Below are 115,343 nucleotides of genomic sequence, written 5' to 3'. Positions count from 1 at the left end.
CTGATGCTCGGCGGCACGGATATCGGCCCGTCTGGTCAATAAGCTGGATGGCAATCCTGGCGTGACGTCGGCCAGTTTCAAGGCGGCGAGCGGTTTGACTGGCAACGGTGTGCGGTGTGAGGTTTCGCCCAGCAAAAGATATAAGGCATTTTGCGTGGTGGCGAGTTGGCGCTGCCATTGCGCGAACTGTGCCTGCACTTGCTCGACCTGGATTTGCGCGGCTTTGACATCCAGCACTTGATCGAGGCCAGCGTCAAAACGGCGCTGCGTGCGTTGCAGGGTTTGCTTGCGATCATCCAGCGTTTGCTGGGCGAGCTTGAGTTGGTCGTTAATCGCTAAAAAATTGACGTACTGGGTAGCAATTTCGGTCACCAGGGTGGTCTGTACGGCTTGGCGATTTTCGGTCACCGAAAAGTATTGCTCAAGCGCGGCTTGCGACAGGCTTTTCACACGACCAAACACGTCGATTTCATACTCTGAAATCCCTACGCCAATACGGAACAACTTGGCCTCAAACGCCTGTTTGGAGCTGAACACGGTACGACTACGGTCGTAATTAAGGTTGCCCTGCACGGTTGGCAGGCGGTCCGCTTTTTGCACGCCATAGGTCGCCTGGGCTTCATCCATGCGCAGCACCGCGGTTTTGAGGTCACGGTTATGCTCCAACCCGACCTGTATCAGTTTCTGTAAATCCGCATCGGGGAAGTAACTTTGCCAGGTGAGTGCTGGGGCTTCAGTGACGCTATCGCTGGCGGATTGGCCGGGATACGTGTCTGGCACAGGCTGTGCGGGCCTGAAGTATTCAGGCACCAGCGAGCAGCTACTGATAGCACATGCCAGCGTGAGCATGGCTGCCAATTTGAGAGGGGGACGACTACACTTCATGAGACACCCTTTGCTGTGAGACTGGCGTTTTCATCCAGCGGCCCACGACAATAAAAAACAGCGGTACAAAAAAGATGGCGAGCAAGGTGGCGGTAATAATGCCACCAAGCACGCTGGTGCCGATGGCGACTTGCGCACCGGAGGCCGCGCCGCTGGAAAACGCCAACGGGATCACGCCGACGCCAAACGCCAATGAGGTCATCACAATCGGACGCAGACGCTCTTTGGCTGCCAACAAGCTCGCCTCAATCAGCGGCATGCCTTGCAGCACGTGTTCGCGCGCAAACTCCACAATCAAAATGGCGTTTTTGGCGGACAAACCAATGGTGGCGATCAGGCCGACTTTAAAGTAAATATCATTCGGCAATTCACGCAAGGTCACGCCCAATAAAGCGCCTAACACGCCCAACGGCACCACCAGGATCACGGCAAACGGGATGGCCCAGCTTTCATACAAGGCGGCCAACACCAGAAACACCACCAGGATGGATAAGCCGAACAACATGCTGGCCTGGCTACCGGATTGTTTCTCTTCTAGCGATTGCCCGGCCCATTCATAGCCAATGCCTTTGCCCAGCCCATTTACCAGGGTTTCCATGGAGCGCATGGCTTCGCCACTGCTAAAGCCGGGCGCGGCACCACCATTGATATTAAATGACGGGAAGCCATTGAATCGGGTGCGTTGCGGGGTGCCCATGGCCCAATCCAGCGTCATGATAGAAGCCAGCGGCACCAGGCTGCCATCGCTGGCTTTAAGGCGGATTTTCTTGATATCTTCCAGTGTCTGCCGCTGCTTGCCATCGGCCTGCACAATGACACGGCGCACCTGATTACCATAGACAAAATCGCCCAGGTAATTCGAGCCGAGCAGCGTCGCCAATGAATCGTTGATTTCATCCAGCGACACGCCTAGTGCCTTGGCCTTGCTACGGTCGAGCTGCATATTCACCACGGGCGTATCGTACAAGCCGGCAAACAGCACATTGGCCAGCTCTGGGTGCTGGGCAGATTCGGCAATTAACTGGTCACGCGCTTTCATCAACGTCTCAATGCCGACGCTGGCACGGTCTACCAGCCGTAGGTCAAACCCGCCAAAGCTGCCCAACTCGGGCAAAGGCGGCGCATTCATGGCAAAAATAGTCAAATTGGGCCGACCAAAGAACTTCTGATTCACCCGGTTAACAATCGCCTTGACCTGCTGGTCAGCATTCGGGCGCTCGGCCCAGTCTTTGAGCGTGATAAACAGCATGCCGCTATTGGTGCTGGTGCCATAAAAGCTAAAGCCGCTGACTTCAAAAATGATATCCACCGGTTCATTGGCTTGAATATAGCGGCTCATGTCACCCAGCACTTCAGCGGTTTCTGCCAGCGTCGCGCCTTGCGGCAACGACACCATCACCATAAAGTTACCCTGATCTTCTTCGGGCAAAAACGCACTCGGCAAGCGCATCAACAGCCAGCCGGCCAGCGTGACAATCAAGGCAAACACGGCCAGCCAGCGCAAGGGCTTGCTGAGCAAGCCGCCGGTCAAATGCGTATAGCGCTCGGTCAGGCGCTGAAAGCTGCGGTTAAACCAGACAAAAAAGCGTGCTTTGTTGCCGGTTTCATGCCGCAACAAGGTCACGCACAAGGCCGGGGTCAACGACAGCGCCAGAAACGCCGAGAAGCTGATGGACACCGACAACGCCAGCGAGAACTGGCGGTAAATATTACCAACCGCGCCACTGAAAAAGGCCATCGGGATAAAGACTGACACGAGCACGGCCGTGATGCCGATCACGGCACCACTGATCTGCGACATGGCTTTGACGGTGGCGTCGTAGGCAGACATGCCATCCTCCACGATCAGCCGCTCGACGTTTTCCACCACCACAATCGCATCATCCACCAGAATGCCAATCGCCAGCACCACACCAAACATGGTCAGCACATTGATTGAGTAGCCCAACCAGTACATGACGGCAAACGTCCCCATCAGGGCAATCGGCACCACGATGGTGGGGATCAGCGTCGCCCGCAGGTTTTGCATAAACAAATACATGACCACAAATACCAGCAACACCGCTTCTACCAGCGTTTGAATCACCTTTTTAATCGAGATCGAGACAAACGCCGACGAGTCATAAGATAACTGATACATGACATTGGGCGGAAAATACGGCTGCATTTGCGCCATTGCCTGCTTGACTCGGCCGACCGTTTCGACCGCATTCGAGCCCGGTGCCAGCTTGATCGCCATGCCTGCGGCATTTTTGCCGTTCACCCGCGAACTATAAGTGTAGTCACTGCTGCCCATTTCGACTCTGGCCACATCCTTGACCAGCAAGGCCGAACCATCGGCCTGCGCACGAATAGGGACATTGGCAAAATCCTCCACGGTTTTCAGCGTGGCATCCGCTTCCAGCGACACACTCAACGGAGCCCCGTCTGGGACGCCACTGGCGCCGACCTGGCCCAGCGTCAGGCGCGTATTGTAACTACGCAAGGCATTGACGATCTCGGTCACACTCACATTGAGGCCTGCCATTTTTTGTGGATCCGGCCAGATACGCATGGCGTATTCGGGGCTGAATGCCTGCACTTTGCCCACGCCCTGTATCCGTTTAAGCGTAGGCATCACCGTGGCTGAGGCCAGCTCACCGAGATCCACCTCACTATAGCGGTTATCCTCAGAGGTGATTGAGACAATCAACTGAAAACTGTCGGCAGATTTTTCCACCAAGATGCCGCTACGGCGTACGATCTCGGGCAAGCGTACTTCCACGCTCTTGAGGCGGTTTTGCACATCCACGGCCGCCAGATCAGGATTGGTGCCCTGACGGAAGGTGACGCTGATGGAAGCCATGCCCACATTGCTGGTGGCAGAGACATACATCAGGCCAGGCATGCCATTCATCTCGTGTTCGATGATCGAGGTGACGGTTTCCTCCACCACCTTGGCCGATGCGCCTGGGTAGGTCGCAGCAATATTGACCACCGGCGGGGCAATGTCAGGATACTGGGCAATCGGTAATTGTTTGATGGCGATCAGGCCAGCCAGCACAATCAGGATGGCAATCACCCAGGCAAAAATCGGGCGATCAATAAAAAAACGGCTCATGGCCTGGTTCCTATATTTCTGCGCGCTGCCCGGTTAAGGGGCCACGGCTTTAGTGATATTGTCTTGGGCACTGATCAGCTTTGGCGTCACTTTGCTACCCGCCGTTTGGGCCGCCACGTTGGTGACCACCACCTGCTCACCGGCTTGCAGGCCTTGCTCGATGACCCATTGCCTGCCAATGACGCGACCAGTTTGCACCTCGCGGGATTCCAGTTCATTTTTCGCATTCACCACCCAGACGCGTGTCGAAAACTGGTCCCGTATCAGCGCATCACGCGGGATCAGAATCGCATTCGGGTTGGTCGCCTGACGGATCTTGATTCTGACATAGGCGCCCGGCATCAAGACCTGCTGCGGGTTTTCAAAAATGGCACGCATGACCACAGCGTCTGTCGTTTGGTTGACGGATACATCAGAGAATGAAAGCTTTCCCGCTTGGGGGTACAGGGAACCGTCCGGTAATAACAGTTTAATTTTGAAATCGCCGTCATTGCCTTTGAGCTGTCCATCGCGCAACGCTTTGCGCAAGGCAAACACTTCAGAAGACGACTGGGAAAAATTGACATACACCGTACTCACCTGCTCGACGGTGGTGAGGTGTGTGGGTTGGTCTTTGCCTACCAGCGCGCCCTCAGTCACCAGCGCACGACGCGCCACACCTTCAATCGGCGCGGTGACATTGGCATAGCCTAAATCCAGCCGGGCGCGATTAAGCTTGGCATGCGCAGACGCCACCTCGGCTTTTGCCAGTTGCGCCTCGGCCTGCGCGGCGTGATAGTCACGCTGACTCACGGACTGGTCACTGATCAACGCCTGGTAACGCTGCAACTTGTCATTGGCATTGACCAGATTCGCCTCTGTTCGCGCCAACTCAGCCTCGGCTTCAAGCTTGCTGGCTTGCAGTTGCTCAGGGTTAATCTGGAATAACGGCGTGCCCGCTTTGACCACCTGCCCTTCCTGATACAGCCGCTTGGCCACAATCCCAGAAACGCGGGCGCGCACCTCGGCAATACGGTAGGCCTCGACCCGGCCAGGGAGCTCAACTTCATCCGGGATATCCGCCACCTCCACCTTGACCACTTCGACCACAGGCGCCGCACCGGCGGCCTGAGTGGCCTCTTGCGGCTTGCTACACGCAGACAATTGCAAGATCAACAGCGCCGAAAGCGCGAGCGTCGTTTGAAAAATACGGGACATGCACCAGCCCTTCACTATATGGATGTCAATATTCTATCGGTACTTTTATAAATAATCAATCATGACTGATTAATTATTTTTTGGTATCATAGGCGCCTTGTTTGATGGATGATCCTCCTAGAAATCATGGCCAGAAAAACCAAAGAAGACGCGCAAAAAACCCGTGACCAGATTCTGGATGCGGCCGAGCATGTGTTTTATCGCAAAGGCTTTACGCTGGCGACCATGGCCGATATCGCCGAAGCCGCGCAACTCTCGCGCGGCGCCGTATATGGGCATTACAAAGGCAAACTCGAAGTGGCCATGGCCATGGTAGAGCGCGTGATACAACAAGTCTCACCTTTTCAGAGCCAACCTGGCTTGACAGCATTAGCCACCCTCAAACAATACTGTTTGTTTGAAATACGCAGCTATATTGAACCCAGTTCCATTCAACGCGTATTGTTTTTCCTGTATGTCGGGATTGATGATTCTCCCGAACTGCTGCAGTTACGCTTTGCCTGGGAGAAAAAGCGGATTGCCCACATTGACCAGCTGCTCCAACAGGCCATGTGTCAAGGTGAATTGCCAGCAGAAGCTGATTCGACGCTCGTCAATCTTTACTGCCTGTCTATGATTGAAGGGGTGTTCAGTGTGGTTTATTTTGGCGACCTGACTACATCAGAGCGCTGGCAACGGGCAGAACAACTGTGTGAGTATGGCTTGCAACGCCTTTCCATGCCCTTCTGAACCTCACTGGCAAAGTACACTTGCCTGACACAAAGCCAGCGCTGAATGATTGACGTCCCCCCTGCACTTGCGGCAAGATACAGTCAAATACATTGACCCCAATAAAACTGTCAACTTTTTGGCCTGAACAAGGTCAGTCAACCCAGGCTGCACTGCCAGCAACTTAACGCGCTATGGCGCACATAAAACACTTAAAGAAACCATTGTGATGGACCATAACCTGAGCCTGATTACCACGATTGCCGTTGCGTTTGCACTGGCATTGATCTTTGGACTGATTGCAGAAAAACTCAAATTTCCTGCCCTGATTGGCTACCTGTTTGCTGGCGTCTTGATCGGGCCTGCCACGCCGGGCTTCGTCGCAGACATTGAAATTGCCTCGCAACTGTCAGAAATCGGTGTGATGTTGCTGATGTTTGGCGTCGGCCTGCATTTTTCTGTGCAGGACTTAATGTCAGTCAAGCGCATCGCCCTCCCCGGCGCACTGGTACAAATGACACTTGCCACCCTGCTTGGCATGCTGGTGGCGCATTTCTGGGGCTGGAGTGCCGGGCATGGGCTGGTATTTGGCCTATCGCTGTCTTGTGCAAGTACTGTGGTCTTGCTCAAGGCGCTAGAGTCGCGCCGCATTCTGGAAAGCATGAACGGCAAAATTGCCGTGGGCTGGCTGGTGGTAGAAGACATGGTGACGGTGCTGGTTCTGGTGCTGATGCCAGCGCTGGCAGGGTTACTGGGAGGGCATGCATTGGAGGCAGCTGCTGAAGCCACGCCACTCTGGCAAACGCTGGCAATCACTTTTGTGGAGATTACCGGTTTTGTGGCCATCATGCTTGTGGTTGGGAAACGTGTATTGCCCTGGCTGCTATGGTATGTGGCGGGCACCGGTTCACGCGAACTGTTTACGCTGACCGTAATTTCGGTGGCCATCGGCGTCGCCTTCTTTGCCTCAGCCCTGTTTCATGTGTCATTTGCATTGGGTGCATTCTTCGCAGGGATGATCATGCGTGAATCCGAGTTCAGCCATCGTGCTGCGGAGGATTCCCTGCCCTTTCGTGATGCGTTTGCCGTGTTGTTTTTTGTCGCAGTGGGTATGTTGTTTGACCCATCGATACTGATCAAGCAACCCGAGCAGGTACTCGCAGTGGTTGCCATCATTATTCTCGGTAAATCGCTGGCTGCCGTATTGATTGTACTTGCGCTACGCTATCCGTTGAATACCGCGCTCACTGTGGCTGCCAGCCTTGGACAAATTGGCGAATTCTCTTTTATTCTGGCCGGACTCGGCGTATCGCTGGGGCTGATGTCGCAAGACGGCATGAGCCTGGTATTGGCAGGTGCATTGATTTCAATTGCGCTCAACCCGCTGGTGTTTGCATCCATCAAACCTTTGACCACCTGGGTCGTCAACAAGTCTGACCTTGCTCGTAGACTCTCCTTGCGCATGGACCCCTATGGTGAACTACCGATGACAACAGAGCGCAAGTTTCTCGAGGGGCAGATCGTACTGGTCGGGTATGGCCGCGTCGGCAAGCGCATCGCGCAATCGCTACAGGCGCATGGCATTCCGTTCGTTGTGGCGGAACAAAACCGTGAGCTGGTCGAAAAACTGCGTAAAACCGGGCAACCAGCGGTATCAGGCAATGCCGCTGACCCCATGGTGTTGATACAGGCGCACATTGCCAACGCGTCCATGCTGATTATTGCCACCCCCGACTCCATGGATATCCGCAAGATTGTCGACATTGCCAAACAGCTGCAACCCGATATTGAAGTGGTGATACGTACCCACCATGAAGACGAATACCAGCGCCTGCAAAAAGAGTATGGCAGTACGGTGTTTTTTGGGGAAGAAGAACTGGCCAAAGGCATGACCAGCCATGTATTACAGCGTTTTGAGAAACATCATGTTTGATCTCAGCCTGTGCTTGTTGTTTGATTTGGTGTTGAATCAGGCGTCAACGGCTTGTGCCAAAGACAGCGCGTTGACCGCCTTATAGAGACAACGATTGCGTCTCGACCAGCCCCTTCTTCACAACAATGCAATCCGATTACACCCTTCTCTATAAAAGGTCGATGACTTTGTTTTAACGTCATCCATCTCTGAAAATCATGATATGATAATGGTTCTCATTTGCATTTTGTGCATACAGCCAAATTTGAACGCAATGCTGCCATTATCCAAACATCAACATATTGAACGCCTGTATATCGAGCATCATGGCTGGTTATTGGCATGGTTACACAGAACCCTCGGATGCAGCCATCATGCCGCAGACACTGCGCAGAACACGTTTATAAAGCTGCTGGGCGGCTCAGTGGTTACCAGTCAGATTGCCTCGCCGCGTGCCTGGCTAAAAACCACCGCCAAACGCATTCTGGTCGATGAGTACAGACACCAGAAAATCGAATCCCTGTATTTGAACGAGCTGGCCTATCAGTTGGCACATGAGACACCTGCCCCCTCGGCGGAGGCATTGCTGATGGTGATTGAAACAATTGAAGCCTTGTCCAGCGTGCTGGAGTCAGTCTCGGCAAAAGCAAGCCACGCGTTTATTGCGCATTATATTGAAGGCCAATCGCAGGTTGAAATTGCACATGCCTTGGGCGTTTCAACCAAAATGGTTCAGAAATACCTGACGCAGATATTGCTCAAAGCTGACAGCATCGGTGTCTCAAAGCCATGAAAAACAAACACACCGCTCTGCATGTTCAAGCAGCTGAATGGATCGTCAAACTCACGGCTGACGATCCTGACGAGCGTGCACAAGCCAGAGCTGCATTGGCGCAATTAACACTGGAGAACACGCAACAGGCAGAAGCCACTGCCAGACTGGAGCGCTTCATCAACCTAGCGGAACGGGTCAGTGCAAGCGCGCCCTCCTCAGCGGAGCCTGCCCAGGCAGGACAGCAACCAGCCATCGTCGCAAACACCTTGCGTCAATATTTACACCTGCACCAACAAAGCCGCAGCCTGGCAAAAATCCGCAAGCCACTCATGCTATGGCTGCTGATGCTGCTACCGGCCTGGGGGCTCATGCAAACGGCTCCATTGGCCGTGCTGTTTGCCGATGTGCGCACGACGGCAGGTGTTTATGACAATCAGCAACTCAAGGATGGCTCTCAGATCAGACTCAACCCAAGCACAGCACTCAATGTGCATTTCACCGCCAGTCAACGTGAAATCGAACTCCTTGCCGGGGAAGTCTATCTGGATGTTGCCAAAGACAAACAGCGTCCGTTTGTGATTCACACCAGACAGGGACAGATTCAGGCACTGGGCACACGATTTATTGTACGGGTGACACCTGATGACACGCTGTTAACCATGCTGGAGTCACGTACCCAGGTGACCCCGGGCTGGCCAACCTTAAAAACCTTGGCTGCGCCGCAGGTGGTCAGTGCAGGACAAATGGTTCGCTTCAGCGCTGACAAGCTCTCCAATCTGCCTGACATCCATGCCGGGATGACAGAATCGGCCTTCAAGCAACACCGGCTGGTGGTACAAAACACCCCGTTATCCGAAGTGCTGGAGACGCTGCAACAGCATAGACCGGGGGTGATCCTGTATGACGCCAAAGCGATGAAACAGATTCTGGTCACTGCGGTCTTGCCGCTGGATGATACCGACCGCGCACTGGACTTGCTTTGTGAGAACTTTACCTCACTGACTGTGAGTCAATACTCGCGATTCTTCGTCACGGTGAATATCCAACATTAAAACAGATGGGCGAGTCTGGCCTATTTTTACAACAGCCCAGAGGTCGGGTTAACAGCATGCCCAGCGACAACTCACAAACTCCCCCGCAGTTTCACTCAAAAAAATTTGCGGTGCAGGTTCCATATAGCGAATTTCATTCGTCATGGTAAATGATGACTTTAAATTTGATTAGCCAACGACTTGCTCACGTCCGGTTAATGTAGCCAATATCAGATCCTGTCCATCACTCAGGAGAATGGTTGCGATGCCTGCCATTCACTTTTTGACGCACATTATTCTGGACATATATGACACATTATTCCCTTTACCGTGGGCAAACCGGGTTAAAGCCTCTATTGCTCTCCCTGCATTTACTCTGGGCCACAGTACCCACACATGCATACGCCGCACCTGCAAACCATAGCATTGATTCACCCAAGACAGGTGTGGTTCAAGCCGCCATCCCGGAAGGAAAGCTGGCAGAATCACTCAAACTGTTTGCGCTGCAAGCCGGTGTACTGATTGTCATGAACGATGAAGCGCTTGCCGGAAAAACAGCACCCGCTTTGTATGGAAGTGTCAGTCTGGCCGCAGGCTTTGACAAACTGACCCAGGCCTCAGGATTTGTCGTCTTGAAAACCGCCTCTGGATACATTGTGAAAGCGGGAACGCCGAAGTCAGCCGCAGCCGGTGCACCGCCAATAGCAGAAACCTCCGACACGGTGCTGCCGGAGGTACTGGTACACGATCATTATGAACCGCATAGCTACCGGGCACAGCTACCCGTGTCGAGCGCAACGCGCTCAGACCATTCGATCATGGATGTGCCGCAAACCGTGGATGTGGTCTCCGGCGCAGCAATCGAAGACAGGAATGCCCTCTCGATCAAAGACGCGCTGGCCTACACCCCAGGCGTGACCACCAGTACCGGCGAAGGCATACGCGAGCAATTTATTATCCGCGGCTTTTCGGCCATTGCAGACACTTATGTTGATGGCATGCGCGATGGACGCAACACATTCAGGGACACCTTCAGCCTTGAGCAGCTTGAAGTCGTGAAGGGGCCTGCCGGAGTGCTGTACGGTAGAGGGTCCGCAGGCGGCCTGATCAATCTGGTCAGCAAAAAAGCCACTGCCAACGCGTTTGCCAAAGCGGGGGCCATGTATGGTAGTTATGATGCCAGTCGGCTGACACTGGACATCAACCAGCCCCTCACCGACAACGCCTTGTTCCGGGTCAATGCCATGATCGATGATTCAGACTCGTTCAGATCAGAGGTGTGGTCTAAAAAGCGCGGGATAGCCATTGCCTCAACACTCAGGCTGGCAGAAAAGGTCACACTGGATCTGAATGCTCAGCATTTAGTCGACAAGCGGGTATTTGATGCCGGAATACCTGGCATTTACGGCAAACCCGCCGATGTGTCGACATCCACCTACTATGGCGGTCGAAATCCTGGCAGCAGTGACAATGGCTCCAGTGAGGACAACTCGCTCAACGCAGACCTGAAAGTGGCGATTAATGATCAAGTATCTTTGAGAAACACCACCAGATATAGCTATTTAAATCTGGAGCGCAACCAAACCACCATAGACCGGCTGATTTTAAACAGCGCGGTGCCTACGGTGCGACTGGCACGCAGCAACTTTTTCAGTACCCAGCATGATCTGACTAACCGCTTTGAGGTCCTGCTCAAGCAACACTGGTTGGGGATTGACCACGACTGGATGGTAGGCACCGAGCTAAGCTGGGAAGAGCGGGATACGATATCGAGAGGAGGCACACTTGCCAATACCTTTAACATTTCGGTCTACGACCCTGTCCTAAGACAAGTGCCGCTGCTGGGTAGTAGCATTCGTCGGGACGGGATCTATCAGACACAGACTACATCGCTCTACCTGCAGGATATGATGCGGTTCAACCCGCAATGGGTGGCCCTGCTTGGGGTACGCAAAGACTGGCTGGACCGAAATTTTGACAACCGTGCCGGCGCAGACTATGGCCGTAAAGACAGCTTTTTCAGCCCGCGATTGGGTGTGGTCTACCAACCCGACACACAATCCTCCTATTATCTGTCGAGTTCACGCTCTTATCAGCCAGGTGCGGCTACGGGCGTCATTGACCCTGGCAGCGTGATTACGCCTCCTGAAATCACCACGAACTTTGAAATTGGCAGCAAATACAGTTTGAATCAGGGAAAACTGCAACTGGGGATCAGTCTGTTCAAACTGATCAAAGAAAATGTGCCCACCCGTGACCCTAGCGATTCCACGGCGACACTCTATGTCGGGGAAATCACTTCTAACGGACTTGAACTCAGCGCACTGGGGGATCTGGGCGATGGATATAGCCTGCAAGGCGGCGTCACCTTGCTGGATGCAAGAGTCACGCGCTCCAACAACACCACCGCACCGGCAGTCACACCGGCGGTCACGGCAACTGCACTGGAAGGCAAGCGTGCAGCCAATGCCCCCGAACTGATGGCAACAGTATGGGCCATGAAAAAGCTGAATGATCAATGGCGGGCAGGTTTGGGGGTACGCCATATGTCAGAAAGCTATGCCTCAACCACCAATGCGGTGCAACTGCCCGCGTATACCGTGCTGGATGCCGGCCTCTACCACGAGCATGGCCCATGGTCACTGGCATTGAATATCCGCAATCTGACGGACAAAACCTATTACGAATCATCGACGAATGACCTCGGCATTTTGCCAGGCGCACCACGGTTGATGCAATTCACAGCCAACTACCAGTTCAAATAGGTGCATAGGCCAATGTCTGCCCGTATCCAAACATTCAAAACCATACTGTCCAGCCTGGCGTTGTGTGTCGCCTGCTATTGGACCACCGAGCAGTGGATTGCGCTGACCAGCTGTCTGGCATATCTGGCTGGTCTGAGCCGTGCCAATGCCGTGATGCTGGCCGCCATGCTGGGATTTGTATACTTGTGGCTACTGCTGTTATGGGCGTTTGCAGAGCATCGCGTCCGGCGACAGTGCATGACACTCGCCGGACTGTGGCTGCTAGCAACAGGGCTGACCTGGGCTGCCACGCTGATGATAACACCCGCGTTGACAGGGAGCAGATAAAGATGAAAAACACGTTGAGAAGCCGGATGTCACTGCTGCATACCTGGGCAGGCGTCCTGTTTTCTGCCCTGTTATTTGTGATCTTCTGGGCAGGCAGCCTGTCGGTGTTTGACAAGGAAATGGATCGCTGGATGATGCCAGCGACACGACTGTCACTGACCGGTGATGCCAAGGTGTCGATAGACAAGCAGCTTGTACCAATATTGCAAAGCAAAGCACCCCATGCCGCGGCCTGGACCATCATCCTGCCGAGTGAACGTGTGCCTTATATTGCACTCAACTATGGTTCGGAAGAAGCACGCAAAGGCCAGCGTATCTGGCTCAACCCCGACACCCTGCAAGAAATCACCCCTGCCGACAGCAAAGGGGCCAGTGGTTTTATCTACCCTTTGCACCACAATCTGACGCTGCGCTTTAACCATATCGGGACATGGATAGTCGGAATAGCCAGCACGGGCATGTTATGTTTGCTGATATCAGGCATCATTATTCATCGTAAAATTTTTACAGACTTTTTTACGCTGCGCCTGTTTCGCAGTTTTGGGCGTAGCAATCTCGATATACACAATCTGACAGGGGTTGCACTGACCCCGTTTTATATCTTGATTACCCTGTCCGGCCTGATCATTGCATTTTCCACTTACTTTCCAAACGCGCACCTGCCACTGTATGCCATCACATCGCCTGGCCATGTGTTGAAAAAAGACCATGCCAGACCGCATGGCGTGCTGCCCGCAGAAAGACAGTTTTTAAAGGAAGCCTTAGGCCGGGAGCGACACAAGCCCGCAAAAAGTAGTGGTCAGCTCGCCTCTATCGACCAGATGATTGCGGATGCCGAACAGGCCTGGGGGCCTGGTGCGGTCTATTTTGTGCGCATCAACCATCCCAATGATGCGAAAAGCAATGTCATGCTGCGTCGTCACAGCCATGCGACTGTGAGCAAACATATCGATTACAAACGCTATCGTGCCACTGATGGCAACCCATTCAATACGTTTGAAGCGCCTGCAGTGGTCAAGGCATGGAACTTTATTGCAGGCATGCATTACCTGCAGTTCAAGCACTGGACACTGCGCTGGCTGTATTTCTTAGCCGGGCTTACTGGCTGCGCCATGATTGCCACCGGCCTTTTTTTCTGGCTCAACGCCAGACGCAGCAAAGCGGCACGCAGTGAGCAAAAGCACGTTGTATGGATGGATGCCATCACCATTGCCACGGTCAGCGGCCTGATGGCCGCCACACTTGGCTTTATGCTTGCCAATCAATGGCTGCCAGCGCAAGCCCGCATCATGGGCATCGCGCGTGACCAGTGTGAAGTCTATGTGTTTTATCTGGTCTGGATGACAAGCCTGTTGCATGCCATCAGCCTGACAACCCAGCGGCAAGACAAGGCTTATTTGCATGCATGGTGGCAGCAACTCGCCGTGATCAGCGGCTTGTGCATCGCTGCCGTCCTCTCTAACTGGTCCAATACCGGCCATCATCTGTATGTCACCCTCACCCGTCCGCTCCCGGCAGTGGCCGGGGTAGACATGGTGCTCATGGTTGGCGCATGGATGGCATGGCATGCCAGCAGACGATTGCGCGCGCATTGCCGTTTGCACAGGCAGCAGGGATAAAAGGGAGATGTCATGAGTAGCAACATCATTATTGCAGTCGTGCTTTTGCAACTCGCACAGGGCTATTACGCGCTGGCAATGCGGCACTACTGGCAACAGGTCATGCATGATAGCGGTGGCAGCATGCCTCATACACCGCGCACTTACCGGAGCGTAGCCACCCTGTTGCTGGGGCTGTCATGTTGCATGATGATCGCCTCGGAAGGCCCTGCCATGGGCAGTTTGCTCTGGATACTGGCAGCCGGAGGCTCGATTATTTCTACCGGATACCTGTTGACTCGCAGACCAGGCTGGCTCAGGCTGTTATGTCGTTGACCCCCCGCGATAGACCATGATCAGCGCAGCAGCCATGACACCGTTCAACACGGGGCAACGGCTGTAGCGGATACGGTAACGCTGCCTGCGGATCGAGGCTCACGCACCGATCCAGTCAGCCAGCACAAGCAAGCAAAACCAGTCCGCGCGCGTATCGGGATATGGTCACATGGATAGAATATGCATGTTATGATTTCGCGTCGGTCAGATAGCAGGTACACAGCTCAGTTGTGCAAGCTTAATGCGCTGCTCACCGTTTACCGGCATTACCTTGCGAGTCATGCGCTTCTATGGATACACACCCTCAAACACAAGTAGCACAGACAGACCAACCGGCGCCAGTCCCCTGGCAACAGGCCTTTTTATACTGGCTTAAATTGGGCTTCATCAGCTTTGGTGGCCCGGCTGGTCAAATTGCCCTTATGCATCACGATCTGGTTGACAAAAAGCGCTGGATCTCCGAGAAGCGTTTTTTGCATGCACTCAACTACTGCATGGTGTTGCCCGGCCCCGAAGCACAGCAACTGGCGACCTATATCGGCTGGCTCATGCATCGCACCTGGGGTGGCATCATGGCCGGTGTACTGTTTGTTTTGCCCGCCTTCTTTCTGCTGACTGCGCTGGGCTGGCTATATATGGTCTACGGCAAGCTGCCTGCCGTGGCCGGGGTGTTGTATGGCATCAAGCCCGCCATTGTAGCCATTGTCGTGTTCGCAGCCTACCGCATCGGCCTCAAAGCGCTGAAAAACAAGGTGATGTGGTCTATCGCAGCACTGGCCTTCGTGGCTATCTTTTGGCTCAACCTTCCCTTCCCGCTGATTATTTGCTTTGCCGCATTGCTCGGACATATCGGCGGACGCATGGCGCCGCAATACTTTCAGATAGGCAGCAGCCATAGCCCAGCCATGCAAAGCCATGGTCAGGCCTTGATTGATGACGACACCTCGCCACCAGCGCACGCGCGGTTCAACTGGCACAGCTTACGTATTATTGGCGTGACCGGGCTGCTGATCTGGCTGTTGGCCATGGCAAGCCTGATTGCGTTATATGGCTGGCAAAGCACGTTCAGCCAGATGGGCTGGTTTTTCACCAAAGCCGCCCTGCTCACTTTTGGCGGCGCTTACGCAGTCCTGCCTTACGTATTTCAAGGTGCGGTAGAGCATTATCACTGGCTCACCCCAACGCAAATGATAGACGGCCTGGCGCTGGGTGAAACCACACCTGGCCCTTTGATCATGGTCGTCACTTTTGTAGGCTTTGTTGGTGGCTGGGGCACCCCCATGTTTGGCGCAGAGGCGCCTCTTGCTTCGGCGCTCCTGGCTGCAGCCATCGTGACCTTTTTCACCTTTCTTCCCAGCTTTGTCTTTATTTTCATGGGCGGCCCTTTGATTGAATCCACCCACGGCAACCTCAAACTCACCGCCCCGCTCAGCGCCATCACCGCCGCCGTGGTCGGCGTGATATTAAATTTAGCGGTGTTTTTTACTTACCATGTGTTCTGGCACGGGGATCAAAATGGCACAATCGACCTTTACGCCATTACCCTGTCACTATTGGCTGCGATTGGGCTGCTTTACTTCAGGTTGAATATGATGCCGGTGATACTGGTCAGCGGGGGATTGGGGTTACTGATCAAGCTGTTGATCTAATTTCGGTTGCCTTATAGGCATAGCTTAGAAATAAAAAAACCTGTTTAACACAGGTTTTTTTGCATCGTAGACTTAGGATAATTAAGTATGATTATGGTAAGGTTTATTTAGCATGCAATTTTAATATTGGTATAGCTGAAATTATTTTCATAAGCCATCTTGCATTTAAGATATTTTCTTAATGCATTCAAAAGCCCTACAAATAAAATAACGGATTATTAATGGACTCAATTGCGCATTTCCTCACTCACCAATCAACCGTTTGGATTTTTGTTGGGGTTATCGTAGCGGTTTTCGTTTATCCCTTTTTGCAGGCTATTTTTAGTATAAGAAAACTGAATCTAGAAATTGAGAAAGCGGTAAATGAGCTAAAGAAATTTGGTCCTGATAACCAATACCAAAGTTTCTTTGACAATTTTGATAGTTTGGATCAAAGCTTAAAAAAGCTACCCGCAATTCAGCATACATGGAATGAGTTTATTGAGAGTATTGTTTTTGATAAGCCCAACCAGAAAATATACATATCACACAGGCCTGCAGAATATTTCAGTCGCAACTCAATCCTTGGCTCTCAATTAAATCTGTCTCAATTTTTAGCATTCCCAAACTATCTAATTGGCCTAGGGTTAACCTTTACGTTTGTAGGTCTTGCCGCTGCACTCCATGTTGCCCAAAATGGACTTGCTAATGGTGGTGGGCAAACTGCATTAAAAGAGTTACTGGCTGTTGCCTCTGTAAAATTTATCAGTTCAATAGTCGGGATTGTTTGTAGTCTTGCGCTATCTGTATTTCAAAGATGGAGACTCAAAGGCTTTCAAAAAAATCTCAATGAATTTATCAGGCTTTTAGAAGAGTACACCGAGTACAAATCGACTGAAAAGCTGTTACACGAAAACTATGCTGAGCAGCAAAAGCACACGCTCGCATTGAATGACATGGCCACCAATATTTCTAATGGGATTGGCGAAGTGTTGAGCAACCAGCTGCCTGCAAGCGTCGCAGCAGCACTGGAACCCTTGGCAAACGAAATAAGGAACCTCGCACAGAAATTTTCAGGCAGCAGCGAAGATGCTTTACAAACAGTATTGCAAGAGTTTCTGGCGCAATTACGACAAAGCTCAGGTGATGACATGAATGGCTTGATTGAGAGTGTCAAAACCTTACGAGAGTCACTCAATATCTTAGTTTTAAATATTGAAAGTATGAGTAAAAACCTTGGCACGGATACCAAAGAGTCCAGTGCGCGTTTAGCCTCTGTGCTTGAATCGTTTACGAATACTTTTACACCAGTACAACAAGGCATCGGCCAGTTCGGTGAAGCACTCCGTGCTTTAGAGATTATCGCCAACAAGATTGAAAATGCGGGCGGTAGCATTAGTGGTGCTGCTGATATAAGCAATCAAAGCTCAAGTCAGTTAGCGACAGCGGTCAATCAAATGGCTACCAACCTAAATCCATTAAGCGAACTTTTAAGTTTATTAAATGAGTCGCTTGCAAAAATTTCCAGCACTGCTGAGCAGCTTAAATCAGCAGGTGGAACGATTGCATTGGCATCAGATGATTTCAAGAGTTCAGCCACTTCGATAGACAATGCAGGGCAACGATTCAATGCAAATGTGAAAGTGTTTGGTGATGCCGCAGACGGAATTGCAGATACCATTTCAGCTTTGGAGCGTGCCTCCAATCAAGTAAGTAGCTCAACCCAGCCTTTAAGTCAGGCATCTCTGGCGTTTACGAATGCACTAGAGGCAATTAAAGCCACTGAGATGCGAATGCAGCAGAATCAAGGTGAGTTACAGGCGATGCTTAACGAATTAAAAACTTTTTCAGAAACAATACCTGAACTGTGGAATCAGTATGAAGCCCGCTTCAGTAAAGTGGACAACGACCTTGGCAATGCATTCAAGCAGTTAGCTGAAGGAAGTGAGTCGTTCAGGTTGAGTGTTGAAAATTATGTCAAATCACTCAACGATCAATTTGCAGAGGCTGTTAGCAAGTTAAGTGGGGCGATTAACGAGCTTGCAGACGAACGCGAGCAAAACACAGCCAAAGTTCAAGAACCATCTAAACCGAGATAACTAAATGGATACTCAACACTTAGATGAGTCGCATGATGAGAGTTATTTCGCCTCCTTCACGGATATGCTTGTGGGTATCATTTTCATTTTTATTATTTTGTTGATGATAGTTGCAAATGATTTTAAAGCTGCGGCAGACTCTGTAACAAAGCTAAACGAATCACGAGACAAAGTTCTAAAAGAGATCAAGAAATCGCTGGATGACTTAGGTGTACAGGTTGCTATTGATACTGAGCAAGGTGTTTTGCGTTTGCCTGAAAGTATTTTGTTTGGGGTCAATGAGTTTGAGTTGAATAACATAGGTGAAGAGAATATTAAAAAATTAGCAGGTGTTTTAGCCAAGTATCTACCATGCATTTCAGTGACCAGTGATGAGAGTAAAAAAAAGTCTTGTGAGGCACTGAATCTAGCGAGTAAAGATGGATTGGATGCAGTTTTTATTGAAGGTCATACAGACTCAACAGGCTCTGCTGAACATAACTGGCTGTTATCAGCGCAACGCGCTATTTCTGTTTTTAAGCAAATCACCTTTGCAGAGCCTTTTCTAAATGAGGGAATTAAAAACACAACTGGCATACCTGTGTTGAATGTGAGTGGCTATCAAGCTAGGCGACCAGCAGACCCCTCTCAACCTAATAACCATGTACTAAATAGGCGTATTGAACTCAGATTTATTATGCGCTCACCAACACCTAAAGATGTTGAAAAGTTAAAAAATGCAATTGGAAAATAGCGAAAATATCGCCTTTACCAAGGGGGCGATTCGACATTACGCCAGGACATATTTAAGTGTTAAATCATTCACTTTGCCCACTTTTTCCCAAAAAGTTGCGCCAATACTATCGCAGCTGACAGGTACGCCAAAAGAGCCATCACGTTTTGAGCTTGATGGTGTATTTAAAAGGCTTACACATGCAGCTAAGCATGCAAGTTATGAGGGTATTTTAGTTAAAGATTGGAAATTAACGCCTTATGTACTTTGGATGGGTGAGGACAAGCTGGGTTCGGACTTAAGCTTTTTAAATGACTATCTTCTATGGTTGAAGGGGTATGGTACTGCCCGAGACTGGCGGCGCTTGATTCATGTTTATTTAAGAGATTATGAACAACTGAGTACTCATCACGAGTCATTAGAGCGACAAAACTTTGCAATCAGCGAAGCGATAAATTCTACAGAACTAAAAGGCAGACTTATAAAGTGGCATTCACGCGAATTGCAGTATTCACTTTTTGCACCCCCCCCAAAATTGGATGTGATAGTTAATGAGTTTATAGACTGCAAAAATGAATGGCGGTTGTTTTCAGAAAGAACTGGATTAGAGGGTGAGCTGGCACAAGTTGGCTTTGCGGTTGCTGTGGGTGATCAGTTACTCAAAAGATTAATAGATAGTCCAAGTAGTGAGTTGATACAAGCTGTAAAAAGTTATCACGTGTATGACGACAAGCTTCGTTTCCCTCAAAGAAAAGCGCAACTAATTGAAGCATTAATTTCAGCATGGTTAAACGGTAAGCAATTGGGAGAGCCAGTTCAGAAAGCTGTACGAGATTGGCTTTTGAAGCATTTTAGTGACCTCAGGCTGCCTGTGCATGATCGAGCTCACTGGCACGCTGTTCGGCCTGAATACAAGAAAATAATGCTTCGCTGGCTAATTGGTGAAACTTTAAATCAATTTTTTGAAATTATTGATCAGGTTGCAAAGGATAGTCATTGGAGCTACAGAAAGGCTTTTTGGAACGCATATTACAAAAAAGATGCATTCGATGAAGCATGGGTGGTTTTGGGCGTAGACGCTAAGTATTATGCTCGTAGAGTTTTTGGTGAAAAAATTTCCGCAGCAACATTAAGCGGATCAGCAAGACAAGATCACAGTGTGCTGATTGTGAGAATTGGTGATTTAGTACTCGCCGACTGGAGTCATGATGGTAAATGCCGCGCTTGGAAGGTTGATGATAGATTCTGTCCTGAAAGATATAAACTTCAGTACAGTGGCGATTTATTAAGAGCCCCTTCAATGCAAATTGTTGATTCGCATGTTCATGATGGGATTAGTCACCATAGCAGTGATAACTATTTGTGGCAAAACCGATTATCTCAGTTTATATATGAACATACTGGAGTAAAGGTGTATCAACGTGATTTTCGGATTTAGAAAAAAAACAATCTCCACTCTGGAGCTTCAGTCGCAGTCTGTTTTGCAAGATTGCTGGCTAATTTCATTTAAGTTATTCAATGGTCAGTCTTACTTGCCAACGGATGCTTGGATAATGTCCATACATTCTGGAGCAATTTGGTTGCTTGACCTTGTGAAGATGAATGATTTATCCGACGCTCTACAGGTGGTGGATGAAGTTCGAATACCTTTTGACATTTTGATGAGCAGCCTCGAAGGTCAAGATCAGTTTATTCAGACTCTATTAGACTTACCTCCCTATTTTCCTGGTGGCATCCATATTGAAAGCAAGGGATTACTGCATCAAGAAACATTTAGTATTGAATATCATTGGGTGCATAGCAATGGTCGCACAATGACGCGACCAAAAAGAGAGTCAGGTTTTTTGTGGGTAGGGAATGAAAAATATCTTTTAACAACACACGCTTGGAAAATTGCTCAATCGCTAGATAGTATTCAAAAAACCTTTGATTCTGCAGAAGATACACACGCACGCTTGCTTGTGCTTGAGCAAATGCAGTCTTTGAAAGCTTTGCTGCCAGTAGAAGAGCAAATTAAGTTTAATCCCTCAAATGAAATTGCCAACCTTAAGCTTTACTTTGCCAATGCATTTCGTCTAGAAGCCGTTCCTGACGGTAACTCATACCAGATACAACCTGTGTTGTTAAGACACGTAGAGCATGCGTCTGATACCCCGGTTTTTGAAAGCATACTGCCACCAAGTGAACAGAATAGATATGCCGAGTATTTTAGTAACAGCACACAACTGTTGCCTTATTACAGCTTGGGCGTTGGAAAATATCTGATGTTGAGTGAGTCGCTCAATCGGACTTTAAAAGTTGTGCATCGGATTCAACATGCAAGCAGTGCTGAAAAGGAAAATTTCCTAAAAAACCCAAAAGCAGCCTTGGCCGAAGCGCTGGAAGGTGAAATAGATGAAGTTCAGCTTGAAAGTATTTTTTCTGACAGGGTTGTTGGGATTGGTGAATGGTCAGCTAAAGTAATTCCTTGGGTGCAAATACCGCCAAATGATTGGATACCTAGTCATGAGTTACCAGACTTACCTAAAGGAATTGATATTGCGGGTAAAAGAATTGAGTTGAAAACAGAAGAGATTGAGCGTTTATTACTCGAAGTGGAAAAAGGAGAGAACGTAGGACTTAAGACAATTGAATTTAATGGTTTACAAATACCCGTTACGGACAATACCAAGTCATCTTTGAGGGCTTTGTTACCTGCAAAACCGACACTTAATACACGGTCAAACGAACCACCAGTTCAAGTGGCAGGTACATGCAACTCAGTTATGTTGGTTAAAGAAAATTTGGAGAGTGTTGAGTTTTCAGTTTTAAGAGTGCCGCGTAATGCAGTACCTTCTGAAGTTGGTATACCTCATATCGTCAGGTCTCAACCTAAGCCGCACCAAATAGAGGCTCTGAATTGGCTTTATAGTCATTACCGTGCGGGTTCAAGAGGTGTTTTGTTAGCCGATGATATGGGGCTTGGTAAAACTTTCCAATCACTGATGTTTCTCGCTTGGTTAAGAACTGGTATTGAGAATAAAGAGCTACCAGAAAAACCTTTGCTTATCGTTGCCCCAACCGGGTTGTTAAAAAATTGGGAAGCCGAAATTGAAATCCACCTTTTACAGGATTTAGGCATATTGCAACGAGTTTACGGACATGAGTTGAATAGAGTTCGAATTGGTAATGCATTAAATGTGCAAAAGTTGAAAAATGCTGGATTGGTGTTGACCACTTATGACACGTTAACACGTTATCAAACAAGCTTTAGCGCTGTTAGCTTCACTGCTGTCATTTTTGATGAAATGCAAAAATTGAAAAATCCCGGCATTCAAAATTACACGGCTGCATCCAGTTTAAATTGTGACTTTTGGTTAGGGATGACAGGCACACCTGTAGAAAACAGACTTGCTGATTTATGGGCGATTACTGATATCTTGCAACCTGGCTTGCTCGGCTCTATAAAAGAGTTTAGCAAAAAGTATGAAAAAGTAATGATTGATGGTGGCGATTTAGCCATGCAACGATTGCAAGAGTTGCAAGATGGATTGATTAAGCCTGTAAACAATGCGCCTGCATTTATGCTTAGACGCATGAAACAGGATGAGTTGCCAGGCTTGCCAGTGAAGTACGTACATGAACATAAATTGACGATGCCCGCAGAGCAGGCTGCCGCTTATAGTGACGTAATCCATCAATTGCGTAATTCAGAAAAGAGAAAGGGCGCCATGCTCGAGTCTCTTCATAAGCTAAGAGCATATTCACTTCATCCGGATTATAAAAAAATTAAACATTATTCAAGTGATGATGCTTTTATTGAAAGCTCTGCACGGTTGAAATTGTGTTTTGAGATTTTGGATAAAGTCGCTGAAAAGAAAGAAAAAGCGCTTATTTTTGTTGAGTATAACGAGTGGCATAGCCCAGATTTTTTACGAAACATGCTTAGAGCTAGGTATCAGTTAAACGAGCTACCAATGGTCATAAATGGTCAAGTTGACTCGGGTGCCAGGCAGGCAAGAGTTGATAAGTTTCAATCGGAAACAGGTGTTTTTGATGTGATGCTTTTGTCACCTAGAGCTGGTGGGGTTGGTTTAACTCTGACTGCTGCAAATCATGTTATTCATTTAACCCGCTGGTGGAATCCTGCTGTTGAAGATCAAGCGACTGACCGTATTTATCGTATTGGTCAAAAATCAGACGTTCATGTGTATTACTTGTTAGCAATTCATCCAGAATTTCCAGACAAATGCTTTGACCATAATCTAAATAGTTTGCTTTCAAAGAGACGCGAGTTAAGCAAAAAAGTACTTATTGCGCCTCCGAACGAGGGTGAAATGCTTGACGGTCTATTTCAACAAACTTTTGGTTTAGATATTGATTCACAATCAAGTTTGGATGATAGTTACCTTTTCTCTGGTCAAGAGTACGAGCAGTTTGTCTATGATAGGCTGCGGAACAATTCAGAGCTTTTTGGTTACATTGTAAGAAAGACTCCAAAATCATGGGATGGTGGTGCTGATTTGATTGTCGAATCAATTGATGGGTGTATTGTAGCCATTATTCAATGCAAGCATGTCAGTGACGCTGGTAAAACGAATGAGTTTAGTAAAGATTTAGAGCGCGCTTTTAAAAACTATCAATGCGATAGATATAACTCAGTAAAAAAAATTGGCATTACAAATGCAACAAGGTTAACAAGTGCTGATAAGTGCTGGAACGATTATTCAAACGATAATTTTTGTTTGCATGCTCAAAAAGGCCTCATGCCTGAAATGATATTTAAGATTTTAGATTAACACTATCTAATCCTTTTACTATGAAATAAAAAAAACCTGCCATTTGTGAACATGGCAGATTTTTATTAGATGATCCTAGAAAGACTTAATTATCTTAAATCAAACCATACACTGATAGGCTTTAATCCCCGGACACCGAGGGGATTTTATGGATACTCAAATCCGCACCATCAAACTCTGACTCAGCATCGAGGCGGATACCTACCAGTTTTTTCAACAGGCCGTAAACAATGGTGCCGCCCACCAAAGCGATCACTACACCCAATGCGGTACCTGACAGCTGGCTCATCAGGCTGACGCCGCCCATGCCACCCAGGCTGGTCGCGCCAAAAATCCCAGCGGCAATACCACCCCAAGCGCCGCATAAGCCGTGTAACGGCCAGACACCCAGTACATCATCGATTTTGAGGCGATTTTGTGTGAGGGTAAACGCCCAGACAAACAGGCTTCCTGCGATGACGCCGGTCGCGAGTGCGCCCAGTGGATGCATGACATCAGAACCTGCACACACAGCGACAAGGCCAGCCAATGGTCCATTATGCACAAAGCCCGGATCATTTTTACCCAGTAGCAATGCGGCAAGCGTGCCACCTACCAGCGCCATCAGAGAATTGACGGCAACCAGACCGGATATGCCTTGAATAGATTGCGCGGACATCACGTTAAAGCCGAACCAGCCGACGGTGAGTATCCATGCACCTAGGGCGAGGAAGGGAATATTGGAAGGCGGATACGCATGCAAACGGCCATCTTTGGTATAGCGGCCATTACGTGCGCCCAGCAGTATGACCGCAGGCAAGGCAATCCAGCCGCCCATGGCATGCACCACTACCGAACCGGCAAAGTCGTGAAAGTTGGCGCCGTAAGTGGCTTTTACCCAATCCTGAAAGCCGAAATGGGCATTCCAGGCAATGCCTTCAAAAAAAGGATAGACAAAGCCGACCAGCAAGAATGTTGCTGCCAGCTGCGGGTTGAATTTTGCACGCTCTGCAATGCCACCTGAGACAATGGCCGGAATGGCTGCGGCAAAGGTTAACAGAAAAAAGAATTTGACCAGATCATAACCATTTTTTGCAGCAAGCACTTGAGCACCGCTGAAAAAATTGATGCCGTAGGCAATGCTGTATCCAATAAAAAAATAGGCAATGGTTGAAACACAGAAATCCACCATGATTTTAACCAGCGCGTTCACCTGGTTTTTTTGACGGACGGTACCCACTTCCAAAAAGGCAAAGCCGGCGTGCATTGCAAGCACCATAATGGCGCCCAACAATACAAACAGCACATCATTTGCCGAGATTAATGCTTCCATTTCGCTCTCCAAATAATCATTTTTATGAAAACTGACGCTTTTGTTCAAGAGTTTTACTTCTGGAAACGCGCCTTTTTAAAATTCGGATTTTAAAAGCAATATTCAAGCCATAGTTAATTAATTGTTTTTAAAGGATTTTTATTTTCATAGCAGTTAACTTTGCACCGATAATGATCATATAAAAGTGCATTGCACTTTTATGGTGCAAAATCACCGTCATTTAATTAAAATCGGCGCGGCCAAACCGCTAAGTCGTTCAAAAGAAGTGTGGCGCAATGACCAGCGTCAACGTTACATGATTTCCGGGGGTTGAATTTGCCTGAGCATGGCCGCAGCTTCTGGATGCGCGGCCCAAAAGTAATAAAATTCACGAACGGCGTTTAAAAACAGATGGCGGGTATGTTTAAGTGTAAACAAGGGCAAGGTCGCATCTGCCGTGATGCGGAATGCATTTTTTTCGGACATGGGTGCTTCCCGCAGGCGAATCAGCATCAGCTTGGCCATGCGGGTACGCACTTCAACTTCCATGTCCAGTTTATGGTCCATCTCTTTAAGTGCTTTGCTGTAACCATTCAGTGCCCAAAGCTCGGAGGTTGTAAACTTTTCCGATTGCAAGGTTGGCCATACAGATTGCAAATCGATGACTGCGGGTTGCCAGCCAATGGCATGCAGCTCGAAGCCGACAGTGTCTGCGTATTGCATCACAGCTTTGACATCATTGCGCCAAAATGGGTAAAACTCACGGATAATGGTCAGAATTTCAGGCCAGCGCTGTGGCGGTTTATCACTTAAACAGGTGTCAACGGCTGTGCGATAAGCAGCACTGTTACACTCCTGGCCTGACAGCAAGGGAACCAGTTCAGCGAACAGTGCATCGCGGTGCGCCATGATTTCATCATCAGCGCCTTTGCTGTGCAATAAATTATAATAAGCCTGAATGGCTTCTTTCTCGCGGGCCTGATGGTGGCTGATTTGGTTTTCGCTTGATGGGCTCATGATGGCAACACATATTTGACAACAGGAAGAAGAATGTTAACTGATCTATTCAAACATCATACTATGAAAAACGGGCTGCGTTTACAGAGGAGCGCACGTCATGGCTGAAACGATATTGCTAGGGCTGTTGATTGCACTGGCATGGTTCTGGATGGACAGCATTGCCAAACGTGAAATTGCGATCAAGATTGGTCGGCAACTGGCTGAAAGATGTCATTTGCAATTTCTGGACGAAACGGTGGCCTGCTCGCGATTAGGTATTGCCAGAGATGGTAATGGCAGAGTGCAATTGCAGCGCACATACACTTTTGATGTGTCCAGCCAAGGCGTTGAACGCATGGCAGCGCATTTGCAATTGCGTGGCGGCCTGCTGGTTGCGTGGCATATTCCCCCCTACGCCACACAATGACCACAGCCACCGGCGTTGTTGGGCGCTTTGCGCCCTCGCCCACCGGCCCCTTGCATTTTGGCTCTCTGGTGGCTGCAGTGGCCAGTTATTGTGATGCCAAAAGCCGTGGCGGCCAGTGGTTGTTGCGCATTGAAGATGTGGATCTCACACGGCGGGTGAGCGGTGCAAGTGAGGACATTATTAGCACCTTGCAGACGTACGGCTTTCAATGGGATAGTGAAATTGTTTATCAAAGCCAGCGCGATGCACTCTACCAGCAAGCGCTTGACACCCTGATCGCCAGCGACAGTGTTTACCCATGCACCTGTTCGCGCAAGGAAATTGCAGATTCCAGCACATTACAGGGCATAGAAGGTGCCATTTACCCGGGCACTTGCCGCACTCACGCCATCAAACCGAATGTGACGCCTGCCTGGCGCATGAAAACCAGCCATGTGCAGATCGGCTTTAAAGATCTGATTCAGGGCCCTGTTGCGCACTGGATGGATACAGACATTGGCGACTTTGTTTTAAAAAGAGCCGATGATCTCTTTAGCTACCAACTGGCGGTCACGGTAGACGATGCAGCACAAGGCATCACCCATGTGGTGCGTGGTGCAGACTTATTACACTCCACACCCCGACAGCTATGTCTGCAACGCGCATTAGGCTTTACTACACCACTTTATGCGCATATTCCACTGGTGACCCACGCTGACGGACAAAAGCTCAGCAAACAAACACTGGCACACCCTCTACCCGCAGACAATGTGATCCCGACTTTACTGCATGCATTTCAATTTTTGCGGCGTTTTCCCGAGCCAATTCCTGTTTTTCAGCGCCTGCCAGATTGTTGGGATTGGGCCATTCGCCATTGGTGCCCTTACGGCGCTGCCTAGGCAAAAAAACAATATTAATTTGATTGTCAGCCACACATTCGTATTGATAACTATTCTCACCTGTATTATAGTGCCGCAATAATTATTACCTTAACTATTGATTGATGCGCATGAAAAAACAACATTTTATTATTAAATACAGCTATTCCGTTTTGCTGAGAACATGCGGCTTACTCTTGGGCTCATCGGTGATGACGCTCAATGTGCAAGCGGCGACAGAAAGCACTCCTGTTGAACTACCTGAGGTGCAAGTTACCGATAAAAGAACAAGTGACACCAAACCGGTCAAAGGTTACAACGCCAAACGCTCCACTTCAGCCACCCGTACGGATACAGAGCTGGTCAATGTGCCGCAGGCAATTACTGTCATTACCCGTGACTTCATTCAAGACCAATCCATGCAAAGCATTGCGGATGCCGTGCGCTATGTACCTGGCGTACAGGCTGCCCAGGGCGAAGGCAACCGCGACCAACTGGTGTTGCGCGGCAACCAGACCACGGGCGACCTGTTTGTGGATGGCTTGCGTGATGACATTCAAACTTATCGTGACTTGTACAACACGGACCGCATCGAAGTGCTCAAAGGTGCCAACGGCATGATTTTCGGGCGGGGTGGCGCAGGTGGCGTGGTTAACCGCGTGACTAAAAAAGCAGGTTGGGATCCGGTGCGTGATGTCAGCGTCAGCTATGGTAGCTTTGATCACCGTCGCATTGCGGCTGACTATGGCCAAGGCCTGACCGAAGAAATCGCTTTCCGCCTGAATGCTGTCTACGAAGACTCAAACGCTTACCGGGACGGTGTTGAACTCAAACGTTATGGCTTTACCCCAACATTTACCATCAAGCCCAGTGACAAAACGCAGATTGAAGTGGGTGCCGAGTACTTTAAAGATGAGCGCACCGCCGACCGCGGAGTGCCTGCAGTTCGCGGTGCAGGCAATAGCCAGCTGAATTTGCGTCCTTATAAAATAGGCGATTACGACCAGTTTTATGGCAATGCAAGTCTGAGCCCTACTGCAACAGAAACTGTTGCCTTCAACGCTGCCATTACCCATGCATTTGATAATGGTGTGCAGGTTAAAAACAGTACGCGGCTGGCGTTTTACGACAAGTATTACCAGAATGTCTATGCTAACGGTTCCGTGCTGAACAATGGTACGGTTGCCATCGGTGCTTACAGGGATGATACCAAGCGTGAAAATCTGATCAATCAGACCGATGTGACTTACACAGCCAAAACAGGCAGTATTGAACACAAACTGTTGGCCGGTGCGGAGTTTGCAGTGCAGAATACAGAAAACAAACGGCTGACACCCACGGGGGGCGAAGGCGCACCGGGTGCAGTTTCAGCAGCTAATCCAACGGTCTCCAATGTGGCATTTACGACGGTTTCGAGAAACCAGAAAAGTGACTTCACTGTCTCGGCCTTCTATTTGCAAGACCAGATTGTATTCAACCCGCATTGGCAGGCTGTGGTCGGCCTACGCCATGACCACATTGATACAGATTACACCAACGTGCTTAGCAACAGCCAAATCAACACTTCAGACAACCTGCTTTCGCCACGTGCAGGCCTGATTTTCAAGCCAACACAAGACAGTTCAGTGTATGCGAATTACAGCACTTCTTACGTGCCGCGTGCAGGCGATCAATTAATCGGCCTGACAGTAAACAATGCGACATTCAAACCAGAAAAATTCATCAATAAAGAAATTGGTGCCAAATGGGATATCAACCCCAGCCTGGCCTTGACTGCCGCCGTGTTTAAACTGGAAAGAGAAAACGTACTGGCCGCAGACCCAAGCAATACCGGCAACTCGATTCTGCTGGATGGTCAGGAAACCACGGGGCTTGAACTCGGTGCTTCCGGCAAAGTCACTGAGCAGTGGCAAATCATGGGGGCATTTACCCTGCAGGATGGTGAGATCACCAAACAGCAAGGTGCAGGCAACAGCGCCATTCTCGCAGGCAGTGCACTGGCCATGACCCCCACCCGCACGTTCTCGCTCTGGAACAAATACCAGATTAACAACGTCTGGGCCGTTGCGCTTGGCATGGTCAGCCGCTCTGAAATGTATGCTGCCACGCCAACTGCCAGCCAAAGCACCCTGTTGCCAGGGTATACCCGTTTTGATGCGGCGATTTTTGCCAAAATCAGTCCGCAATGGGATGCACAAATCAATATTGAAAACCTGACCAATAAAGATTATGCACTGTATGCGCACAACAATAACAACATCACGCCTGGCGCACCGTTGAATGCACGTGCGACCTTGGATTACCATTTTTAAGCGTTTCGTTTGAACATCACGCCTGCGTTGCCTTGCACGCGGGCGTGTTTGTTTGGGTAACGTAATGGCGCTTCAATGGTAAAATGGCGGCATGACTACAGACCACACGCAAGACATCCTTCACCCGTTTATTTTTGACAACTCTGCTGTACGCGGCAATTGCGTACATCTTGATCTTAGCCTTCAAAATGCGCTGGAGCATCAATCGTTGCCGCCGGCACTCAAACAAGTGATCGGTGAATTTACAGCAGCCAGTGTACTGCTCACCTCCACCCTCAAAATGGAAGGCAAGCTGATTTTGCAACTGCAAAGCCAGGGCGCATTGCAATTACTGGTGGTGGAATGTACTTCACAACTCGATATTCGCACTACGGCCAAAGTGCAGGGAGAGCTGCATGGTCAGCACCTGACCGACTGGCTGCAGCAGGGCCAGCTGGTGATTACGCTGATGCCGGAAAACGGCGAGCCTTATCAGGGCATCGTGCCGCTGGAAGGTGACAGCATTGCCACCATGCTGGAAAACTATATGCTGCGCTCGCAGCAAATTGATACGCGTTTATGGCTGTTTGCAGAAAACGATCAGGCTGCCGGCCTGCTGTTGCAAAAGTTGCCACAGCAAACGGAACAGGATCTGGATTGCTGGAACCGTGTGCAGCACTTGGCGGGCACAGTGACAGCACAAGAACTATTACATCTGGATACCGCCACTTTGTTACAACGCCTGTTTGCGGAAGAAGATGTACGCCTGTTTGCAGGCCGTGATATCCGGGCTTTTTGCAGTTGTTCCCCTGAGAATGTGGCCAACATGTTGAAAATGCTGGGGATTGCAGAGGTCAGCAGCATTCTGGATGAACAAGGCAGTGTGCAAATTCAGTGCGACTTTTGCAATAAGCATTACCTGATTGACGAACAGGAAGCCATGGCCTTATTTACCGATGATGACGATCATCCATTAACGCACTAGGCACTGCATGCTGCGGTCCGCTGACGACGGCATTCAAACAGGGCAATGGCCGTGGCGGCAGCGGCATTAAGCGATTCCAGCGCAAGAGTATCATGATGCGCCATTGGGATGGTTGCCAATAGCGACACCGCGGCCTGTAAGGCAGGTGACAACCCCGCACCCTCATTGCCCACGGCTAGCATGACTGGCTGTGATAAGTTCTGCGCATAGAGGGACGCGCCCTCCATGGTCAATGCCAATGTCTGCCCCGCAAACTGCCGAGCGATTTCCACGGCATCCACGCCTTCCACTACCGGTAAAATGAGCTGCGCTCCTTGCCCGCCGCGCAAGGCCTTGGGTGACCAGGCATCGGTGCAGCCTTTGGACAAATAGGCCACTTGCACACCGGCCGCCGCCGCCGTGCGCAAGATACTGCCCAAATTACCCGGATCCTGTATTTCCTCGACCAGCAAGGCGAAATCCACTGCTGTGGGCACGGCCAATTCGGGTGTTTCCACCATCGCCATGATGCCGCTGCTGCTGGCCACGGGCGCCAGATCAGCAAACATCAGGGTAGGCACCATCATGGTATCCACATCCACCAGTTGCTGCATTAATGCACTGGCCTCTGCGCTACTTTTACCTTCTGGAATAATCAGCAACTGCGGCTCACCACAGGCTTGCCAGTAGGCTTCGATCAGATGCACCCCTTCGAGCAGGGTCAGCCCGGATTTTTTACGTTCGCGGGCATTGTCTGCCAGTTTGCGCAGGTGTTTATAAACAGGATTATCGCGTGAGGTGATGTGTTTGAAAGCCATACAGCTATTTTACGCCAAGCCCTGGCTTGTCGGCCAAAAAAAGTGGCGTCGGAATCGCGTATAATCTCGCCATGGCTAAAACACTCGACCTCGAACGCATCTTGCATAAACAAGGCTTTGGCACACGCAAAATGTGCCGCATTCTAATTGTAAATGAAGAAGTGACGGTGAACGGCACCATGTGTGACGACCCCGATGCCAAGTTTCCGCTGGAGAACTTGCATTACACGGTACAAGGCGAAGCGTGGGAATATCGCGAGCACAGCTATTTAATGATGCACAAGCCCGCGCATTATGAATGCACCCACAAAACGCAATTCCACCCGACCATTTACACCCTATTGCCCGCACCGCTGGTCGAGCGCGACGTGCAATGCATTGGTCGGCTTGACGAGGACACCACCGGACTGATCCTGATTTCGGACGATGGTCAATTCATCCACAAAGTCAGTTCGCCCAAGCACCATGTGCCCAAAGTCTATGAGGTCACGTGTAAACATCCGCTGGATGATGCACATATTGAAGCCTTGCTGGCCGGGGTAAAACTGGCTGATGAAGACCAGACAATCGCGGCGCTGGAGGTTGCCCGTATTACGCCACTCGTTTTACATATGACACTGGCAGAAGGCAAATACCATCAGGTCAAACGGATGATAGCGGCTATCAGTAACCGTGTTGAAGCACTCAAGCGCATTCGCATCGGCACCATTGCTTTGCCCGCTGACCTGCAACCAGGGCAGTGGCGCTGGTTAAGCAGCGAAGAGTTGGCAAGTCTAAAATAGAGCCCTGCATATGCTTGTACACACGCGCAAATATGGCCAATGCCTAACCGCACTGATGATTTAAAAATTAAACCATGTATCCTGCACGCTCACCATTCGTTATTTAACGCAAGCCGCTCGTTTGCCGGATACCGCATAATAGCAACACCCAGCCACTGTTTTGAGTGTGCAGAATGCATGATAAGGACAACGCATGACCTGGTTAGTACTGATTATTGCCGGCCTGTTTGAAACAGCCTGGGCGATTGGACTCAAATATACCGAGGGTTTCAGCCGGTTTTGGCCTTCATTCTGGACCATCGTCGCCATGGTGATCAGCGTATGGTTGCTCGGGCTGTGTGTGAGAACTCTGCCAGTGGGCACCGCTTACGCGGTATGGGTAGGCATAGGCGCGGTAGGCACCGTATTGCTGGGCATGTGGCTATTTGACGAGTCGACTTCGCCCTTGCGTATTGTCAGCCTGCTCTTGATTATTGCTGGCATTATTGGCCTGAAGCTGGCCAGTAGTCACTGAATCAGGCGTTGACTTCAATGCTGGCTAACGCCTGGCGGTGCTCAGGCAACCAGAAGCATGACCACAGAAAACAAAGAAAACCGCGTATAATGCATTTCACCCTGCGTTAAACCAATCGCCGCAGCGGCTACTCTTTAATCTATCAATGGCGGGTGCATGATGTGTGACACGCATTCACCTGCCAGGCGCCTGTTAGTCCCGATTGGTGTTGCCGCATGGCAACAGACCAACACCCCATGATCCTAATGCCGTACATCATTGCGCTATCAAAGCCACGATGTACGACCGAAAGCTGACCTTATTTTGTCTACAGAAAACACGACACCCGGTATTTCATTCACTGATTTAAACCTGAGCGCGCCATTGCTGCGCGCCATTACCGAAGCTGGCTACACGACACCGACACCGATACAAGCACAAGCCATTCCTTACGTCTTGCGTGGGGGTGATTTGCTGGCCGGTGCCCAAACTGGCACTGGCAAAACTGCAGGCTTTACCCTGCCGATTTTACACATCCTTTCGGGCTCTCCGCTGGCTAACCAGGGCAAAGGCAAACCACGCTGCCTGATACTTTCGCCCACGCGTGAGCTGGCCGCACAAATTGGTGAATCCGTCACCACCTATGGCAAATATCTGCCCATTAAAAGCATGGTGGTATTTGGCGGCGTGGGCATCAACCCGCAAATTAACCGTTTAAGCAAGCCAATCGATATTCTGGTCGCCACCCCAGGCCGCTTGCTGGACCTGGTGGAACAAAAAGTCCTCGACTTGTCAGGCATTGAGATTCTGGTGCTGGATGAAGCTGACCGCATGCTGGATATGGGTTTTATCCACGATATTAAAAAAATTCTGGCCAAACTACCCAAGCAACGCCAGAACCTGCTGTTTTCAGCCACATTCTCCGATGAAATCAAACAACTGGCAGATACCCTGCTCAACAAACCCGATCTGGTGGAAGTGGCACGACGCAACACCTCCAATGCATTGATCGAACAAAGCGTGCATATGGTGTCTCAGTCGCTCAAACGTGATTTGCTCAGCCATTTGATCCGCAGCCGCCAGTGGCAGCAAGTGCTGATTTTTACCCGCACCAAACATGGGGCCAATCGGCTTGCAGAAAAACTGGTCAAAGATGGTATCACTGCCATGGCTATCCATGGCAACAAAAGCCAGAATGCACGAACGCAAGCGCTCGCCGAATTCAAGTCAGGCGGCATCACTGCGCTGGTTGCTACCGACATTGCCGCACGCGGCCTGGATATTGATCAACTGCCGCAAGTGGTTAATTTTGAACTGCCGAATGTGCCTGAAGACTATGTACACCGAATTGGTCGAACCGGCAGAGCGGGCAGCACTGGCGCTGCCATTTCGCTGGTTGACCGTGAAGAACTCAAGCTGCTGAAAGACATTGAAAAGCTCATCAAACTTGAAATCAACAAGGTACACGTGGCTGACTTTACCCCACCGACCCATGTTGAAGCGGATCCTGACAGACCGCCGCGTGCGCCCAACCAGGGCAGACAAGGCAATCATGGCAAAGCGGCACAGGGCAAAGCCGTTAATGCGCACCAGAACCGTCAAGGCAAGCCATCTGCGCGTGCGGGGTCACCGGCTGCCGCAAGCACGGCATCTGCTCCACGCCAGCCACAGCAAGGGCGGACACAACCGAATCAGCCTCAATCCAGACCATCCTCACCGCAACCAGCCGCATCAGCCAATCATACGCCGCCATCCGGCGCGCGTGGAGCACCGGCAAAAGGTGCCCTGTTTAGCCCCAGGCCCGCTGCACATCAGACTAAACCACGTGGCCAGAGCTCAGGAAATCGCTGATGCAAATCTGGGTGGATGCCGATGCTTGCCCTGTGGTGATTAAGGAAATTATTTTCAGGGCAGCGCAGCGAACATCCACACTCACCACATTGGTTGCCAATCAGTTGATGTATGTACCGCCCTCACCTTATTTGCGCGCCATGCAAATCGCTCAAGGAGCGGATGTCGCTGACCGTACCATCGTTGCTCTACTCAATCAGGGAGATCTGGTTATCACAGCAGATATCCCGCTGGCGGCACAAGTCATCGAAAAAAAAGCGTATGCCTTGAATCCAAGAGGCGATTTTTACTCGTCTGAAAATATTCAAGAACGTTTGTCCATGCGCGATTTGATGACCGAGTTGCGGGCTGCGGGCATCGAAACCCCTGGCCCTGGCCCTCTTCAACTTGGCGACCGACAACTGTTTGCTGGTCAACTGGATCGCTTTCTAGCCCGTCACATTGTCCCTGAAAAGCAATAAGCGGTTGCAGTTTGCGCTGAACACATAGTGATACGTGCAAGAGATTCAAGGCAGGCAAGCTTCGATATGGGTGCCTCTAATCATTCAAATTGCTAAGCTAGCCTTGTCACGATTAAAAAATTTAGCCGCTGCATATAGTTGATATGTAAGGAGAAGTTTCTGCGCGTACATGTCAGCGGTAAATTGCCGATAAAAACCATCTCAGGATAGGGGTTCACGCGCGCTCAAACTATTCCAAATAATCAATACCAAGACAATTAAATTCGTGTTAATATTTGCCGCGCATCGCTTATTCCTTATAAGCACGCAATTTTCCAGGTCAGCCAAGTGCTGGCTTTTTTTTGCCTGATGTATAGTCATATCAAGAAGTGCTGTTTTTACAATGCATTCGCTACACATCCATTGCGCGCTACTCCGACCAGCATTTGGCTAATTGCGCTGATATTTTACTATCTTGTTATTGGAGCACTGAGTTTGCAGAGACCTGAAATACCTGAAAATGAAAAAAGTCGCTTACATGCACTCCGTTCGCTAGACATTCTGGATACCTGTTCTGAAGAGCGTTTTGACCGTTTGACACGCATCGCTATGCGTATGTTTAATGTACCAGTCGCCTTGGTCAGTCTGGTGGATGAAAACCGCCAATGGTTCAAATCCGGCATGGGGCTATCGGTCGGCGAAACAGCGCGTGACATCTCATTCTGCGGGCATGCCATACTTGGAGACGATACACTCGTTATCCCGGATACCCTGGCAGACGTGCGTTTTTCTGACAATCCGCTCGTCACAGGCAAGCCGCATATCCGCTTTTATGCTGGCAGGCCAATATGTACCATGCAGGGATTTAAAATCGGCACGCTGTGCCTGATTGATCATCAACCAAGAGTTTTTAATAGCCAAGACTTGCAAGACTTGAATGATCTGGCACAGATGGTCGAAGGTGAACTGACAGCGATTGAATTAGCCGCCATCGATGAGTTAACCCAACTGAGTAATCGACGTAGCTTCATTATGCTGGCGGAGAAATACCTGAGCTACTTTACCAGGCACCATATACCAGCAACGCTGATTTTCATGGACCTGAATCAGTTCAAAACCATCAACGATACTTATGGACACGATGAGGGAGACCGCGCCTTGCAAACGTTTGCTCAGGCGATGAAGAAAATAGGCCGCAATTCGGATATTTTTGCCAGACTTGGTGGAGACGAATTTGTCATCCTGCTCGCCAATACAACTATCAAAGAAGCAGATATTTATATTCAGCGCTTAAGCCATCGCCTGATCACACTGAAAGCTGAAAAAGAGCAGCCTTATGATATTCTGTTTGCTCCAGGAGTCGTTGAATTCAAACCTGAACAACCTGAAAATATTGAACAACTCATCATGGCTGGAGATACCGTTATGTATCAGTTAAAAAAATCAATGCCATGTTAAGCCCGTAATAAAGCGCGGTGAATATTTTGTCCATGTTCGCCTGCATTTAACCCGTTATCAATGTTGATCTTTCTAACCGATGAACTTGCCCACAAACGTCACTATGCACTTCGTAAAAATTGCGTATATTTCAGCAACTAAACGCTTCATTATTGCACTAATATCGCTGGTGAGCATCGCCGCATTGAGTGCATGCACAAAGCCTATGCCGCCGCATGCCGAGCAAAGCATCATCAACAGCTTTGACCCACAGCAATATATTGGGACCTGGTATGAAATTGCTCGACTGGATAACCGTTTTGAAAAAGGCTTGGAACAGGTTACTGCCAATTACAGCATTGAGGCAGACGGCACATTAAAGGTCATTAACCGTGGCTTTAACCCAACCACGGAAAAATGGAGTGAAGCAATTGGCAAAGCCAAATTTGTAGAGCCTCCCAATCCTGATGGCAGCCGAACCGGACGGCTTAAGGTGTCATTCTTTGGGCCATTTTACGGCGAATACAACCTCTTGGAAATCGACAAACCCTACTACAATTACGCACTTGTAAGCAGTGGTAATGATTACCTGTGGATACTTTCGCGTACTCCGCAACTGACTTATCCGATCAAACAACACCTGATGGCTAAAGCCAAAGAACTCGGCTATGCCACGGACCAACTACTCTTCATCAAACAAGCCAACCAGGTTGAGTACGAATCCGGTCGACACGTGATGCCTCAGCATCCCTAACACTTGGCTGGTCGAGGTACTGGAAGGGCGCAACCCTTCCTGCTCTGTTCAATTTAGTTGCGTTGTGTCTGCTTCAGCAGGTGTATGCTCCATTACCGGGTCAATACCAGAAGGCACCGTTGCAGACACGTTGCTGTTACCGTCGGTCTGACTGTCATAGCGCAAATCTCCCAACACGGCATAGACGCCTTCGGAATGCATTGCAAGACGTGCAACGATATCGGCCTGCTGCTTGGATGCCACTTCCCCACTTAACTTCACAACACCTTCGGTATCAGAATCAATAGTGATAGTTGAAGCATCTATGCCATGACTCTCCAAAGTGGTTTTAACGTTACTGACAACAGTATCGGTAGGCAAAAAGTGATACTGCGCATCACTTGCGGCCAGAACATCGGTGTTAACGGACATCAATGCGGCGATCATGGTAAACCCGACGACATAATGGTTAATCTTTTTCATGATGTTTCCTTTCAGTTTAACGATAGAATTTAACTCTGCAGACTTAACCAAGTGTTTAATTTGTGTTTAACCTCTACACAGTCTCTTACATGGCATGAGGTGCATTACAGAATCGTATAGTCGAGAGCCTGAAAACTGCTTGCAACACTGTTATGTGATACAACTCCCGGCGAATTTCCATTCTCTCTGGTAATAAAAAAAGCAAGCCACGACAATGGGAGAAAGTGTGGCTTGCGAGGGGGTGTTTTTGCTAGCCTTTTACTACAATAGCGTTTTTAACGGACTTAACCCCTGCAACACCGGCCACTAACTGTTCGGCCTTGCTTTTCAAGGTGGGGTCAGCCACAAAACCACTGATCAGAACCTCACCCTGATGGGTTTCCACACTGATTTTAAGGGACTTTAGTGACTCTTCTTCCATCAAACGTGCTTTGACTTTAGTGGTAATCCAGCTATCAGACATGGTAGTCTTGAATGCTTTCTGGCCCGTCTGGGTTTTCAGTTCGGCATATTCCTCATAATTCAGACTACCATCCTTGTCACTATCAAATGCTTTAAAATCTTGTTGTTTTAATGCCTTGTCTGACTTTGCCTCAGACCAATTAAGAGTCTGATTAGCATTTTTATCGAGTGCGTTGAATTCGCTCAAGAATGGTTTATCTCCATTCTGCACTTCATCAAGATCGAATGCGAATGCATTCAATGTGATGGTGGTAATTAACAGACCTCCAAAGATTGCCGCTTGTTTAAGTGTTGTCATTGTCATTTGCGTCTCCTTTTTATACGCTCTGAATCACATAACATTTATGTTGTCATGTGGGATTCATGGTAGCGGAGGGAGAGAAACAGGACAGTCGTCTAATTGCTGAAAGTCATGTCAGAATATGACTACAGCGACTAAAGACGGGAAAAGCCCAAGGGGCTACAAAGGCTCGCTGTCACTCTTGAGATAAGGCAGCAATACCCGAGTGCTGGCACCATGCTGCGGGGAACTGGAAATTTCATAATGGCCGCCGATAGACTCCACGCGGTTAGACATGCCACTGATACCATTTGTTGTATTAGTCAGGTTGTTCGGATCAAACCCTAACCCATTGTCAGCGACTTCAAGCTTGATATGCTGATCGTCATGCATCAAATGCACAGACACACGAGTGGCCTTTGCATACTTACTACAATTATTCAGACTTTCTTGAACAATACGGTAAATAATCAGCCCAACTGTCTCGTTAATCATCATTTCCTGCTCAGGAAAAATAATATCCATTTGCCACTGATTGCGGACTGCAGCTTCATCAATCAGGTTTTGTAACGAAGCAATCAAACCAAAGCTTTTAATCATGGCCGGATGCAGATTCTGTACAATCTCCCGCTTGAAGTTAATACTGCGATCAACATACTGATTGGTCTTTTTAAGTTTTTCAGTCACCTGCGGCAGCTGATCTTTCAAATTCTTGATCGCCCATGACAAGTCCATTTTAATCGCAGTCAACAACGAACCCAACTCATCATGCAACTCTCTGGAGAGCTTATAGCGCTCACGTTCAATATTGGTTTGCGCCTGCAAGGCCTGGCGCTGCAACTTGGTCTTCAAGCTATAAATATTGCGTTCATATTCAGTATTTTCATTGGACAGTCGTGCATGTAATTTGTCTTTCTCCGCCAACTCTCTTAACAAGCGGCGAATCACCATGACTACAAGTGAAACAAATATCAAAGGACATGCCATCACACACCAGCGGGTAATCCGCCGCGCGTCGTTACGGCTTTCAGCTAACTCAAAACGCAGTTGTGTAGCCTGTTGTTCGAATCGCTTGGATAATGCCTCAATATTGCGACTTTCCTTGATGCCCGTATCCAGCCTGACCACTGCCAGCGCTTTATCAAACTGATGTTTTTTGGCTAAATCTATACACACGCTCATTTCGGCAGACTTTTTTGAAATGCTGCTGGCAAACTCATTCATAGTTGACTGCATTTCTTGATACTCAACCAGACTGGTCTTGGTTAGAATTGCATCAATCGCCTGCAAATGGCGGCTGATCTGACTGGTTGCCTCATCATAAGGCTTAAAATACTCATCTGAACGGGTCAGCAAGTAGCCACGCTGAGCACTTTCTGCAATGGCCAACCTGGCACGAATTTGCCAAGTTTCTACGAACAGGCTATCCAGTGAAGACAAGGCATCTGTTTTTTCGCGTGTGTTAATAATCAGCCTGTCATTCAGCACCAGCATGCTGGCAGCCAGCACCAGACTCACTGCCAGTAACACGACAGTATTTCCGCCAAACGTATCTGTGATACGCTCCAGCCGATCGAACAGGTTTATGAGTGAAATTTTGATTTTTTGCATACACGTCAATTTTAATTAAAGTATGCATTGGACGAAATGCATTACGCTTTACTATTTGTCATCATAACGGTCTCGCTCCATATCAGCAAATGCAAGAAGCCTGCTGAATGAGCAATCCTATTGTAAGATAATTCTGACTTGCATATCGGCTCTTGGCTGATAGGATAAGCAGGCGCTCCCCCTTATGATGTATCCATGCCGAGTAGATAGATCAAGCGATACATCATCACGTTATCCCAATCACCGGGCTCATTGTTAAAGTGTCTCGCAAGATTGCCTACTCATTTGAAAGTCACACTCATCAAGGAGTTCACTATGTTTAATTTTTCAAAAGACAATATCGAACACACTACAGATCGCTTGGCTCAGAAATCTGATCAGGCAATTCAAGAGCTCGCTTCACAGGTAAAAAGTACTGCAAACGAGTTGCTGGATGCCGTACATGATACGACTGAAGAAACACAAGACAAAGCCAAGACGCTTATTCGCAGTCTGAAAAGCAACATTGATCGACTGGCGAACGATGAAACATCTGAGTCGATTGTTGCAGATATCTCCTCTCGTGCGTCTCGCGTGAAAGACCAGGTACAAGAAGAAGTCTCAGAAACTTATCAAACCATCAAAAACAAAACTGTCGATACCGTGCAACAACATCCGTTGGGCACTGTTCTTGTAGCCGCTGGCGCAGGTTTACTGATAGGATACCTGTTGGGTAGCAAGCGCCGTGAATAAGCAAGGAACACTATGTGGGTAAATGTCCTCAAATTTTTGACTCTAATATTCTTAAACCGCAAATTGCACACATTTACCAATAATTTGCGGCACTTGCGCAGTCAGGTTGCCGACTATGCAGAGGACCGGGGCGAGCTGTTAAAGCAGGATTTTATGGCGGAAATTGAGCGCATGGCTACCAGCGTTATTGGTGTGCTGGTAGTTTTCTCTATGTTTATTTTTACTGGTTTACTTGGGCTGATGTGGTTATTCTCATTGCTATGGGAGCACCCGCATCGCACATTAATTCTCGGTCTGGCGATGCTGCTGCCAACGTTAATCGGGATCGTAATATTTTTTGCAGTACGCGGATTGTGGAAGCAAAAGCCATTATTTGCCAGCTCACTGGAGCTGATTGGTCAGGATTGGCAACTATTCCGAAATGAACTGGCGCCAAAAACAGATGCGTCAGCTGATACAGAAGCCTCTGAAGCTGCCACAACAGCACCGCGCAATGGTGCGCATGGCACTGAAACATCCACCCCGACATAACAACTTAAATAAAGACATGAAAAAAATTCTTTTAGTAGATGACCATAGAATTGTACGTGATGGCTTGCGCAACCTGATTGAACTGGAATCTGACTTGCAAGTAGCAGGTGAAGCCAGTTCAGGGTCCGAAGCCATCCGTCTGGTGCGCGAGCACGATTACGATGCCATGGTACTGGACATTTCAATGCCAGATAAAAACGGTGTGGATACCTTGCATGAATTGAAGCATGTTGCGCCTGAATTGCCTGTACTGGTGTTGAGCGGCTATTCGGAAGATCAGTATGCATTGAATTTGATGCGCAATGGATGCAAAGGTTATTTATCCAAAAATGCCGATTCAGATGAAATTATCAAGGCTATTCGCACCATTGCCAGCGGAAAACGCTATATTTCGGCGGAGTTGGCGGAGTTAATGACTCATGAGCTCAGCCACCCTTCGGAAAAACAATTGCATGAAACATTGTCTGAGCGTGAGTTTCAGGTTTTTGTAAAATTGGCAGCTGGGCAGACCCCTACGGCCATCGCTGATGAGCTGTTTATCAGCATCAAGACGGTGAGTACCTACCGTAGCAGAATCTTGGAAAAAATGGCGATGAAGTCGAATGCCGACTTAACTTATTACGCGATCAAATATGGTTTGCTTACTTAAAGACCAATGATGTCAATCGTCAACCAACAGCGAGAGAGCATCGCCGAGGACTCTTTTCAGGGACAGCAAAACCTCGATCATTTTATACAAATACTCTTGGAAATTGATTTAATTAGCCATGTATAGATTATTGTTAGTTGAAGACTCTGCACTGATACGCGATGTTATCGTGGAAATGCTGCATGACTGCGACCATCTGGCAATCAAGGATATTGCCACAACCAGTGCCGAAGCCATCGATTTACTCGATCATGAACAATATGACATGGTCGTGCTGGATATTGAGCTGGCGCAAGGCACCGGCTTTGATGTGGTACGTCATACCAGACAGCAATCCTATCCCTTCAGGGTGCCTGACATCGTCATGCTCACCAACCATGGCAACAGCTATTATCGTAATCTGGCACGCGATATGGGTGTTGAGTATTTTTTTGACAAGTCACTGCAATTTGACGAATGCATTGATGTGATTCAGCAGCATGCCAGTCAATTAAACTAGCAGACTTTCTGCCCTGCCTGATTCATACTCAATGCGCTTAAGTACTGGAGCTTTATGACTATTCAAACATGGGAATGGCTCAGTTATGTGGTCACGGTGGTAGGTTTGCCACTCGCTATCATCACGTTTGTCATGGAACAACGCAAAGAGCGTGAAAATGAAGACGAAGAAGTGTACCAACTCCTGGCAGATAACTACACTGACTTTTTGAAGCTGGTAATGACAAATCCTGACTTGCAGCTACGCTCGCAATCTACCACGCAACAGTTGACCGCGGAACAGGAAGAGCGCAAGCAAGTGTTGTTTGAAATTCTGATTTCACTGTTTGAGCGTGCTTATTTGCTGACTTATGACACAGACATGCGCGGCAAGCGCTTACGGCGCTGGATGTCATGGGAGGATTACATGCGTGAATGGTGCAAGCGTGAGGATTTTCGCACCATGCTGCCACGGCTACTGGTAGGTGAAGATGCAGATTTCGTCCACTACATTTCACACATCGCCAGCGCCGCGGCGGAAGCTAGCGTTTCAACGGTGTCATCTTGAATCCGGCCTGACGAAACGCATCGATCAGGCCATGCTTGCCAGCCAGGTGTGCGGCACCCACCGCCACAAATACCTTGCCTTCCCGTGCCTTGGCAATACTGCGCTCGGCCATCACCAGGTTACGCTCATCCAGCAGCTTGACTCGCATGCGCTGCCATAAGTTTCCTGGCAACATGCCACCGGTAATTTTGTCGTCCATCCCCGCGACTTTATCCGCATCTCCAGACAGATAAGCGGCCATCAGCTTTTCAAAGTCGGTTTCTTTCTGTGTCTGGCTACGTTTCAATACCGCACGCAACATCACCAGTTGATCATCAATACTGAAACTGTCCATCACACCAAAATGTTCTTGTGGCGCCTCCAGCCCAGCCACTTCTTTATCCATTTCCTCGGCCTTGGTTTTGAGCAGGTAATCCTGAGCAAAAGGGGTTTGCGGTTTTGGCAAGTCGAATACCACCGCCAGCAACCACGGTTTCATCTGCATGGCCGCACCGAGATGCATGACATGAAAGTCTGCCAGATCACGCACTTTTTCAAACTCCTGATTGGTCAAATACTGCGCAAGATTTCCGTTCGGCAACATAAATAATCCAGGATCCCGATTTTCAGTCACTTCCATCATAAAGGTATCCGAGTTTTGCAAGGCCTGAATGACTTGTGGTGAGAAGTCTGTAACCCGATTGTCATCCGTATGCATAGTGCCAAACAAGTAGCTAACCATCCCCTCAGGTGACTCTACTTGCCAAAACAGGCTTTTGTCGGCGGCCTGCACTCCGGACACCCACAAAAAAAGACCGAAAATAAAAAGTAAGGTCACGCGCATAATATTTTCCATCAGGATTAAAAAGGTTGATCATGACAACAATGACCATGCATGCTCACTATTTGTTCACAGATGCCTTCAGTGTGCTTGTTGCGTTTTAGCACTTACCAAAATTTAATTATTAAAAATTAACAAAAAATATGTCAGCACTTCAGTCATCTGCGTAAGATACCTTATCACAATTTCTCACCGTCCCGCCCGCGATGCGCGGCGCGTTTGCCACTGCTTAGTAAAAATATTCAGGGAGGCTGCCATGAGTTTCAAACTTTTCACCAGCGACATCTTGTTTTTTCAACGTGTCTTGCGCGCTGAAGGCTTGTATCTGGGAAAGCTGGATGGCGACTGGGGGCCAAAAACAGAAAAAGCGGTCAACCAGTTTCTTGAAAAAAGTGATCAGATTAAACATCAGTTTGGCATGTTTGATGTTCGCACCGAGGCCTGCATTGCCACACTGGCGACCTTGGCACAGCAACAAGCAAGAATCTGTATCCGGCACATGCTTGATCGCGGGCTTATCGCCCGGATTATTTCTGGCACCCGTACTTATGAAGAACAAAACATCCTTTACCGTAAAGGCCGCTTCAGCAATCCGGGACCACGTGTCACCAATGCACGTGGCGGGGAAAGCAATCACAATTTTGGCGTTGCATGGGATATCGGTTTGTTTACAGCCACTGGCGGCTACCTTGCAGATGGCATCCAGTACACACAGGCAGGCCAGGCCGGAAAGTCTGCCCAGACCGAGTGGGGTGGCGAATGGACAAAGTTTGTCGATAAACCACATTACCAACTGCGCCTGCCGTTGCCCGTATCTGAACTGCGCAAACGCTTTGAAGAAGGTAGTTTGCACTATCAAGACTTGCTACGGAGATAGCAAATGACATTGCATTTTACAGACCAACGCAAAACTGAAAGCTTTGATGTCGTCCTTGGAAAAGAACTGGAAGGCATGGCACATTTACGCGGGCATACACGCCGTGATAACTTGGTGGGACTCGCATTTTCGGGTGGCGGCATACGCAGTGCCACACTCAACCTGGGTATTCTGCAAGGGCTTGCCAGAAAAGGCTTGCTGGACAAATTTGACTATTTATCTACAGTGTCCGGTGGGGGCTACATTGGCGCATGGTTTTCAAGCCTGATCAAACATAATAACCATATCAACACCGTTCAGGCTGAACTGATCGCCTCTACGCTGCCCCACTCTGCTGAAACCCGAAAACTAACCGCCGCTGAAAAAGCGATCCAGTGGTTACGAAGTTACAGCAATTACCTAACGCCAAAAACCGGACTGTTTACAGCTGACACACTAGCAGCCATCGCCCAATGGATGACCAACACCCTGCTTAACCAAGTATTACTAGCCGGTTTACTGGTGAGCCTGATGATGGCGGTCATTTTTGTGAGTCACTCTGAAATACACAGCACTCTGACACCCGCATTCAGCCTGAATGTGGAAATGCTTGTCAATCTGCTTGAAAATGCCTGGCAAACGCCTTTCGGAAAAACCGGTGCAGCACTCATCCTAATCAGCCTCACGGCTTCGTTCTATTTATGTCGCCAGCCATGTCTAAGTCCTGCACATGCGACTTACCCCATCCTCGCATTTTTATGCGGAGTGTGTGGCATAGCGTCCCTATTCTGGCCCATGCCCAGCCAAAGCTGGCAACACATCATCCTCAGCTACCCAGCGTCGTCACAACCAGCGTTGGTCACACCTAATCTATGGATTGGGGTAGGCGTGCCAGTGAGTTCTTTGCTCATTTCAACCTCGCTAATAGCGCTGATGGGGATCAGTGGCCGTCTGATTAATGTCACCACACGAGAATGGTGGCACCGCATAGGCGGCATTAACATCGGCTTTTGCACACTCTGGCTGGCACTATTCGGTTTCGCACTGTATCTGCCTTACTGGATAGATCACTGGCTGCGCATGCTGGACACTTCTGAAAAAAGTCTGGTCGGCATCGCTTCATGGCTGTTTGCATTTCTGACTTCAAGGCTGGGGAAAAGCGAAACGACTGGTAATGAGGCACCCAACAGCACCAAAGGCCGCTTGATCAGACTCTTGCCTTACATGGTTATCACGCTGATTTTACTGGTTTCTGGCTACCTCAGTTACAGCCTTTACCTGTCACCACACCGGGCATTATGGTTTGCGACAGCACTCCTCATCGTTGTGATTGGTAGTTGGCGTATCGACATTAATGTATTTTCATTGCATAACTTTTATCGCAACCGTCTGACACGCTGTTTTTTAGGCGCCACCAATCTATCGCGCAAACCCAACAATTTTACCGGCTTTGACAGCCATGATGATCTTGCCATGTCTGCACTGCGCGGCCAGCGCCCAACGCATATCGTGAATACTGCGCTCAATATTAGTGATGGCTCACAACTGGCCTGGCAAGAACGTAAAGCGGCCTCATTTATGTTTAGCCCTTATTACTGTGGATTCAAATTACCTGAGAGCGAAATCTGGTATGACACGCATCACTATACAGGTGAAGGTGGTCCGGCACTGGGCAGTCTGATTGCCACAAGTGGTGCGGCAGCCAGTCCTAACATGGGTTACCATACCAATCCTGTTATGGGATTCATCATGACCATCTTTAATGCACGGTTAGGACGCTGGTTTGGTAATCCGCTGCATGAAAATTACTTTAACCGCCTGCTGCTCGGTTTGGGAAAAACACGCAGACTTAAAAATCCGCCCGAACGCAAATCGCCATTCTGGAACCTGTTTTATCTGGTCAAAGAACTGATCACCAATACCGGCCTGAGCTCAGGTTACTTGTACTTGTCTGATGGTGGTCACTTTGAAAACCTGGGGATTTATGAATTGGTACGCCGGCGCTGCAAACTGATTGTGGCGGTGGATGGTGGCGCAGACGGGGAATATGAATTTGAGGATCTGGGTAATGCGATTCGTAAATGCAAGGTCGACTTCGGCATTACCATTACCATCAACATCGATGCGTTATTGCCAAGTAAGGACTGCAAGTATGGCGCCTTTAAATGTGGCAGCAGGCATTTCGCCATTGGGCGCATTGATTATCTGGGAGATGGCAATCCTGACCATATGGGCTATCTGGTTTATATCAAAAGTTCGCTGACTGGCGACGAGCCGGCAGACTTGATCAACTTCAAATTACAAGAACCCAGCTTCCCGCATCACAACACGGTCGATCAGTTTTTTAATGAATCTCAATTTGAAAGTTACCGGCGTCTGGGAGAACACATCGTACAGCATCTCAACCTGGCTACCGATATTGCGAACAAATCTGCATTTGAGAAAATACAGCAGTTGATGCCGGGGTTGATTAGCATGCAAGCGGGTACGCAATCACCGGATCATTAACACGTTATCTGCCCTATCACACGGAATTACTCGACATGTCATCTGCCAATATTGCACTGGGGCCATTACTCGGACTCGAAGGTGAAGCCGCTGGCAATACCTGCTACAGCATCTGCTTTTTATCTGAAGACAAAGTAGCTTCGGCATTGCTTGAATGCAGTATGTCAGGCCATACACAGCAAGTGCCATTTAAACTGCTCAGCCAGCTCAACCGTGGAAAATTCTGGCGTGCAGAAATCATATTGCCACCCAGCACTCATGATCAAACATGTACCTACCGAATTTTGATCGACCAGCAAACGGCAAGTTATATTGCAGACCGCACACATAACATCTCCAGCTGGACATTTTTCTATCCGGCAAGCAATAGCCAAATACAATTGGCGTTTGCGTCGTGCAATGGCTTTTCATCAGACAAGGTACGCGCACAACATCCGGCACCGACGGATTTCATGTGGCAACGCATGTGGCAGGAACATCACAAGCGCATGGAGGAATTGCCCTATAGCGAAGTCATGAATGCCCCCTATGCCGCCCTACTACTAGGGGGAGACCAGATATATGCGGACAGCATTTTCAATCTGAAGCAGCCGTTGTATGCTTGGTCCAAAAAGCCGTTAGCCGCGCAGAAAGCTGCAACGGTTTCAAATACGCTCAAACAAAAAATAGATACTTTTTATCTTGAAACCTACCTCAGAAGCTGGACCGAATCTACACCCCTGCGCGCATGCCTAGCCAGCATTCCAAACGTGATGATGTGGGATGACCATGACATTGTTGATGGCTGGGGCTCACAGCCCTGTCAACTGGAAAGCTGCCCAACCTATCAGGCATTGTTTCAAAGTGCACAAAAATACTTCACCCTGTTTCAGCTCAGGGGACTGTCCAATCGTGCGCTACAAGAAGCAACACCATCTCCTGCACATTTTGGCATGACCTTACGCTTCAGGGACTATGCTTTACTGGTAATGGATAATCGCAGCCAACGCAGCCTGATCAATATCATGGGCAGTGGCAAACAGGCATTTGTACAAGCGCTGGCTACGCTGGCAACTGACTGGAAATCTGGGCAAAAAATGTTGGTGCTCAGTGGCGTGCCTTTTTTATACCGCCACTTTTCAGAAAGTGACACCAACATCAAGCTCAGTATTCAGTTTGACGCTTATGATGATATGGCCGATCACTGGCGGTTTAGTACGCACTATGATGAAATGTGCAGCATTTTGCACCACCTGCTGGCATTCCAGACCCGCCTGCAACCAACCACGCCAGTCAGTATCTTCATTATTTCGGGCGATGTACATGTTGCTGGGAGCGGAACTTTCAGGGAGAAATTTGGCACAGGGTCCATTACCCAGCTGATTTCTTCAGGCATTGTCCACCCGCCCCCTGTCAATGCCGAACAATCGATTATTCGACTGGCCTCTAGTGTTCACCAGCCAGACATAGACTTGGGTGGCGGCAAAGTTCTGGCTGCAACGGTACGCACAGATGCCGCACAAAATACTTTTTTATTTCATCGTAACTACGCATGCATGCACGAAAGCAGTGATCGTAAAGTCTGGGTAAACTGGCATTATGAAACCATCACGTTTGCCAACCCCAACGCACTGACAGAGCGTACGCCCGCATGGGCGCCGCCCAAGCTGGGCTATCAGGTACTGAGCTTACCCTATTGATAGCCAGACACACCCTGCGCTACTTGCCCTTGCGGGAGGAGGCGTAAGCCGCATTCTTCATCTGGTTAAAGCCTTTGGGTAGCGCTTTGGGTACAAAACGGCTGCCATCAGATTGCACAATCTTGGGCAATACTGCGGGCTGATAGGCAGGAACCAAATGCTTTTTGCCATTGCCGATCAAGTCTGCACGGCCCATTTTCTTCAAGGCCTCTCGTAACATCGGCCAATTGGCGGGATCATGGTAGCGAATAAAGGCCTTGTGCAGTTTACGTACACCGGCGGCTTTGGGGATAGGCACGGCGTCTGAGTCTGGCGTGACTTTACGCAGCGGATTTTTGCCACTGTGATACATGGCCGTAGCCATCGCCATCGGAGTCGGCGTAAACGTTTGCACCTGGTCCAGCCTGAAATCATTTTTCTTCAGCCATAAGGCCAAGTTGAGCATATCTTCATCCGTCGTGCCAGGATGAGCCGCAATAAAGTAAGGGATCAGGTATTGTTTTTTTCCTGCCTCAGCGCTGAACTTTTCAAACATGCGTTTGAACTCGTCGTAGGCGCCCATGCCCGGCTTCATCATTTTGCTGAGCACATTATCTTCAGAGTGCTCTGGTGCAATTTTAAGGTAACCGCCGACATGATGCTGTACAAGCTCTTTCACGTATTCGGGCGATTTCACTGCGAGGTCATAGCGCAAGCCAGAGCCGATCAGGATTTTTTTAACGCCTTTGATATTGCGTGCCTTACGATAAAGCTGAATCAGGGACGAATGATCCGTATTGAGATTCTCGCATACATCTGGATACACACAGGACAACTTGCGGCAATTGGTTTCTATGCTTTCCGATTTGCAGGCCAGACGGTACATATTGGCCGTGGGGCCACCCAAGTCTGAAATCACCCCAGTAAACCCATCGACTTTGTCACGGATGTCTTCAATTTCACGCAGGATGGACTCTTCGGAACGGCTTTGAATAATGCGGCCCTCATGCTCGGTAATCGAACAGAAGGTACAGCCGCCAAAGCAGCCGCGCATGATGTTGACTGAAAAACGTATCATCTCCCACGCTGGAATTTTGGCGTTGCCATACGCCGGATGCGGCTTGCGTGCATAGGGCAGATCGTAGACGTAATCCATCTCTTTGGTCGTCAACGGAATCGGTGGCGGATTAAGCCAGACTTCGCGGTCGGCATGACGCTGCACCAGTGCGCGTGCATTGCCAGGGTTTGCCTCGAGGTGCAACACACGTGAAGCATGCGCATACATGACCGGGTCGCTCGCGACTTCTTCATAAGAAGGCATGCGGATGACCTGACGGTCACGCGGTACTTTGGCAACCTTGAGTGGCAGCGGCAAGCTGATCGTCGGGGCCGCGGGATCTGTGGTGGCATCATCGGTGGCACAACTGGCATCCCCTTTGCCCATCTTCATCTCGTATGGGTCCACATGCTTGTCGACTGTCCCGGGACGGTCCAGGCGGGTGGAGGCCACCTCGACAAACGCTTCAGGTACCTTTTTCAAGACAAAGGCTGTGCCACGGATATCCCGAATCTCGCTCAATACTTCTCCTCGCGCCAGACGGTGCGAGAGTTCAATGATGGCTCGCTCGGCATTCCCATACAGCAGAATATCGGCTTTGGAATCAATCAGGATAGAACGGCGCACTTTGTCCGACCAATAGTCGTAGTGCGCAATCCGACGCAAACTGGCCTCAATACTGCCAATGACCAGCGGCACATCCGCATAGGCCTCACGGCAGCGTTGCGAGTAAACCAGCACGGCACGGTCTGGCCTGCGGTTCGCGGCGGCATCCGGGGTGTATGCATCATCGGAGCGGATTTTACGGTCTGCCGTGTAGCGGTTGACCATGCTATCCATATTGCCGGCAGTGATGCCAAAGTACAAATTGGGTTTACCGAGCACTTTAAAGGGCTCGGCCGTTTGCCAGTCAGGCTGCGCAATAATACCCACGCGGAAGCCCTGTGCTTCCAGCAGCCTGCCAATCAGTGCAATCCCAAAGCTCGGGTGGTCTACATAAGCATCACCGCTCACCAGAATGATATCGCAACTATCCCAGCCCAAGGCATCCATTTCTGCCCGGCTCATGGGCAGCATTGACGCAGTGCCAAAGCGTTTTGCCCAATAGGGGCGATAGCTTTGAACCGGTTTAGCTAAGAGAGAGGTGTAGGTTTCCACGCGAATGACCAACGATGCTTAAGGATTGCGCATTTTACGCGTTAATCAATTGATTTGAAATAAGTTTTCCATCAAAGCATCGTTTTTTACTTTAGCGGACTGTCGCAGCGAGCCTGTACTGCTCTCCACATTTCACTCTCGCGAATACAAGCCATTTCTAAAGATTTGTTATAAAACATACTGATATCATCACAAATCTATTAAAAATCCTTATCGCAACAGCGATATATTGCAGCATTCATTAAAGCAAGGTATAACATTTGCTGACTATTTTTGACTGCTAGAAACGCTTGTTAACACACATTACGCTGCCTCCAAGCATGGTATGGCATTGCAATGCATCAGTGCCGCAGCCAAAACACCACGCTTGTCAGGTCGGGGGAATCATGCCTGCATGCGTAGATAAAACATAACTAGAATGACATTGCGGATTATGAAACATTACACGCTGCTCAAGAAAATGCTCTTACCATTGGTCGCACTAGGAATGGTGATTGGTCTGTTGTCTTTTGCTTATACCTTTAATCAGCACCTCCAGAACATTGAAACCAAAGCCCGTGAAGAAACTTCCAAGATTTCCAATCTGCTAACCACGGCCAGAACGCTGGTTGGGGAACATGTGCTGTCGAGCATGGCTCTGCTCAAACAATACTCATCTTCGCAAGGGTATCCAACCATAAAGGGCACCACCCGAATTGTTGATAAGGACATACCCAACCTGTTTTTTGGCCAAACACCACAAACAGCTGATAACCGACTAATTAACTTTGTCACCCAAATCGGCAATGGCACAGCCACCATTTTTGTCAAACATGGAAAACAATTTATCCGGGTTGCGACCAATGTTAAAAAGGCCGATGGCAGCAACGCATTTGGCACCGAACTAGACCCAAAAGGCAAAGCCATCAAAAATCTGTTGGATGGTCGCACTTTTTATGGTGTTGTCGACATTCTTGGCGAATCCTATCTCTCGCGTTATGAGCCTATGTACGATGCGCAAGGAAAGCTCATTGGCGCATGGTACGTGGGCTACAAACTGGATGTGAATGCCCTTGATCAGGCGATCAGACAATGGGGCTTTCTGGAAAAAGGATTTGTCGCCGTCACAGACCACCATGACCAGATTCGTTTTTTGACACAAGGGATTCGCCTGGCCACGGCTGAAAACGCCTTAAAATCCAATCATGGCTGGAAAATAGTCACTCAAAACGTCCCCGAGTGGGATTTTCAAATCAATATTTTGTATCCGTCCAGCGAAGCTTACTGGTCTGGTTTGGGTGCGCTATCGCCCCTGATTATTATTTTGCTCATTGTCAGTTTTGTCGTCCTGCTGGCCATCTACAGCGGCCTGCGCCGTTTTGTACTCAATCCAATCGGTGGTGAACCTGATACGGCAAAGCAACTGTTGATGCGTATAGAGCGCGGCGATTTCACCGAAGATGACACGCAGGCAGAACCCGATACGCTGATTGCGAACATGCTCAAAATGCGTCAACGCCTGCGCGAAATGGTGTCTGAAATTCAGGGAAACGCCAATCGTTTGAAAGTCTCAGCCAGCGTCTTTGAGCATGCACACGATGCCATTTTCATCACTGATGCGCAAGGGAATATTGTGCAATGCAACCCCTCCTTTAGTGTAATCACCGGCTATGTACAGCCTGAGTGCATAGGTCAATCACCGCAGGCACTGGGGCTGGCTTGCCACACGCAGGATTTTTTCAAGCCATTTTTCAGCCATCCCTCAGCACGCCTGGAATGGAAAGGCGAGGTCTGGAATCGCCACAGCAATGGCTTTGACTATCTGGCTGAAATGGAATTATCCCCAGTGATGAATCAGGCAGGTGAATTTCAGCATTATGTCGGACTGTTTTCAGACATCACGCGTGCCAAAGAGCAACAGAATATGCTGGAACATATGGCCTATCACGATGCACTGACACAGCTACCTAACCGTGTGCTCTTTTCAAGCCGCTTGCAACAGGCGCTGATACAAGCCGAACAACAACAATCTCTGGTAGCCATTTGCTATATTGACCTTGATGAATTCAAAATTGTGAATGACCAGCATGGGCATGAGTATGGTGACAAGCTGCTGGTCATGCTATCTCAACGCATTTGCACAATGCTTAAGGAAAACGATACGCTGGCGCGTATTGGTGGTGATGAGTTTGCATTGCTACTATGCGGATATCGTAGTCATAATGAGTACACACGCCTCCTCAAAAAGTTACTGGCTGCCATCGAGAAGCCCTTTATGGTCAACACGCTGAAGTTTTCCATTTCAGCCAGTATCGGCTATACGCTGTTTCCGACAGACCGCCACCCACCAGACACGCTACTGCGTCATGCTGACCATGCCATGTATCACGCCAAAACCCAAGGTGGCCATCAATATCACATGTTTGATCTGGCATCCGCACAACAATCCCAGCAACAACAGGCATTATTTAAAGACTTGCTCAACGCCATTCAGCAAAATCAGCTCAGATTGGTTTATCAACCACAGATTTGTGTGAAATCAGGAAAAGTCTTCTGTTTTGAAGCGCTGTTGCGCTGGCAACATCCGACAAGAGGCCTGTTGAACCCACATGATTTCCTTTCGATTATTGAACACACCAGCTTGATTATTGACGTGGGTAACTGGGTCATCGAGGAAAGCCTGCGCCAACTTGCCGAGTGGCAGATGCAAGGACTGGAAACACAAGTTTCGGTAAATATCGCAGCGCATCACCTAATGCAAAAAAACTTTGCCCGGCAGTTGGCTAAATTTTTCAAACGATACCCCGCAATCTCTCCACAACATCTGCATCTGGAAATCACTGAAAGTGCAGCCATTAGCGATTTTGCACGCGTTAACCGCGTCATTCAGCAATGCCACGCAATGGGTGTTTCTTTTTCAATTGATGACTTTGGCTCGGGATATTCATCATTGATTTATCTGCGTCGCCTGCCCGTGGATATTATTAAAATTGACCAGTCTTTTGTTCACAACATGCTCACTAACCAAGAAGACATGGCCGTAGTCAGGAGTGTGATTACCTTATGCCGAGAGTTTGATCGCAAAGTGGTAGCAGAAGGGGTAGAAAAAGCCGAACAGGCCCGCATTCTGCGTGAACTGGGCTGTGATTTTGCACAAGGCTATGGGATATCGCGTGGTTTATCCAGCCACAAGGTTGTAGAATGGATGCAGAAAAACAATCCCTATACCTTTGATTAAGCGCATGCAAGAAAGCTACTACCCATTGCCCGGCGGCGATGTTCTGATTCTGGGCAGGTACACGCATTTTCCGCCTTTGCAAAATGCGCTGACAGAACCTAATGGCCTGCTTGCCATTGGCGGCGACCTGACTGCATCACGCCTGCTGAGCGCATACCGACATGGCATTTTTCCATGGTTCAGCCCCGGCGAACCAGTGCTATGGTGGAGCCCTGATCCGCGCATGGTGCTATTCCCTCAACATATAGTCATCGGTCGCTCATTACGAAAAACTATACAGCAACAGCGCTTTGAACTCAGGATAAATACGGCCTTTGAACAGGTGATCCATGCCTGTGCACACACCCTCAGGCAGGGTCAACCCGGCACCTGGATTGTGCCGGAAATGATCGCCGCCTATACACAGTTACATACCATGGGCTACGCGCACAGCGTAGAAGCCTGGCAAGACAATACGCTGGTTGGCGGCTGTTATGGTGTCAAAATCGGCCGGATGTTTTATGGTGAAAGTATGTTTCACCATGTGAGTAATGCCTCAAAAGTAGCCTTTGCGCATATGGTGGAATGGCTGCAAGCGCAACAAGTCGGTATGATAGATTGTCAGATGCATACACCTCTGCTTGCCAGCTTTGGCGCATACGAGATTCCACGAGAACATTTTATTGAACGCCTGACCTGCTTGACACAAGATGACGCTACCGAATGATGCCCAGCTGCATAAACTGCAGTTTTATGTGACCACCGCCTACGCCTGTGGCTACCTGCCCAAAAAGCTGGCGCAAAGCCTGATTGCCACCCCGCAAAACCTGGTGGATGCAAAAGTGTATAGCGGGTTGATTCAGCAAGGCTTCAGGCGCAGTGGCAAATTCGCCTATCGGCCGCACTGTGAACTGTGCAATGCCTGCATCTCGGTACGTCTGCCAGTCAGTCAATTCAGTCCAAGCCGCAGTCAGCAGCGCGCGTTTAAAAAGCATGCCCATTTAACAACCAGTATTGTCGAGGTTGGCTACCATGAAGAGCACTTCGCCCTGTATCACGCCTACCAGCACCAGCGCCATAGCGATGGTCCCGACCATCTGGGTGAACTTGAAGATGAAATTTCGCAATATCGCCAGTTTCTGTGCCAGAGCAATGTTGAAAGCATGATGGTCGAATTTAGAGGCCCGCAAGGGTCACTCAAAATGGTGAGTGTGATTGATGTGGTCGCCGATGGTTTGTCTGCGGTATATACCTTCTACGATACGCAAGATAAAGCCAGCTATGGCACAGCCAGCATTATGTGGCAGATTGAATGGGCCAGACAGCTCGGCCTGCCTTATGTGTACTTGGGCTACTGGATCGCAGACAGCCATAAAATGGCTTATAAACAGCAATTCCAGCCACAGGAAAAGTTGGTGGATGGAGAGTGGGTGGCTATTTAATGTGATGCAATGGCGTTGATGCATAGACAAACCATACTTCTCATCCGCACCCGACTTTAACATGACCCACACGCCGCAATCTCTCGCCAGGCAGTTCTGCCTGGGTGTGTATGTGAACGAGGTCAGTCCGCCCTTGTGGCACCAGACCTTCGAGTATCTGGCTGGCGCAGTTGAAGCGGCGGCTTTTCAGCCACAAAAAATTCAGGCGCTGTGGACAATCTATGGGGGCGACTTACGCGCCAGAGTACGCAACGACCGTTTGCTGCTCAAGGTGCTTAAAAAAGCATTGCCCGGCCATGATGGGCATGGCGTGACTTTGTACCGTGGAGAAAGCTGGTTCCTGTTCGACCAGCATCAGATCGGCTTTTGCTGGTCAACTTCAGAAGAGGTGGCAACCAGATACGCCAAAGGACTCAATGCCGTTGAATCAGGTGGTGTATTATTAAAATGTCTTGCCCCGCCGGAAGCGATTCTGGCTGCGCCACAGGGCACAGGCCTGACAACGCCCCATGCAGATGTGTATATTTGCGATCCGACCAAGTTACTCAGACTAACCACACTCGCCCTGTTTCCAAAGTTATAAGGGCGCCTCTAATCATTCAAATTTCTAAGCCAGACGAGGCGCGATGTAAAAATTCAACCACATAGCGGATATGTAAGGATAAATTTTTCATGAGCAACGAAGTATCTCAACGAAAGTGATTACAGGTACCCATCGGGCGACGGAAAAAACTGAAAAGGAACGGCAGGCGCTAGAGATAGTGACCGAGGCATGCATGCGCTTACCGTCTTTGCGGGCATTATTTATCCCCCGCTTACTTACCCCACTGACCGTAACCTTTAAACTGCGCCTGCACTTCTTCCATCTGCTGTGTATTCAGCACCTTCACCTCGCCCAGCTGCAGCAAGCGCCAATACTGTTCACACAGATTTTCCACTTCTATCGCAATGGCCAGCGCCTGACTGAGGTCTTTACCTACAGCAATCATGCCATGATGCGCAAGCAAACAAGCTTGTCGATTTTGCAAGGCGGTCAGGGCCTCCACCGAGAGTGCCTGCGTTCCAAACAAGGCATAGGGTGCGCAGCGTATACTATCGCCTCCGACAGTGGCGATCATGTAGTGAAATGCAGGCACATCCCGGCCCAGACAGGCAATCGTGGTTGCAAACATGCTGTGGGTGTGCACCACAGCATGTATTTCAGGCCTGGCCAGTAAAATATCCCGGTGAAAGCACCACTCGCTGGATGGCTTTTTGCCTGGCTCGGCATTGCCATCCCACTGCACGTAGACCATGCTGTTTTCTGTCAGCGCCTCCACCGGAACCCCGGAAGGCGTGACCAGAAACCCGTCGTCCAAACGAACACTGGCATTGCCAGAGGTGCCTTTGTTTAATCCGAGCTGTATCATCTGACGGGCAGTCAGCAGCAATTGTGCAGCAGGTGTAGGGGTCATGATTTTGCTTCCAATGTGAGCAGATCAGCCGGAGAGAAGATGCCTAGCTCGGTAATGATCCCAGTAACCCATTTGGCAGGCGTCACATCAAATGCCGGGTTGAGCGCCTGACTTTCTTTGGGGATGACGCGTACACGTTGCAAGCGGCCATCTATGCCCTGTCCTTGCATGTAAGCCACTTCATCAGCATCACGCATTTCAATTTCAATATCTGCCCCACGCACCATCTGCCAGTCTATGGTTGGGGTCGGCACCGCAGCATAAAACGGAATTTGATTATCAGCCGCTGCCAAAGCCTTGAGATATGTGCCAATTTTATTGCACACATCGCCTTGACGCGTGACGCGATCCGCCCCGACAATCACCATATCAACCTGCCCATTTTGCATCAGGTAGCCACCAGCATTATCAGCTATCACAGTATGCGGCACGCCATGCTGGGCGAGTTCCCAAGCAGTTAAACTCGCGCCCTGATTACGAGGACGGGTTTCATCTACCCATACATGGATATGCAAACCGGCATCAAATGCGGCGTATACAGGGGCAAGCGCCGTTCCGCCATCGACAGTGGCCAGCCAACCAGCATTACAATGGGTCAGAATATTGACGACCTGCGCAGGATTCACCGTAACCGCATGCGCAATCAGGGCTTTGCCATATTGACCAATCGCATGATTTTGCGTGACATCTTCATCCGCAATAGATTGCGCAACCTCCCATGCCAGTATGGCGCGTTGCGCCTGCGGCACCACGAGCAACTGTGCCAGCATGCGTTGTATGGCCCATCTCAAATTGACGGCGGTTGGCCGGGTAGCAATCAGTGCATCAGCCACCGCATGTAACACATCATCATCAGCTACCGCCTGAATACCTAACACCAGGCCATAAGCAGCAGCGGCCCCAATCAATGGCGCCCCCCTGACTTGCATAGTGCGAATAGCATGACACATTTCCACATACGTTTCGATGCGTACCACCTGAAATGCAAATGGCAAAAGCGTTTGATCTATGATGCAAACTGTTTGCTGCTCACGCCAAATCGTACGGTAATGCTGGTCTCGAATTTTCATATTGACTTAAACGATATAGTTTGTTTTTTTAATTTCAAAAAAATGTGTAAAAACGCTTGCTTTTTTTGTAGGACAAACTCCGTCTTTTTCCATCCACAAAATCTGTGGATAACTTTGTGGATTGCTGTGTCTTAAAAGCGTAACTTACCAATTTATAAGGGTTTTTTCTAAAAGTTCATTTTTTAATCTATTTTTTTACTTAATAAAATCAATGGGTTACACATGTCCACTATAATTGAAACACTTTCGGCACATTGTTAAAGTGTCACTTTAAGTCATGTGCATAAATGCGCTATTTTTGGCAAAACCTGCAAAGAATTTTTGCCTGTAATTTCAATGATTTGCGAAATTTCAATGCGGCGAATTGAGGACATTTCTTCAGCTATCTTTTTCAATTGATCGGGACTGTTTCGGCCTTGATGTCCAAGCCAAACAGGGGGAATATCCGGAGCATCCGTTTCCAAAACCAGACTTTCCAGCCCGATTTCGGCAGCCAGTTGCCTGATTTTTAAAGCGCGCGGCCAAGTCATCGCCCCACCAAAACCGAGTTTAAACCCTAAATCACAAAAAATACCGGCCTGTTGTAAACTTCCGTTAAAGGCATGCGCAATGCCGCCACGCAATTGATGTTTGCGCAAATATTTAAGAATGCTGTCGATAGCACCGCGCACATGCAAAATCACTGGTACGTCAAACTGTTTTGCAATCTGTAACTGTCCCTCAAATAACACGAGCTGTTTGGCTTCATGCTCCCGGCTCAGGTAAAAATCCAGCCCAATTTCGCCAATCGCTAACAACTGATGGGCTTGTGGCCCAGCCAACACAGCCTTGATGGTTTGCTCCAACTGGAGCAATGCATCTTCAGGGGCTTGTTCGATATACATGGGATGCCATCCGAGTGCAAACCCGGCCTGCGGGTGTTGTGCACACCACTGCATAATAGGTTGAAAAGTTTCGGCGGTAACTGCGGGAATCACGACTGCCCGGACACCAGCCTGCAAAGCGGCTTGCCAGACCATTTCGCGGTCTGCATCAAACTCCGTAGCATCAAGATGGCAATGGGTGTCAATCAGCATATTGGCTACGTTTTCAAGCGGGCGCTTACACGGATATCCTGCCCAAATTGACGGATATCTGTCACATTCAAATCACGCACATCTGCCATTTGCGTAAGCGCTGGTAAAGCAAACATGCCAAGTGCAGCACTTCCCATCAGTTTGGGGGCGAAATATAGCAATAACTCATCGATCAAGCCGGTTTGCAAGAAAGCACCATTGAGTGTCGCGCCGGCTTCAACCAGCACTTCGTTACACGGCAAGTCAGCCAGTGCCTGTATAAGCGCAGATAGATCCACTTGACCTTGCTGGTTGGGTGCGTGTAAGGTGCGCACCCCCATCTGCTGCAAGCTTTCAAGTTTTGTTATATCAGGCTCGGCATACGCTACCAGCGCATTCCCTCCTGCCAACACTTTGGCATCAAGCGGGATACGCAAACGGCTATCCACAATCACGCGTAATGGCTGTCTGGGCGTATGGACTTCTCTGACGGTCAAAGAAGCATTGTCTTGCAAAATACTGCCAACCCCAGTGACGATGGCGCAACTCTGTGCGCGCCAGTGGTGCACATCCTTTCGCGCGTCCGCTGAGGTGATCCATTGGCTGACGCCGTTGGACAGGGCGGTACGTCCATCCAGACTGGCAGCCACTTTCAGTCGCACATAAGGGCGCTGAAGCGTCATGCGCCGGATAAACCCGGGGTTGAGCGCCAGAGCCTGCGCTTCGCACACCCCTACAGTCACTGCAATGCCCTGCGCTTGCAGACGCGCAATGCCTTGACCCGCCACTAGAGGGTTAGGGTCTTGCATGGCCACCACCACTCGGCTGATGCCGGCACGCACCAGCGCATCTGCACACGGCGGGGTACGTCCAAAATGGCTGCAAGGTTCCAGCGTCACATAGGCAGTGGCGCCCTTCGCCTGCACACCGGCGGCGCGCAAGGCATGCACTTCGGCATGTGGCTCGCCCGCTTTCAGGTGCGCACCTTCACCCACGCATTGCCCATTTTTAATAATCACGCAGCCCACCCGCGGATTCGGTGTCGTGGTATAGAGTCCCTGCGCGGCTACCCGCAACGCGCGGGTCATCCATTCAATATCGTGTGTGCTTGCTTGCATAGAGTGTCATGATACAAAAAAACCCGCGCTTACGGTTTTTTTGTGCGGATTCCTTTGTGCCGGCCCTGCCGGTTCATCGTGCATACCAAGCCATGGCGCTTTTACGCCTAACTTTTTTAGCGCAAAAACAGCGCTTTTGTCTCGTCAAATGCAGAATACAGCGGCTTTTTCCAGTTTTTTTACCGCTAACGTGCGCGCGTGAGAACGCTACACTAAGGCATGATTTATATTGCCGATCCCACCCCATGGCTGGCCATGTATGCACACCCCTTGCATACACGTGTCATTCCTCCTGCAGCTGACTTGCAAAACTTCTTGTCCGAATATGGCGCGTCACAGAACTTACAATCGTCAATCACCGTTGAATGTGACCAGTCCTTGCAGGCCCTGCTTGCACAGGCACTCGCAACCCTGCCTGACAGCCTGCTTAATACCCTCAACAAATCTGTACTGGGCATATTCTTTGCACGTGGCATTGGGGCTTCTGGCCTGACAGACATGGTGGCACTGGGCGATGGCAGCCACAATATCGGCTTTGTCATTGTGCTGGATAGCGAGGCATTTCAGCAGCCGTCTGCCAACGCCTGGGCCAGCTGGAAAGAAAACTCGGCATTTAGCCCTGTCTCCAATATCCAGATTGAAGTCAGAATTGCGGAAGATGTGCAAGACCAGCGTGTACAGGCACTCAGATTTTTGTTATTGCACGAGTTCGGCCACGTGCTGGCGACCATGACGGACCTGTGTCCTGCTGACTGGTCATTTCCACTACCCAAGCTGGCAGGGCACTTCGCCACACTCTGCTGGCAAACTGATCATGGCATGCGCATTCGTCCTGAACAGGATTTCCCCCACCATGAAAAAGTTGCTTTTTACAGCCAGCCGCACCTGTCTGCAACCCAGGGATTGGACCTTTACCGGGATCTGGCACGCACCGCATTTCCAACCCTGTATGCCAGTATGAATGTGCAAGAAGACTTTGCCGAAAGTTTTGCTACTTTTGTACACACGCAAGTCCTTGGTCAACCTTACTGCGTGAGTATGCGCATAGATGGCAAAACCGTGTTTACCAGTGAAGACTTCTGGTCTTCTGCACGCGCGGCAGAGAAACGCGCCTATATGCAACATTTGCTCGAACATCTCGAACATGCGGACGCCAACCACCACTTTCAGGGCCTGGCGCCGTTTTTGCGTATGAGTCTGAGCGGTGCAGATCTGCGCGCACATACCCAGTCTTTGCTGGTTCAAGCCAATCAGGATCAGGACAATGCGGTGTTGTGGATGAATCTGTCCACAGGATTTTTATGCCTGAAAATGCGTGACATGGGCCTCGCAATTCAAGCGCAGGCACTGGGCTTGCAACGTCTGTTCTGTCGCGCTGCGAACTGCCAGCCACCACGCGCTCGTTTGCTCATGATCATGACGCCTGGCGACCTGTCAGAGAACACGCCCATTGATTGTCTGCTGGAAAACAGTCCGGTCGAATTACTTTATTACTATGCAACGGTTGAAGAGCCATTGCCCTCGCCCATGCCCGACCATGATGCGGTGATGGTGGCATTATCCGACAGCCAGACCAACCGTGCATTATTGTTAGCGGTCCAGGCTGGCCTGGCCAGCCATAAGCAGCCCGTGATTAATCCAGCGCATTTGCTGCCCAATGTGAACCGTGACCAGTTAAGTGAACTCTTGCAGGGCATCACAGGCCTGGATATGCCACGGACGCATAAATTGACCCGCAGCCAAGTGGTCACACGTTTAAGCATGCAAGCCCAGGCAGACCCGAACGACCCACACACCCTGCCCGGCTTCCCCCTGATTATCCGTCCGGTAGGCTCACAAGCCGGTAACGACCTGGCCAGAATCACGCAGGCAGCCGAACTGGCAGACTATTTAAAGCAGGTTGAAAATACAGCATTCTTTGTATCCCGCTTTGTCGATTACAGTAGCCTGGACGGCCAGTTCCGCAAATATCGCATTGCCATGCTGCGCGGCCAGCCGTTTATCTGCCACATGGCGATTTCAAGCGACTGGATGGTGCATTACGTCAATGCAGGCATGTATGACGCTGCCGAGAAACGTGCGGAAGAAGATCAGTTCATGCAAAATTTTTCAGTATTTGCCGCCCGCCATCAAGCGGCACTGGCCGCCATCTACCAGCGCTTGCAGCTCGACTATTTATGCATAGACTGCGCAGAAACCAGAGACGGCAAATTACTGGTATTTGAGATCGACCACATTATGGCAGTACACGCCATGGATTCGCCCCACCTGTTCCCGTTTAAAGCCGGTCAAATTGCCAAATTACAGCGCGCCTTTGAACAATATTTATATGCATTGCAGCTGCAACCTTTACTGGAGAGCGCATGATGAAACTGAATGCCAATCAACTGAATTTTTCCGGCGGTCCGGGCGCATTGCCTGAAACCGTATTGCAACAGCTGCACACTGCCATGCTGTGTGTGCCAGAAGTCGGCTTGTCAATTTTGGGCATCAGTCACCGCTCGGAATGGTTTGCGCAAGTGGTGCACGAACTGGAAGACAATATTCGCCAACTCATGGGCTTACCCGCGACAACCAGGGTGCTGATGATGCAAGGGGGCGCCACACAGCAGTTTTCAATGTTGCCGATGAATCTGCTGCGAAACGGACAATCTGCTGATTATATCCACAGCGGTTACTGGAGTGGCAAAGCCATTCATGAAGCTGAGAAATCTGGCAAACTGCAATTGGCATGGAGCGGCAAAGCGGACCAGTTTGGCCGTTTGCCCACTGATGCCGAGTTACAGCTATCGACAGACGCTGCATATTTTCACTACATCTCCAATGAAACGGTAGAGGGCTTGCAGTTTCATCGGGTGCCTGGCCGCGAAGATGTACCACGCATCTGTGATATGTCGTCCGACCTGTTATCAGCGCCGGGTGAATTCAACCGCTATGCCATGATTTATGCGCATGCCCAGAAAAACATTGGTCCGGCAGGTGTGACACTGGTCATTTTGCGCGATGACTTTATGCATAGCCTGCCCAGCGATTTGCCAGGCTTTATTAACTACCATGCGCAGGCCGATGCACACTCAATCTACAACACACCACCCGTGTTTGCCATTTACAGCGTGCTGCTGGTCACACGCTGGCTGCGTGACGAGATCGGTGGCTTGCACACTATCGCCGTGCGCAATCAGGCCAAGGCAGACTGCTTGTATCAGGTGCTGGACGACCACGCAGACTTTTACCGTGGCCGGGCAGCCGTGGCGGATCGATCAAAAATGAATGTGGTATTTAATTTGCCCAGTACAGAAATTGAACAGGCATTTCTGCAACAGGCACGGGAAGCCGGGTTTTCCGGATTGAATGGCCACCGTAGCATTGGCGGCATTCGCGCTTCAATTTATAACGGTCTGGAATTCGCTGCCACTGAGCAGCTGGCAGCATTTATGCAGGTATTTCGCAAAAGTTACCAGCCAGCCCAAAAGAAAAGTGCCGGGCGATCTCCAGCCTATGCCTGAATACAGGCGCGTGAGCACCTAGTGGGAAGATATCTGGCTATGCGTTAAACGCCCGTCATGGTCAAAGTAAATACGCAAAGCATGATAGACATGCATGCATTTGCCGAGGTCATATTCCAGCGCGTCAGCATCTTCAAGGCTTGGACGACCAAGCAGCGCCATGACAGCTTCTTTTTTTGCACCGCGAATCAGAATGTGGCTTTTCAGGTCATATGCCATATCCCCGCGTCGGCAATCATGCTGCACACTGCTTGAAAGCTCCATCCAGCGCGTCTGGTCAAACTGCTCACTGCCAAATACGGCTTGATCCTTAAACGCCCACCAGGTAAAAAATACAATGGTGAGCAACACGGTAAACGCTGCCAACACCAGCGCCGACATTTTAATCAGCTTCATACTTTCCCCCTGTTTTGATGTATTTTGTATGCGCTAACCAGTTAGCTGTCCAGATCGCGGATGGCATTATGAAAGTCATCCACATCCGAGAAACTGCGATATACCGAGGCAAAGCGGATATAGGCTACCTGATCCATCTGCTTGAGCTCCTGCATCACGGTTTCGCCGAGCAGCATGGCCGGCACTTCACGCGCCCCCAAGCTCAACACTTTCTGCACAATCCGCTCCAGCGCTTTATCTACATACTCGGTAGGCACGGGCCGCTTGTGCAAGGCCCGTGTAAATGAAAGCCGCAACTTTTCAGGTTTAAACTCTTCCCGCGTCCCATTTTGCTTGACCACCTGCGGCAGATGCAACTCTGCAGTTTCATAAGTAGTAAACCGTTTGTCACACGCAGGACAACGCCGACGCCGACGGATAGAATTACCTTCCTCATTGATTCTGGAATCAATGACCTGAGTGTCATCGGCACCGCAAAACGGACACTTCAAGAATCAGGCTCCGTACACTGGAAACTGGTCAGTCAAGGCATGCACCTTGGTTTTCACCGCAGCAATCACCTCGGCACTTTCCGGGTTGTCCAGCACATCGGCAATCAGGTGTGCCACTTGTTCGGCTTCCGCTTCTTTAAAGCCACGTGTCGTAATGGCTGGTGAACCGATACGGATACCAGAGGTCACAAATGGGCTCTCAGGGTCGTTAGGAATCGCATTCTTGTTGACAGTGATATGTGCCTGGCCCAGATAAGCGTCAGCCGCTTTACCGGTCAAGCCTTTTGGACGCAAATCAACCAGGAATACATGGGACTCGGTACGACCAGAAATAATGCGTAAGCCACGCTGTGCCAGTGCTTTAGCCATTGCATCAGCGTTCTTCAGCACTTGTGCCTGATAGGCTTTAAACTCAGGTTGCGCAGCTTCGAGGAAAGCGGTCGCTTTACCGGCAATCACATGCATCAACGGGCCACCTTGCAAACTTGGGAACACGTTTGAATTGATAGACTTTTCAAACTCGGCTTTGGCCATGATGATACCGCCACGTGGCCCACGCAAGGTTTTATGGGTAGTCGAAGTGACAAAGTCAGCATGCGGCACCGGGTTAGGATACACACCCGCTGCAATCAGACCAGAGTAGTGCGCCATATCGACCATGAAATACGCACCGACTTTTTTGGCGATTTCGGCCATGCGGGCCCAGTCAAAACGCAATGCATACGCCGAGGCACCGCCAATCAGCAGTTTTGGTTTGCACTCGAGGGCAATACGCTCCATCTCGTCGTAGTCGATTTCTTCTTTATCATTCAAGCCATAAGGCACGATATTGAACAATTTACCGGACAGGTTGGCTGGCGAACCGTGGGTCAAGTGACCGCCATGGCCCAGGTTCATGCCCATGACGGTGTCACCTGGTTTTAAAATCGAGAAATATACAGCCTGGTTGGCTTGCGATCCGGAGTGTGGCTGCACGTTAGCATACTCGGCACCGTACAAAGCTTTCAGCCGGTCAATTGCCAGTTGCTCCACCTGATCTACAAATTCGCAGCCACCGTAAAAACGCTTGCCTGGATAGCCTTCTGCATACTTGTTGGTCAGCTGGGAACCTTGAGCTTCCATGACGGCCGGGCTGGTGTAATTTTCTGAGGCGATCAGTTCAATATGCTGATGCTGGCGTTCCACTTCGGCAGCAATCATTTTGGCTAATGCGGGATCGGCAACGTTTAAGTGACGAGAAGTGCTAAACATGACAATAAGTTTCCGTATTTACTGAAAAAATGAAAGTAGGATTTTATCATGTTGTGCCCTTGGCTGGCAGCTTTAACATCTCCTGCGCATATGTAGCGCAAGCGAGGCGCATTGGAGCCATCAAAACATGCCATCCAGCACAAAAGTGCGTATTCATGCGCCAGCATCACCGCTTATGCACTAATTTGGGGCACATTCTTCAGCATATGCGGGTCGAGAACCCAGCCTGCAAAGAGAAACATCGCGTAAATGCGCCATAAAAGCATAGATTACAAACATGGCACAGCTTATGCTTTATACAAACCGTAAGCGTATATCTCCAAAATCGCTCCCTCAGCCCAACTTCGGTTGGGCTCTTTTTTTGTCATGACAACACGCGCGACCAAACATATCCCCAAAAGCGTCTGGTTTTATAAAGAAGCAATGCGGCGCACATGGCCATAGTCACTTTATTAGTCACTTTGACGCTAATGGCCTTGTTTTTTCAGTTGTTGCAATGTGTCTGCACAATCCGCATTATTCGCCGCATCACTTGTGCCCGGGTCCAGGAAAGGCAGAATCGCTGCAAATGGGTTGATCAACGCCAGTAATGCGGCTCCGGCAACCCGTGCTGCGACAGGTGCTTTATTGATCGATACTTCAGGTGCCATAAATGTCCCTTGCACACGGATGGGCGAACGTACAGTCAGCGGTGAGAAGTTTTTAGGGCGGGCACGCAAGGTCAAATCAAGCTGCTCTTGCCCAAGGTCGACAGTGCCTGTCGCCACCAGCGTGGTGACCTTGGTATCAATTAACGCAGCTTCGGGGGTCAGGATGCCTTGTTTGGCTTTCCAGCCCATGGCGGCACATTGCATTTCTAGCGGCTGATCGCCTTTGATCATGACGCCCACTGCCTGTGCAATATCCAGCCCTGCGGCCTCGATCAACAGATGAGAAACCTTACCTTGCCTGATCAACAAGGCCAATTCGCCATTCAGTGACTGCATCAGGGCACGCGTAGAACGGCCTTGACCATGTAGCCGGGAGCGTCCATTCAGCAAGCCACTGATATAAGGTTGTGGCGTATCAGCAGAGGGTTTGCCGGGAGTGTCAGGCTGCGTGCGCGCGTCTTGTTTGGGTGTGGGTGCGACCTTCAGCCACTTTTCCAGGCGAATATCGCGTACAGCAAGCTCAATGCCCCAGTCCGGTACTAGTGCTTGTGCGCCAGCAGCTTGCGTAGCGGACACCTCGTGCGCATCGATAAAGATCTCACCCGCCAGACTGCCCTGTGCAGTGCGGGCATCAATATGAGAAAGTGACAGCTTATTGTTGAGTAAAGACAAATGCCCTTTTAAAGGGGCGATGGGTTCGCGAAAGGCATTGCCTAAATCCACGTTATCCAGGTCTACTTCAACTTCAGCATGCATACGCACATAGGTTGCAAAGTCCAAAGGGGTATCCGGGAACATTTTGGCGGGTGGACTGGCACTGGTTGCCGTCGCATGCTCTTTGACAGAAGCTGGTTCAGCGACTGGCGCACCAAAAGCGGGAGCGAGGTCAGCCAGATATAATTTTTTGCCGGTCAGCGTACCGCGCAGCATGGGCTTGTCGCCCTCGGTGTCGTAGGTAAACTTTCCAGCCAGCGCACTGCGCCCAATCTTGGCGGCAGGTACTGTGACCCGCCATTGTGCAGAGGACTTTTCAATGTCTGCGCGCACTTTAAAGGCCGAGGTCCGCGGCAAGGTGATGTCAAACAAATCACCGACATCCCCCAATGAAGGGCCGACCAAGTCCAGGCGCCCCTTGACGCGCGGCTGGCCAAACATGTCGTACACAGACCCGTCAAAACGCAGGGACAGTGCGCCATAGTTGAGCCATCCCGAAGAATGCACCGGTGGCGAATCTGGCTTCTGGGTCACTGCTGGCAAGAATCCGGCCGTTTCGAGCATGCCGCGCAGCGGGACTTTTTTCAGCGTGCCTTGCAGCGTGACCTTGGCGTGGGGTGATGCATCAGCACTGCCCTCTTCGGTAGTAAACTTTGCCAGCACCGCGGCGCCCGTCATGGCGTCTTGAACGTTCACCTGCCCCTGCCGCACATTCAGGCCCTCAATCACAGGAAAAGGCCGTGTTGGGCTATTGTCATCCAGGTCAAACTGCCAGGTAGCCTTGCCGTCTATGGTGCGTACCATATGCGCGTCCAGCTGCATAGCACGAATGGCTTTCACACGGTAAGCGGCACCCTCAGGCAGTTGCCACACATCGCGATAACGTAATGCGATTTCCACACCGTGCGCATCAAAAAAATAGGGCTGCTGAAAACTTGCAGGCGCCGACATTCGCACATGTGCGGCTTGCAGACGCAGGCCACCCCAGGCATGCAATGAAAAAGGCGCATCAATCACCACTGTGCGCTCTAACTGTTTTTCCAGAAAATGGGTAAAAGGGATGCGTAAAAAAGGCCAGCCTACCCACTCACAGACTGCCACTATAGCGACCAGGACCGCAACAGTCCAGACGATCGCTTTTGTCGTGTTACTTTTTTGTGTCTCTTGCATATTCAGTTCTATTCACCTGCGTTTTTTATAAGAATTGCATTGTTATGCATGTTGATTGTGTTGTATGTAGATCATATTAGCGCCAACATACGCCATCTTAGTCAAAGATGCACGCGCGCGCCTAGTCAGCTCACACTGAGAATCTTGTCAGCGTAATCTGGCACAGCGGCTGCCTAGGTGGCCTGAAACGGCTCGGTTATAATGGCAAATGACATCACACCTACAATCACTTAAAACTGGAGCCTGTACATCATGAAGTGGACCGACAGTCAGCGTATCGCCGAAGAGTTGTATGACAAATATCCCGACATCGACCCCAAAACCATCCGCTTTACCGATTTGATGCAATGGGTACTGGATCTGGATGGCTTCGAAGAGGATGCCAGCCATTGCGGGGAAAAAATCCTCGAAGCGATCCAACTGGCCTGGATCGAAGAAGCAGAATAAACCAACATGCAGTCTGCCCCCTTGCTTCCTGCTTCCATTTTCAAGGCGTATGACATTCGTGGCATTGTCGATGACACCTTGACCACAGAGATTGTCTACCAGATCGGGCTGGCACTGGGCTCGCTGGCACAGGAGCATGGCGAGCAGCGTCTCTGCATCGGCTATGATGGCCGCTTATCGAGCCCGGCCCTGGCAGCCGCACTGGGCGAAGGTGTGTTGCACACAGGCACCGATGTGATCAGCCTGGGCATGGTCACCACCCCCATGCTCTACTTTGCCACACACCACCTGCCGCAAACCCGCAGCGGCATCATGATCACCGGCAGCCATAATCCACCGCAGTACAATGGCATCAAAATGGTGATTGCCGGTCACACGCTGAGCAGCGAAGCCATACAAGCGCTCAGGCAGCGTATCCTAGCCCGGCAATTTCGCCGCGCGCCGCAAGCAGGCCAGCTTGCCACGCATGACATTGCAGCCGCGTACCAGCAGACGATTGTGCGTGATATCCAGCTCACTCGCCCGATGCGGGTAGTGATTGATTGTGGCAATGGCGTGGCCGGGGCGTTTGCACCTGCACTGTTCAAGGCGCTAGGCTGTGAAGTGGAAACCTTGTTTTGCGAGGTCGACGGACACTTTCCCAACCATCATCCAGACCCGGTTGAAGCCAAAAACCTGCAAGACATCATTGCCCGGTTGCGGCTGGGCGAGGCAGAGATTGGCCTGGCGTTTGATGGCGATGGTGACCGCCTGGGCGTAGTGACCAAACAAGGACACATTATCCGCAGCGATCGCCAGCTAATGCTGTTTATAGAGGATGTCCTGGCACAGCAGCTTGGTAGCCCCGTGGTATTCGATGTCAAATCCACGCGTCACTTATCCCCCTGGATCAAAGCGCATGGCGGGAAACCGGTGATCTGGAAAACCGGTCACTCGCTGATGAAAGCCAAAATCCATGAAACCGGGGCCGCCATCGGTGGAGAGCTTTCCGGCCACCTGTTTTTTAACGACAGCACACAAGGCAAACCACGCTGGTTTGGCTTTGATGATGGCCTCTACAGTGCGGCCCGCTTGCTCGAAATTGTCAGCCGCAGCGCCGATGCCAGCGCCGTGCTCGACGCCATACCTGACAGCGTCAATACGCCAGAGCTGCAAATCGCGATGGCAGAAGGCGAACCGCATGCCCTGATCAACAGCCTCCAGCAATCGGCACACTTCGCAGACGCGGTGGAAGTGATCACCATTGATGGCCTGCGCGTGGAGTATGCCGACGGCTTTGGCCTGATACGTGCCTCAAACACCACGCCGGTGCTGACGCTGCGCTTTGAGGCCGATACTGAAACAGCCCTGGAACGCATTCAGGAGGCGTTCAAACAGCAACTCAACAGCCACAGGCCTGACTTGAAAATTCCTTTTTAGCCTCCATTCAATCAGCATGCACAATGCGACTCAACGAATATTCTCACGCGGCTTCAGCATACTTTACTTATTGATCTGGCTCGTGCTGGCAGCACTGGTCTGGACGCTCGTAGACCGCATACAACACCCTAACAGCCTTGAGCAAATAGGCACACCGCAAGTGGTCGAACTCAAACGCGGTCCTGATGGGCATTATGGCGCCGAAGCACTGATCAACGGTGAACGCGTGCGCGTACTGGTAGACACCGGGGCAACCGGCGTCGCCATCTCACAGAGCGTGGCCGACAGGCTGGGTTTGCGGAGTCAGGAAGCCGTCAGCACCCACACCGCCAACGGCGAAGCCGTCGCTTACCTGGTCAGGTTGAAAACCGTACAACTCGGCGGCATCACTGCACACGATGTTGCCGCCACCATTGCGCCCGGCCTGGAAGGCGATGCCCTGTTGGGCATGAGTTTTCTGGGCAGGATGGATGTGCGCTTGCACAAGGGAAAAATGACGATCAAAGCGGGCGAATAGGCGATTAAACTCATGTCACCCATAAATTCAACATGTCAAACGAGCCTTAACTAATCAATTGTGAGCTTGAAAAAAGCCTAGAGACATGTCAAAGCGCTTCTACTCATTAAGCTTCGAGGCAAATGCGTAAGGGATTTTTAAACGTTCTTCAGATACGGCAAATAGAAAGTTATCTAAAGCGGCACATCCTGCATAAGAAAACAAAGCAACTGCTTTATTCCGAGCAGCTATATGTGCATTCTCATACGGATACCGTTGATGCACACCAATTCCAGCAAGTACAGAATAATATGCAGCCCAAGAAGTTAGTAAACTCGAATGATGCTTATCAAGAGCCTTCGCTATCTCGATTAATGGAGAGGTGAGTAGCTCTTGTTTTGTTGAGTACGCAAATGTATCGGTTAAAACTTGCCCAACAAATTTGTCATCCTCAAACTTGCTGGCAAATGCCTTTGATAGCTGATCTAGATAAAAATTAATATCTGCCCTTGCTTCTTGAACATAAGCTTGATCATAGGTGTGCCTATTTAACTTTTCCTGCAGATTTAGCTGAAAGATTAAAACCAATAGCGTTAGAATCGTAAGAATAGGACCGTAAATACCAGACATTGCGGATCCCATTTCAGCCCATCGTTGATGGTCATCAAGAATTACAAATCCAAAATTGTAGACATATACTCCAATAGGAAATAGCAGTATTGTGAGTAGCAAAGTTACTACCAATACTTTTCTTTTTTTATATACATTTGTCATGTCATTTTAATGAGTCTGTGACCCAGTCCTTTAAAATCTATTCTGGTGATTTTCGATAACCATATTCCAGCACAAACCACTGTGGATGCATGCCCGCCAACGGCGTTCGTAGTTTCTCTAGCTCAGATTCAGGACCGTGCACCTCAATACGCAGCAATTGGGAGACTTCACCCATTTCATGCAAAATCGGCCGTAAATTCTCGATATGGGCCAACAGCGCATCGGCGTTTTCAAATCCTTCGCGGCAGTGCGCAAGGTCACCATCAAAACTAAAGCCGTAATACAGGCAGCCAGGTTCGCGGGCTGACCATGCGACATATTTTTCACAGACAGCACGAAAGGCTGCAGCCTGGCCTGGGTGGATTTGAAAGTATGGGGAAACGGAGACGCAGGTATCAGTAGTAGCCATGCGTGATTAATGTGTTATTTGGCAAGCTCTGCGCCTTCTACAATCACTTTAAAGTTTTGCAGTGCCTGCTGATCAAGAATGCGAAAGCCGGTGGCGACCATGCCGCGTTTGCCTGGCGCAATGCCGCCGGTAATCAGCATGGCGCGGGTCTGGTTGATCACCACACCTCGACCATCGTATTGCAGCATGCGCACTTGTACGCGGCCCACAGGCACGCTGCTGTTGTTTTGTACGGCGGCAAACACCAGCCCGGAATTATCTGCAACAGGCCCCGAGGGCAGGTAGCGCGCGGGATTACGTGGCAGGTCTATACGCATGGCGCGGGCAGCAGACTCTTTGCCGATATCAGAATCGGAACTGGCGGCCAGCTGGTAATGCTGCAAAGCCAATGTGGTTTCGCCGCGCCCTTCGGCAATCTGGCCAAGCAAGGCATAGCCGGGCGCCGTCGGTAACAAAGCATTGGCTTTTTTCAGGAAAGGTTCTGCCTGTGTTTTTTTGCCGTCATTAAAGAGGGCAATGCCGCTTTGTACATAAGGTTTAAAGTAGTCAGGCTGCAGTTGGATGGCCTTGTCATAAAACGCCAGAGCTTCGGTAGTGTTTTTATTGGTCAGGGCTACGTCGCCCAGCAGCTCCTGAAATCGGGCTTCACGTGGCTCGATCCTCAGTGCTTTTTTGGCCAGTGCTTTGGCTTTTTCGGCATCGCCTTTTTGCAAGGCTGCCTTGCCTTCATCGTAGGCTTTATAGGCCTCACGCGTGGCCATCAGCTTGCTCATTTTTTCGGCATAAATATCCTTGCCCATTTCACCACCGGCACCCAGTTCGACCAGCGTTTTTTTGTTTTCATCCACGCGTTCTTGTGAAGGCGGGTGGCTGGCAAACAAACCGCTGATAAAGTCCTGCCGTTTGCCTTCACTCAGGCGCACAAACGTTTCCTGCAGGGTCACGGCAGCAGAGGGATCATAACCGGCCAGCTTCATGTATTTCATGCCGTAGGTGTCAGCCTCGGATTCGGCATCGCGGCCATATTTGCTGGTGATCAATTGACCGCCCAACTGTGCGCCGCCCACGACCAGGTTGGCATAGTTAGAATCACGCGTCGCCAGGCCCACAGCCAACATGGCGCCTTGCATAAAAATACCGCGCTCCATGCCTTTGGCACCGTGCCGTGCTGCCGCATGCACAATTTCATGGCCGAGTACCGCTGCCAGTTCAGCCTCGCTGTGCAACTCATACAGCAGGCCACGGTTAAACGCGATTTTTCCGCCCGGCATGGCCCAGGCATTGGGCACCGAGTCATTGAGCACGACAAATTCATAGGGCAGATCCGGCCGGTCAGACACCACTGCCAGTTTTTGTCCAACCTGCTGCACATAACGTGTCAGTTCCGGATCCAGCGTATAGTCGCCGCCTTGTGATTGACGGGCCGGACTGTAATTCTGCTGGCCAATCTGGATTTCCTTGTCTTGCGAAACAAACTGGAATTCACGCTGCTTGGTCACGGGATTGACGCCGCAAGACAGCAAGGTCGAGGCAAGCGTGATGGCAATGGCTTTTTTGTGGCGTCTCAACATCGTAATCACTCGCATGGCAATCAGGTAATCACGGTAGGTTGCTGTCTGCCAGTCAATTGTGGCAATTGCGAAATCTGGTGCGAAACAGTAATCAGCTCAGCCAGCGCTTCTTGCGCGTCCAGTTGCTGCTGCGCCGGGTCTTCGGTAAACGCTTCCAGATAAATACGAATAGTCGCGCCTTCAGTGCCGGTGCCAGAGAGGCGGATCACAATGCGTGAGCCGCAAGTAAACAGAATGCGCAAGCCCTGACCCGTGCTGATCGAACCATCCACCGGGTCGGTGTAGCTGAAGTCATCCACGGTATTGACCGTGTAGCTGCCAAATACTTGCCCCGGCAGGCTGTTGAACTGGGCTTTGACATTCGCCATGACGGCATTGGCCTGCTCAGTAGGCACGCCTTCATAATCATGGCGTGAATAGACATTGCGGCCATACGCCTGCCAGTGCTTGCGTACCAAAGATTCGACGCTCTCCCCTGTCGCCGCCAATAAATTGAGCCAGCACAGCACGGCCCACAAGCCGTCCTTTTCACGTACATGGTCACTGCCCGTGCCAAAGCTTTCCTCGCCACACAGGGTGACTTTACCGGCATCCATCAGGTTGCCAAAAAATTTCCAGCCAGTGGGCGTTTCAAAGCAGGCAATGCCCAGCTTCGCCGCCACGCGGTCAACGGCGCCGCTGGTCGGCATGGAGCGCGCCACACCACTCAACCCTTTGGCGTAGGCCGGAATCAATTTGGCATTGGCGGCAATCAGTGCCAGGCTGTCAGAAGGTGTAACAAAAAAGTGTTTACCCAGAATCATATTGCGGTCGCCATCACCGTCAGAAGCGGCCGCAAAGTCAGGCGACAGTGTGCCATAGGCCACCTTGACCAAATCTTCGGCATAGGTCAGGTTCGGGTCAGGATGCCCTCCGCCAAAGTTTTCCGAGACTTCGCAGTGCATCAAACTGTCTGCCGGGGCGCCCAGGCGATGAATAAAAATCTCTTTGGCATAGGGACCAGTCACGGCATGCATGGCATCAAACTTGATACGATAGCCACTGGCCAACCAGCGTTGAATGGCAGGAAAGTCAAACATACTGGCCATCAAGTCAGCATAGTCACGCACGGCATCGATCACTTCGACCACAAAACCATCCAGCGTCGTGCTGCCAATGGCTGTTAAATCTACATCTGGCAATGCAGCTATTTTGTACTGACTGATCTGTTTGCTGTTGGCAAAAATCGCGTCAGTGATTTTTTCAGGCGCCGGGCCGCCATTATCCGTATTGTACTTAATGCCGAAATCGTCATCCGGACCGCCTGGATTGTGGCTAGCCGACAGGATAATCCCGCCAAAGGTTTGATATTTGCGGATGATATTTGACGCGGCAGGCGTAGACAGAATGCCGTGCTGGCCCACCATCACCCTGGCAAAGCCGTTAGCCGCAGCCATTTTGATGATGATCTGGATCGCCTCTTTGTTATAGAAACGGCCATCCCCGCCTACAGTCAGGGTGGCATTGGCAGGAATGTCCAGAATATCAAAAATGCTTTGTACAAAATTTTGCAGGTAATGCGCCTGCTGGAAAACACGCACTTTTTTACGCAAGCCTGAGGTGCCGGGTTTTTGATCAGAAAACGGTTGGGTAACGACAGTTTGAATCTGCATGGCAATGCTCTTAATTGTGAAAATGATTGGAGTTGATTGTATTACAAATTGATGCCAGTTTTTTGCCTCTCAGGGCGAGATACCGGGACTTTTATGACCTCAACCCATTCAGGCCCGACGGCTGAGCCCGTGATAACACACTGACAAAGCAATTACATGCAAGGCGGGTAACAACAAGGCATTAAAATGCCAGTGCAGATAACTCCAGGCGCCCAGCACGCCGCCAGTGATAAAGCCGGTAATCAGCAGTGCGTACAGCAGCAGCCGACGGCGGTCAAACGCCTGTCCGCGCAAACGCAAACCGAGTGCAATGCCGATATCGGTAAACAACCCTGACACATGCGTGGTACGCACCACCGCCCCACTAAAGGTGCTGGTCATAGCATTTTGCAAGCCACACGCAGCCGAAGCCAGCCATTGGCCACTTTGCCAGTCATGATTCAGCAGCCAGACGGCAGCCGCCAGAAATCCGGCTTCTATCCACAAGGCGACATGATAACGGCGCCCGATTTTCAGTGCTTCATTGCCAATCAATAGACCACTCAGGATAGCCCCCAGCACAAAAAACACGATCACCCACAGCAAGTGCAATACCTGCCAGAAGTCCTGATTTACCAGTTCAATCGAGAAGTAAGTCGAAATACCGGTCAAATGCGACACCGCCTGATGGCGAAACCCCAGCACCCCCACAGCGTTCACAAATCCGGCATTCATCGCCAATAAAAACCCGCCCCACTCTACCCAGCGAGGTAAACGCTGCATCATGTCACACCCTCATTTCGTGATGATTTTCTAAAGACTATTCTACGCCGCCAGTGCCTGACCACAATAGAAACCGCATCATCAGGCTTGATGGCATCAAATGGCCCGTTTAAGACCAGCAATAAAACTACGTAAAATCATGAGTAGATTTTACGCAAAGGCCTCAAGGGCAAATTGAAACACCCGCGTATAGTGAAAGTCATACAAGCACATCAAACACGATGTACTTTCAAACAACCCAAAGGAGATCATTATGTGGACTAAACCAGCTGCTACCGAAATGCGTTTTGGCTTTGAAGTGACTATGTACGTCATGAACAAATAATCAGACTTTGTATTGATTACAAGCTGAAGCAAAAACCCGCCAATGGCGGGTTTTTTGTTTTGAGAGCCGTCTAATTACCCCGCCAGTTGCGACCACAACAGGTTACCTGTCACTCCAATCAGGAATACCGCAAAAATACGCTTCAACACCTTGACTGGCAAACGCTGGGTCAATGCGACACCCAGAGGGGCAAACAGCACACTGAAAGGCGTAATTAACAAAATGGCTGGCAGATACAACAGACCAACACTATCCGGCGCATGACTGCCCTGCTGCCATGCCGCATACAGGTACCCCACGGTACTCGCCAGTGCAATCGGGAAACCCAGTACCGAAGAGGTGCCAATGGCCTGCTTAACGCTGACATTGCGCATCGTCAAATAAGGCACTGTCAAGGTACCACCCCCTATCGACACCAGTGCAGAGACCACACCGATCAATAAAGAGACCACACTGATTTCAAGGCGCCCCGGCACCTTGTGGCTCACCGGCTTGCGATCCAGGCACAGTTGAACCGCCGCGTAGAAAGTAAAGGCCGCAAAAAACAAGGCAAGATAAAACGCATTGGCCTGAATGGCGACCCAGGTTGCCAACAGCGATCCGGCAAAAGCCATCGGCACCATGGCCCCGGCATACGACCAGACAATATTGTTGTTTTTGTGGTGCGCGGCAATGCTCGACAATGAAGTAAACACAATACACGCCATCGAGGTGCCCAGCGCACTATGAAAGGCCAGGTCAGGCGTCCAGCCCCTGGCAACCAGTATGGCATGCAGTATGGGAACCAGCACAATGCCCCCTCCCACCCCCAACAATCCTGACAATACACCTACCACCACTCCGATCAGGCAGAATAGGGCATATTGCGCCATAAACAGCTGTATTACATCCATCACCACACACCCAGAACAAAGGGTGACAGTATAAACCTTGACCAAGGCAAAACGCAGCCACAAGGCGTCTGGCTAAATGACGCCACAAGCCAGTCTGTACAGCGATTCAAACCATAAAAACTGGCCGGATTAACAAGCTGGCTTTCAACGCCCTGATACATGCAATCGGACTCCGACGGACATGTCGCTGGCAAGCTACAGTCAAGCTTCTATTGCAGAAAATAGACAGATACAACTCTGGCCTGTTGTTTTTATTGATTTTTGTTACAATAATCAAATGAACGACAATGATCTGAAAAAAATCGGCGGCAAACGCCCCGGCGCGGGCCGTAAATCTGGCTCAGGCCCCTACATGGAACCCACCACGGTGATACGCGTACCAATCAGCCAGAAAGCGACCGTGAGCGACTTGCTGGCTGCCTACGCCAAAAAGCAACGCATCAGCCATTTGAAAGAAAACCTGGACAGCGTAGAGGCTTTTGATCTGCCAGCCTTGACCCCGGTTAGTGTCAGTATTCCGCTGTATCAATCCAAAGTCCCTGCCGGATTTCCCTCCCCTGCTGATGACCATGTTGAAAAACGGCTGGACCCCAATGCCTATTTAATCGACCAGGCGGACAGCACATTTTTTGTGACGATTCAGGGCGAGTCAATGATAGAAGCCGGGTTAATGCCTGGCGACAAGGCCGTGGTGGATAAATCAAAATTGCCGGTAGTCGGCGATATTGTGCTGGCGATGATTGATGGCGAATTCACCATCAAAACGCTGGCCAAACAAAAGGATGGTAATCCCAAGCTGTTACCCGCCAACTCGTCTGGCAAATACACGCCGATTATCATTCAGGTACCTATGCAGTTTGAAATCTGGGGCGTGGTCATCAGTTCATTCAGGCGGTTCAGATAATCATGGCTACAAAAAAGCACCATATATAAAAAACCCCGGCGCCTATAAAAGCACTATCAGGCAACCGGGGCTTTTGGCGTAAGAACAAACTTATTTGTTCATCACGTACATGGTTACTTCAAAGCCAAAACGCATTTCTGTAGCAGCTGGTTTAGTCCACATAATGATCTCCTTGATCTGGTTATTCGAACCGACATCGTGTCTGGTTCGTACGATTCATTATCGACACATCTTAAAAAAACACGCTATTGCAGATCATGAACAGTCCTTCATAGATTTCATGAAACCCGCCTGACGGTTTTTACCCTATGCCCTCCACAAGTACGCCCCGCGCCATTGCCCTGATTGATGTGAACAACTTTTACGTCAGTTGCGAACGGGTATTTAACCCCAAGCTGCGCAACCGGCCCGTTGTGGTGCTCAGCAATAACGATGGCTGCGTGGTGTCGCGCAGCGACGAAGCCAAAGCGCTGGGCATCGCGATGGGTGCACCCTGGTTCCAGATTCGCAAGTTTGCCGAACAGGAAGGCGTGGTCGCCTATTCTTCCAATTACGCACTTTACGCAGACATGAGCAACCGTGTGATGTCGATTTTGCGCCAGTTCAGTCCGGCACAGGAAGTGTATTCTATCGATGAGTGTTTTCTTGACTTGAGCGGATTCGGCAAACGTGACCTCACAAGCCATGCACAACACCTAAGACACACACTACTGCAATGGACCGGCTTACCAGTGTGTGTGGGCATAGGCCGCAGCAAGACCCTGGCCAAACTGGCCAACCACTGTGCCAAGCACACCCCGGAAATGAAGGGGATATGTGACTTTAACGTCTGGGCACCTCATGTGGTCGATCGCTACTTGACCGGCATTCCTGTTGGAGAAGTCTGGGGCATCGGCCGACGCTTGGCCGCACAATTATGCAACCCGAAGGGGACAGGCAGCACGGATAAACATGCTCAGATACATACCGCATTTGATCTGAAATACAGCGACGCAGAAACCATGCGCCGTCGCTTTAGCGTAGTCATGGAAAAAACCATCCGTGAACTGAATGGCACGGTCTGTCTGGCGCTGGAAGAAATACGCGGGCCGCAGCAGCAAATCCTGTGTACGCGCAGTTTTGGCCAACCCGTCAGGGATATCACAGGACTGTCAGAAGCGCTCACACTCTATACCGCACGTGCGGCCGAAAAGTTACGCCGCAAGCAGTTGTTTGCAGGCAGCGTGTATGTCTATATCCGCACAAGTCCGTTTCGTGATGACCGGCCGTTTTACAGCAATGCGCTGACGGTGCCGTTACCAATGGCGACGCACGACACCCGTCACCTGGTACAAGCAGCGCTCTGGGCACTCAGCCAGATTTATCAGCCAGGACACGACTATGCCAAAGCGGGGGTATCGCTGGGTGCACTGGTGCCTGCGCATCGCATTCAGCAAGATTTGTTTCACGACAGTGCGCCGACAGAAAAATCATCTCGCCTGATGCAGGCACTGGATGCGGTTAACCGGAAAATGGGCAAGGCGACCTTGCGACTGGCCAGTGAAGGCAAACAGCAAGCCTGGCAGATGAAGCAGGACCGCAAAAGTCCGGGCTACACCACGGACTGGCGGGGATTATTGCAGGTGGATTAGGAGGACACTTCCGGCGCTTGTGGCTTCCACTCGCTGGATAACAAACGTGCAGCCGCAATCTCTTCCGCTTTCATGGTTTTTGCCAAGGCATCGCGTGCTTGCTGGGCGCCGACATGATCCTGCCTGGCCGCCAGATCAAACCACATATAGGCCAGTTTAGCGTCTTTTTTAACCGCAACACCATCACGGTACAGCACGCCCAGTTCATACTGGGCTTTGTGGTGGCCTTGTGTGGCAGATTGCCTGATCCAGTGTTCAGCCTGCGTCAGGTCTTTTTTAATGCCGTTACCCTCCAGATAGTTTTTACCCAGGGCCAACTGCGCCTTGTAATGGCCTTGCAAGGCCGCTTTTTTATACCAGCCATTGCCTTTTTCACCACTGGCCTTGACCCCGCGACCGACAATGTACAATCTACCCAAGGCAAATTGTGACAGCACATGGCCTTTTTCAGCCGCTTTTTCAAACCATTGAGCCGCTTTCACATCATCGTTAGGCACGCCTTGCCCCTGTGCATACATCACAGCCAGGTTGTACATGCTGTCCTGGTTGCCTTGCAAAGCGGCTTTCTGATACCAGTCAGCAGCCTTGGCATAATCTTGCACAACGCCCTGCCCTTCGTCATACATCATGCCCAGGATATGTTGCGACTGCATATCGCCAGCCCGCGCCAACGGTTCAAACTCCTTTAAAGCTTTGGCATACTCATGCGCGACAAAGGCCGCTTTGCCCTGTTGAAAATCAGCATACGCCGCATGACTGAGCAGACCGCATAGCCATGCAGCCAATACCATATGTTTCATTACTTTCCCCCAGTGCGATAGTTATTCGGCATCAATCAACCCGTGCTTCATGGCCAGCCTGACCATTTCCACCGGGCTGCTGACCGACAATTTCTGTTTGATCAGTGTGTAATAATTGGCCACTGTTTTTTGGCTGATTTTGAGCATTTCTGCCACATCTTCCACTCGCTTGCCTTCAGCCAGCAAACGGAATACTTCAAACTCCCGCGAGGTCAATTGCTGTAAGGGATTGGTTTCTCCGATCAGCGTTTGCAAGGCAATTTTCTGCGCCACATCCTGACTCAGGAAGGTTTTTCCACGGGAAACATCCAGCACGGCCTGCACCAGATCTTCGGCCAAACCGGTTTTGGTCACATAGCCTTTAACCCCTGCTTTCAGGGCTTGTGCCGCAAAAGACACGGCTTCATGCATGGAAAAAATCACGATGCGGGCTTGCGGATAGCGTTGCAAAATACGCTTGGCCGCCTCCAGCCCCCCCATGCCGGGCATGGAAATATCCATCAGCACCACATCAGGCAGCACTTCGCCATAAATCTGGTATGCCAGCTCCCCGGTATCTGCTTCGGCTGCAATTTCCAATGACTTGTGGCTCTCAAGCAATCGCCGCAAGCCAGAGCGCACCACGGAGTGGTCGTCCACCAAAATCACCTTCACTGTCATGCTATTGATTCCCGAAAATTACCCAGATTTTGAAAACGCACCTCGATGCGCGTCCCCTGTCCATGCTGACTGATCACTTGCATCGTCCCCATTAATCCTTCCACCCGCTCTTGCATCCCTGCCAAACCATAGCCACGGCTTTGCACCGAAGTATCAAAGCCAATGCCATCATCCTCTACGGTCATCCACAAGCCTTGTCCGACCTCTTTCACTTCAATTGCGACACGGGTGGCTTTGGCGTGCTTGCTGATGTTGGTCAAACACTCCTGCAAAATACGGTAAAGCGTGACGCTGACCGTCTCATCCAATGGCCGTATCTGACTGGCAATCGTATTGACCACCATAATGCCGCGGTTACGATCGCGCCAGTGATGGATCAACTCTGCCAGAGCCAGACTCAAACCCAACTCATCCAGTACCCGCGGCCGCAGGCGGGCAAGGATATCCTGAATGGTCACCATCATTTGCCGTGTAATCTGCGAGATGGCTTGTGCACTCTCCCGCGCAACACTCAGCTTTTTAGCGGCCACCATCGCACTGGCATCCACATGGACAGCCGTTAAATACTGGCCAATTTCATCATGTAAGTCCCTTGCCAGTTTTTTGCGCTCTTCTTCCTGCAGGTTAATAATCTGCTGGGTCAGGCGATGATTGTTTCTGATACTTTGTTCCAGCGTGCTGGCCATACTGTTGAATTTATCGCTAATTTCACTGAGCTCAATTTGATTGAATCCTGGCAAACGCGCTTCGTAAGCGCCCCTTTCAACCTGGTTAAGACCATCAATAATCTGCTTTACCGGCTTAAAGGTATAGCGCACTGTCATGTACACAAACAACAACATGCAAATAGCAAAAATAGTCACCATGGCCAATAAATCCGAAGTATCCGACCATATTTCACGCAACTCGAAACTGGGATCAGGAGTGACAACCAGCTCCCCAAGCAAGCGACCACTCAACACGATGTTTTTACGTTTTGGCTCACTCAATACACTGGTAATGTCCAGCCATCTAACAAACCACTCTGGTGGATCTGCACCTTCATGCTCAATTTTCGAGGAGCGATTCGATTCACGCAGATGACCATTCACATCAAAAAAATCAATTTTTAAATGCCGTACGTTTTGAAGAGTATCTAACCTGAAAATATTAATTTTGCCGTCGGCACCACGGCTCAACCAGCTGTAATCTGACATATAGTGTGCAATTTCCGCATCTAATAAATGCATCACCAGATTGGTGGTCGAGTCCACTTCTGCCAGCACATCTTCGCGTGCGTTAGCAATCACTGACAACGCCCATGTCAGCAACAGCCCAAGAAAAAGAACTGTAAAAATCAGATTAAGCTTGAGTTGTAAACTTAGGGATTTCATCATGCTCTGCGGATTGTAAAGTTTATTGATTAAAAACCATCGGGAATTTTTCCCTATTCATGGTCAACGCTAAAAATTATGCTTGCCCATTATAGTGCGCTTGCATGCACAACAGACCATTCTGAACAGGAGCACGATGATGCGCAAACCCTTATTCGCTTTAACTTGTGCACTTTGCTGGCTGGGCAGTACTGGCCAACTGTTTGCCAACCCGCTACTGGGCACGTGGGAGTGGGTGAATATTAAAAACAGTTGTAAAGAAATTTATATTTTTGGCACTGAAGGCAGCGGACATATCACCAGTGGTGAAGAAGTGTCGGTTGCCAGTTACAGCATCAGTGAACAGGCGGATGCACAAGGCTACTATGCTGTGAAGCTCAATATCCTCGAGGACAAAGGTGGCAAGGATTGCGGGGGAAGTGTGGAAAACAACAGCGGCGAAAGCTACCAGAAATACCTGATGTTTCACCCGTCGGGCAACCTGTATGTCTCCTGCGACAGTCCGGATACCAGCAGTTGTGTGGGGCCCTTCAAGCGCAGCCAGTAACCCGCACGATGCGAAACAAAGTTTGGGGCTTGCTGATCATTGGCAGCCTGTCTTGCCTGGCTTACGCCGACCACCCTATGCGCAATACGCCACCGGGACTGCCCGCTGGCAGTCCACCCAGCCTGCAACGGGCGCTGTTTAGACAACTGCCTGCGGGTGTTCTGGTAGATGAACCACCAGAACAATCCGAGATTGCTGACTTTCAGTGGCATGCCAAAGGTGATTTTCAACTGGGATGGACGGATAAAATATTCATGCGCGGTCTGGTACTGTCCACCCATCGCTACCGTAAAGCGGATGGCGATGACATGGCGGCATTGTCGCCGGTGGATGTGGTGATCGGCTGGCAACGCATGTCTGATCCATCCGTCGTCAGCGCGATCAATATCCGCCAGTCTGACCGTTTCTATTACTGGCGGGTGGAAGCGTTTCCAATTCCGCGTGAAGAGATTGAATTGACCAGCACCAACGTGCATATGATTGCCGACAATGATGAGGTGTTGCAGCAGCTGCAGGCATTGCAGCCCGGCGATGTCGTCAGTATGGAAGGCTACCTGACAGATGTGAAAGATGCAGACGGCTTTATCTGGACCACTTCACGCGTGCGCAATGACCACGGCGACGGCGCCTGCGAAATTCTGCTGGTGAAACATATCAGCCTGCTCAAGCAGCTACAGTCAGAGCGTCCTGCGCCTTGACCAAGGACGCTCTGAGACCAAGGGCTCTCTGAAACAATCAATGCCGCCAGCGTGCGGGCAGCGCAGTCCAGAACCAGCCAAGCAGCACCAGCCCACAGGCAATCAGACCTGGCATCCAGCGTGCATCCTGTTTGGCGACGGTGCTATGGCTGATCGCGGCAGTCCGCAGCCATGGCAGGGCCTGCTGCGACTGCGGCGCTTGCAAATAAGGCATGTCGAGCGCACTCGCCAGTTGCTGCATCAGCGCCACATTGAGCTGACTTTGGTGTTCGCGCACTTCGGCTGCCTCGGTCGCATCCATGGCTTGCCCTGGCAACAGTGACTTCACCATGGCCAGCAGATTGGGGTAATTGCCTTCAATCACGGCCTCTTCCGGTGTCCAGTAACGCGTCACTTCGCCGCGACTGTTTAAATGCGGCACAGGTTGCAGCGTGGTGCCGCCCACGCCAATCAGCAGGCCGTGTATTTTGCGCTTGTAAGGCAATAGCTCGGCAATGCGCGGATGTTCATGGTGCGGCATTTCATCCCCATCACTGATAAATACCAAATGCATCTGGCGTGCTTGTGCTGCTTCAATGGCCTGCTTGACCCCGCGCACCACCCACGAATCGCCTATCCAGCGCATGCGCGTATCCAGCTGGCTCACCACTTTTTCCATGGCAGGATAATGGGCGCAAACTTCCAGTGGCTCAAACAAGACGACCGTTTCATCCCCCGCAAACAAGGCCAGTGAGGTTTTAGAGCCGCATGGCAAGTCTGCCATCATGTCACTGACCAGCGCTTTGGCATGCGTCAGTCGACGGCTGCCAGCCTTGGGATACGCTGCATCCGGCACATTCATGCTTTCCGAAATATCCAGCACAAACAGCACATCGCGTACCTCGCTTTCTTGTGGCATACGCAAGTCGGCCCAGGTCATGCCAACCACCGCGGCTGCCAGCAAAAAAGGCAAGCTGCCGCGCTGCCTGCTTCGGCGCAAAAAGCCTTGCAGGCGAACCGCCGTTGTCGACAATCCCGCTTTCCAGCGTGAAATCAAGGCAGCCCCCGGCGCTGGTTATCCCGCATCATCGCCGTGCCGTTACGTTTAAACGGCTTGAGCGTCACGCCATCGGTTTCGGATTGCCAGCCCTGGGTCCGCTTGTCCGGGCTGCGCCGGTCCAGCAATTCGAGATTAAAGCGGGCATCGTGATCCTCCGGGTTCAGTCGCAACGCGTCTTTATAAGCTTCGCGCGCCAGTGCAATCATCGCCACCTGCTGCTGATGCGCCCCGCCTTGCTCAACCGCGTGGTGTTGCATGGCCCAGTCAAAATACAGATTACCAATGGCAAACTTGGCTTGCGCGCGCAGGCGCGGGTGGACGCTGGCTTCAGGCAGATAAAATAAATGCAGGGCTTTTTCAGGGGTGGACTGCAAGGCAACGCCTTGCGCATAGGCCAAAATGGCATCGTCTGCTTGCGCCCGCACGCGCAAGGCCTGACCAGCCAGCAGCATACGATTACGTTCGGCCAGCGCATGCCATTGCCAGCCAGCCAGCAGCGTCAGCAACACGCCACAGACTGCCAGACCATACAGCCAGCACACCAGGCTGACCGGTGCATTGCGCCAGCGGCGTTGCCACCCCTGTGTGATTGCTCGAAGCCCATCAGTGCGCATGTTGCCCCTTTCTTTCTGCATGCAGCACCCAGTCTGTCAGCATGTGCTGGCGCAACCAGACCAGCCCGGCAATACAGCACAGCGCGCACAAATAACAGGCAGCAGCGAGATCTTGACGCGGCAAGCGGTATTGATAACGCGTGCGCTGGTTGGTGGCTTTGGCAACCGCCTGTATGGCCTGCCGCAGTCCGATTTCGCTGTCGACCTCAAACGCCTGGTACGGCATGCCCAGTTGCGAAAACACCTGATGCATGGAAGCCGACTGCTGCGTGTCGGCAAAGGCCTGATCGGCCTGCGTGATGATCTCGTTGTCACCGGCAATCACGGTATCCAGAATCGAGGTTTCGCGTTCACCGCGCACATAAATCCACATCAATTGCGCCGAATAATGCTGAAAAGCAGACTTGAGGATCTCCTGATCTTCCGGCTCAATAATTGCATCGCCATCCGACACCAGCAGCAGCATGCGGGTGGCAGTTTTCGGGCGGCCCTCAAAGTACTCCAGCGCCATACCCAAGGCACGGCTCAAAGCGGTAAAGCCGGTGCTCTGGCTTTGTGCGCTTTGCAAAGCGGCCTCGGCCAGCGCACGGTCAGCACTCAAGGGCGCCACGCTGATGGGCGAAGAGTTAAAGGCCACCACCCCAAAGGTATCGCCCGGACGTTGCTGCATAAACTTGAGCAATACCGCACGTGCAGCTTCAATTTTGCTCAAAAAGTGGGTTTGTGACTTGCCCGCCTCGGCATCCTGACGATTATAATCACGGCCCTTCAGCCCTTCGGACATGCTGCCACTGCGGTCCAGCACAACGACAATTTCAGCCCCGTTGCCAATACGCTGTGCCAGCCCGCCTTCCAGATACGGCCCGGCCATAGCCACCAGCAAGCTGGCCAGGGCCAGCACCGCCAAACCGCGCAACAGCCATGGCAGCAGACGCGCCCACCCGGTCGCTTGCCAGCCATGCAAGCTCGGAAAATCAAACCGTTGTACACCCAGGTGCAGCATGGGCAGCAAAGCCACTGGCAAACACCACAACCAGACCGGATGGACAAAATGCACGCTGCTCATGACTGGCCTGATACAGCAACAGATGCAGGGGAAGAGCGCGCTAGTTTACGTTGAGCACGCCGATGCAAGCGCTCCAGCCAGGCCGCGCTGGCCAACCATGCACTGCCATCGCTGTGCGCGCTTGCTGCATCACTGCCCGAGCCGTAGCGCTGTTGCCAATAATCAGCAAGAAAGGCACAGATAGGCGCGTGATGTGCTTGCAAATAATGGGCTTGCGCAAACAGCGTGTGGACATTGTGCCGGTACAAGCGCTGTCCGGCACTCTCGCACAAGGCCATGTAAAGCTGATGGGCCTGGGTCTGGCACTCGGTGTTGTCATGCACCATTGCCAACGCGCCCGTACGTGAACATTGCCGGTGCAGCCGGGTGAGCGGGCCGGGGCGGAACGGCACACCCGGCAATCGGTCTTGCACCCATAACGCCAGCAATAGCAAACCCGCGCTGATGGCTGCGCCCAGCGCCGTCAACCATTGCCATAAGCTGGTCGCATACAACAAAGGCGGACGGGAAGGCAGGCGCTCGGTCTGCCTGGCCTCAGTACCGAGCACCGGCGAATAGTAAAACAGCGTGGCGGGAATATGCAGATTGACCACCTTCGATTTTCCGACATCAGAAGTGTGACGGGCGATCAAAGGCAGCTCGGGCAAGGTGAGCGGCTGCGCCTGTTCCACCGTGGCAAACACCTGCCAGACCAGCGTCAGTTCCCCGCCTTGCTTGCCGGGCTGATACTGCAAGTCGGCCAAATCCAGCCAAGGCTTAACCGGCCCGGCCAGCGGCAAGCTGTGCGTATCCAGCGTCACCCCGGGGGGCAGATTCAAACGTACTTTTTGCGTCAGAAGATCGCCCAGTTGGTAGCCATGATGACGCATCTCGACCTTGACGGCAGGCGATAACGCGCCATCAGGCCAAGCCTGATCTGGGTCAGCCTGCACGGACAGACTCCACAACCAGCTCACACACGCCCCGCTCACAATCAGTAGAAATCGCTTGTTCATCTCTGGATAAAATACTGTGTCAATGAGGGCGCACTGAATGCTCCATTGAGCAAAAACAAGCGGCGACCATGCCGCTGGCAAAGCGCAGCGACTGACTGCACATGCGCTGCCGCGCGTTGCTGCAAGGTATGGCGCGTGGCCTGATTCAGCCAGACAAAGCGCTGGCGGCCGCTTTCCATATCCTGCAAGTTGGCAAAGCCGCTGCCTGTCTGCGGCTGGCGTTCGGCTGGATCTTCCAGCAACACCGGCACCACATCATGGTGACTCAGGCGTTTTAACAAAGCATTGAGCACGGCAGGCGGCCAGTGGAAATCAGACACCAGAAACACCAGTGACTTGCGTTTGGATAAACCGGCGGCGGCTTCAAACAAACCGTCTACCCGGTCACCGGCAGGCTGAAACTGCGGCCATTGGCGTTGAATCCACAACGGTGCCGAGCGCGAAATGCGTGGCGGCAAACACAAAGCCGCCTGCAACTGCGCCGCCGCCACCGAACAGCCAAAGGCATCCCCGGCAGCATAAGCCGAACGCGCCAGTGTAAACAGCAAGTCACCCACCACCTGCGGGCGTGCATGCACTCCCTGATAAGCCATGGAGGCCGAACCATCCACCAGCGCCATCACCTGTATTGCCGTATTGCGCTTAAAATCGCGCACCCACAGCTTTTCAAACGGATCGCGCAAGGTCGCGCGCACATCCAGCCGACGCGGATCGGGATACTCCAGCCATGGCACCACTGCCCGCAACGTATCGCCAAGACCAGCGTTGACGCCACTGACCAACCCTGCCTGATAGCCAGCAGGTTTCCAGCCCAGCCGGTAATGCACCACCGGAATCTCCATAGCCCACCCCATCAATGCACCTGCTCCAGTAAGGCCTGCGTAAACGCTTTACTCAGCACGCCGCGCTGCAACTCATACATGGGGGTGAAGAACAAACGATGGCTGACCACCGCGGTAAACACCTGCGCAATGTCTTCCGGCATCAGGTGTACCCTGCCATCCAGCCAGGCGGCCACCCTGGCCGCACGTATCAGCATGCTCGCCCCGCGCGGCCCGATCCCGGCACTGACAAAGGCCTCCATCTCGATATCCGACAATCGCACACCAAAATCCTGTGGCCGGTGGCTGGCCTGGCGCAAACGCTCCACCTCGTCCTGCAAGGTGGCATTCGCCTGCACGGAAGACTGTATAAGTTCGGCAACCCCGTGCAACTGGCGGTAATCCATTTGCTCGGCTGTCACCGCCGTTAACAAACTGGCCGTGTCATGAAAACGGGTATCAAACGTCAGTTGCTTGTGAAGCTCCGCATCGTGCGCAGGCGCAATCTCGATTTCCATTAAAAACCGGTCGCGTGAAGCCCCCGGCAGTTCAAAGGTCTCGTCTTTCTCCACCGCGTTCCGGTCGGCAAACACCTGCAAATGCGGAAAAGCATACTCGCGATTAAACGCCGTCACACTGCGCTCGGCCATCACCCGTAACAACAGTGAATGCACCTGTGGCCGCGCCCGGTTAATCTCGTTAAAAAAGAAAATCGACAACGCCTCGCCATGGCTGAGTATCGGACCCGCATCCACCTGCGGCCTGCCTTCCTGATTGATATACGTGTAATAAATCAAATCCTGCGGCATCAGGTCTATGGTGCCCTCAATGCGCTGATACCCGCCGCCAATGCCGCGCGCCGCCGCCTTGAGCAAGGTCGTCTTGCCCACGCCCACATTACCCTCCAGCAACACATGGCCGCGGGCAAAAATACTGATCAGCAACAAGCGAATCGCCGGGGCCAGCCCCAACACCACGGTGTTCAACTCGGATTCAAATTGCAAGGCGCGACTGCGCCAGTCTGCCAGGGATTGTTCTTGTCTGTTCATACGTTTCTCCGTCAGCCGACATTGAACAGAAAATGTCGCCCGCTTTGTAGGGAATTTTTCCCTGCGTGACGTTTAATAAGGGCATTTCTATAAATTCAAGTTGCTAAGCCAGACAAGGCGCGAATAAAAAATTTTTACGCGGCATATAATTGATATGTAAGGAGAAATTTTTTATGAGCAACACCATATGGCGACGAAAATTGAATTTATAGAAGTGCCCATAAGTGAATCAGCGTTGCCCTCTGCCTAACACGCCCGTTTTAGCGTGTGACTGCATAAAAAAACCCGCCAACAGGCGGGTAAAGAGAGAGCTGTGAAATCGTTTAATCAATCAGGTCTGTGTGGATAATCCTAGTCGGTGTTACGTGGCGCCAGATATGGCCGCTTACCGATAAAATTCATTTGATGCTGATTATGTTTCATCAAGGCTTTTTCAGCCTGTTCCGGGTCTTGCGTCACCAAACCAGTGCCCTCCCAGGCCTGATTCGCGCCATTTGACTTTTCCGCAGGGGCAACGTTATAAGGGCGTTGACCGAAAAAATTGTGCTGGTGCTGGCTACGCACGCCTTGCTTTTGATCTGACAAGTCGCCAGCTTGTACCTGTGCTACCAACCCAACGCTTAATACTGCCAAGAGTAGTTTGTTCATTTGTTCGCTCCAAAATTAATTATATTGTTGTCTGGCTAGTTTGCAGGCGATTCGCTTTACCGCACCCACCCTGCAAGCCCCAGCTTAAAACGCGCGTTTACCCATCATGTGCAACTTTTGCATGTCATGCACGCTTCCACGTGCATTGTTGCCATCCACCACCAAACTTGCGCCAACCCAGGCTTGTTCACTGTCAGCCTTGGCCAACACTGGCTGCGCATAAGGGCGTTTGCTTAAAAAGTGTTGTGCCGTTTGTGTTTTTTCAATACCACCATGTTGTTCAACGGCCACCACTGGCGCAGCGACCATAAAACCAGCCACTAAAGCAACTGCAGAAATAACGTTACGCATATGTATTCTCCTAAGTGTTTTGATCAATGTGATGCAAGTTTTTTGAAACTTTGCTTAATCACCATGGATTGCATTATGCGCGGAGATTGTCTACAAATCGTCTATTGATATAGGTAGGTTGGTATATACCTAACGGCATATAAAATACACCATTGGCATGAGGCTGCATGAGAAAAACGATTGAAATGATGAGCGATAGTCGCCTCACAACGCAATAGCAACTTCAACAAACATTGTGTGTCATTGTGCTATATTGTGTACATTGTAATTTTGGAGCAAAGCCATGTCCAACACGGTGACCATCCGTTTAGAAGAATCGACCAAAATCAAGCTGGAAAAACTGGCAGCCTCAACCCATCGCACCCGCTCGTTTTTAGCCGCAGAGGCCATTAAAGCTTACGTTGAGAGCAACGAATGGCAAATCAACGAAATTAAACAAGCCATCAGCGAAGCCGAAGCGGGCGACTTTGCCACACAAGCAGAAGTAGATGCCGTTGCCGAGAAATGGCGCACAAAATAAACCATGCAGATTGTTTGGCTAAACAAGGCATTACAAAATTTGGATGACATTGCAGCTTACATCGCGCAAGACAATCCAACTGCCGCGAGCCAAGTGGTGGCTTTGATCATTGCGCAAATCAATCAACTGGCAACACAACCAGCTATTGGCCGCCCCGGCAGAGTCATGGGCACACGTGAATTAGTGATTAGCAACAGCCACTACCTTGTGCCCTACCGCATTAAAAATAACCGTGTCGAAATTTTGCGTGTTTTTCACACCTCGCAACAACCGCCGGAAAAATGGGAGCTGCCAACTGATTAAACACTGGGAGTTGAGTGATCCTATCTCAACAATTAAACTGACTCGGTCACTCTGCCTCAGTTAGCCTTCATACGGCGGACGGTAATCGAATCCGTCTTACCTAGTTGGCGCGACAAAAAGTTTGACAGGGAGCAATTGTGAGCAATTTTAACGCGTGGGCAACAAGTTACCCACCCTACTAGACTGACCGGCGCTGCGCGGCTTTATCGCGCAGCGTCCAGCGACCGAAGAGAGCGAGGTTGAGCGCCATGTTAGAACTAGTTTCGTATGTCTTCTGGCTTTAACAGATTTGCTGCAATGACTTTGTCGTCAAACTCCTTAACTAGCTTCTTTGCGGCATCTCGAAGTCCGCTGACAAACTTGTAGTCCAATTTAATGTGCCCAGATCTGATAGGTATTTTCGGATTATCTTTCTTGAACTATGCAGGAATTTTCCCATCCACATGCACAAGAAAGTGGCGTACCTCAAGGTATGGGAGAGCGGCTGTGATTAGATTTTCGTCAACGCCGAGAGCAAGTTTTGTTGATACCTTTTCCAACAGTTTAAGAGTGCTTTTTTCTGCTTCCAGCGACTGGAAAACAGAGTCAGTAATAAGGCGCGCTACGTCTTGCCATGTTCCTGCAGAAAGAACCACTTTCGCATCAAGCTTTGTTGAGTGCTCGCCTATGAGCCGGCCCGAATCAAATCCGTTCTCGGCGGCCTTTTCCAATATTGTTTTTAGGTATTGAGTTACTTCCTCGTAAATGTCTTTTACGTAAGAAGAGTAAACGGTTTGGCGTAGGTGATTGGCAAGTAACTCCCGGCTTCCATCAGAGTTCTTTCGTCTTTTTATGTGAAGGTGCTTTTTCGGGTCTATGTTTTTAAGGACAAATTGAGAAGCGTTGTCCGTTAGGTCGCCATTCAATATGCCTAGCCGGATGACTTCAATTAGGTCGATTTCGTCATCAAAGTAAAAGAGTTTCGATTCAAAAGAATGGTAAGCCTCAGTTCTCACATCAACTCCTTTTGGTGGTGAGTTCTAACGTAGAAGTCACCGGCGCTGCGCGGCTTTATCGCGCAGCGTCCGAGTGGACTGCCGGGTTGGGCATGGGTTTATTCACCACTAGAGAAATATGTGGACTTGATGAATTTCATGTACGACTCCGGCGGCGGTGCAAAGTCTGAACGCGAAACCATTGAAGCGACCCAGCGGCTTTTATGAAGTTGCCGCATTACTTGGTCGGCATCTACATACTGATGGGCAAGGAGAATAATGAATGCGGGGTTCAAGTCGTTCTCTTTTCCCACTTCATTGGCTATGTTGCAAATCGTGTCAATGACGTCCGGCGGCAACGTGTTTGTGTTGTTGTGTTTATCGAGGCTTGTCCGTCGCACTATTTCTAGGAAGCCACATTGAATAGCCTCTGCCTTTTGCTCTGTGACTGCGCCCCAAATTTGGTCTTTCGGTTGTGCCCTGAAATAGATGGCCAAATCTTGATTTTTCCATTGATAGGATTCTGGCTCTGGCGATTTTTGAGTTGCCGGGACATCAACTCCAGAGAGCTTTGCAGAACGAAACAAGGACATGAGGTCTTTGATGACGTGTACATGGCGACAGAACCCATTACCAACAACAAAGGTAATGCCCTTGTGTTTTGAATTTAGTGCGGTCAGTAACTTCTTGACCCACGGTGTGGCAATGGGGAGAGAGCAGTTGTTACACGCTGGGCAGCAGGTATTACAAAGGGGGACTGAACCACGAGTGGTGCCGCGACTTTGCGACATTGGAACCAAATAGGACGGAGTGGCAATACTGTCTGAGTGGTAGAACTCGATCACATGAAGCGCAAATGGAACTCCTTGGCGACCGCAAGCGACGCAGACAGCCCCTTCAATAGGCTTGTGTTTGTAGGAGTCCGTCAGACCTTTGCGGATTTCATCAAACATACGTTCTCTCCCATGCCCAACGTTTGAATTCACCGGCCTTGCGCGGCTTTATGCGCAAGGTCCGGTGGAATGATGGGTTCGGCCTCATGGCACATCAAAGATCGCTTGCCATTTGGATGGAGAGCCGTTAGAGAACGCTTCGCCCGCATCCTCATCTCCGTCCCAGGCGCCAATAAAGTCCTCAGACTGGCCGGGGTGCATGAACAACCCTAAGTGATATGGCCTTCGTGTCTTACGTTGCACATAACCGAGGCGCCAGTAGTCTTCGTCATCTGAGAAGGTAAATCCTTCGACCTCAACCGTTGCGATCTGGTGAATGTGTTCGTCAAGCACTTCAAAGGATGCTGGATTAGCGTTCTTGGTTATAGAACCCTCCAGTAGTTCCGAGTTGAATTCGGCGACTTCTGCGAGGATGGTCAGGAAGTCAGTCAGATCGTAATTCGCCCCAAGGTTCTTGTCGCCGCTGGCGGGTGCTTTGTAAGCGATCAGTTCGCGCTGTGCCTTGAGCTGCAAAGCGGTTTTCTTCATGTCTGCCGCCAGCGACTTGTTGAACTTTGCGACCCAATCAAATGCCACGTTGATAGCACGAGTGTGCGAGATTGCCATCAACTCGCCAGAATTCCAGTCTTCTGTAGGAATCGTATAGACTAGGCCGCGTAATAGGGACAGTGCGGCGTAGTACTCAAAGTATGGATTCGCAGCGCGAAGCCCGCAGGTGCGCGCAAATTCGAGACTATTGAGAAGAACGGTTGCATTGAGGATCATCTTGGTCGTGAAGTAAATGCGGCACGACCATTCGGAGTTCCTCTCGGATGTCCAATCCTTCGTCAATTTTGCGTATTGCGCCGAAATGCGGCCAGCGACCTTAGCCAGTTTTTTCTCTGAGCACAGTTCAAAGAGATTTCGGTATGAGTACGCCCAAGTTCTACCTGCGTGCTGCACGATTCCTCCTTGAGGCCGAACTATTAAGTAGCCGTCCCAATGACGGCATGTAAACGAGCGCTGTTTTTTTAAATTGACTAATCAAACCATATACCTAGGTTAAAAATAGAGGGCGTAATTTAATCGGCAAAGTCGGCAATCGATTCTGACTTGCTTACATGGTTTAAATAATGCCATAAGTGTTAAGAAATCAACAAAAGATATTTTTTGGAGTTGATTAAAAGTCCTGTAATTTTTGTATGCTGACGGAAAAGACAATGGATACCCGCTTTCGTGGGTATGACGGACCTCCATCTTATCAAAACAAAAAAGCCACCTGACGCAGGTGGCTTTCTCATAATCAGTCTGATTAAACACGCAACTGGGCGCAGATAGCGCAGCAGTATAGAAAGTTTAAGCGTATGGATTGCTTCACATGCGTTCGCAAAGACAATCCTTTCCAGCCCATACCAGCTATGGATTATAAAAACATCAGTTTATCGGGTAGAAACAGCTTGTTTTGGATAGCTGAATTGCTGATTTTCATTGTCTGACGCCTGAATCGCTAAGGTTGCCAGCTCAAAAGGATAGTCAATTTTGAAATAAGGGTTGGCGCTGATGCCTGGGCCGAGTTGCAAGGCCATGACTTTGTTTGCGGCCTCTAACCACTCTATTTTTTGCAGATACCACGCTTTGGCATAGTAACCATACACGGTGCGCTCGAATCCGGTACGCATGGGGTGTTGAATCTGCAAGACCGTTGCCTTGCCTTCTTCAACTTGACGTAATTTGATGTTGCCTGCGCTGGCACGTAGCGCGGCTTCGTCCTGGCTGACGGCCCCGCCGCAACCGCCGCCAGGGGTTTTGATTGCAACGCTGGTCATGCTGAGGGTGCCATCCGGCTTTTCGGCAATGACTCTGACTTGGCTGTTGGCATCGAGACGGATGCGGGTAGATAAGGTAAATGCGCGGGTGGTATCCGGCATGTGGGTGGTGAGGGTGAGCATGATGGGGTTGGCATCGACAAACAATGACCATTTGGCAATGCCATGTGCTTCGGCAAACTGAATGCTGATGGGCACCAGCGCTGAATCTTCGGCCTGTGCCGGTGCGCTGATGACGATGCGCCCGTCTGCGGCTGGCACCGGCCGGTCTTTATAAAAAGCCTCGGCAATCACTGGCCAGTGGTCGATGATGGTTGCGCAGAAGCCTGCACCGGCATACAGGCAGAGCAGCATGCCGATGAGCCAGTGCCAGTGCGGGCGATGCAGATGCATGCGCATGCAACGCTGTTAGCGAATCACCACGCCCCAGGGCAGCGTGCCTACGGTGATTTCTTTAAGCACTTGATTGCTGGCGGTATCAATCACGCTCACGCTGTTGCTGCGGCCATTGGCCACGTACAACTTTTTGCCATCCGGGGTGATGGCCATGTTCCATGGCCGCTTGCCTACGGCAATGGTGGTCAACACGGTACGGGTGGCGGTATCAATCACGCTGATATTGTGGTCGCCGCCGTTACTAACATAGACGATGCTGCCATTGGCGTTGACCTTGACGCCGTTGGAGCGCAGACCCACCTTGATACTTTCCTTGACCTTCCAATCGGCAGTGGAGACGATTTCGAGCAGGTTGGCGGCTTCGTTGGCCACATAGGCGAGTTTACCATCCGGGCTGAAACCGACACCGCGCGGGTGTTTGGTCGCGGCAATCAGGTACTCGGATTTCATGGTTTTCAGGTTGATCACATCGACATTATTGCTTTCCTCGTTGCTGGCCAGCAGCCATTGCTGATCGGGCGAGAAGACACAGTGCTCGGGGTTTTTGCCTTGGGTGGGAATGGTTTTGCTGAGTTTGCCGGTGCTCAGGTCCACCAGCGAAACGGCGTTTTCTTCTTCCAGGCAGGCGGCCAGAAGTTTGCCATCGGGTGAGATATCAATGCCTTCGGGTTCGTCACCGACTTTAATCAGGGCCTCTTGTTTGCCTTGTTGCAGGTTAATGACTGCTACTGCGTTTTTATCACGCACCACCACATAGAGTTTTTGCAAGGCAGGATGAACGGCGGCGGCCTGAATTTTTTTACCCAGTGCGCCCTTGGCTGGCAGCGTTTTGACCACTTCATCGGTTTGCGTATCAATCACCGACACGGTGCCATCTTTTTCGTTGGGCACATAAGCCATCGGCTGAGAGACGGATTGCGCCATAGTCTGTGCTGGGGCAGAGAAAATGCCGCTCAACAGTAGTGATGTCAGCAGTAATTGTTTTAGGCGTGCTTGCATAGAATGTCCTTTAAAAAAAACGGCCAGTTGCTGTTGCAACTGGCCTTAAACATGGAGATATACTTTATGCAAATCAATTAAATTCAAACAATTTAAATGATAAATGCATCATAGCGCCAGTTCACTTCGACCAACAGCAGCAGGTTTCCCGAGTTTGCTTGGGAAAACCTCCCAGCGTTACTTCTCTAAAAATTGTTTTAATCCCGCCGCACCTGCGTTGTAAAACGCATTAATGGCGGCATTGGCTGCCGGGTTATCCTGACCAGCCGGGGCTTCCATGGTATTGGCCTTGTTGTAAAAGCGTGCCGTCCACACCACAGTCGATTCACCGGCGCCAGGGCCCGCCTTGACCTGCATCACCGAGCGGTAATTACTCACGGCAATGGTGCTTTCTGCGCCATCGACCAGTTTGTAATCGAGCTTCATTTCCTCATCGTTGGCTTCACGCAGTTTTTCCAGCAGGGTGAGGCCACTGTTGAGTGTGATGGCACGGTGGGGGAGCGTGTTACCCGTTTCTTTATCCACCCGTTGATCGAGTACGAGCCTGGCAATATCAGGGTGCCATTGCTGGATCGCATCAAATTGTTTAATCGCCTGCCAGACTTTTTCAGGCGGGGCTTTAATAGTCACCTCTTTAACCACTTTTTGGCCGCTCGGGCCATGCGCTTGCGCAGTCAGCGCCATACAGGCCAGCAAGGTAATCAACCAGCGTTTCATGATGCGTTTCCTTATTTAAAATTAATTGGGCAGAGATTCAATATAAGCTTTTAAGGCTGGGAGGCCGCTGTCGTACACACCCTCAACTGCTTTGACGGCAGTCTCGTTGTCCTCGCCGGGTTTGGCATGCACGTCATTTGCCTTGTTATAAAAGCGACCCGTCCAGACAATGGTGGACTCACCAGCACCCGGGCCAGCCTTGACTTGCATGTTGGAACGGTAGCCGCTGACCGGCAGCACGCCTTCGACAATCCGGTACTCCAGCTTCATTTCTTCATCGCTGTTGATGGTTTGCTTTTCCAGCAGCGTGCCGCCGCCCTTTAAGGTCAGCGTGCGATGTAACAACTCGACACCCGCCTCATCGGCTTTGGTTGCGGTGGTGCATGTGACCACAGCCGGGTGCCACTTGTTGATCGCGCTAAAATCCTTGACCACGGCCCACGCTTTGGCCGGGCTGGCGTTGACCACCACCTCACGGATGACTTTTTGCTGACTGGGGGCATTGGCCGCCTGTACCGATATGCCAAACAAGGCGATGGGAGACAGGATGAGCGCAATGCCCAGAGATTTGATCAACTGCATATGGGTTCCTCTATAACGGTGATTGGACTGTGTTTAAAACTGTGATTTAACTGTATTTTGATGGGCATTCTTCTGAGTTGGCAGACAGGCTGCCGGATCATGGCGATGCCATGGCCTGCGTTTCGACAAACACTTTCAAGCCTTGCAAACCGCTGCGATAAAACGCGGTAATACCGGCCACCGCAGTGGCGTTGTCCTGACCGGGCGGGGCCTCCATCTGATTGGCCTGATTATTAAAGCGGCCTGTCCACGTGACCGTGACATGCTGCTGATCCGGCGCCACCTTGAGACGAATCACGCCGCGGTACTGGCTGACCGGGAACGATCCGCCCTGCATGAAACTGTCTTCAAGCACCGCTGCGTCTGCATGCTTGCGCAAGGTTTCCTGCAAGGTCCAGCCATTACGCAACTGCAGACTTCTGACAGTTTCCGGCGCACCCTCCGCCGTGCCGGTAATTGAAGTGTGGATGCTCACTGTCTGCACTTGCGGATGCCAGCGTGGCATCCATTCCGCATGCTGTAACGCCTGCGCGACCTGTGCCGGGCTGGCCGTAATATCCACCTGCTCGATCACGCGTTGCGGGTCGGGGCCGCATGCCCAGAGCGGCGTGCACATGCACCCAATCACCATCAGCAGGCTGCTTGCAAGCTTCAATGTGTACCTCCTATAAACTGGCCAAAGGCACGTGGCTGGGCGCCGACTGCAATGGCAGGCAGCAGTTTCAGGCTGCGCGCATCCAGCACCACCAGCACATTGTCCATCCAGCTTGCAATCAGTACCTGCTGGTGTTGCGCATCAAAGGCAATGCCCTCGGGCGTGCCGGGCACCCGGACTTTTTGTATTTGTTTTTGGGTGGAGAGGTCTATCACCGAAATCGAATCTTCACCGGTATTGGTGACAAACAGGCGCTTGCCCTCGGAGTCAGCCACCACGCAGTAGGGGTGGTCGCCCACCGCAATCGTCGCCGTCACTTGGTCGGTGACGGTATCGATCACACTCACGGTATTTGAAAATACATTGACCACGTAGAGCTGTTTGCCATCGGGACTGATATTGAGGCCAAACGGGTGCTGGCCCACCGGAATACGATGCAGTTCGCGCGCAGACCGGGTATCAATCACGCTGACATCATTGCTGTCACGATTGGCCACATAGAGGGTGGTGCCATCACGGCTGAGCTGTACGCCCCCCGGCGCCTTACCCACGCCCATGTGCGTCAGCACCTTGCCGCTGGCCGTATCGAGTATCACAATCGCATCGTGATACCAGTCCGCCACATACAAGCGGTCACCACTGCGACTGACGGTCAGCCCGACCGGTGCCACCGGCAAGTCCAGGGTTTGTATGACCTGCTGACTGTGCATGTCAATCACCGACACCGAGCGGCCTTCGACATTGCTGATATAGGCCTTGTGGTTGACACTGTCTACTGCCACGCCCACCGGCGCTTTGCCGACAGAGATGGTGCGGGTGACTTTTTGTTGCGCCAGATCCACCACTGACACCGTATGTTCGCCCTGATTGGTGATATAAGCCCACGGCGAAGCACACACGGCATGAGCAACCAGACTCAACCACATGCCCAGCAGCCGCCTCACCCACCGTTTATCGTCACGCACGGATACTACCCACACCCCAGACCACATCCATTACCACTTGATGTCTTTGGCATCCCCACGGAAATTGCCGCGGATAAAATAGATAATCCGCCACAAATCATCTTCTGTTTTGACAATTTTTCCGTGTGGCGGCATCGGTCCAACCACGTTTTCACGGCCTTTGCGGGTATAGCCCTGTTTCTGCAACTCATCACTGCCCAGCGATACCAGTCTGAACAAGGTGTCGTCATCTGCCCCGTATACCCAGGTCGCATTGGACAACGGTGGACACATGCCCCCGCCGCCATTGCCGCCATGGCAACCATTACAACTGACGCTCATATACTTTTTGCGCCCTGCTTCCACCAGCGCCGGGTCCATCGTGCTGTAAGAATAAGGGTTTTTCAGCGTACCCTTTTCTGCCGCCATGGCCACGTCATGCGGGGATTTGTCAGAAGCCAGCGGTGGAATATCCGGTGCCGTGCTTTTTTGACGCTGCGGGGGCAGTCTAAAACCGTCCGCACCCACGGCTTGCTCTGGCTCTGCCGTGTTTTCTGCCAGCATCAGGGGATGTCTGCGGGCCTCATCACCTGCTGTCTTTTTAATGGAGTCGGCGTTGGCCACGCTGATCAAAGCCATCAAACTGAATCCAATGATCGCTAAAACTTTCATATGCACTTTCACACTATCTTGATTAAAAATCTATTGCTTGATTCAAAATCCATTGCTTGATTCAAAATAAATCGTTGCAACAGATGGGCATTTAACGACAACTCTGCGCTTTGGATGGCAGAATCCATCCCTTAAACCATCAGGAATATTTCCCAAAATGGCGATGCATACGCATAGACGTGCTGGCGCAAAAATGGCGCATGCACAAGCGCGCCGTGCAGATGCAGGCGCGGCTTGCAACGCGCCTGCTCAGGCCAAACTAGAGACCAGTAAGCGTCACAAGCTGGTCTGTGCTTTCAGCAGGCCTACCGTTTTTTCTGCCTGATTCTCCTCGGCCATCTTGAGTGCCGTCTTGCCAATACTGTCTTTCAAGGCAGGGTCCGCTCCCGATTTCAACAATAAGGACACCATCATGTCCTGATTGTCGAAGGCAGCAATCATCAGCGGGGTCAGCCCGGCGGTATTTTTGGCGTTGGGATTCGCCTTGTACTGCAACAGGGTTTGCACCATTTGCAAATTGCCTTTTTTCACAGCCAGCATCATGGCGTTGTACTTGGCCTCGCCCATGGCCATGTCCGGGTTGGCCCGATTGTCCAGCATGGCGACAGCCGCATTGGCTTTGTTATCCACAATCGCCAGCGCCAGCGCCGTCAGGCCATCTTTGTTGACCTTGTTGAAGTCTGCCTTGAACTTGCCCAGCAAGCGGAAGATTTTGGGTTCATTGCTGCGTACCCCATACATGGCGGCGGTCCAGCCATCATGGTCCTGCAAGTCCGGGTTAGCCTTGTAGGTCAGCAGGCCATTGATAATGCTGAGATCACCACTTTTGACTGCGACCATCAACGGAGTTTGGCCATCCTGGTCACGCGCATCTATCTTGGCACCACGTTTAAGTACATATTCAATACGCGGATTATCACGCGCAATCACAGCGTTAAACAGCTCTCCTTCCAGGGTTGCGCCCTGTTTCAACGCCTCATCGATGCGTGCTGGCAAGGTAGCCACATCCGATTGCGGCGGGATGTCGGCGTGGCGGGCGACCGGCTGATAAGGACCATGCGAAGGAATATCGCCAGACACCACGCATTCGTCGCATTGCACCAGCGGCACACCATACTCCACAAACACCTGCTTGATGCGGTCTTTCTCCTTGAGCATGACCGCCTCGATCTTGGCCTTGAGTTCTTTGGCGCCGCGTTTCATGCCAATAGCCAATGGAAATTCCATCGGTGTGCGATCATCCATGCGGTTGACCGGCACAATCTCGATCGGGGCATGCTTCATGGTTTTGTACCAGCCAGCCATCGGCCCCCAGAGGGCGGCGACATCCAGCTGGCCATCCAGCATGTTTTGTACATCCATATGCGGCTGCCGCTCCGGACGCAAATCGGCATCATGGGCGATGGTACGCACATGGGTGTTTTCGCGCTTCATGCCATGCTCCTGGAGCACCGTGCGTATCGCCGAGTGCTGGAATACACCCACTTTGTAATCGTTTAGCAGCTTGGGATCATCGAGTGAACTGATGTTGATGCCTTGATTATTGCGGTAGACCAACACAAAGGTGCTTTTAAACAGTGGCATGGTGGTGATCATGCGTTCATCATCCGGCGTCATGTCCATCAGAATGTCGCACTCATTGTTGTCAAAGGTCTGCCGGGTCAGGCCACGGTTTAAATAGGGACGGTAAAAGTAACTGACACTGGTGCCCATGCCTTCGGCGATGATATTGGCGATTTTGTTCGAATAGCCCTCGCCTTTGTCGTTAGACATCGGCATGTTGCCGGGGTCTGCACACACTCTCAACGGCTCTGTACGCTTGGGCAAATCGGCTTCTTCGGCACTGGCGACAGTCAGGCTGCCGGCCATCATCATGCCGCTACACAAGATTACTATTTTCTTCACAATCAGTTTGTTATTGATAAACACATGCATTTCTCTTCTCCAAATCCTGCTTGATCAACTCAGACGGTGACTTACCAGTCTGGTGAATGCAGTTTGCCCACCACACTCACCGCACTGTAAAAGCACAAATACCGCGCACTGTGCAGTGCGCGGTATCGGTTTCAACTTAGTACAGGGTCATGCGATTAATCTACACGGAAGGTGAACAAGGTGCCGCCTTGAGGAATCTTGTCCAGACCAGAAGCTTTGGCCATGGCCGTCGCGCCAATCGCACCGTATTTGTCATCCATGTCCAGACCTGCGGTCACAGGCAGACCAATCCAGCCACCAATACCCGTCCACACGGACACGTATTGTTTACCCTTGATTTTGTAGGTAATCGGGTTGCCGATGATGCCGGAAGCCAGTTTGCGCTGCCACAACACCTTGCCGGATTTACGGTCTACCGCACGGAAATCCCCCCCCAGTGAGCCGTAGAATGCCAGCCCGCCGTCAGTCACCAGTGCGCCACCCCAGTTTGGATACGGATCAGGGATTTCCCAGATGGTTTTACCTGAGACCACATCAAACTTTTTGAATTTACCGGTCACACCTGGTTTTTCAGGATACATATACACGTTGGCAAACACATACACGGTGCCTTGCTGCGTGTGGGTACGCTCTTGTGGCTCGTCTTCCATGCACCAGTTGTTGGTCGGTACATAGAATACGTTAGGCTCTTTTGGATCCACTGCCGCAGGTTGCTGGTCTTTACCGCCCATGGCAGAAGGACAAGCTTGCGTATTAACATCACGTGCGAAAGGAGAGTGTTCTTTGACTTTGATCGGACGACCACTTTTCAGGTCAACCTTCTCGGCCCAGTTCACCGTTACAAACTTGTTGGCACGCAACAAAGTACCGTCTTTACGATCCAGCACGTAGGCAAAGCCGTTACGGTCAAAGTTGACCAGTGCGTCGTGTTTTTTACCGTCCACATCCAGGCCATCGACCAGGATGTTTTCGTTCACGCCGTCATAATCCCACTGATCGTAAGGGGTTTTTTGATACGCCCAAACCAACTCGCCAGTATCGACTTTACGCGCCATGATGGTCATTGACCATTTGTTGTCATAAGCACCGACATTGGTTTTTGGATCCGGGGTGTTGCATTTTTCATGGGTCAGGTCTTTGCCGGTAAAGCCGCAGCGATAGGCTGGCGACCAATGGCCCGGGTTACCGGTGCCCATATAGGCAATACGCAATTTAGGGTCAAAGCTGAACCATGCCCAAGGCGAACCGCCACCGATTTTCCACTCGTCACCTGGATAGGTTTTACCGATATTGATACCGGCAACACCATAGTGCGGATTGGCCTTGTTGGTGTCTTTAGTCATGCACATGTCTTCGTCAGAGCCGGTGCTATGGCATTTCCAGACTTCTTTACCCGTTTTCAGGTCATAAGCCACCACGCGGCCACGGGCAGCAAACTCATCCCCGCCAAAACCGGCCAGTACCAGGCCTTCGGCGACCATGGCCGGGCCAGAGTGCGTTTCACCTTTGTCCGGGAATGCGTGTTTGGTCACCCAGATTTCTTTACCCGTGGTCGCATCCAGTGCAATCAGGAAACCATCCAGCGTGTGGAATACCACTTTGCCATCGGCATAGTTCAAACCGCGGTTGATGGTGTCGCAACAGGCACGGGGCACGGCAGACTCGTCACGGTCAGACTTTTTGGTGTAGTTCCAGATTTGTTTTGGATGATCAGGGTCGGACAAATCCAGCGCCTGCACAATATTGGGCCAACCGGAAACCATGTACATCATCGGCTTGCCATTGTGTTCAACCACCACTGGCTGACCTTCATGGCCACGCAAGGTGCCTGAAGACTGTGACCAGATCATTTGCAAGTTTTTAACGTTGCCAGTGTTGATGTCTTTCAATTGGCTGTGACGTTGTAGCGCCAGGTTTTGGCCCGGAGCTGCCCACAGGTTGTGGTTTTGACTGCGCTTGATAATCTCCTCGTTGGCCCAGGTATTGGTACCCATGCCAAACAAGGTGATGGCGCCGACTGCCGCAAACACGGCTTTCATTGTCCATTGTTGCTTCATTGCAACCCTCCTAATGTAATGTTTGTAAGTGTTCCCGGTGTTGCTAACCGAGTAGGCAAACTATAGGTTTTTGTATCAGGCAGGGATTGAGACGAGTTCCCGCATCGTGGCAGGAATTTTTCACGCTGGACTCGGGAGCAGCACCAGCCAACTTGCCGGTGGCTCCCTATTCAGAAATACTCAGGCAGCCGCGTCGGCCGTTTTTGAAAAATGGGCTTCTATCGCAGTCAGATCGAGTGCAGCCCACATCTGCAAATGATGGTTGAGCTCGCGCGCTTGCATGGCGCCGGTGACCATATCGATCACCACCCGCTCACGCACCACCATCAGGGCAGGCACTTGCTTCACCTGAAAATTGGCTGCCAGATCGGTCGCTACATCCACATCTGCACTGGCGAACAGAATATTCGGAGTGTGTGCAGCAGCTTCGGCCAATACCGGCGCAAATGCCTGGCATGGCTCACACCAGTCGGCAGTAAACGCCACCACCACAAAGGCATGCGCGGCAACCACCTGGTTAAAGGCTTGTTGGCTATCCAGCTGCTGTGGCTGGTTCAAAACGGGTTCCATATCTTTTCCTCTGTTTGAAATGTCTATCGGGCACGGCTATCAATGGCCTGCCGGTGAAGGCAGCAGGGTCACATGATGCACTGTCCAGTGCTGCGGCCCGGCATTGCTGCGTGAGCATCCCAGTGCAACCTCGGGGTGTTGCGGACTCAGGACATGTTTGGTGTGATCCGCTGTTTGCACCTGCATAAACCAGCGATCTACCCACACCTCGACAAGCTGTGTGGCATCCTTCAACGTCAGTGAAATCAGTTTTCCATCATTGACCAGACACTGCGCCTCATCGGTTTCTACCAGCATGACCACGGTTTCGGGCGCAGGCAGCTCGGTTGGTGAGTCTGCCATCGCAGCCGCCGGGGTGCCCAGCAACAGCACACCGAGCAGCCAAACTAGCCGGTGAGTCAGGCGCACCAGTTCAGCCCCCAACGCTTGAAGGTGGAACGCAATGCCACACAGCAACGGTCGATCAAATCATGGCTTTTAGCAGCAGATTTGGCTGCGCGGCCTTCTTTCAGACCTTGCAGCCCTGCTTTCACAAAACTGTCAACGGCACTTTTTGCGGACTCGTCATCCTGACCAGCAGGCGGCTCATTGCCGGTAAATGCGCGGTAGTAGCGCGCTGTCCAGCTGATTTTTGCACCACTGCCATCCGGGCTGACTTTGATTTTTCCATTGAGTGAACTGACTGGCAGCGCTTCCAGATCAATCTCGCCAGACAGGCGATAGGAAACGGTCATTTCGGCCTGGGCGACCTCATCGATCTCCTGCAACAGTTGCTTGCCATTTTTGAGCGTCAGTGTCTGCTGTTTTTCATTGACCGGGCTGCACGCCGTCACCTCGGGGTGCCATTGTGCAATCGCGCAGGGATCACTGACACGCTTCCACATGTCGGCGGCACTGCTGCCCACCTGCACGGATTCATCGGTTTTTTGCGGCGTGGGACCATGTGCCAGCACCACAGATGAAACAGACAACCCTAACAACAACATCAACAACTTCATGCTTACTCCTTCAAACGAAAACGGGATGGTAAAAAAGGCTTCACGCTGCCACACACCTGCCTGACCAGGCGGCTTGCCGTCATCCACAGGCCGCTGTCAGCAAAGGTGAGTATCAGGTAAATACAGAACAGCACGATGGCAGGCACCGCCAGCCATGGCCGCATATCGGTATCCGCCCAGCGATAGGCGGACAGGCCCATGCCAGTGGCCAGGGCAGGCAACTCTGAAGGCTGCGTCAGCGCAGCATAGTCCAGGCCAGTCTGTGACGACAGCCGTTGCAGATTAGCCGCATCCAGACCCGACAGGTGCGCATTGCTCAACAGATCAGAACCGGCACCATGTCCCGCATTGCGGTCATGCTGACCTTGCTCCATGGCCAACACCGACAAGGTTTCCGCCATGCCGAAATTGCCAAAGCGCTGCACTTCTTCTTGTTCCCAGTAGCCTGCCACCGCATCTTTTTCATCCAGCTTGGGAATCGGACTGGGGGTCGGCTGCCCCATGCCGATCAGATAGCCTTTGACTTCGCCAGCTTTGCCTGCAAACGCGGGCATATATTTGGGGTTAGCCGGTGGCGCCTGATGGCCGTCGGTCAGTACCATCAGCCGCATCTCTTTGCCCAGCCCCGGTGTTTGCTCAAGCGCACTGTACACGCCATGCGCAATAAACGAGTCGGCGGCCCAGGCCATGCGCCAGTCCAGCCGGGCAATGGTTTGATCCAGTGCAGCATAGTGGCTGCACACCTCTACCGGCCTTACAATGTTCAGGCTGTTACGCTCGGTAAACAGGCCCAGCGCAACCCGTGAGCCGCAAGGCAGGCGGGCAATGGTTTGCCGCAGGGCTTGTTTGGCCACCTGCAAGCGGCTGACACTTTTCCCGCCCTGCTGGTAATCCTGCACATTCATGCTCTGGGTAATGTCTACTACAAAAAACCAGTCATACACACGATTGGGTAAAGAGGCTTGCGGATGCAGCAAGGTCAGGCCCAGCAATAACGCCCCCCACCACAAGCCACGTGCGCGCCAGCGCTGACGCGGCTGACTGGCATTCAACGACTGGCGTAACGCACGCCAATGCTCTGACACACTCATGGCATCCCTCGCGGATTACCCGGCATCGCTGGCCAGCCACTGGGTTTTTCTTCCTGCTTGATCTGCTCATCCTCATACTGTGTCGGTCCGTGCATGCCATAGGTGGTCGGCGCCAGGCGCAAGGCCAGTTGATAGTTGTATTTCACCTCCGACCATGCAGGGTCCTGTCGCAAGGCGTGCTGATAACTTTCTTTGGCCAGCGCCACCAGCGGCCCGGCCTCATCCCAGGCGGGCAAACCCTGTTGCTCCAGCAGGCGCGTCGCCATCCGCATATAGACATTACCGCTGTTAAAATAGGCCTGCTTGCGCAAAGGGTCATCGGCCTCTACTGTTCTGGCCAGTTGCGTATAGAGCGCCAGTGCCTGTTCGGGTTGACCATGGTCATCCTGATACACCGCGTTGGCAAACAATGCCTGCGCCGTGTTCTCCGTGCCAACACTATCCACTTTTACCAGGGCGTGAGGTTGCATACTGGCGCGATAATGCAGCGCTTGCGTCAGGCGGACACCCTGCCAGCACACACCCACCAAGCACACCACAGCCAGCACAATCGCCCATGGCAAAATGCGTTGTCGCAGGGAATTCAATTGTTTGAAGAAAGCGGCCACTGTTTCAACTCCAGACGGTCAATCACACATAACACCAGGCATGCCAAGCAGGCCATGAGATAAAAATAGCCACTCAAATCCACACGCGACACCGGCTCCATGTAGCGGGTGGGTTTATTTTTCAAGCGGGCGATATCCTGAATCGCCGCCGCCACAGTTTGCGGATTTTCTGCTTCGTAAACGTGGTAAGGTACATGCAAGGTCTGAAAATATTCATGCAGTGCATATTCAGGATAGGCGTCTACACTTTCTTCCTGCCCCGGCGTCTGCTTGAGGCTGGCCCCATTTTCAGAACGTAAATAAATCCAGTACAAAGAAGCCTGCTGCCGCATAAACATGGCGCGCAGCATATCCTGGGTTTTACCATCCAGATGCGCACCACCATCCGACACCAGCACGATGGCACGCGCGCCCGTCACCGGCTGGTCAGAAAAGTAATCCAGCGCCATGCCCAAGCCCCGTGCGACAGCGGTAAAGCCCATGCCCCCGGCCTCCGTGGCGTCGAGTGCGGCCTGCACAAAGCCGCGGTCACTGCCTAATGGCGCGGCCAGAATCGGCGAAGTACTGAACGTGACCATGCCCATTAAATCTTCATGACCCTGCTTGACCATGCTTTTCAGCACATCACGCGCAGCCACCATTTTCGAGATGCGGGCATCGGAAGCACGGGGGTCGGCACCCGCCTTTTTGGCAAACGGATCATTCATACTGGCACTGCGGTCCAGCACAATCATCACATGCGCACCCCGTCCGAGCTTTTCAATGTGCTGCGTATGCAAGTAAGGCCCCGCCAATGCCAGGCACAAAGCGGCCAGCAGCAATGCGGCAGCCCAGCGCCAGAGCCGTGCCATCCAGATCGAGAGCATATCTTCTGGCAAGCCCTGCACTGCCGGGTGTGCAAAAGCGACAAACCCACGCAAGCACAAAGGCAGCAAAGCCAGTGGCAGGCATAGCAAAGGCCAATGCCTGCTCAAGCCCCAGCTCTCCCAGCTCATCAGGGCTGTCCATGTCGTTTGCATCATGACACTTCAAGCTGACTGAGTTGACGCGCCAAAGCCCGCAGTTCTGAAACAGCGCATGCTGGCGACTGTCCAGCAAAGAACGTGCGCTGCACATCGGCATAAAAGGCCTGCAAGGCCGCCGCGTGGGGTGCCAGACGTGGCTGCTGCTGCAACCATGAGCTTAAGTTTTCAGCGGTGACTGCCTGACCGGCAAACTGGTCCATCGCATGTGTGAGTGTACGCATCGCCAGTTTGATGGCATTCGGGTCCTGATCAGAAAAGGTGCGCATGGTGCGCCATGCCTGACGAAATGGCATACGGCGCTCTTGTGGCAATTGAATCCAGCCCATCACCCAGGCCAGATAGGTCAGTGCCAGCAGCAGCAACAGGCCGAAACCCAGCATTCGCAGCAGCACAGGTTGCAATGGCCAGGCAGGCAGTGGTGCATCTGCATACAGCTTGACGTGCGCATCATCCATTTTGGGTGGCAACAAAGTCGACACCAGTACCTTGTCACCTAGCACATCCACATTCAGTGTCTGTTGTTTGTTTTTAAACACCAGATGCAACGGCTTGAGTGGGATATTTTTGACCGATGCCCATGCGACAAAAATTTGCCAATCCAGTACAAAGTCATAATGGTTGCCATCTGCCTTGCTGGAGAGCGTCCAGTGCGCATCACGTAACTCGATGGCTTCGTTTTGCGCTTTTTGTGGCAGTGATCCCGGATCAAGCGTGAACCCGGCAGGCACGCGTACCTGCAAATGCTGATGCGCGATGCTGCCCAGCGTGTAATCGGTTTCACGGGTATGGCTTTCAATGCTGACGCCCGGCGGCTGACTTTCAGCCGCAGAGGAGGCTGGCATCCAGCCCAGCAAAGCTATCGCACACGCAGGCAGTAGCATGGGCGCGATCATGGGTGTAAACATGGCGCAAGCAAAACGCATCATGCACAAGTCTCCAGTAAATGTTGACTGAGTTGTTCGGGACGCCACTGTGGGGCTAACCACAACGGCGGGCGTGTGCCATGGCGGGCGAAGGTCGCCGATAAAAGCGCGCGCTGTTGTTTGGCATGCGCATGCATGCGGCTTTGCAAGGCTGGCCGCAGCATCAGGCCGGTTTCCTGCCCGGTTTCCATATCCCTTACACGCGCCCAGCCGAAAGCTGGCACCTGCTCAAAAGCGGCGGGGTCACGCAATACCAGTGGCACCACATCATGCCCCTCGCAAGCGGTTAATGTGCGTGCCAGCTGCTCCGCTGACCAGTAAAAATCAGAAATGAGAAACACCAGTGCACGTTGCGCGCCGAGTGACGCTGCCGCCTGCGGCATGGCCGCTGACTGACATGGCTGGAGCTCGGCTGCCCGCTGCTGCCAGAAGCGGGTACATTGGGTGGCCACCTGCTGTGCCAGCGTTTGCTGATACCCCGTCGGGATGGTGAGTGCGGCTTGCACGCTGTCATCGGCGGCCAGCAAGCCAAAAGCATCCCCCTGCCGGGTCGCCGACCAGGCAATGGCCGCAGCCAGCTCGGTCATTTGCTGACGCTGGTCACGCATGCCCTCAAACTGCATGGAACTCGATACATCGAGCAAGGCAAATACCCGAATCGCGCCGCGCTCAAGAAATGTACGCACCATCAATTGCTGGGGAATGGACCGCAAACTGGCGCGCACATCGACCCGGCGCGGGTCAGGGCTGGCAAGTAATGGTGAAAATCCGGCAAAATCGCTGCCAGCACCCTGGTGTCGGGTCAGATAGGCACCGGCGTGATAAGCCACCGAGCGCCAGTTCACCTGATAAGTAAACAGGGCGGGATCAAAGCGGTCATTCAGCCCACCGGTTGCCGGTAAGGGAGATAAGGCATCTGACGGCAAGGCACTTGCCCCTGATGATTCCGGCGGGACTGACACGGCTGAAGAAATGCTGGCTGGCCCCAACATGGTTGACAGGCTCTGACCTGCACGTTTAAAGGCGCGTCTCACAGGATTACTGAGTGTCATCACGGGCAACTTGCAAACAAAAAACTGGCATGGCTCACCACATCCGCTTAAGGCGCGGACACCTTATCCAGTACCGCCTGCAGAAGCTGAGGCGCCAGGCGCTCGCGCTGCATGGCATAGGCCCCATTCAAGAATACACGGTGACCGACGACCACTGGCCAGATGGCACGAATATCATCCGGAGTCAGATAATCGCGACCTTCCAGCCAGGCGCGTGTACGCGCACTACGCATCAGCATGGCCATCCCGCGAGGACTGGCGCCGCCTGCCAGCAGTCTGGACATATCCACATCCTCAAGTTGAATACCAAAAGCCACCGGGTCTTTCAGCGCGCGCCACAAATTCACCGCATACTCCTGCAAACTGTCTTCAGCACGTACACTGGCTTGCACTGCTGCAGCCACCGCATTGAGCTGATCGTAAGGCGTGAGGCCGGATGGCAAGGCATTGACCAGCGCATCCACATCATAAAAGCGGGTATCAAACATCAAGGAACGTTGCAGCTCGCGCGACTCCGGCGCCTTGACTGAGATTTCCATCAGAAAACGGTCGCGTGCGGCGGCCGGAATCTCAAAGGTTTCCTCGCGTTCCAGCCGGTTACGGTCAGCGAACACCGTCAGGTGGGGAAAATGATATTCGCGGTTAAAAGCATTCACCGAACGCTCAGCCATCAACCGCAAAAACAAGGCATGTGCCTGCGGGCGTGCCCGGTTAATTTCATTAAAAAAGAACACGGCCAGGGCTTCATCATGCTGCAGCAAGGGACCGGGCTTCACCGCCGCTTGCCCCTGTTCATTGATGTATGCGTGATACAGAAAATCGCTGGGCATCAGATCAATCGCCCCTTCAATCCGCTGATAGCCTCCACCCAGCAACTGGGCAGCCGCCCGTAACAAGGTGGTTTTACCTACGCCTACATCGCCTTCCAGCAAGACATGCCCACGCGAAAATATAGCGATGGTCAGGGCACGCACCTGCTCCGGCATACCGACCACCACCGTTTGTAAGGCTTGCTCAAAGGCGATTGCGCGTTCCCGCCAGACCGGCAGTTCAATCTTGTTTTGCATACATGATTCCGTTATTCGTGATGACACAGAGGTATGGCGGCTGCACGCAACCTGCATACCTTTGCAACAACACTACCAGGGAGTTTGAAGCTGATATCGCTGCCGATATCAGCCTCATTGGGGGGAAATGACGATCACTTCACATCAAAAACAAAGGTACCTGTTGCTTTGGCATTGGCAATGCGTTTAGCGTTACGTGCATCAATGGCTTTAATGGCTTGCTCTTGTTTGCTGACTTCAGCCGGATCATGTTTTGGGTCATATTTGGAACCCGCAATTTTTTCCGGATAGCCGGGTTTGGCTTCCCAGCAGTTGCCTGGCTCTTTACAGTTTTGACCGTCATAAGCCAGAGCCTGATTGGACACAGCCAACACACCGGCTACTGCCAGTAATGTCAATACGTGTTTCATCACTTTCTCCTTTTTTAAATTAACTGGTGTGTATTTTTTAATTACAAGAGATGTCCACCAGCCAAACACCCTTGCAATACTGTGCATACAAATCGTGGCGCAAGGCATTCACTTAAACGCGGATGCCCTGTCGCTGCAGCATGGGATTAACCATGGTTGGCTGCAGCGCCGCCATTTTTGGCATTTTCTTCGGCCTGATGACGAACCCAGGCAATCACATGCAGAATTTCATCCACGGTCAGGCGCCCCTGTTGTGGGCCCATCATGCCGGCTGCGCCGCCATAAATGGTTTCAAAAATCCCTTTATCGGTCTCGTTTTTCGGGTAAGTCCAGTAGTCATCCGCCAAGGCAGGACCTAGCTTGCCTTCCGCCAGATGGCCATGGCAACCAGAACAGGCCGTGGAGAAAATGGTATACCCTTTATTGACGGCCTCCTGATTGCCCTGGTAGGGGTTCTCACCAGTGGCCAGAAAGTGTTTGGCCTCAGGCGTCACCACCTCGTCTTCCATCGGCACCATCTCCAGCACATCACCAGACAACGTGCCACGAAACTCCAGCGGCGGGCCGTCTTTCAATTCCAGCTTGGCAGGTGCTGCATTGCCAGCCTTTTCTTGTGCAGGGCCATCGGCCTTGGCACAGGCCACTGTAAAAAATGCGGCCATGACCAACCCTGTGACGCCAAATGTCATGGCAAGCTGTTGGCCGATACGTCGCGGCTGAGGTTGTTGAGATACTTTCAATTCATTACTCCAAAAAACAACAATAAATTAATGACTACCCGTTAATTTACGGGTAACAGCGGGATGCCTTCTTTTTTCAAGATGGCTTCAATCTCGGCACCATGCGCATCAATGACGCGATCAAGAGCATCACGCAGCTCCGGGGCGGATTTACGCACGCCCATCACAACGCTGTACTGCATCGGGATTTTTTCACCATTGGCTTTTTTGGCGTTATCTTCCACCAGCACCATTTTCAATGGCACCTCAGCAGCATGCACATAGCGTGCAGCTTCAGGCGCCCATAACATGGCTGCATGCAGATGTTTACTCACCACGTCGTTCACCAGTCGTGACGGTTCGACACGAATGTAACGGTTACGGGTGGACTGGAAATTCTGGATTTCAGTAAAGTAGTCAAACATGTCGTCAAAGCGGTTGATTTGCAGCAACATGTTTTTGCCGGGGCTATCCGGCATCACGCCAATACGGAAATTTCTTTCTTTTAAATAAGGATGATCCCAGGAGGTGATATCAATCTCGCGGTCTTCACGGGTAATGAATACATAACCGGTTCTGTAGTAAGCCTTGGTCGGTAATATGCGTGGGTCAGCCGGGTCGGTGCCGATCAATACATCACATTTTTTCTCATCCAGGTCTTTGCCTACAGTCAGCGCATTGGTCCACCAGACAAAATTGACCGGGACATTCAATGCCTTGCCTACCAGTTGTGCAATCGTGTTTTCGAAGCCCTCTTTCTGATCGTTTGAAAATGGCAACTCAGCCTTGCCGGCACATACATTGAGTGGCTCGGCCAATACAGGCACTGCACACACACTCAACACGGCCATGACAGATGCTCGCACTGCCCACTGGCAGCCGCTTGCGAAAATTTGATTCATTACTTTCCTTCTCCATCCAGTTGACACCAGATCCGGCTGGCCAGGCACGATGAAACACACCGGCCAGCCGTCCTGATGATTGACGACAGGGGTAATCTGTCTTGATTACAGGCCAAACACCATCAAACCACCGCCCATTTGTGTGTGGTGTTGCAGTTCTTTGAACGCACCTACCGCACCCAAACCAGCACTTGGGTCTGTCAAGTCAAATACCAGACCTACGCCAGGCCAACCGCCAACACCGTACATGCTGCCAACGTATTGCTTGCCTTTGAAGGAGTAAGTCATAGGAGATCCGATACCACCAGATGGCATTTTGAATTTCCACAGTTCTTTACCGTCTTTGTTGTCCAGCGCTTTCAGGTGACCATCCAGAGTTGCGTACCAGACCAGGCCGCCTTTGGTGTACAAAGTACCGCCCCAAGCTGCAAACTGCTCCCACTTGGTCCATTTGGCTTTACCAGTCGTCAAGTCAAATGCACGGATTTGGCCCATTTCTTTCTTGGTTGGACCGTTAGGGCCAGGGTACATCGCCAGCGTTGCACCCACGAAGAACTGACCTGCACGGTATGGCAGCATGAACGGCTCCCAATCCATACAAATGTGGTTCAAGCCAGCGTACAAGGTACGGCTTTCAGGGTCATAAGAGTCAACGCCCTGGTTGTGGAAGCCCATCGCGGATGGACAAATGTTGGTACCTTTGTGGTCCATACGTGTTGCGAACTCTGGATCACGTACGGGTGTACCTGATTTCAAATCCACTTTTTTGAACACGTTCACCGCCGGGTCAACTTTTTCTGCCACAATCAATTTACCGGTTTCACGGTTCAATGTGTACAGGATACCGTTACGGTCAATGTGGCTCAGCAATGGGGTCATTTTGCCGTCAACTGGTTGGTCGGTCAGCACCATCTGGTTCACACCCGCAAAGTCCCACTCGTCATGCGGCGTCTTTTGGTAACCCCATTTAGCCATACCGGTGTCCAGATCACGACCCCAGATAGTCATTGTCCATTTGTTGTCGCCAGGACGCATGGTTTCGTTCCATGGTGCCGGGTTGCCTGAACCGTAGTAGAACAGGTTCAATTTAGGATCATAGGCATACCAGCCCCAGTTTGTACCGCCACCGATTTTCCAGGCATCGCCTTCCCAGGTTTTAGTACCTAAACCAAATTGACCATAGTGTGGGTTTTGGCTGTTGAAATCTTTGGCCAAACGGACTTCTTCGTCAGGACCCGTGGCGAAAGCACGCCATTTCAGCTCACCCGTTTTCAAGTCGAATGCGTTGACCGCACCGCGCACACCCAACTCAGCACCTGAACAGCCCATCAATACCGTGTCTTTGGCTACAAATGGCGCCTGGGTCAATGTTGAACCCACTTTTGGATCACATACTTCAACTTCCCAGTTGATTTTGCCGGTCTTGGCATCCAGCGCTAACAGATGACCATTGGCTTGCTTTTTAACAATTTGACCTGCACCGTAAGCCAGACCACGGTCAACCACGTCACAGCACATCACTGCTTTGGTTGAAGCATCTTGCTTAGGCTTGTGCTGCCAGACAATCTTGCCTGGATCGTTCAGATTCAAGGCGTAGGTATTGTTTGGAAAAGCAGAGTGGATGTACATCATGTCACCGATGACCAATGGCGCACCTTCGTGACCATTCAAAACACCGGTTGAAAATGACCAAGCCGCTTTGACGTTTTTAACGTTGGACTTGTTGATTTGTGCTAATGGGCTGTTATGCTGGCTGTAATAACCACCGGTAGCTACCGGCCAGGCACCTGCAGTATTGAGCGCCTTGTCGAGATCCGCATCGGCAAAAGCAAAACCAGATGCAGTTGCGAACAGCCCTCCAACAAGTGCGCCAAGCATGGCACGTGATGATTTCTTCATACTATCTCCTAATCGCTAAGAATTGA

General features: G+C 51.1%; 109 protein-coding genes (1 of these 109 cut by a window edge). 47 read left to right on the top strand and 62 right to left on the bottom strand.

Features of this window, described 5'->3' with window-relative positions:
* The 3 genes in view from Q9291_RS10745 to Q9291_RS10735 are tightly spaced (at most 33 nt apart) and all read right to left on the bottom strand, a layout consistent with a single transcriptional unit that may run on beyond the window.
* Positions 1–885, bottom strand: the 5' portion of a protein-coding gene (locus Q9291_RS10745) for an efflux transporter outer membrane subunit (protein ID WP_306390048.1). The gene continues 510 nt to the left of window position 1, outside the view; only the first 885 of its 1,395 coding nucleotides appear in the window; its start codon is at positions 883–885; its stop codon lies off the left edge, out of view.
* Positions 875–3,985: a multidrug efflux RND transporter permease subunit gene (locus tag Q9291_RS10740; RefSeq protein WP_306390047.1), complete on the bottom strand. Its 3,111-nt coding sequence runs from the start codon at positions 3,983–3,985 to the stop codon at positions 875–877. The genes Q9291_RS10745 and Q9291_RS10740 overlap by 11 nt, the downstream gene beginning before the upstream one ends.
* 33 nt (positions 3,986–4,018) lie before the next feature.
* Positions 4,019–5,182, bottom strand: coding sequence for an efflux RND transporter periplasmic adaptor subunit (locus Q9291_RS10735; RefSeq protein ID WP_306390046.1), 1,164 nt, complete (start codon positions 5,180–5,182; stop codon positions 4,019–4,021).
* Positions 5,183–5,308: 126 nt separating this feature from the next.
* Between Q9291_RS10735 and Q9291_RS10730 the strand changes: the two genes are divergently transcribed.
* The 13 genes from Q9291_RS10730 (at position 5,309) to Q9291_RS10670 (ending at position 23,851) form a co-directional block, all read left to right on the top strand.
* Positions 5,309–5,911, top strand: coding sequence for a TetR family transcriptional regulator (locus Q9291_RS10730; protein WP_306390045.1), 603 nt, complete (start codon positions 5,309–5,311; stop codon positions 5,909–5,911).
* A gap of 208 nt (positions 5,912–6,119) precedes the next feature.
* Positions 6,120–7,823, top strand: coding sequence for a cation:proton antiporter domain-containing protein (locus tag Q9291_RS10725; RefSeq protein WP_306390044.1), 1,704 nt, complete (start codon positions 6,120–6,122; stop codon positions 7,821–7,823).
* Between the two features lie 253 nt (positions 7,824–8,076).
* The gene (locus Q9291_RS10720; RefSeq protein WP_306390083.1) at positions 8,077–8,595 is read left to right on the top strand and encodes a sigma-70 family RNA polymerase sigma factor; all 519 of its coding nucleotides are present in this window, start codon (positions 8,077–8,079) and stop codon (positions 8,593–8,595) included.
* A complete protein-coding gene (locus Q9291_RS10715; RefSeq protein WP_306390043.1) occupies positions 8,592–9,629 on the top strand; it encodes a FecR family protein in 1,038 nt (345 codons plus the stop codon). The genes Q9291_RS10720 and Q9291_RS10715 overlap by 4 nt, the downstream gene beginning before the upstream one ends.
* 287 nt (positions 9,630–9,916) lie before the next feature.
* Positions 9,917–12,373 (top strand): TonB-dependent receptor, encoded by a 2,457-nt coding sequence (locus Q9291_RS10710; RefSeq protein ID WP_306390042.1) that lies wholly within the window; start codon positions 9,917–9,919, stop codon positions 12,371–12,373.
* Between the two features lie 12 nt (positions 12,374–12,385).
* The gene (locus Q9291_RS10705; RefSeq protein WP_306390041.1) at positions 12,386–12,700 is read left to right on the top strand and encodes a hypothetical protein; all 315 of its coding nucleotides are present in this window, start codon (positions 12,386–12,388) and stop codon (positions 12,698–12,700) included.
* Between the two features lie 2 nt (positions 12,701–12,702).
* On the top strand, positions 12,703–14,319 hold the full coding sequence (locus Q9291_RS10700) for a PepSY-associated TM helix domain-containing protein (protein WP_306390040.1): 1,617 nt from the start codon (positions 12,703–12,705) through the stop codon (positions 14,317–14,319).
* 12 nt (positions 14,320–14,331) lie between these two features.
* Positions 14,332–14,634: a DUF3325 family protein gene (locus Q9291_RS10695; RefSeq protein ID WP_306390039.1), complete on the top strand. Its 303-nt coding sequence runs from the start codon at positions 14,332–14,334 to the stop codon at positions 14,632–14,634.
* A gap of 290 nt (positions 14,635–14,924) precedes the next feature.
* Positions 14,925–16,283 (top strand): chromate efflux transporter, encoded by a 1,359-nt coding sequence (chrA, locus tag Q9291_RS10690; protein WP_306390038.1) that lies wholly within the window; start codon positions 14,925–14,927, stop codon positions 16,281–16,283.
* A gap of 221 nt (positions 16,284–16,504) precedes the next feature.
* Positions 16,505–18,361, top strand: coding sequence for an anti-phage protein ZorA-like protein (locus Q9291_RS10685; RefSeq protein ID WP_306390037.1), 1,857 nt, complete (start codon positions 16,505–16,507; stop codon positions 18,359–18,361).
* Positions 18,362–18,365: 4 nt separating this feature from the next.
* Positions 18,366–19,094: an OmpA family protein gene (locus Q9291_RS10680; RefSeq protein ID WP_306390036.1), complete on the top strand. Its 729-nt coding sequence runs from the start codon at positions 18,366–18,368 to the stop codon at positions 19,092–19,094.
* Positions 19,078–20,511: an EH signature domain-containing protein gene (locus Q9291_RS10675; RefSeq protein WP_306390035.1), complete on the top strand. Its 1,434-nt coding sequence runs from the start codon at positions 19,078–19,080 to the stop codon at positions 20,509–20,511. Before Q9291_RS10680 ends, Q9291_RS10675 begins: the two co-directional genes overlap by 17 nt.
* On the top strand, positions 20,495–23,851 hold the full coding sequence (locus Q9291_RS10670; RefSeq protein WP_306390034.1) for an SNF2-related protein: 3,357 nt from the start codon (positions 20,495–20,497) through the stop codon (positions 23,849–23,851). Before Q9291_RS10675 ends, Q9291_RS10670 begins: the two co-directional genes overlap by 17 nt.
* A gap of 121 nt (positions 23,852–23,972) precedes the next feature.
* Here the strand turns inward: Q9291_RS10670 and Q9291_RS10665 are convergent, their stop codons facing one another.
* Together Q9291_RS10665 and Q9291_RS10660 are read right to left on the bottom strand one after the other, a co-directional pair.
* The gene (locus Q9291_RS10665) at positions 23,973–25,163 is read right to left on the bottom strand and encodes an ammonium transporter (RefSeq protein WP_306390033.1); all 1,191 of its coding nucleotides are present in this window, start codon (positions 25,161–25,163) and stop codon (positions 23,973–23,975) included.
* 291 nt (positions 25,164–25,454) lie between these two features.
* Complete coding sequence (locus tag Q9291_RS10660; protein ID WP_306390032.1) at positions 25,455–26,159, bottom strand: hypothetical protein; 705 nt, start codon at positions 26,157–26,159, stop codon at positions 25,455–25,457.
* Positions 26,160–26,259: 100 nt separating this feature from the next.
* Between Q9291_RS10660 and Q9291_RS10655 the strand changes: the two genes are divergently transcribed.
* The 4 genes from Q9291_RS10655 to hslO all read left to right on the top strand — a co-directional run bounded on the left by Q9291_RS10655 (position 26,260) and on the right by hslO (position 30,701).
* Positions 26,260–26,568, top strand: a complete 309-nt coding sequence (locus Q9291_RS10655) for a DUF3301 domain-containing protein (protein WP_306390031.1) — start codon at positions 26,260–26,262, stop codon at positions 26,566–26,568.
* Positions 26,565–27,446 (top strand): tRNA glutamyl-Q(34) synthetase GluQRS, encoded by an 882-nt coding sequence (gene gluQRS / locus Q9291_RS10650; RefSeq protein WP_306390030.1) that lies wholly within the window; start codon positions 26,565–26,567, stop codon positions 27,444–27,446. The genes Q9291_RS10655 and gluQRS overlap by 4 nt, the downstream gene beginning before the upstream one ends.
* A 110-nt stretch (positions 27,447–27,556) precedes the next feature.
* Positions 27,557–29,737: a TonB-dependent receptor gene (locus Q9291_RS10645; RefSeq protein ID WP_306390029.1), complete on the top strand. Its 2,181-nt coding sequence runs from the start codon at positions 27,557–27,559 to the stop codon at positions 29,735–29,737.
* Positions 29,738–29,828: 91 nt separating this feature from the next.
* On the top strand, positions 29,829–30,701 hold the full coding sequence (hslO, locus tag Q9291_RS10640) for an Hsp33 family molecular chaperone HslO (RefSeq protein ID WP_306390028.1): 873 nt from the start codon (positions 29,829–29,831) through the stop codon (positions 30,699–30,701).
* Here hslO and Q9291_RS10635 read toward each other — a convergent pair.
* Positions 30,698–31,498, bottom strand: coding sequence for a TrmH family RNA methyltransferase (locus tag Q9291_RS10635; protein ID WP_306390027.1), 801 nt, complete (start codon positions 31,496–31,498; stop codon positions 30,698–30,700). The two genes, hslO and Q9291_RS10635, sit on opposite strands and share 4 nt — an antisense overlap.
* A 71-nt stretch (positions 31,499–31,569) precedes the next feature.
* Here Q9291_RS10635 and Q9291_RS10630 point away from each other — a divergent pair, with 71 nt between their 5' ends.
* The 6 genes from Q9291_RS10630 to Q9291_RS10605 all read left to right on the top strand — a co-directional run bounded on the left by Q9291_RS10630 (position 31,570) and on the right by Q9291_RS10605 (position 37,255).
* On the top strand, positions 31,570–32,280 hold the full coding sequence (locus Q9291_RS10630) for a pseudouridine synthase (protein ID WP_306390026.1): 711 nt from the start codon (positions 31,570–31,572) through the stop codon (positions 32,278–32,280).
* A gap of 193 nt (positions 32,281–32,473) precedes the next feature.
* Positions 32,474–32,794: a quaternary ammonium compound efflux SMR transporter SugE gene (gene sugE / locus Q9291_RS10625; RefSeq protein ID WP_306390025.1), complete on the top strand. Its 321-nt coding sequence runs from the start codon at positions 32,474–32,476 to the stop codon at positions 32,792–32,794.
* Positions 32,795–33,097: 303 nt separating this feature from the next.
* Positions 33,098–34,624: a DEAD/DEAH box helicase gene (locus Q9291_RS10620; RefSeq protein ID WP_306390024.1), complete on the top strand. Its 1,527-nt coding sequence runs from the start codon at positions 33,098–33,100 to the stop codon at positions 34,622–34,624.
* Positions 34,624–35,085, top strand: a complete 462-nt coding sequence (locus Q9291_RS10615; RefSeq protein WP_306390023.1) for a YaiI/YqxD family protein — start codon at positions 34,624–34,626, stop codon at positions 35,083–35,085. The genes Q9291_RS10620 and Q9291_RS10615 overlap by 1 nt, the downstream gene beginning before the upstream one ends.
* Positions 35,086–35,559: 474 nt before the next feature.
* Positions 35,560–36,522, top strand: coding sequence for a GGDEF domain-containing protein (locus Q9291_RS10610; RefSeq protein ID WP_306390022.1), 963 nt, complete (start codon positions 35,560–35,562; stop codon positions 36,520–36,522).
* Positions 36,523–36,727: 205 nt separating this feature from the next.
* A complete protein-coding gene (locus Q9291_RS10605) occupies positions 36,728–37,255 on the top strand; it encodes a lipocalin family protein (protein ID WP_306390021.1) in 528 nt (175 codons plus the stop codon).
* Positions 37,256–37,303: 48 nt separating this feature from the next.
* Here Q9291_RS10605 and Q9291_RS10600 read toward each other — a convergent pair whose 3' ends face one another.
* The 3 genes from Q9291_RS10600 to Q9291_RS10590 form a co-directional block, all read right to left on the bottom strand.
* Positions 37,304–37,717, bottom strand: a complete 414-nt coding sequence (locus Q9291_RS10600) for a BON domain-containing protein (protein WP_306390020.1) — start codon at positions 37,715–37,717, stop codon at positions 37,304–37,306.
* Between the two features lie 250 nt (positions 37,718–37,967).
* Positions 37,968–38,483 (bottom strand): BON domain-containing protein, encoded by a 516-nt coding sequence (locus Q9291_RS10595; protein WP_306390019.1) that lies wholly within the window; start codon positions 38,481–38,483, stop codon positions 37,968–37,970.
* A 156-nt stretch (positions 38,484–38,639) separates the two neighbouring features.
* The gene (locus tag Q9291_RS10590; RefSeq protein ID WP_306390018.1) at positions 38,640–40,070 is read right to left on the bottom strand and encodes a CHASE3 domain-containing protein; all 1,431 of its coding nucleotides are present in this window, start codon (positions 40,068–40,070) and stop codon (positions 38,640–38,642) included.
* 315 nt (positions 40,071–40,385) lie between these two features.
* Here Q9291_RS10590 and Q9291_RS10585 point away from each other — a divergent pair, with 315 nt between their 5' ends.
* The 5 genes from Q9291_RS10585 to Q9291_RS10565 all read left to right on the top strand — a co-directional run bounded on the left by Q9291_RS10585 (position 40,386) and on the right by Q9291_RS10565 (position 43,027).
* Positions 40,386–40,802, top strand: coding sequence for an ElaB/YgaM/YqjD family protein (locus Q9291_RS10585; protein ID WP_306390017.1), 417 nt, complete (start codon positions 40,386–40,388; stop codon positions 40,800–40,802).
* Between the two features lie 93 nt (positions 40,803–40,895).
* Positions 40,896–41,333: a phage holin family protein gene (locus Q9291_RS10580; protein WP_306390016.1), complete on the top strand. Its 438-nt coding sequence runs from the start codon at positions 40,896–40,898 to the stop codon at positions 41,331–41,333.
* A 16-nt stretch (positions 41,334–41,349) separates the two neighbouring features.
* Complete coding sequence (locus tag Q9291_RS10575; RefSeq protein ID WP_306390015.1) at positions 41,350–41,982, top strand: response regulator; 633 nt, start codon at positions 41,350–41,352, stop codon at positions 41,980–41,982.
* Positions 41,983–42,100: 118 nt separating this feature from the next.
* The gene (locus Q9291_RS10570; RefSeq protein WP_306390014.1) at positions 42,101–42,481 is read left to right on the top strand and encodes a response regulator; all 381 of its coding nucleotides are present in this window, start codon (positions 42,101–42,103) and stop codon (positions 42,479–42,481) included.
* A 54-nt stretch (positions 42,482–42,535) separates the two neighbouring features.
* Complete coding sequence (locus tag Q9291_RS10565) at positions 42,536–43,027, top strand: hypothetical protein (protein WP_306390013.1); 492 nt, start codon at positions 42,536–42,538, stop codon at positions 43,025–43,027.
* On the opposite strand, the gene Q9291_RS10560 is transcribed toward Q9291_RS10565, so the two are convergent.
* Positions 43,002–43,850 (bottom strand): TraB/GumN family protein, encoded by an 849-nt coding sequence (locus Q9291_RS10560; protein WP_306390012.1) that lies wholly within the window; start codon positions 43,848–43,850, stop codon positions 43,002–43,004. The genes Q9291_RS10565 and Q9291_RS10560 overlap by 26 nt on opposite strands.
* 253 nt (positions 43,851–44,103) lie before the next feature.
* Between Q9291_RS10560 and Q9291_RS10555 the strand changes: the two genes are divergently transcribed.
* From Q9291_RS10555 to Q9291_RS10545, 3 genes are read left to right on the top strand one after another with little or no spacing between them, the layout of a single operon-like run.
* Positions 44,104–44,724, top strand: coding sequence for a M15 family metallopeptidase (locus tag Q9291_RS10555; protein ID WP_306390011.1), 621 nt, complete (start codon positions 44,104–44,106; stop codon positions 44,722–44,724).
* A gap of 3 nt (positions 44,725–44,727) precedes the next feature.
* Positions 44,728–47,211, top strand: a complete 2,484-nt coding sequence (locus Q9291_RS10550; protein ID WP_306390010.1) for a patatin-like phospholipase family protein — start codon at positions 44,728–44,730, stop codon at positions 47,209–47,211.
* A 35-nt stretch (positions 47,212–47,246) separates the two neighbouring features.
* Complete coding sequence (locus Q9291_RS10545) at positions 47,247–48,890, top strand: alkaline phosphatase D family protein (RefSeq protein WP_306390009.1); 1,644 nt, start codon at positions 47,247–47,249, stop codon at positions 48,888–48,890.
* Positions 48,891–48,909: 19 nt separating this feature from the next.
* On the opposite strand, the gene Q9291_RS10540 is transcribed toward Q9291_RS10545, so the two are convergent.
* Positions 48,910–51,084: a YgiQ family radical SAM protein gene (locus tag Q9291_RS10540; protein WP_306390008.1), complete on the bottom strand. Its 2,175-nt coding sequence runs from the start codon at positions 51,082–51,084 to the stop codon at positions 48,910–48,912.
* Between the two features lie 433 nt (positions 51,085–51,517).
* Between Q9291_RS10540 and Q9291_RS10535 the strand changes: the two genes are divergently transcribed.
* The 4 genes from Q9291_RS10535 (at position 51,518) to Q9291_RS10520 (ending at position 56,305) form a co-directional block, all read left to right on the top strand.
* The gene (locus Q9291_RS10535) at positions 51,518–54,301 is read left to right on the top strand and encodes a bifunctional diguanylate cyclase/phosphodiesterase (RefSeq protein ID WP_306390007.1); all 2,784 of its coding nucleotides are present in this window, start codon (positions 51,518–51,520) and stop codon (positions 54,299–54,301) included.
* Positions 54,302–54,305: 4 nt separating this feature from the next.
* On the top strand, positions 54,306–55,007 hold the full coding sequence (gene aat / locus Q9291_RS10530; RefSeq protein ID WP_306390006.1) for a leucyl/phenylalanyl-tRNA--protein transferase: 702 nt from the start codon (positions 54,306–54,308) through the stop codon (positions 55,005–55,007).
* A complete protein-coding gene (locus Q9291_RS10525; protein WP_306390005.1) occupies positions 54,991–55,722 on the top strand; it encodes an arginyltransferase in 732 nt (243 codons plus the stop codon). The genes aat and Q9291_RS10525 overlap by 17 nt, the downstream gene beginning before the upstream one ends.
* A gap of 61 nt (positions 55,723–55,783) precedes the next feature.
* Positions 55,784–56,305, top strand: coding sequence for a hypothetical protein (locus Q9291_RS10520; RefSeq protein ID WP_306390004.1), 522 nt, complete (start codon positions 55,784–55,786; stop codon positions 56,303–56,305).
* A gap of 232 nt (positions 56,306–56,537) precedes the next feature.
* Here Q9291_RS10520 and Q9291_RS10515 read toward each other — a convergent pair whose 3' ends face one another.
* The 4 genes from Q9291_RS10515 to ribD all read right to left on the bottom strand — a co-directional run bounded on the left by Q9291_RS10515 (position 56,538) and on the right by ribD (position 60,419).
* Entirely contained in the window at positions 56,538–57,176 is a 639-nt protein-coding gene (locus Q9291_RS10515; RefSeq protein WP_306390003.1) for a class II aldolase/adducin family protein, read from the bottom strand.
* Complete coding sequence (mtnA, locus tag Q9291_RS10510) at positions 57,173–58,246, bottom strand: S-methyl-5-thioribose-1-phosphate isomerase (RefSeq protein ID WP_306390002.1); 1,074 nt, start codon at positions 58,244–58,246, stop codon at positions 57,173–57,175. Before mtnA ends, Q9291_RS10515 begins: the two co-directional genes overlap by 4 nt.
* Before the next feature lie 275 nt (positions 58,247–58,521).
* Entirely contained in the window at positions 58,522–59,322 is an 801-nt protein-coding gene (locus Q9291_RS10505) for a TatD family hydrolase (protein ID WP_306390001.1), read from the bottom strand.
* A 5-nt stretch (positions 59,323–59,327) separates the two neighbouring features.
* Positions 59,328–60,419, bottom strand: coding sequence for a bifunctional diaminohydroxyphosphoribosylaminopyrimidine deaminase/5-amino-6-(5-phosphoribosylamino)uracil reductase RibD (ribD, locus tag Q9291_RS10500; RefSeq protein WP_306390000.1), 1,092 nt, complete (start codon positions 60,417–60,419; stop codon positions 59,328–59,330).
* 219 nt (positions 60,420–60,638) lie between these two features.
* Here ribD and Q9291_RS10495 point away from each other — a divergent pair, with 219 nt between their 5' ends.
* Both Q9291_RS10495 and Q9291_RS10490 read left to right on the top strand, forming a co-directional pair.
* The gene (locus tag Q9291_RS10495; protein WP_306389999.1) at positions 60,639–62,786 is read left to right on the top strand and encodes an ATP-grasp domain-containing protein; all 2,148 of its coding nucleotides are present in this window, start codon (positions 60,639–60,641) and stop codon (positions 62,784–62,786) included.
* Positions 62,783–63,925, top strand: coding sequence for a phosphoserine transaminase (locus Q9291_RS10490; RefSeq protein ID WP_306389998.1), 1,143 nt, complete (start codon positions 62,783–62,785; stop codon positions 63,923–63,925). The genes Q9291_RS10495 and Q9291_RS10490 overlap by 4 nt, the downstream gene beginning before the upstream one ends.
* An 18-nt stretch (positions 63,926–63,943) precedes the next feature.
* Here the strand turns inward: Q9291_RS10490 and Q9291_RS10485 are convergent, their stop codons facing one another.
* The 4 genes from Q9291_RS10485 to Q9291_RS10470 form a co-directional block, all read right to left on the bottom strand.
* Positions 63,944–64,321 (bottom strand): hypothetical protein, encoded by a 378-nt coding sequence (locus tag Q9291_RS10485; RefSeq protein ID WP_306389997.1) that lies wholly within the window; start codon positions 64,319–64,321, stop codon positions 63,944–63,946.
* Between the two features lie 41 nt (positions 64,322–64,362).
* A complete protein-coding gene (nrdR, locus tag Q9291_RS10480; RefSeq protein ID WP_306389996.1) occupies positions 64,363–64,812 on the bottom strand; it encodes a transcriptional regulator NrdR in 450 nt (149 codons plus the stop codon).
* Between the two features lie 3 nt (positions 64,813–64,815).
* Complete coding sequence (gene glyA, locus Q9291_RS10475) at positions 64,816–66,063, bottom strand: serine hydroxymethyltransferase (protein WP_306389995.1); 1,248 nt, start codon at positions 66,061–66,063, stop codon at positions 64,816–64,818.
* A 467-nt stretch (positions 66,064–66,530) separates the two neighbouring features.
* Positions 66,531–68,597 (bottom strand): AsmA family protein, encoded by a 2,067-nt coding sequence (locus tag Q9291_RS10470; protein WP_306389994.1) that lies wholly within the window; start codon positions 68,595–68,597, stop codon positions 66,531–66,533.
* 252 nt (positions 68,598–68,849) lie between these two features.
* Between Q9291_RS10470 and iscX the strand changes: the two genes are divergently transcribed.
* From iscX to Q9291_RS10455, 3 genes are read left to right on the top strand one after another with little or no spacing between them, the layout of a single operon-like run.
* Positions 68,850–69,044 carry a Fe-S cluster assembly protein IscX gene (gene iscX / locus Q9291_RS10465; protein WP_306389993.1) on the top strand — a complete coding sequence of 65 codons (195 nt, stop codon included), beginning with the start codon at positions 68,850–68,852 and terminating at the stop codon, positions 69,042–69,044.
* Positions 69,045–69,050: 6 nt separating this feature from the next.
* On the top strand, positions 69,051–70,463 hold the full coding sequence (locus Q9291_RS10460) for a phosphomannomutase/phosphoglucomutase (protein ID WP_306389992.1): 1,413 nt from the start codon (positions 69,051–69,053) through the stop codon (positions 70,461–70,463).
* A gap of 16 nt (positions 70,464–70,479) precedes the next feature.
* Complete coding sequence (locus Q9291_RS10455) at positions 70,480–70,980, top strand: retropepsin-like aspartic protease family protein (protein WP_306389991.1); 501 nt, start codon at positions 70,480–70,482, stop codon at positions 70,978–70,980.
* Between the two features lie 99 nt (positions 70,981–71,079).
* Here the strand turns inward: Q9291_RS10455 and Q9291_RS10450 are convergent, their stop codons facing one another.
* From Q9291_RS10450 to Q9291_RS10430, 5 genes are all read right to left on the bottom strand, one after another.
* Positions 71,080–71,733: a hypothetical protein gene (locus Q9291_RS10450; protein WP_306389990.1), complete on the bottom strand. Its 654-nt coding sequence runs from the start codon at positions 71,731–71,733 to the stop codon at positions 71,080–71,082.
* A 37-nt stretch (positions 71,734–71,770) separates the two neighbouring features.
* The gene (locus tag Q9291_RS10445; RefSeq protein WP_306389989.1) at positions 71,771–72,142 is read right to left on the bottom strand and encodes a putative quinol monooxygenase; all 372 of its coding nucleotides are present in this window, start codon (positions 72,140–72,142) and stop codon (positions 71,771–71,773) included.
* Between the two features lie 14 nt (positions 72,143–72,156).
* On the bottom strand, positions 72,157–73,713 hold the full coding sequence (locus tag Q9291_RS10440) for a M48 family metalloprotease (RefSeq protein WP_306389988.1): 1,557 nt from the start codon (positions 73,711–73,713) through the stop codon (positions 72,157–72,159).
* 20 nt (positions 73,714–73,733) lie between these two features.
* Positions 73,734–75,365 (bottom strand): alpha-D-glucose phosphate-specific phosphoglucomutase, encoded by a 1,632-nt coding sequence (locus tag Q9291_RS10435; protein WP_306389987.1) that lies wholly within the window; start codon positions 75,363–75,365, stop codon positions 73,734–73,736.
* A gap of 108 nt (positions 75,366–75,473) precedes the next feature.
* The gene (locus tag Q9291_RS10430; protein ID WP_306389986.1) at positions 75,474–76,130 is read right to left on the bottom strand and encodes a YoaK family protein; all 657 of its coding nucleotides are present in this window, start codon (positions 76,128–76,130) and stop codon (positions 75,474–75,476) included.
* Positions 76,131–76,380: 250 nt separating this feature from the next.
* On the opposite strand from Q9291_RS10430, the gene pqqA (Q9291_RS10425) reads away from it, so the two are divergent.
* Entirely contained in the window at positions 76,381–76,452 is a 72-nt protein-coding gene (gene pqqA / locus Q9291_RS10425; RefSeq protein WP_081624291.1) for a pyrroloquinoline quinone precursor peptide PqqA, read from the top strand.
* Positions 76,453–76,526: 74 nt separating this feature from the next.
* Here the strand turns inward: pqqA (Q9291_RS10425) and Q9291_RS10420 are convergent, their stop codons facing one another.
* Positions 76,527–77,345, bottom strand: coding sequence for a sulfite exporter TauE/SafE family protein (locus Q9291_RS10420; RefSeq protein WP_306389985.1), 819 nt, complete (start codon positions 77,343–77,345; stop codon positions 76,527–76,529).
* A 277-nt stretch (positions 77,346–77,622) separates the two neighbouring features.
* Here Q9291_RS10420 and Q9291_RS10415 point away from each other — a divergent pair, with 277 nt between their 5' ends.
* A complete protein-coding gene (locus Q9291_RS10415; protein WP_306389984.1) occupies positions 77,623–78,249 on the top strand; it encodes a LexA family protein in 627 nt (208 codons plus the stop codon).
* Between the two features lie 90 nt (positions 78,250–78,339).
* Here Q9291_RS10415 and pqqA (Q9291_RS10410) read toward each other — a convergent pair whose 3' ends face one another.
* Complete coding sequence (pqqA, locus tag Q9291_RS10410) at positions 78,340–78,411, bottom strand: pyrroloquinoline quinone precursor peptide PqqA (protein WP_081624291.1); 72 nt, start codon at positions 78,409–78,411, stop codon at positions 78,340–78,342.
* Positions 78,412–78,557: 146 nt separating this feature from the next.
* Between pqqA (Q9291_RS10410) and Q9291_RS10405 the strand changes: the two genes are divergently transcribed.
* On the top strand, positions 78,558–79,880 hold the full coding sequence (locus Q9291_RS10405) for a Y-family DNA polymerase (protein ID WP_306389983.1): 1,323 nt from the start codon (positions 78,558–78,560) through the stop codon (positions 79,878–79,880).
* On the opposite strand, the gene Q9291_RS10400 is transcribed toward Q9291_RS10405, so the two are convergent.
* Genes Q9291_RS10400 through Q9291_RS10390 form a run of 3 tightly spaced genes read right to left on the bottom strand, consistent with a single transcriptional unit; the run spans position 79,877 to position 82,716 of the window.
* Positions 79,877–80,680 carry a tetratricopeptide repeat protein gene (locus Q9291_RS10400; protein ID WP_306389982.1) on the bottom strand — a complete coding sequence of 268 codons (804 nt, stop codon included), beginning with the start codon at positions 80,678–80,680 and terminating at the stop codon, positions 79,877–79,879. The genes Q9291_RS10405 and Q9291_RS10400 overlap by 4 nt on opposite strands.
* Before the next feature lie 21 nt (positions 80,681–80,701).
* A complete protein-coding gene (locus tag Q9291_RS10395; RefSeq protein ID WP_306389981.1) occupies positions 80,702–81,340 on the bottom strand; it encodes a response regulator in 639 nt (212 codons plus the stop codon).
* The gene (locus Q9291_RS10390) at positions 81,337–82,716 is read right to left on the bottom strand and encodes an ATP-binding protein (protein ID WP_306389980.1); all 1,380 of its coding nucleotides are present in this window, start codon (positions 82,714–82,716) and stop codon (positions 81,337–81,339) included. Before Q9291_RS10390 ends, Q9291_RS10395 begins: the two co-directional genes overlap by 4 nt.
* Before the next feature lie 133 nt (positions 82,717–82,849).
* On the opposite strand from Q9291_RS10390, the gene Q9291_RS10385 reads away from it, so the two are divergent.
* Complete coding sequence (locus Q9291_RS10385; RefSeq protein WP_306389979.1) at positions 82,850–83,260, top strand: hypothetical protein; 411 nt, start codon at positions 82,850–82,852, stop codon at positions 83,258–83,260.
* A gap of 8 nt (positions 83,261–83,268) precedes the next feature.
* A complete protein-coding gene (locus tag Q9291_RS10380) occupies positions 83,269–83,958 on the top strand; it encodes a hypothetical protein (protein ID WP_306389978.1) in 690 nt (229 codons plus the stop codon).
* 37 nt (positions 83,959–83,995) lie between these two features.
* Here the strand turns inward: Q9291_RS10380 and Q9291_RS10375 are convergent, their stop codons facing one another.
* The 8 genes from Q9291_RS10375 to Q9291_RS10340 all read right to left on the bottom strand — a co-directional run bounded on the left by Q9291_RS10375 (position 83,996) and on the right by Q9291_RS10340 (position 90,541).
* Complete coding sequence (locus tag Q9291_RS10375; protein ID WP_306389977.1) at positions 83,996–84,994, bottom strand: vWA domain-containing protein; 999 nt, start codon at positions 84,992–84,994, stop codon at positions 83,996–83,998.
* Positions 84,991–85,611 (bottom strand): hypothetical protein, encoded by a 621-nt coding sequence (locus Q9291_RS10370; protein WP_306389976.1) that lies wholly within the window; start codon positions 85,609–85,611, stop codon positions 84,991–84,993. The genes Q9291_RS10375 and Q9291_RS10370 overlap by 4 nt, the downstream gene beginning before the upstream one ends.
* Positions 85,601–86,677 carry a vWA domain-containing protein gene (locus Q9291_RS10365; RefSeq protein ID WP_306389975.1) on the bottom strand — a complete coding sequence of 359 codons (1,077 nt, stop codon included), beginning with the start codon at positions 86,675–86,677 and terminating at the stop codon, positions 85,601–85,603. Before Q9291_RS10365 ends, Q9291_RS10370 begins: the two co-directional genes overlap by 11 nt.
* Positions 86,674–87,672, bottom strand: a complete 999-nt coding sequence (locus tag Q9291_RS10360; protein ID WP_306389974.1) for a hypothetical protein — start codon at positions 87,670–87,672, stop codon at positions 86,674–86,676. Before Q9291_RS10360 ends, Q9291_RS10365 begins: the two co-directional genes overlap by 4 nt.
* On the bottom strand, positions 87,669–88,526 hold the full coding sequence (locus Q9291_RS10355) for a DUF58 domain-containing protein (RefSeq protein ID WP_306389973.1): 858 nt from the start codon (positions 88,524–88,526) through the stop codon (positions 87,669–87,671). The genes Q9291_RS10360 and Q9291_RS10355 overlap by 4 nt, the downstream gene beginning before the upstream one ends.
* Positions 88,526–89,542 (bottom strand): AAA family ATPase, encoded by a 1,017-nt coding sequence (locus Q9291_RS10350; protein ID WP_306389972.1) that lies wholly within the window; start codon positions 89,540–89,542, stop codon positions 88,526–88,528. The genes Q9291_RS10355 and Q9291_RS10350 overlap by 1 nt, the downstream gene beginning before the upstream one ends.
* Before the next feature lie 351 nt (positions 89,543–89,893).
* Positions 89,894–90,190, bottom strand: coding sequence for a hypothetical protein (locus Q9291_RS10345; RefSeq protein WP_306389971.1), 297 nt, complete (start codon positions 90,188–90,190; stop codon positions 89,894–89,896).
* A gap of 84 nt (positions 90,191–90,274) precedes the next feature.
* The gene (locus Q9291_RS10340; RefSeq protein WP_306389970.1) at positions 90,275–90,541 is read right to left on the bottom strand and encodes a hypothetical protein; all 267 of its coding nucleotides are present in this window, start codon (positions 90,539–90,541) and stop codon (positions 90,275–90,277) included.
* Positions 90,542–90,824: 283 nt separating this feature from the next.
* Between Q9291_RS10340 and Q9291_RS10335 the strand changes: the two genes are divergently transcribed.
* Both Q9291_RS10335 and Q9291_RS10330 read left to right on the top strand, forming a co-directional pair.
* Positions 90,825–91,061 (top strand): CopG family ribbon-helix-helix protein, encoded by a 237-nt coding sequence (locus tag Q9291_RS10335; protein WP_306389969.1) that lies wholly within the window; start codon positions 90,825–90,827, stop codon positions 91,059–91,061.
* A 3-nt stretch (positions 91,062–91,064) separates the two neighbouring features.
* Positions 91,065–91,364, top strand: a complete 300-nt coding sequence (locus tag Q9291_RS10330) for a type II toxin-antitoxin system RelE/ParE family toxin (RefSeq protein WP_306389968.1) — start codon at positions 91,065–91,067, stop codon at positions 91,362–91,364.
* Positions 91,365–91,783: 419 nt separating this feature from the next.
* Here Q9291_RS10330 and Q9291_RS10325 read toward each other — a convergent pair whose 3' ends face one another.
* From Q9291_RS10325 to Q9291_RS10205, 25 genes are all read right to left on the bottom strand, one after another.
* Positions 91,784–92,359: a hypothetical protein gene (locus Q9291_RS10325; RefSeq protein WP_306389967.1), complete on the bottom strand. Its 576-nt coding sequence runs from the start codon at positions 92,357–92,359 to the stop codon at positions 91,784–91,786.
* A 98-nt stretch (positions 92,360–92,457) separates the two neighbouring features.
* Complete coding sequence (locus Q9291_RS10320) at positions 92,458–93,291, bottom strand: hypothetical protein (protein ID WP_306389966.1); 834 nt, start codon at positions 93,289–93,291, stop codon at positions 92,458–92,460.
* Positions 93,292–93,375: 84 nt separating this feature from the next.
* Positions 93,376–94,233, bottom strand: coding sequence for a hypothetical protein (locus Q9291_RS10315; RefSeq protein ID WP_306389965.1), 858 nt, complete (start codon positions 94,231–94,233; stop codon positions 93,376–93,378).
* Between the two features lie 476 nt (positions 94,234–94,709).
* Positions 94,710–95,495: a quinoprotein dehydrogenase-associated SoxYZ-like carrier gene (locus Q9291_RS10310; protein WP_306389964.1), complete on the bottom strand. Its 786-nt coding sequence runs from the start codon at positions 95,493–95,495 to the stop codon at positions 94,710–94,712.
* 9 nt (positions 95,496–95,504) lie between these two features.
* Positions 95,505–96,491, bottom strand: a complete 987-nt coding sequence (locus Q9291_RS10305) for a beta-propeller fold lactonase family protein (protein ID WP_306389963.1) — start codon at positions 96,489–96,491, stop codon at positions 95,505–95,507.
* Positions 96,492–96,668: 177 nt separating this feature from the next.
* Positions 96,669–97,208 (bottom strand): SRPBCC family protein, encoded by a 540-nt coding sequence (locus Q9291_RS10300; protein WP_306389962.1) that lies wholly within the window; start codon positions 97,206–97,208, stop codon positions 96,669–96,671.
* A 21-nt stretch (positions 97,209–97,229) separates the two neighbouring features.
* Entirely contained in the window at positions 97,230–97,790 is a 561-nt protein-coding gene (locus tag Q9291_RS10295; protein ID WP_306389961.1) for an SRPBCC family protein, read from the bottom strand.
* A gap of 97 nt (positions 97,791–97,887) precedes the next feature.
* On the bottom strand, positions 97,888–98,445 hold the full coding sequence (locus Q9291_RS10290) for an SRPBCC family protein (protein ID WP_306389960.1): 558 nt from the start codon (positions 98,443–98,445) through the stop codon (positions 97,888–97,890).
* Positions 98,442–99,437, bottom strand: coding sequence for a YVTN family beta-propeller repeat protein (locus Q9291_RS10285; protein WP_306389959.1), 996 nt, complete (start codon positions 99,435–99,437; stop codon positions 98,442–98,444). The genes Q9291_RS10290 and Q9291_RS10285 overlap by 4 nt, the downstream gene beginning before the upstream one ends.
* 3 nt (positions 99,438–99,440) lie before the next feature.
* A complete protein-coding gene (locus Q9291_RS10280; protein ID WP_306389958.1) occupies positions 99,441–100,028 on the bottom strand; it encodes a c-type cytochrome in 588 nt (195 codons plus the stop codon).
* A gap of 309 nt (positions 100,029–100,337) precedes the next feature.
* Positions 100,338–101,996 (bottom strand): quinoprotein dehydrogenase-associated putative ABC transporter substrate-binding protein, encoded by a 1,659-nt coding sequence (locus tag Q9291_RS10275; protein ID WP_306389957.1) that lies wholly within the window; start codon positions 101,994–101,996, stop codon positions 100,338–100,340.
* A gap of 155 nt (positions 101,997–102,151) precedes the next feature.
* Positions 102,152–104,053: a PQQ-dependent dehydrogenase, methanol/ethanol family gene (locus Q9291_RS10270; protein WP_306389956.1), complete on the bottom strand. Its 1,902-nt coding sequence runs from the start codon at positions 104,051–104,053 to the stop codon at positions 102,152–102,154.
* A 180-nt stretch (positions 104,054–104,233) separates the two neighbouring features.
* A complete protein-coding gene (locus Q9291_RS10265; RefSeq protein ID WP_306389955.1) occupies positions 104,234–104,623 on the bottom strand; it encodes a thioredoxin family protein in 390 nt (129 codons plus the stop codon).
* A gap of 39 nt (positions 104,624–104,662) precedes the next feature.
* Positions 104,663–105,031: a hypothetical protein gene (locus Q9291_RS10260; protein WP_306389954.1), complete on the bottom strand. Its 369-nt coding sequence runs from the start codon at positions 105,029–105,031 to the stop codon at positions 104,663–104,665.
* On the bottom strand, positions 105,022–105,621 hold the full coding sequence (locus Q9291_RS10255; protein ID WP_306389953.1) for an SRPBCC family protein: 600 nt from the start codon (positions 105,619–105,621) through the stop codon (positions 105,022–105,024). The genes Q9291_RS10260 and Q9291_RS10255 overlap by 10 nt, the downstream gene beginning before the upstream one ends.
* 2 nt (positions 105,622–105,623) lie before the next feature.
* Entirely contained in the window at positions 105,624–106,712 is a 1,089-nt protein-coding gene (locus Q9291_RS10250) for a VWA domain-containing protein (protein ID WP_306389952.1), read from the bottom strand.
* Entirely contained in the window at positions 106,709–107,320 is a 612-nt protein-coding gene (locus tag Q9291_RS10245) for a hypothetical protein (RefSeq protein ID WP_306389951.1), read from the bottom strand. The genes Q9291_RS10250 and Q9291_RS10245 overlap by 4 nt, the downstream gene beginning before the upstream one ends.
* Positions 107,296–108,342: a vWA domain-containing protein gene (locus tag Q9291_RS10240; protein WP_306389950.1), complete on the bottom strand. Its 1,047-nt coding sequence runs from the start codon at positions 108,340–108,342 to the stop codon at positions 107,296–107,298. The genes Q9291_RS10245 and Q9291_RS10240 overlap by 25 nt, the downstream gene beginning before the upstream one ends.
* The gene (locus Q9291_RS10235; RefSeq protein WP_306389949.1) at positions 108,339–109,271 is read right to left on the bottom strand and encodes a hypothetical protein; all 933 of its coding nucleotides are present in this window, start codon (positions 109,269–109,271) and stop codon (positions 108,339–108,341) included. The genes Q9291_RS10240 and Q9291_RS10235 overlap by 4 nt, the downstream gene beginning before the upstream one ends.
* Positions 109,268–110,320 carry a DUF58 domain-containing protein gene (locus tag Q9291_RS10230; RefSeq protein ID WP_306390082.1) on the bottom strand — a complete coding sequence of 351 codons (1,053 nt, stop codon included), beginning with the start codon at positions 110,318–110,320 and terminating at the stop codon, positions 109,268–109,270. The genes Q9291_RS10235 and Q9291_RS10230 overlap by 4 nt, the downstream gene beginning before the upstream one ends.
* 47 nt (positions 110,321–110,367) lie before the next feature.
* Positions 110,368–111,387 (bottom strand): AAA family ATPase, encoded by a 1,020-nt coding sequence (locus Q9291_RS10225; RefSeq protein WP_306389948.1) that lies wholly within the window; start codon positions 111,385–111,387, stop codon positions 110,368–110,370.
* 134 nt (positions 111,388–111,521) lie between these two features.
* On the bottom strand, positions 111,522–111,797 hold the full coding sequence (locus tag Q9291_RS10220; RefSeq protein ID WP_306389947.1) for a methanol dehydrogenase: 276 nt from the start codon (positions 111,795–111,797) through the stop codon (positions 111,522–111,524).
* 146 nt (positions 111,798–111,943) lie between these two features.
* Positions 111,944–112,486 (bottom strand): cytochrome c(L), periplasmic, encoded by a 543-nt coding sequence (gene moxG, locus Q9291_RS10215; RefSeq protein ID WP_370530757.1) that lies wholly within the window; start codon positions 112,484–112,486, stop codon positions 111,944–111,946.
* A gap of 92 nt (positions 112,487–112,578) precedes the next feature.
* Positions 112,579–113,418: a methanol oxidation system protein MoxJ gene (gene moxJ / locus Q9291_RS10210; RefSeq protein WP_306389945.1), complete on the bottom strand. Its 840-nt coding sequence runs from the start codon at positions 113,416–113,418 to the stop codon at positions 112,579–112,581.
* A gap of 105 nt (positions 113,419–113,523) precedes the next feature.
* Positions 113,524–115,317 carry a methanol/ethanol family PQQ-dependent dehydrogenase gene (locus Q9291_RS10205; protein ID WP_306389944.1) on the bottom strand — a complete coding sequence of 598 codons (1,794 nt, stop codon included), beginning with the start codon at positions 115,315–115,317 and terminating at the stop codon, positions 113,524–113,526.
* Between the last annotated feature and the right edge of the window lie 26 nt (positions 115,318–115,343).

Source organism: Methylophilus aquaticus (assembly GCF_030769565.1).
Lineage (GTDB): Bacteria > Pseudomonadota > Gammaproteobacteria > Burkholderiales > Methylophilaceae > Methylophilus > Methylophilus aquaticus.
Note: the sequence above shows the minus strand (reverse complement) of the source record. Positions and strands in the feature narration are given on the sequence as shown.

Coding starts and splice junctions, on each gene's coding strand:
- Q9291_RS10295 (WP_306389961.1), bottom strand. CDS start 97,790: ATGCAGTTGATCAAATCTCTGGGCATTGCGCTCATCCTGTCTCCCATC.
- Q9291_RS10715 (WP_306390043.1), top strand. CDS start 8,592: ATGAAAAACAAACACACCGCTCTGCATGTTCAAGCAGCTGAATGGATC.
- hslO (WP_306390028.1), top strand. CDS start 29,829: ATGACTACAGACCACACGCAAGACATCCTTCACCCGTTTATTTTTGAC.
- Q9291_RS10270 (WP_306389956.1), bottom strand. CDS start 104,053: ATGAAGCAACAATGGACAATGAAAGCCGTGTTTGCGGCAGTCGGCGCC.
- Q9291_RS10590 (WP_306390018.1), bottom strand. CDS start 40,070: ATGCAAAAAATCAAAATTTCACTCATAAACCTGTTCGATCGGCTGGAG.
- Q9291_RS10300 (WP_306389962.1), bottom strand. CDS start 97,208: ATGAAACGCTGGTTGATTACCTTGCTGGCCTGTATGGCGCTGACTGCG.
- Q9291_RS10205 (WP_306389944.1), bottom strand. CDS start 115,317: ATGAAGAAATCATCACGTGCCATGCTTGGCGCACTTGTTGGAGGGCTG.
- Q9291_RS10575 (WP_306390015.1), top strand. CDS start 41,350: ATGAAAAAAATTCTTTTAGTAGATGACCATAGAATTGTACGTGATGGC.
- Q9291_RS10360 (WP_306389974.1), bottom strand. CDS start 87,672: ATGAACAAGCGATTTCTACTGATTGTGAGCGGGGCGTGTGTGAGCTGG.
- Q9291_RS10535 (WP_306390007.1), top strand. CDS start 51,518: ATGAAACATTACACGCTGCTCAAGAAAATGCTCTTACCATTGGTCGCA.
- Q9291_RS10605 (WP_306390021.1), top strand. CDS start 36,728: ATGCCGCCGCATGCCGAGCAAAGCATCATCAACAGCTTTGACCCACAG.
- Q9291_RS10705 (WP_306390041.1), top strand. CDS start 12,386: ATGTCTGCCCGTATCCAAACATTCAAAACCATACTGTCCAGCCTGGCG.
- Q9291_RS10595 (WP_306390019.1), bottom strand. CDS start 38,483: ATGACAATGACAACACTTAAACAAGCGGCAATCTTTGGAGGTCTGTTA.
- iscX (WP_306389993.1), top strand. CDS start 68,850: ATGAAGTGGACCGACAGTCAGCGTATCGCCGAAGAGTTGTATGACAAA.
- Q9291_RS10255 (WP_306389953.1), bottom strand. CDS start 105,621: ATGAAGTTGTTGATGTTGTTGTTAGGGTTGTCTGTTTCATCTGTGGTG.
- Q9291_RS10565 (WP_306390013.1), top strand. CDS start 42,536: ATGACTATTCAAACATGGGAATGGCTCAGTTATGTGGTCACGGTGGTA.
- Q9291_RS10330 (WP_306389968.1), top strand. CDS start 91,065: ATGCAGATTGTTTGGCTAAACAAGGCATTACAAAATTTGGATGACATT.
- Q9291_RS10440 (WP_306389988.1), bottom strand. CDS start 73,713: ATGTTGAGACGCCACAAAAAAGCCATTGCCATCACGCTTGCCTCGACC.
- Q9291_RS10630 (WP_306390026.1), top strand. CDS start 31,570: ATGGCTAAAACACTCGACCTCGAACGCATCTTGCATAAACAAGGCTTT.
- Q9291_RS10345 (WP_306389971.1), bottom strand. CDS start 90,190: ATGAACAAACTACTCTTGGCAGTATTAAGCGTTGGGTTGGTAGCACAG.
- Q9291_RS10430 (WP_306389986.1), bottom strand. CDS start 76,130: ATGATGCAGCGTTTACCTCGCTGGGTAGAGTGGGGCGGGTTTTTATTG.
- Q9291_RS10250 (WP_306389952.1), bottom strand. CDS start 106,712: ATGAGTGTGTCAGAGCATTGGCGTGCGTTACGCCAGTCGTTGAATGCC.
- Q9291_RS10395 (WP_306389981.1), bottom strand. CDS start 81,340: ATGACAGTGAAGGTGATTTTGGTGGACGACCACTCCGTGGTGCGCTCT.
- Q9291_RS10420 (WP_306389985.1), bottom strand. CDS start 77,345: ATGGATGTAATACAGCTGTTTATGGCGCAATATGCCCTATTCTGCCTG.
- Q9291_RS10385 (WP_306389979.1), top strand. CDS start 82,850: ATGATGCGCAAACCCTTATTCGCTTTAACTTGTGCACTTTGCTGGCTG.
- Q9291_RS10390 (WP_306389980.1), bottom strand. CDS start 82,716: ATGATGAAATCCCTAAGTTTACAACTCAAGCTTAATCTGATTTTTACA.
- Q9291_RS10460 (WP_306389992.1), top strand. CDS start 69,051: ATGCAGTCTGCCCCCTTGCTTCCTGCTTCCATTTTCAAGGCGTATGAC.
- Q9291_RS10520 (WP_306390004.1), top strand. CDS start 55,784: ATGACCCACACGCCGCAATCTCTCGCCAGGCAGTTCTGCCTGGGTGTG.
- Q9291_RS10710 (WP_306390042.1), top strand. CDS start 9,917: ATGACACATTATTCCCTTTACCGTGGGCAAACCGGGTTAAAGCCTCTA.
- Q9291_RS10415 (WP_306389984.1), top strand. CDS start 77,623: ATGAACGACAATGATCTGAAAAAAATCGGCGGCAAACGCCCCGGCGCG.
- Q9291_RS10505 (WP_306390001.1), bottom strand. CDS start 59,322: ATGCTGATTGACACCCATTGCCATCTTGATGCTACGGAGTTTGATGCA.
- Q9291_RS10645 (WP_306390029.1), top strand. CDS start 27,557: ATGAAAAAACAACATTTTATTATTAAATACAGCTATTCCGTTTTGCTG.
- Q9291_RS10515 (WP_306390003.1), bottom strand. CDS start 57,176: ATGACCCCTACACCTGCTGCACAATTGCTGCTGACTGCCCGTCAGATG.
- moxG (WP_370530757.1), bottom strand. CDS start 112,486: ATGACATTTGGCGTCACAGGGTTGGTCATGGCCGCATTTTTTACAGTG.
- Q9291_RS10450 (WP_306389990.1), bottom strand. CDS start 71,733: ATGACAAATGTATATAAAAAAAGAAAAGTATTGGTAGTAACTTTGCTA.
- Q9291_RS10525 (WP_306390005.1), top strand. CDS start 54,991: ATGACGCTACCGAATGATGCCCAGCTGCATAAACTGCAGTTTTATGTG.
- sugE (WP_306390025.1), top strand. CDS start 32,474: ATGACCTGGTTAGTACTGATTATTGCCGGCCTGTTTGAAACAGCCTGG.
- Q9291_RS10445 (WP_306389989.1), bottom strand. CDS start 72,142: ATGGCTACTACTGATACCTGCGTCTCCGTTTCCCCATACTTTCAAATC.
- Q9291_RS10305 (WP_306389963.1), bottom strand. CDS start 96,491: ATGCAAGCACGCCTAAAACAATTACTGCTGACATCACTACTGTTGAGC.
- Q9291_RS10380 (WP_306389978.1), top strand. CDS start 83,269: ATGCGAAACAAAGTTTGGGGCTTGCTGATCATTGGCAGCCTGTCTTGC.
- Q9291_RS10585 (WP_306390017.1), top strand. CDS start 40,386: ATGTTTAATTTTTCAAAAGACAATATCGAACACACTACAGATCGCTTG.
- Q9291_RS10635 (WP_306390027.1), bottom strand. CDS start 31,498: ATGGCTTTCAAACACATCACCTCACGCGATAATCCTGTTTATAAACAC.
- Q9291_RS10235 (WP_306389949.1), bottom strand. CDS start 109,271: ATGATGCGTTTTGCTTGCGCCATGTTTACACCCATGATCGCGCCCATG.
- mtnA (WP_306390002.1), bottom strand. CDS start 58,246: ATGAAAATTCGAGACCAGCATTACCGTACGATTTGGCGTGAGCAGCAA.
- Q9291_RS10545 (WP_306390009.1), top strand. CDS start 47,247: ATGTCATCTGCCAATATTGCACTGGGGCCATTACTCGGACTCGAAGGT.
- Q9291_RS10340 (WP_306389970.1), bottom strand. CDS start 90,541: ATGCGTAACGTTATTTCTGCAGTTGCTTTAGTGGCTGGTTTTATGGTC.
- Q9291_RS10485 (WP_306389997.1), bottom strand. CDS start 64,321: ATGAAGCTGATTAAAATGTCGGCGCTGGTGTTGGCAGCGTTTACCGTG.
- Q9291_RS10455 (WP_306389991.1), top strand. CDS start 70,480: ATGCACAATGCGACTCAACGAATATTCTCACGCGGCTTCAGCATACTT.
- Q9291_RS10490 (WP_306389998.1), top strand. CDS start 62,783: ATGATGAAACTGAATGCCAATCAACTGAATTTTTCCGGCGGTCCGGGC.
- Q9291_RS10655 (WP_306390031.1), top strand. CDS start 26,260: ATGGCTGAAACGATATTGCTAGGGCTGTTGATTGCACTGGCATGGTTC.
- Q9291_RS10570 (WP_306390014.1), top strand. CDS start 42,101: ATGTATAGATTATTGTTAGTTGAAGACTCTGCACTGATACGCGATGTT.
- Q9291_RS10365 (WP_306389975.1), bottom strand. CDS start 86,677: ATGAGCAGCGTGCATTTTGTCCATCCGGTCTGGTTGTGGTGTTTGCCA.
- Q9291_RS10735 (WP_306390046.1), bottom strand. CDS start 5,182: ATGTCCCGTATTTTTCAAACGACGCTCGCGCTTTCGGCGCTGTTGATC.
- ribD (WP_306390000.1), bottom strand. CDS start 60,419: ATGCAAGCAAGCACACACGATATTGAATGGATGACCCGCGCGTTGCGG.
- Q9291_RS10335 (WP_306389969.1), top strand. CDS start 90,825: ATGTCCAACACGGTGACCATCCGTTTAGAAGAATCGACCAAAATCAAG.
- chrA (WP_306390038.1), top strand. CDS start 14,925: ATGGATACACACCCTCAAACACAAGTAGCACAGACAGACCAACCGGCG.
- Q9291_RS10350 (WP_306389972.1), bottom strand. CDS start 89,542: ATGAACAGACAAGAACAATCCCTGGCAGACTGGCGCAGTCGCGCCTTG.
- Q9291_RS10355 (WP_306389973.1), bottom strand. CDS start 88,526: ATGGGGTGGGCTATGGAGATTCCGGTGGTGCATTACCGGCTGGGCTGG.
- Q9291_RS10550 (WP_306390010.1), top strand. CDS start 44,728: ATGACATTGCATTTTACAGACCAACGCAAAACTGAAAGCTTTGATGTC.
- Q9291_RS10265 (WP_306389955.1), bottom strand. CDS start 104,623: ATGGAACCCGTTTTGAACCAGCCACAGCAGCTGGATAGCCAACAAGCC.
- aat (WP_306390006.1), top strand. CDS start 54,306: ATGCAAGAAAGCTACTACCCATTGCCCGGCGGCGATGTTCTGATTCTG.
- Q9291_RS10740 (WP_306390047.1), bottom strand. CDS start 3,985: ATGAGCCGTTTTTTTATTGATCGCCCGATTTTTGCCTGGGTGATTGCC.
- moxJ (WP_306389945.1), bottom strand. CDS start 113,418: ATGAATCAAATTTTCGCAAGCGGCTGCCAGTGGGCAGTGCGAGCATCT.
- Q9291_RS10555 (WP_306390011.1), top strand. CDS start 44,104: ATGAGTTTCAAACTTTTCACCAGCGACATCTTGTTTTTTCAACGTGTC.
- Q9291_RS10405 (WP_306389983.1), top strand. CDS start 78,558: ATGCCCTCCACAAGTACGCCCCGCGCCATTGCCCTGATTGATGTGAAC.
- gluQRS (WP_306390030.1), top strand. CDS start 26,565: ATGACCACAGCCACCGGCGTTGTTGGGCGCTTTGCGCCCTCGCCCACC.
- Q9291_RS10310 (WP_306389964.1), bottom strand. CDS start 95,495: ATGCGCATGCATCTGCATCGCCCGCACTGGCACTGGCTCATCGGCATG.
- Q9291_RS10695 (WP_306390039.1), top strand. CDS start 14,332: ATGAGTAGCAACATCATTATTGCAGTCGTGCTTTTGCAACTCGCACAG.
- Q9291_RS10370 (WP_306389976.1), bottom strand. CDS start 85,611: ATGCGCACTGATGGGCTTCGAGCAATCACACAGGGGTGGCAACGCCGC.
- Q9291_RS10470 (WP_306389994.1), bottom strand. CDS start 68,597: ATGCAAGAGACACAAAAAAGTAACACGACAAAAGCGATCGTCTGGACT.
- Q9291_RS10435 (WP_306389987.1), bottom strand. CDS start 75,365: ATGCAGATTCAAACTGTCGTTACCCAACCGTTTTCTGATCAAAAACCC.
- Q9291_RS10600 (WP_306390020.1), bottom strand. CDS start 37,717: ATGAAAAAGATTAACCATTATGTCGTCGGGTTTACCATGATCGCCGCA.
- Q9291_RS10240 (WP_306389950.1), bottom strand. CDS start 108,342: ATGATGCAAACGACATGGACAGCCCTGATGAGCTGGGAGAGCTGGGGC.
- Q9291_RS10320 (WP_306389966.1), bottom strand. CDS start 93,291: ATGTTTGATGAAATCCGCAAAGGTCTGACGGACTCCTACAAACACAAG.
- Q9291_RS10220 (WP_306389947.1), bottom strand. CDS start 111,797: ATGAAACACGTATTGACATTACTGGCAGTAGCCGGTGTGTTGGCTGTG.
- Q9291_RS10280 (WP_306389958.1), bottom strand. CDS start 100,028: ATGGCTTTGATCAGCGTGGCCAACGCCGACTCCATTAAAAAGACAGCA.
- Q9291_RS10615 (WP_306390023.1), top strand. CDS start 34,624: ATGCAAATCTGGGTGGATGCCGATGCTTGCCCTGTGGTGATTAAGGAA.
- Q9291_RS10285 (WP_306389959.1), bottom strand. CDS start 99,437: ATGTGGTCTGGGGTGTGGGTAGTATCCGTGCGTGACGATAAACGGTGG.
- Q9291_RS10675 (WP_306390035.1), top strand. CDS start 19,078: ATGCAATTGGAAAATAGCGAAAATATCGCCTTTACCAAGGGGGCGATT.
- Q9291_RS10725 (WP_306390044.1), top strand. CDS start 6,120: ATGGACCATAACCTGAGCCTGATTACCACGATTGCCGTTGCGTTTGCA.
- Q9291_RS10560 (WP_306390012.1), bottom strand. CDS start 43,850: ATGCGCGTGACCTTACTTTTTATTTTCGGTCTTTTTTTGTGGGTGTCC.
- Q9291_RS10275 (WP_306389957.1), bottom strand. CDS start 101,996: ATGCATGTGTTTATCAATAACAAACTGATTGTGAAGAAAATAGTAATC.
- Q9291_RS10730 (WP_306390045.1), top strand. CDS start 5,309: ATGGCCAGAAAAACCAAAGAAGACGCGCAAAAAACCCGTGACCAGATT.
- Q9291_RS10665 (WP_306390033.1), bottom strand. CDS start 25,163: ATGGAAGCATTAATCTCGGCAAATGATGTGCTGTTTGTATTGTTGGGC.
- Q9291_RS10230 (WP_306390082.1), bottom strand. CDS start 110,320: ATGACACTCAGTAATCCTGTGAGACGCGCCTTTAAACGTGCAGGTCAG.
- Q9291_RS10720 (WP_306390083.1), top strand. CDS start 8,077: ATGCTGCCATTATCCAAACATCAACATATTGAACGCCTGTATATCGAG.
- Q9291_RS10400 (WP_306389982.1), bottom strand. CDS start 80,680: ATGAAACATATGGTATTGGCTGCATGGCTATGCGGTCTGCTCAGTCAT.
- Q9291_RS10495 (WP_306389999.1), top strand. CDS start 60,639: ATGATTTATATTGCCGATCCCACCCCATGGCTGGCCATGTATGCACAC.
- Q9291_RS10680 (WP_306390036.1), top strand. CDS start 18,366: ATGGATACTCAACACTTAGATGAGTCGCATGATGAGAGTTATTTCGCC.
- Q9291_RS10700 (WP_306390040.1), top strand. CDS start 12,703: ATGAAAAACACGTTGAGAAGCCGGATGTCACTGCTGCATACCTGGGCA.
- Q9291_RS10660 (WP_306390032.1), bottom strand. CDS start 26,159: ATGAGCCCATCAAGCGAAAACCAAATCAGCCACCATCAGGCCCGCGAG.
- glyA (WP_306389995.1), bottom strand. CDS start 66,063: ATGTTTAGCACTTCTCGTCACTTAAACGTTGCCGATCCCGCATTAGCC.
- Q9291_RS10685 (WP_306390037.1), top strand. CDS start 16,505: ATGGACTCAATTGCGCATTTCCTCACTCACCAATCAACCGTTTGGATT.
- Q9291_RS10225 (WP_306389948.1), bottom strand. CDS start 111,387: ATGCAAAACAAGATTGAACTGCCGGTCTGGCGGGAACGCGCAATCGCC.